This is a genomic window from Flavobacterium sp. FG68 (assembly GCF_057808895.1).
This window is the reverse complement of the sequence record NZ_JBMDIY010000029.1, coordinates 1-81,608: the sequence shown is the minus strand read 5'-3', so window position 1 is coordinate 81,608 and position 81,608 is coordinate 1. Positions and strand designations below refer to the sequence as shown.

Below are 81,608 nucleotides of genomic sequence, written 5' to 3'. Positions count from 1 at the left end.
TTTTTTTTGCAATAAACTGAAATATAAAAACATACGATAGAACGGTTATCGCGTCCCGATTGAAAATCGGGAAGGCCGCAGGTTCGAATCCTGCCACCCCGACAAAAGTCTTTTCATTTACTTGAGAAGACTTTTTTTTTGCAATAAACTGAAATATAAAATCAATAACATTATAGATTTCTAAAATTTATCTCATTTAAAACATAGCCCGTGGTTTCAACCACGGGAAACGTATTGTGATTATCAATGTGTCCCCACGGTTGAAACCGTGGGCTATATTAAAAACAAAACCTCTAAAGAAATATCTATCTCTAGAGGTTTCATTTTAAAATATGTATGTTTTACTTATTTTTCCATATTTATATAAGCAGGAAACGATTCCTTACTAGGCAAATTAAATTCTTCATCGAAAGGCTGCGTACCTTCACCATTATTGTATAATGCCACACGTTTTACACCAGTTGCTGTGCTTCCGCCAATACCATTAATAACATTTTGAATATTTCCCGGGCCGGCAAAACGAGTAATACACATTTTTTCAAGTTTCACATTTGGACTATTAGGCGCTTCAAAACCATTTTTCTTATTCACTTTGCCATCAGTTCCTGTAAAAACCGCATAAGAACCCATTCCTATACTATGATACTCTTTTACAGTATTGGCTATTTTAAATGCTGCATAACCATCAACTTTACCTCCTTGGCTACTCCAGCTTGCTTGATTTGGAGCATCGTATGGCGGCTCGTTTTGGAAGAAATAAGTTCTGCCGCGTTCTCCTAACCATAAAACTTCATATTCCTGAAAGTGTTCCGTAAACAGCGCATAAAGCGTAACATCATTACCAGTAACAATAAGTCCGTTTTTGCATCTGTCTCTTGTCCATCGCAAATCTCCACCTTTTTGCGAACCATGATCAGCACGCCATAACCAGAAATGGTCACCCACCACATTACTGCTGTTTATTTGCATAGCAGTATGTATCTGAATATTTTTTGACTGAACCCCGCCTACTCTACAAGTAATATCTGATAGTAAGATAGGATTTGCAGAATGATCTGCTTTTGCACCTTCTTCACCAATTCTAACCTGATAAGTTGTACTATTAAATGAATCTGTCAAAAGTCCGGCAATAATAATTCCGTCCTTGTCATCGGCATAAATACATCCCCAAGTATTTTTCTCAGTAGGTTCCAACGTTACCGAAGCTATACCAGCACCCAAAAGAATTGCATCTTTTCTATTTACCTGAATAGGCGCATTCAATGCATAATGACCTGGTGTAAAAAATATATTTTTACCTGCTTTTAACGCATTATTAATTTCTACATCGGTGTCACCTTCTTTAGCAACATACCAATCAATAAGTAAATCCTGAACTTTTCCCTTACCCATGTCTGTTGACGACCATGAAACTCCTACTCTATCTTTTTGCCATGCCGGAACAAATACTTTGTATTCGCCATCATTATCAATAAAAAGAAAAGGTTTTTCTCTTATAATAGGTGTAATAGGAATTGGAGAATTGGTATCATCAGCTTGCGGAGGATTAACACAGCCTTGCCAAACCATATTATACGAGCCTCCCATAGCTCCCGAACCGGAAGGAAAAATAGCATTTCTGGTGTACCATTGCTGCTGTCCGCCCCAGTTTGGTCTGTTTGATGTATAATGAGTATCGGCAATAAAACCACCACTTCCCCAAAAATTGGTATTCCCAATATCTGAAATATATTTCGAAGTATTTTCAATCAGCATTCTTCGTGCACTGGTGGATTGAGAAACTGTCCATGCAAAATCTCGCATTACTTCTACATTTTCTACAGAACGCCAAAATGTACAGGTAGCATTTGCTCCGCCAGAAAGGTGAGGTCTTGTAAAAATAGAACCCAATTTAACATCTGATGGCACTTTGCCCAAACCTCCAATATGAGAGTAGAATCCTAATTCTATTGAATTGGCTTCTGCCGATGATGCAGATCCCGACCCGCCTGAATCGTAAGTTTGTCCATCAACATTTGCTTTTAAATAATATGCCTGACGTTTTGTTGTCCATTCACCATTTGCTCCGCCCAGATCAATAGCACTAAATTGCGAATTAATATCAATTCGTGCCGTTTCTGCTTTTTCATATTTTCTATCGTAGAAATACATATTACTTCCAAAAATTTGGTTCTCCAGCGAAACCATGATTGTTATATCGTTACGAGTTATTTTATAATAGTTCTCGTATTTATTTTTATTTGGTTTATTATCTGTAAAGGTCAATTTAGAAGTTGAGCTCACAGAAACAAAATTGGATGCCAAACGACTTCCTCCTCTTGTGATCACATAATTTCCCGAAGAGCCAAATGCCGGCCAAGATAATGTTATGCTATGTTTTTTCTTATTGTAAACAATTTTGCCTTCTATCTTATTTTCCTGTTTTTTTTCATCAGATGAATTAGACGTTGCAAAACTGCATAGAATCAGCATAAACGCAAATGCAGTAAATACTGAGGTTAACTTTTTAATCATAAAAATTGTTTTTGGTTTAATAGTTTTTTAGGGATTCTAAAATAGTCATAATCTTTAACCTGTATCTTTCAATTTTCTTATCAAAAACTATACAACGGCGCCAAATATGCCTTTTAATAACATAAATAAACCGTATACGATATTCTCATTTTTCCATAATAGATTTTTTTTGCGCCCAATAGAAATTAGAAAATGAAAATAATAATACTCTATATTGCTCTAGCTTTTTCTGCAACGGTTACAGCACAAGAAAATTCAACTGATACAGATCCCGGCACTGAAAACGATCAGTATATCTTATATAAAGAAAATGCTCACGCTTCTTATTATCATGATAAATTTAACGGAAGAAAAACAGCAAGCGGTGCAAGATTCAACAATGATGATTTGACTGCTGCGCATAAAAAACTTCCTTTTGGTACAAAACTTAGGGTAACAAACGAAAAAAATAACAAATGCGTTATAGTAGTAGTTACAGACAGAGGGCCTTTTATTAAAGGAAGAGAAATTGACTTAAGCAAAAGAGCTTTTATGAACATTGCTTCAAATATAAAGAGCGGCTTAGTTTATGTAAAAATTGAGATTATAAAATAAAAAACCTGTTCATTATTTTTTATTATTAATATTTTAGAAAAGAAAAAACAGAATGAGATCATTTCTACAAAGTAAATTTTAAATTCGTTCACTTTTACTGCAAAACAACTTTCATCATGACCAAAATCTGGTCTGTAATTCTGCTCAAAACTTAAATTAATTTCTGCCGAACACGCACGAAACAACGATTAAGCGAAGTTTCACAAATGTTAACAAAATAGATTTTCAAAAACCATAAATAATTGTATTTTTACGGTTCAAAATTCAGAAAATAAATGGGCAAAATCATTGCGATTGCTAATCAAAAAGGAGGCGTTGGAAAAACTACAACATCTGTAAATCTTGCAGCCTCATTAGGTGTTTTAGAGAAAAAAGTATTATTGATCGATGCTGATCCTCAGGCTAATGCTACATCTGGCCTTGGAATTGACGTAGAATCTGTTGAACTTGGAACTTACCAAATTCTTGAACATACAATAACACCAAAAGAAGCTATTTTAAAATGTTCAGCTCCAAATGTTGACGTGATCCCTGCTCACATTGACCTTGTTGCTATCGAAATCGAATTGGTTGACAAAGAAAATCGTGAGTATATGCTTAAAAAAGCATTAGAAGAAGCAAAAGAAGAATATGATTTTATCATTATCGACTGTGCGCCTTCATTAGGTTTATTAACCTTGAATGCTTTAACAGCTGCCGACTCAGTAGTAATTCCAATTCAATGTGAGTATTTTGCACTTGAAGGATTAGGAAAATTATTGAACACAATTAAAAGTATTCAAAAAATTCACAACCCTGATCTAGACATCGAAGGATTATTACTTACAATGTATGATTCAAGATTACGTTTATCTAATCAAGTAGTTGAAGAAGTTCAAAAACACTTTAACGATATGGTTTTTGACACCGTTATTCAGCGAAATGTTAAATTAAGTGAGGCACCAAGTTTTGGAGAAAGTATCATTAATTATGATGCTACAAGTAAAGGTGCGGTTAATTACATTAATTTAGCTCAAGAAATTATAAAGAAAAACAGTAAATAGTTTTTATGACAAAAGCAATTAAAAAACAAGCCTTAGGAAGAGGATTATCAGCGTTATTAAAAGATCCGGAAAACGACATTACATCAGTAGAAGACAAAAATGCTGATAAGGTTGTTGGAAATATTATTGAGCTTGAAATAAGTGCTATCGAAATAAATCCGTTTCAGCCTAGAAGCAATTTTAATGAAGAATCATTACGCGAATTAGCTACTTCTATTAAAGAACTTGGTGTAATTCAGCCTATTACTGTTCGAAAATTAGATTTTAATAAATACCAGTTAATTTCTGGAGAACGTCGTTTACGTGCTTCAACTTTAGTTGGTTTAACTCATGTTCCGGCATATATTCGTATTGCTAATGACAATGAGTCCCTTGTTATGGCATTGGTTGAAAACATTCAGCGTCATGACTTAGACCCAATCGAGATCGCACTTTCTTACCAGCGTTTAATTGACGAAATTCAATTAACACAAGAGCAAATGAGCGAGCGCGTTGGAAAAAAACGTTCTACGATTGCCAATTATTTACGTCTTTTAAAACTGGATCCAATTATTCAAACTGGTATTCGCGATGGTTTCATTAGTATGGGACACGGTCGTGCTATCATTAATATTGAAGATTTAGACGTTCAGACTGATATTTACCAAAAAATCGTAAGTCAAAATTTATCTGTTCGTGAAACTGAAGCCTTAGTTAAAAATTATCACGAAGGTCAGCAACCAAAAGCAGAAGGAAAACCTAAAGCTGAATCTTCGTTTGTGGTTAGAGAAACACAAAAAAATACTTTCAATGATTATTTTGGTTCGAAAGTTGATATAAAAGTCGCTGGTAACGGAAAAGGAAAAATCACAATTCCTTTTAATTCTGAAGCCGACTTTAATCGAATTATAAAATTAATAAACGGATAGTGAATAAAATTGTCCCCATAAGTCTATTGTTCTTTCTCATAGGAACCGTTTCTCTTTTTGCCCAGGTAAAAAAAGACACGGTTTTAGTCGTTAAAGACACAACTGCATTAATAGAAATAGATCCGCTTACACCTGCAAAAGCAGCTTTTTATTCGGCTATTTTACCTGGTTTGGGTCAGGCATACAATAAAAAATACTGGAAAGTTCCGCTTGTTTACGGAGCAATTGGTACAAGTTTATACTTTTATATTGATAACAATAAAAAATATCATGATTATCGTGATGCCTACAAACGAAGACTAGAAGGCTATAATGATGATAAATATCAATTTCTTGACGAAAGCAGACTTATTGCCGGTCAGAAATTTTATCAGCGAAACAGAGATTTATCTGCCTTATTTGTTGTTGGTTTTTATGTTTTAAATATTATCGATGCTAATGTTGATGCGGCTTTGATTCAATTTAACGTAAACGAAAGACTATCACTTCGTCCAGAAATTTATCCCGCCGATGTAACATTTAAACCAAACGTCGGACTAACTTTTAATTATCGTTTTTAAATAGCTTCTTCTATTTAAAACTTACAAATAACACACAAAATGAAAATTGCGCTTTTAGGATACGGAAAAATGGGTAAAGTAATCGAACGAATTGCTTTAGAAAGAGGTCATGAAATTGTTTTAAAGAAAGACGAATTCAATACATACGACGGACTTTCGACTGCAGATGTTGCGATTGACTTTAGCGTTCCGTCAGCGGCAGTCGACAATATTTCTGCATCTTTTAATGCTAATGTTCCTGTAGTTTCCGGAACAACAGGATGGCTGGAACATTACGATGAAATGATTGCTCTTTGCAACGAGAAAAAAGGAGGTTTTATCTCCAGTTCAAATTTCAGTTTGGGAGTAAATATTTTCTTTGGTTTAAATGAATATTTAGCCAAAATCATGAATCAATTTGATTCTTATAAAGTTACGATGGAAGAAATTCACCACATTCACAAATTGGATGCTCCAAGCGGAACTGCGATTTCTTTAGCACAAGGCGTTATTCAAAACAGTGACTATTCTAACTGGACTTTAGACGAAGCAAAAAAAGGTGAAATTCATATTGAAGCTAAAAGAATTGGAGAAGTTCCGGGTACACATACCGTAAACTACGATTCGGCTATTGACAGCATTGAAATCAAACATACTGCTCATAATCGTGAAGGTTTTGCCCTTGGCGCTGTTATCGCTGCAGAATGGCTTGCCGGAAAACAGGGGATTTTCACTATGAAAGATGTATTAAACTTACAATAAATTGATAAAAATTCTGGATTAAACAAATATTCAATCCCGAATTTGAAACTTAAAATACTATATTATGACTCTTTACTCTTGGTTCGTATTTTTCTTAGCTGTTCAAATTATTCATTTCGTTGGTACTTGGAAATTGTATCAGGCAGCAGGGAGAAAAAGCTGGGAAGCGGCAATTCCGGTATATAATTCAATTGTTTTAATGAAAATTATCAGCCGACCAACCTGGTGGACATTATTACTTTTCATTCCAATTATTAACTTGATTATGTTTCCGGTTATTTGGGTTGAAACACTTAGAACCTTTGGTAAAAAATCAACTTTAGATACTATTTTAGGGATTTTCACTCTTGGCTTTTATATCTACTATGTAAATTACACACAGAAATTAGAATACAACGCTGACAGAAAATTAACTCCTGAAAACAAAACAGCAGATACGGTAAGTTCTTTGCTTTTTGCAATAATCGTTGCAACTTTAGTACATACTTATGTTATCCAGCCTTATACAATCCCAACTTCTTCCTTAGAGAAATCATTATTAATTGGAGATTTCTTATTTGTAAGTAAAGTAAATTATGGCCCTAGAGTTCCTATGACAACTGTTGCATTACCAATGGTCCATGACTCTATTCCATTAACAAAAAGAAAATCATATTTAAGCTGGCCGCAACTGCCATATTTCAGACTTCCTGCTTTTGAACAAATAAAAAGAAATGACATTGTAGTATTCAACTGGCCGGTTGATACGGTACATTATTTTTATGAACCAAAAGGAAGACCGGGCGTTATTAAGCCAATCGATAAGAAATCAAATTATGTAAAAAGATGTGTTGGTATTCCTGGCGACAGTTTATCAATTAAAGACGGATTTGTTTTCATTAACGGAAAAAAACTTATTTTACCGGAAAGAGCAAAACCTCAATATTCTTATTCTGTAGCTTTAGATGGAAAAACATCTATTGATTTTGAATCTTTATTTAAAGAATTAGACATTACAGATCCTGCAGGTTTTAGAACTGAAAAAAGGGATACGCTTTATTTTAGAGCTTTAACCGAAGCAAGTGCTGAACGTTTGAAAAATACTCCGGGCGTTACTGCTGTAAAAAGAGAAATTGACAAAGGAAATGACAATGCGATTTTCCCACATATCAACAAATGGAATCAGGATAATTTTGGTCCAATTTATATTCCTGAAGCTGGTAAAACAGTTGCTTTAACCAATACATCACTTCCGTTTTATAAAGAAATCATCACTAATTATGAAGGAAATACTTTAGAATTAAGTGGTTCTAAATTTATCATAAACGGTAAAGAAACTAACACTTATACCTTCAAACAAAATTATTATTGGATGATGGGAGACAATCGTCACAACTCTGAAGATAGTCGTTATTGGGGTTACGTTCCGGAAAATCACATCGTAGGAAAACCGGTTTTCATCTGGATGAGCTGGGATACTAACGGAAAAGGTATCAACAAAATTCGCTGGAGCAGAGTTTTCACTACTGTTGACGGCGAAGGACAACCGCAGTCGTATTTCAAATATTTCCTAATTATTCTTGCACTATACTTTGTTGGAGAATTCTTCTGGAGAAAAAGAAAACAGAATAAAGCATAAAAAATAAAAAATGTTATTTTTGTTTCAGGTTTCAGGTTTCAGGTTCTTTGCGAACGTGAAACTTGAAACCTGAAACTTTTAAAACAAAAATCAAATGAATTCCTTATTACTTCCTACATATTTTCCATCCATTAGCCATTTTGCAGTTATGGCTCAATCTGAGAATATAACTTTTGAAATGGAAGATAATTTTCAAAAGCAGACCAATAGGAACAGAACTTATATCTATAGTCCGAACGGAATTCAATTATTAAACATTCCTGTTAAGCATTCTAAATCTGCACATCAGAAAACAAAAGATGTTTTGATTGAAAACGAATTTGACTGGCAGAAACAGCATTTTAAATCCTTAGAAGCCGCTTATAGAAGTTCGCCATTCTTTGAGTATTTTGAAGACGATATCGTGCCTATTTTCGAAAAGAAACATACTTTCCTGATGGATTTAAACATGGAAGTTTTTGATATCGTTACAAAATGTCTTCGAATGAAAATAGAATTTGGCAAAACGGCTGAATATTTTCATGAAGTAGAAAATATTTCTGACTTCAGATATTTGGCAAACGGAAAAAAAGATCAAAATTCATTTGAAAAATACACTCAGGTTTTTGATGACAAACATGGTTTTATCAACAATTTAAGTGTTTTAGATTTACTTTTTAACGAAGGAAAATTTGCAATGGATTATTTAAAAACTCAGAAAATAATCTAAAATTGATCAATCGAAAGTCTGGTCATTATTGGGTAATGATCGGAATTTTCAAAATCAGAAAAGCTTTCAAACTGCTTTACTTTCATTTTAGTATCGGTGAAAATATAATCGATTCGGGCTGGATAATACTTAAATTTATAAGTAGCTCCAAAGCCTTCTCCTGCTTCTTCAAAAGCATCTTTAAGTTTTCCCTTAATATTTCGGTAAACGTATGAAAACGGACTGTTATTCATGTCTCCGCAAATAATAATTGGGTATTTGCATTTTTTTATATGCTCCTTAAAAATTTCAGCCTGCTCCTGCTGCTGCGTAAAACCTTTACTGATTCGGGCGTAAATACGCTGTGATTTCTGTTGGTTTACCTTATCAATGTCATCAGAAATCTCACTTACGTCAGGAGAAATTTTAATGGACTGCAGGTGCATATTATAAACACGAATAATATCTTTCCCGCGTTTAATATCAGCATAAACTACATTATTATCTGATTTAGGAAAAATGATGTTTCCTTCGTCAATAATAGGAAATTTAGAAAAAATGGCCTGACCTGTCTTAACCTGATTTCCTTCAATAAAAATATAGCGGTGCGGATACACTTTTAAATCTAAATGCGCCGAATTTGAATATTCCTGAACACACAAAATATCAGGATCTTTTTCATCGATAAATGTTTTTATATTTTCTGGAATATCATCGCGATCCAGCCATTTAAAAACATTAAAAAGACGCACATTATAACTCATTACAGAGAAATCCCTTTCGTCCTTCACATATTCTTTAGCAGAGAATTTATAGAATTTGCTGATAAAGGTAATTCCGGTAAGCAAAACCAAACCAGATAAAATAAGGCGTTTTTTGAACTGAATTGCCCAATATAAAAAGAAGAGTCCATTTGCTACAAAAAAGGCTGGCATGAACAAAGTAAGCACCGATAACAGCGGAAAGCTCTTAGGTGCTAAAAACGGCAAAATATAGACACTAAATGTGAGCACAGTCAGTACTATATTCAAAAAGAACATTATTTTATTAAACCACGAAAGGTTTTTCATATTTTCTTGCTAAGGATTATTTTCCTGCTTTAAATAAAAACTCTTTTTCTTCTTTTGTCAGACAATCGTATCCCGACTGGCTGATTTTATCTAAAATCTCATCAATTTGCTGCTGTGTTTTGTCTTTTGTAACAATTCTTGATGTAGCTTTTTCTGTAGGTTTTTTGTAATTTTTATGAACTTTTGTAAATGGGGTCGTTGGGGATTTTCTAAAAAGATTAGCAAAGAAATCTAATATTCTAGAAACAATAATACTTAAATCTGTTCCGTTTTGAAGCAGTTTAATAAAGATAAAACCAAAAAATGCTCCGGCTAAATGCGAAATATGTCCGCCCATATTTTCAAGGCGCAGCTGCATTAAATCTAAAAGTAAGATTACACCTGTAATATGCCAGAGTTTGACATTTCCAAAAAGAAATAACCTAACATTCATTAAAGGCTGATAAGTTGTTGCAGCAACTAAAATTGCCATAATAGCGGCCGATGCGCCAACTATTGAAGCAGAAGTTCCTAAAACATAAAAACTCAAGGCAAATACAATTCCTGAAAAAATTGCGCCTAAAATATATAATCCTAAGTATTGTTTTTGAGTAAAGAAGGTCAGGAATAAATTGCTTGCAAAGTTTAAAACCATCATATTAAATAACAAATGCAAAAATCCGAAATGAAAAAATGCATACGTTAAAAATGTCCAGGGCTTAAACACGAAAACCTGAGGATCTGATGATAATGCAAGCCAGTTTGGAAAAACAAACTGACCGGTAGAAAACTGATAGAAAAAAATTAGGGAAATAAGAAAACAAGCGATGTTCCAATAAATAACCTGCATCGCAATGCCGCCCAATTTATATTGAAGTTTTAAATCGTCAAGAATATTCATAAAGTCTTCTTTTGGTTTTTAAATTTAATCAATTAAAGTTAAAAATTAATTCCATCGATTGTTATTAAACTGGTTTTTTTTCCAGTACCACATAATCAAAAATCCAAACAAAGCTCCACCAATATGAGCATAATGAGCTATTCCTGAATCTATTCCCATAAAAGAACTTCCAAAAATCCCAAAAAAACCATCAAATAAAAGCATATAAATTGGTACAAAATATTTCGCCTTTATCGGAATAGGTATAAACAAAATTCCAAGTTCGGCATTAGGAAACATAAAAGTAAATGCTACCAGTAAACCGTAAATAGCACCAGATGCACCTACAACAGTTCCCAAATAGGCATTCGTGAAATGCTTAAATTCTGAAGCTGTCAAAATCTGCTCCCATCTTGTATCTATTCTTCCACTATTTAATAGATTAAGAATATCCGCTTTTTGATAACCATTTGCCAATAGAATATTTAAACTATCTTGATAAAAATAATAATTAACAGCAAAATTTACTAAAGCAGCTCCCAGTCCGCAAGAGATATAGAAAAACAAAAACTTCTTTGCTCCCCAAAAATGCTCTAATGTTGACCCAAATGAATACAATGCAAACATATTGAATGCAATATGAGCAAATCCGCCATGCATAAACATATGTGTTATAGGCTGCCAAACTTTAAATCCTGGGTTTTCCGGAAAAAAGAGGGCGAAATATTCGTAAGAAACTGGCACTAACTGAGCACCAATAAAAAATATAATATTAATAATTAGCAGTTGTTTAACTACTGGAGTCATGTTCATCATAAGGCAAACTTTTTATCTATATCTTCAACACGCATGGTAATGAAGGTTGGTTTTTGAAAAGGTGAAATATTAGGATCTTTGCAAGCAAACAGACCGTTTACTAAATTGTCTTGTTCTTTTTCAGTTAAATAAGATCCTGTCTTAACCGCTAAACTTTTTGCCATCGATTTGGCAATAGTATCATTTTGACTGTAACTGCTTGCCGGAATTCCGTCTTGCAAATCGCTTAGTAATTGTTCAATTACAAGAGAAACTTCACTTTCGGTAATGTTTACCGGAATACCCGAAATTACAATGTGATCTGTTTTGGCTTCTTCAAAAATAAATCCGGTTGTTTCTAACGAAGGTTTTAATTCTTCGATTAATTTCATTTCTGTAGAAGAATAAAATAAATCTAAAGGAAAAAGCAATTTCTGACTTGAAGCCTGATTCACAGTCATGTTCAACAAAAATTGTTCGTATAAAATACGTTGATGCGCGCGTTGCTGATCAACGATTATCATTCCTGATTTTATTGGCGAAACAATATATTTTTTATGAATTTGATATGTTTTTTGAGTTGCCTGTTCCACCTCATCATCATTAAATAAAGAAGATGTTACTTCTTCGTTTTCGAATGTAAAAGGCGAACTTTCGATACTTTCAGCATTTTCTACGTCTAATCCAACATACAAACTTTCCCAGCTTACTGTTGGTTCTACTCTTTTTGAGTAGCCAGAATAAGACGAAGATGAGTTTGAAGAGGAAGAAGATCCAGAGCTATAACCAGAACTTGATCCTGAACCCGCTTTTGCATAATGCTGATTGGTTTTATCATCTGTAAAAGGATTAAAAGTTCCATCAACCTGAATCGTTGGCACTTCTGCTTCTACATCTTTATAATGATAAGGCGTATCTAAATTTGAATCTCTGTCAAAATCTAAAACCGGAGCGACATTAAACTGCCCTAAACTATGTTTAATCGAAGCTCTTAAAATAGCATATAAGGCTTGTTCATCATCAAACTTAATTTCGGTTTTTGTGGGGTGAATGTTGATATCGATTGTATTTGGCGGCACTTGCAGGTATAAGAAATAACTTGGTTGAGAGCCATCTTTCAAAAGTCCGTCGTAAGCAGCCATAACTGCATGATGCAGATAACCGCTTTTAATGAAACGATCGTTTACAAAAAAGAATTGTTCTCCCCTGTTTTTCTTGGCAAATTCAGGTTTGCACACAAATCCCTGAACATTTATAATTTCTGTATCTTCATTTACAGGAACCAATTTTTCGTTGGTTTTACCAGACATAATTCCAACAATACGCTGGCGATATCCTGCTGCTGGAAGATTATACAATTCGCTTCCGTTATGATAAAAACTAAAATGAATATTTGGATGTGCCAAAGCTACACGCTGAAATTCATCCATTACATGGCGAAATTCAACTGTATCTGATTTTAAGAAATTACGACGTGCCGGAATATTAAAAAACAGGTTTTTAACGGCAAATGATGTTCCTTTTGGCAAAACAGCCACTTCCTGCGAAACAAATTTACTTCCTTCAATAACAATATGCGTTCCTAGTTCGTCTTGTTCTTGTTTCGTTTTCATTTCCATGTGCGCGATTGCCGCAATAGAAGCTAAGGCTTCGCCGCGAAAACCTTTGGTAGCAAGTGAAAATAAATCTTCGGCCTGACGAATTTTTGATGTAGCGTGACGTTCAAAACACAAACGTGCATCTGTAACGGTCATTCCTACTCCATTGTCAATAACCTGAACTAATGATTTGCCGGCGTCTTTTATAATCAATTTAATATCAGTTGCCTTTGCATCAACAGCATTTTCTAACAGCTCTTTTACGACTGAAGCGGGTCTTTGAACCACTTCTCCAGCAGCAATTTGGTTAGCAACGTGATCAGGAAGTAATTGAATAATACTCGACATTGAAAATTTTAGATTGTAGATTAACGATTTAAGATTTTTGATTTAAATCTAAACCAAGCAGCACAAATTTAGTGAATTTCTACTGGCTTTTTGAATATGTGAAATCATAAAAAAAACAAAAAACCTATACTATTGTGACACAGTATAGGTTTTAATATTTTTAAAACAAATGTGTTTATTCTGTAATATAAAAGTGATTTCCTAGTATATCTTTTAATCCCACTAAAACCAGCCAGACAAAAGTTACAAAAAGCAATATTCCATATCCGGGTTTTAGACGACCAAGAGTCATATAAACAAGAAAAAGAGCAAATATGAATGAGCTTATACCAACTATAAAGAGAAAAAATCTGTTAGAATCTTCTTCTCTAAATTCATTAATAGCAACTATTACGATACAAACTGCATAAACCAAAATAAACATACTTATTGGAGAATCTGAAGAATCTGGATAACGTTCTAATATATTAAAAGAACTCCAGAAAATAAAAACACTTAACAGAATTCTAGAAATTGCCCAAAAGACTCTTGTTTTACAGAAAAATTCATCCATAGATATTTATTCGTTCTCTATCTTTCTTGGAGAATCTTCTATCTGAAGCGCTCCAGAAGTTAATAAAGGCTGATTGAAAGCATGTGAAATAGAGGCCTGCTGGCGAATATATGCCATTTTTATAGCAGCAATTGCAGCTTCGGTTCCTTTGTTCCCGTGAGCGCCGCCGCTTCTGTCAATAGACTGCTGCATGTTATTATCTGTTAAAACACAAAAAATAACCGGAATATCAGTTTGAACATTCAAATCTTTAATTCCCTGCGTTACACCTTCACAAACAAAATCAAAGTGTTTTGTTTCTCCTTGAATTACACATCCAATTACGATTACTGCATCGACATTTTGTGTCTGAAGCATTTTTTTTGCACCATAAATAAGCTCAAAACTCCCTGGTACATTCCAGCGAATAATTTGCTGCGCAGGAACATCACAATCAACAAGTGCATCAAAAGCGCCATTGTAAAGTCCTTCTGTTATAACATCGTTCCACTCAGAAACAACAATCCCAAATCGAAAGTCTTTCGCATTTGGGATTGTGTTTTTATCGTATTCTGATAAATTTTTATTTTCGGTAGCCATCTTTTATATTTAAGATTTTAGAATTTTGATTTCAGATTGTAAAAATACAAATCTAAAATCTAAAATCTGAACTCTAGAAATTTTATTATTGCGCTAATCCAATCAAGGCATCAACAGCACCAGCTTCTGGAGTTGCATCGAAGTTGTCTTTAATATCGTTTAGATATTTTAAAGCGTCTTCTTTTTGACCTAAAGCGATAGCCGTTTTAGCAGCTTTTAGCAAGAAACGAGGTGTTGTAAAATCGTTTTTGTTAGCTTCAGCAGCTTTTACATAATAATCTAAAGCTTCTTTTTGATTGTTTTTTTGAGAGTAAGCGTCTCCAATTGCTCCTTTTGCTAAAGCGCTTAAGATTAAATCATCTGATTTAAATTCTCCTAAATACTTAATAGCATCGTCAAATTTACCCGTATTTAAATATGCCATACCAGCATAGTAATTTGCTAAATTTCCAGCGTCAGTTCCAGAATATTCGTCAGCGATTTTCACAAATCCAAATTTACCTTCAGATCCGTTTAATGCTAATTTATATAATGAATCACTTGCAACACCATCAACAGCTTTTTGAAAGTTCTGTTGTGCAACAAACATTTCGTTTGCAGCTTCGTCTTGTTTAGGATTTTCAATAAATTTTTGGTAAGCCAAATAACCAATAGTAGCAACTGCAATACCAGCAACTAAACCAATAATGATTTTTTGATTTTTAGCAACCCAATCCTCAGTTCTTGAAGCAGTTTCGTCTAATTTAGAAAAAACACCAGCTGTTGTGCTGTCTTTTTCGTCAATGATTACCTGTTGTTCTTCATTTACTTCTTTAACTTCCTTCTCTTTTGGTGCTTTATATCCTCTTTTATTGTAAGTAGCCATTTAAAATTAATTTAGTGAACGGCAAAAATAAAATTTTTCTTGAAACTGTGGCATAAAAAATCAAATTTATCACTATTTTAAAACAAATATTTTTAATAACGCTAACTCCTTTCGCATCAGCACCAAAATAAATCAACTTGAAACGTACCAAAAGTCCTTTATATCGATAATTTTCGATAATTTGCACCCTCAAATTTTTGATGATTTCAAATACCACTTTTTTGGGCTAAACTATTTTTTTGCCACTGATTTCAACGATTTACACAGATTAAAGAGTCTATGTAAAAAAATCTTTTTAATCATTTTATCCCGATAGCTATCGGGAGTGACAGAAAAAAGACAGCGAATTAATAGAAAAACATCAAATTTTACTTTTTATAGTTTCTTAAAAATGCATTTAAACAAAATTTCTTTATTCAATTATAAAAATTTCGCTGAAGCCAGTTTTGATTTCGACATCAAGATCAATTGTTTTGTTGGAAAAAACGGAATTGGAAAAACCAATGTTCTGGATGCCATTTATCATTTGGCTTACGGAAAAAGTTATTTTAATCCGCTGGCGGTTCAAAATATCAAACATGGAGAAGAATTTTTTGTTATTGATGCCGAATTAGAAAAAAACGACAGAACAGAACAAATTGTCTGCAGTTTAAAGAAAGGTCAAAAGAAGGTTTTAAAAAGAAACGGAAAGGCTTATGATAAATTCTCCGATCATATTGGTTTTATTCCGCTGGTAATTATTTCTCCGGCCGACCGAGATTTAATTGTAGAAGGAAGTGAAACACGCCGTAAATTTATGGACAGTGTTATTTCGCAGTTAGATTCGACTTATCTGCATCAGCTTATTCAATATCAAAAAGTCATTGTACAGCGAAATGCGCTTTTGAAATATTTTGCACTCAATCATACTTTCGACAATGATACCTTATCTATATATAACGAGCAGTTAAATGAATACGGAAAATCGATTTTTGAAAAGAGAAAGGATTTCCTGGAACAATTTATACCTATATTTAATATACATCATCAAACTATAACGGGTTCTGAAGAAACGGTTCAGCTGGTTTATGAAAGTCATTTGTTTGAAAAAGATTTATTGACCCTTTTACAGGAAAATATCAATAAAGACCGAGCTTTACATTATACAACTTCTGGAGTTCATAAAGATGATTTATCTTTTGAAATTGATTCTCATCCCATAAAAAAATTCGGCTCGCAGGGACAGCAAAAATCCTTTTTGATTGCGTTGAAACTGGCTCAGTTTGAGTTTCTAAAAAAGCAAAGCGGTGTAAAACCTATTTTACTTTTTGATGATATTTTTGATAAACTGGACGAAACCCGTGTTGCCAAAATTGTCGAAATGGTAAATAGTGAAACTTTTGGACAGCTTTTTATTTCAGATACACACCCGGAAAGAACCGAAGCGATTGTAAAATCGACGCATCAAACTTATAAGATATTTAATTTGTAAAGTTTTTTTGCCACTAATTACACGAATTTTCACGAATTAAAACTTTGTCAAAGTTGAGCGATAAGCAATTAAAAAATTAGTGTAAATTCGTGTAATTAGTGGCGAACTTAAAACAACTGCAATAAAAACACATAATATGCTTACGAAAGAATCATTGCAATTTTTAGACGATTTAAAAAAGAACAACAATAGAGATTGGTTTCAGGAAAATAAAAAGCGTTACGAAATCTTCAAAAAAGATTATCACCAGTTAGTGAGCGATTTTCTGGACGTAATGAAACCGCTTGATCCTTCGCTAGAATTATTGGAGGTTAAAAATTGTACTTTTAGAATTAACCGGGACATTCGTTTTTCTAAAGATAAATCCCCTTATAAAGCACATTTAGGTGTTTGGATGTCGGCTGGCGCAAAAGGCGCAAATCGTTCGGGATATTATGTTCATATTGAAAAAGGGGCTAGTTTTATAGCGGGCGGATTTTATTCACCTGAAGCGGAAGATTTGAAAAAAGTCCGCAAGGAAATTGCCTTTTTTTATGACGATTTAGAAGCTATTTTGGCGGATAAAAATTTTAAAAAAGAATTTGGAAGTTTAGATGTAAATGAAAATAATTCTCTTAAAGGTATGCCGAGAGGTTATGAAAAAGATCATCCGGCAATTGAATTTCTAAAACTGAAAAGTTTTACTGCGACTCAAAAATATGATATTTCTGAAGTGACTCAAAAAGATTTCGTTTCAAAAATGAGCAAAAAACTGATTGCTCTAAAACCTTTAAACGAATTCATAAATCGTGCTTTAGACACTGATGAATCTTAATTTTATCTGCCACAGATTTCACAGATTAAAGTGATTTTTTTCGCCACGAATTACACAAATTAGCACTAATTTAATTAGTGAAAATTCGTGTAATTCGTGGCAACTTCAATCGTGAATCATTTAATCCGTGAAATCTGTGGCAAAAAAAACTCATTTAATGAAAAGAAAAATACTTTTTCTTGGAGAATCGTATCGCGCCGATGCTATAACATGGATGAAAGGCCTGAAAGAATTTGGAAATTTTGAAATTATTACCTGGGAACTTCAAACTCCGAGTAATTCAAAACTTAACCGATTCAAACGTATTTTAGAATATTTCTTCGCTCCTGTTTCTATTCGAAAAATAATCAGAAAGGAAAAACCTGATATGGTTATTGCGGAAAGAACTACAAGTTACGGATTTCTTGCTGCTTTATCTGGTTCAAAAACTATTGCAATTGCACAACAAGGTCGAACTGATTTATGGCCGGAAGATTCTGTTTTATATCCATTTAAAAAGTTTATTCAGAAATATGCTTTTAAAAAAACGCATTTAATTCATGCTTGGGGACCAGTCATGACGATTTCTATGAAAGCAATTGGCGTTGACATGAACAAAGTTTTGGTTCTTCCGAAAGGGATTGATTTATCACTCTTTACACCTTCAACAAACCATTCCAATAAAATTGAAGCGATTGTAACCCGTTCGTTGCAACCGGAATACCGACATGATTCTATTTTAAAAGCATTTGGTATTTTGCATCAAAAAGGAATTGATTTTTCGCTGACTATCGTAGGTGATGGAACAAGATTGCAATTTTTAAAAGATTTAACTAAAGAACTGCAAATCGAAAACAAAGTAGTTTTTACAGGAAGAATCCCAAATACTGAACTTCCTAAATTATTACAGCAATCGAATATTTATATTAGTATGCCAATTACCGAAGGCGTTTCGGCATCATTATTTGAAGCTATGGCTTGTAATTGTTATCCTGTTGTTTCTGATATTGCGGGAAATCAAAGCTGGATTACACATCGTGAAAACGGACAGTTAATTAAAATTGATAATGTTGAGATGCTTGCCAATGAATTAATCTGGTCTTTTGAGAATCCTGAATCTCGAAATGAGGCCATTATTCGAAATAGAAAATTTGTAGAAGAAAATGCTAATTACGATATTAATATGAAGGTTATTGCTGATAAGTATCATGAATTGCTGAACAAATAAAATCTTATTTCTATATAAATCACAAGATAAATGAGTGGATATTACAACTATTATAAAGTCGACAAGAATAAAACATCCGTTACATTATTATCAAAACTGAATGATATAAAATTGCAACCTAAACAATTATATCATTTTAAAGACAAACAAATTACCAACTTCAGAGATTATGTAATTGAAATAACCCAAAATTCAATTTTTACAAAAATTTCATTTGAACAATTAATTTTCAAAGTAAAAACAGATTTTTACAAAATTAACCCTTCTGAATTTGAGGCAATAATGGATTGGGTACATAAATATTATAATGATAATGAAGACATTGATAAATTTCTTATTGAATTAGGCTTAGAAGAAATTGAATCCTTTAACACTAAGTTCGAAAATGATTTATTCTTTTTTGGTATCAATGGTATAAACAACTACTATAGTACAATTAAAAAAGACAATTTTTGGAAAGAATTAGATACTCTTTCAAATGCAGAAGAAATGAATTTAGTATTAGATTTTTTAACCTTCTTAATGATTAAGTTTATAATTTCTAGCACAGAAACTAATACAAAAGAACAATTTGAATCAATAAACAAGCTAGAAAGTGTAGAAGGGAAAACAGAAATAAAAGAAGCTGCAGGTTTATTTTTTGAGACTTTAAAAGATATGAATAGTGATTATTCAAAAATGTACAGTGATTCAATTCATTATTTCAGCCAAAATGCAGAATCTCTTTTATCAAAAATAGAAGATTTCCAAGCCGGTATAGCAAATTATAATGGTGCAATTTTTATAGAAGCCTGTTTTTAACAAAAAAAGCTTTCAGGCATTCACACAATAAAAACCAAGCTTAGCGAACTTTGCGCAAACTTTGCGTCTTTGCGGTAAAAAGCCTTAGTAACTTTTCCTCAATTTCAACGACATATTATTATAACAGATTGTGTAATTTAATTCTTAAGTAATATGAATAATAGAAGAAATTGGTTAAAACAAGTAGGTTTAGGCACAATAGGATTAGGTTTAACTTCATTTGAAACATTTGCAAATCCTTCGTTAGAAAATTACATTCCTTTAGATGTAGACAAATCTCTTATATTATTACGATCAAATGAAAATCCCTATGGTCCTTCTCCACTCGCTCGTGCCGCCATGCAAAAAAGCATCAATAGCAGCAATCGATACGGTTGGAATCTTTCGGGAGAATTAATTTCTCTTATTGCAAAAAAGAATAATGTTTCTGATCATAATATTCTATTAGGTGCCGGTTCAACAGAAATTTTAGATTTAGTTCTTCAACATACTGCTTTAAAAAAGGGAAATTACATACTTGCCGAAACAACCTTCAACTATTGGACATTTCCTTCTGAAAAATTAGGAATAAAAAAAATCACGGTTCCGTTAACTGCAGACAAAAAGCATGATTTAGCGGCAATGTTAAAAGCCATTGATTCAGATACAAAAATGATTTATATCTGCAATCCCAATAATCCAACTGGAACAATATGCGATCACGAACAATTGGTTTCTTTTGTAAAAGAAGCATCTAAAAATGCCATTGTTTTTGTAGATGAAGCTTATATCGATTTCACAAAAGAGCAATCACTAAGCAGTCTTGTAATGGAAAACAAAAATTTAATTATCACTAAAACTTTTTCAAAAATGCATGGTTTAGCCGGCGCACGTATAGGTTATGCCATTGCGGCTTCAGCAACTATTGACGAACTCAGCGTTTTAAAATCATCTCCAAATTTATCAGTTAGTGTGGTATCAACAGCGGCTGCTATGGCATCCCTAAATGATGAAAAATTTATCAAGGAGGTTTATTCCTTAAATGAAGAAGTTAAGAAATATACGATTGACCAACTTACACGGCTTAACTTAACCTGTATTCCGTCTTATTCCAATTTTATTTATTTTTCTCTTGAAAATTATAAAAAGGATTACTTTAAACAATTGGAAGCCAACAGTATTGAAGGAACCAAAATCTATGAAGAAAACGGAAAATGGACGAGAATTACTATTGGAACAATGAAAGAAATGCAGCAATTTATTGAGGCAATAAAGTAAATTCGCTTAAAAAGACTTTCTGATGTCAAAACTCAATTGAAATAAATTATAATCCTTACTTTTGACCTCAGATTAAAAAACCTTTTACACATGCATATCCAATCCAATTTTTCTTTAAAAAACTACAATACTTTCGGTATTGAAGCTAAAGCCAAAAAATTTGTCGCAGTACATTCTGTTGAAGAACTGAAAACTATTTTAGAAGAAAACAAAAACGAAAAGAAATTTATTCTTGGCGGCGGGAGCAATATGCTTTTAACAAAAGATATTGACGCTTTGGTCATTCATATCGATTTAAAAGGAAAAAAAATCATAAAGGAAGATGATGATTTTGTTTGGGTTGAAAGTCAGGCTGGGGAAACTTGGCATGATTTCGTACTTTGGACAATCGACAATAATTTTGGCGGATTAGAAAATATGTCTCTAATTCCGGGAAATGTCGGCACAACTCCGGTTCAAAATATTGGCGCTTACGGAACTGAAATCAAAGATACTTTTGTTTCCTGTGAAGCAATAAACATCGAAACTCAGGAAATAAAAACTTTTACCAATACTGAATGTAATTTCGGTTATCGCGAAAGTATTTTTAAACACGAAGTAAAAGATCAATTTATTATTACTTCGGTAATTTATAAATTGACAAAACGCAATCATAAAATCAATACATCTTACGGAGATATTTTAGCTGAACTGGCTAAAAACAATATTTCTGAACCTACTTTAAAAGATGTAAGCAACGCTGTAATTGCTATCAGACAAAGCAAATTACCTGATCCAAAAGAATTAGGAAACAGCGGCAGTTTCTTTAAAAACCCCATTTTATTGAAATCTGATTTCGAAAAAATTCATCAAAAATTCCCTGAAATGAAGTTTTATGAAGTTTCACCAACCGAAGTAAAAGTTCCTGCGGGATGGCTTATTGAACAGGCAGGTTTTAAAGGAAAACGTTTTGGCGATGCGGGAGTTCATAAAAATCAGGCTTTGGTTTTAGTCAATTACGGAAACGCAACGGGTCGGGAAATTTTAGATGTTTCGAAACAAGTGCAGCAAACCGTTTTCGAAATCTTTGGCATTCAAATTGAAGCTGAAGTAAATGTTATCTAAAAAAACTCAGACTTTACCAGCTTACCAACCAAACCTTAATGAAAGAATTAAATATCAAAGTTATCTTGCTCCAAATATTCGGATTGATTTTCCTGATAAATGGTATTCTGCAGCTTAGATTTTACACCGTATCGGAAAAAATCATCTGGGCAGAAACACATTCCCAATATCAACATTCTCAATATTGGGACAAATTATTACCCACAAATGAAGGCATTTTCAACTTTTGGCCCAGCGTATACGTTTGGATATTTTTAGGTTCATTAATAGGTATTTGCACACTTGCTTTTATAAACTGGAAAAGTAAACTTTCATCACTTAATACAATTATAGTGGCAATTGTATTGTACATTCTTTTAAGGGTTAAGTTTTTCAGAAAAGAAATAATATCCCAATTATTCCGTCCCATCAGAACTTTTTGCTCTGATGATTTTGGAACACAATGCCTGATCGAAGGCGTAATTTTTACTTTTATTGGAGTTACTATTTTATATCTAAGCGTAATTCAGATTTATTTGAACTCAAAAAAAACGAACTGAATTTTATATTGATGATTAAAAAAACTTCCTTATAAATTAACACATCAAAAACCGAAAAAGTTACAGAAAGTACCTTTGAATTATCCGCAAATCTTTATCTTCGTTTTGAAAACTTTAAGAACCCATATTGATGCTGAAGTGAATGCATCACAAAGAAATCTTGAAAATAAATTCTCAAAATGTACACACCTGAGCTATATAAAGATGAAGATCCGGAATCAATCAGAACTTTTTTAAAAGAGAATAGTTTTGGGATTCTGATCAATCAGACTAACGGGAAATTATGTGCCACGCATATTCCGATAGAACTGGAAATTAATGCTGATGGAAAAGAAATCCTGCAGGGACATATTTCTAAACTGAATCCGCAAGCTGAAGGTTTTGCAGAAAACGATCAGGTTTTGGCCGTATTTACAGGTCCGCATAGTTATATTTCATCCTCTTGGTACGATCATGAAAATGTACCAACATGGAATTATATAGCCGTACATGTTTATGGAAGAATTAAGATTGTAGATTATACTACATCTGTAGAACAGCTAAAAAAGCTTGTTGATAAATACGAAGCAAATTCTGAAAATCCTGTTCGTGTTGAAAATTTATCAGAAAAAACGATGCGCGAAGCCAGAGGGATTTTTGGTTTTGAAATAGAAATTGGTGAAATTCAGGCTACCAAAAAATTGTCTCAAAACCGCGATGATCATAATTATAAAAACATAATTTCGGAACTGGAAAAAACAGAAAACCCTCAGTCTATTGCAATTGCAAAAGAAATGTCAAAGTGCCGAAAGTAAATTGATATTAAACATTGAAAATTAGGAATTCATAACTACCTTTGTTCTCGCAAAATTTGGAACATTAACAGACATTAAAACCATATGCTTATAATTTTACTTTACTTTTTTATTGCTATTGTTTTTATTCAGCTTTTCTATTATTTAGGAATTTTTGGAAAATTTGCTTTTGCTAAACCTCAAGATGTTACGCCAAAGAATATTCCGGTTTCTGTTATTGTATGTGCAAAAAATGAAGAAGAAAACGTAAAGAAATTTATTCCTTTATTAGCAGAGCAAAATTATCCTGATTTTGAAATTGTTTTAATAGACGATGCATCAAGTGATGAAACGCTTGAAGTATTTGAAGAATTTGAGCAAAAATATCCCAACATTCGCCTTGTTAAAGTTGAAAACAATGAAGCTTTTTGGGGAAATAAAAAATACGCTTTAACTTTAGGAATTAAAGCAGCAAAAAAAGATTACTTACTTTTTACAGATGCAGATTGTTATCCAACTTCAAAAGACTGGATTACATCAATGACTTCACAATTTGATACAGAAAAAACTATTGTTTTAGGTTACGGAGGTTATGAAAAAATAGAAAATTCTTTATTAAATAAAATTATTCGTTTTGAAACCATATTAACTGCTGTTCAATATTTTTCGTGGGCAAAAGCCGGACTTCCGTATATGGGAGTTGGACGAAATTTAGCGTATAAAAAAGAGGAGTTTTTTAATGTAAATGGTTTTATTGATCATATTCAGGTTCGTTCCGGCGATGATGATTTGTTTATCAATCAGGCGGCAAACAAATTAAATACTACAATATCGTATACGCCGGAAAGTTTTACTTATTCAAAACCAAAAGAATCTTTTAAAGACTGGTTTACACAAAAAAGAAGACACGTTTCTACGGCTGAGCATTATAAGTTTTTTGATAAATTTCAATTGGGACTTTTCTATTTTTCACAATTATTTTTCTTTTTATCAGTTATAATTCTGCTGGCGTTTCAATTTCAATGGATTGCTGTTGTAGCAATTTTAGCAACACGTTATACTGTAGTTTGGACTGTAATTGGTTTTTCTGCAGGAAAACTCAAAGAAAATGATATTAAAATTTGGTTTCCAGTATTAGAAATTGTGCTTATTGTAACACAAATTAATATCTTTATAACTAATATTTTTTCAAAACCTGTATATTGGAAATAAATTCTAAAATAGAAAAAGCAAAAAAAGGTGACCAGGTCGCCTTTACTTTTTTATTAGACTATTTCTGGAATGAAGTCTATGGCTTTATGCTTAAACGTACAGAAAATGAAACTACCGCAGAAGATATTACCATTGAAACTTTCTCAAAAGCTTTTGATAAAATAGGTTCTTATAACCCAGAATTTCAGTTCAACACTTGGTTAATTGCGATTGCAAAAAATGTCTATATTGATTTATTACGTAAAAAGAAAACCAATCTTTTTATTGAAATCACTGATACTGAAGACCAACAGGCATACAATATTGCCGACACTACTCCATCTGCAGAAGATGCATTAATTAAAGAGCAAAACCTCTCCCGTTTGCTTTTATGCATCAAAGAATTAAAACCCCATTATCAGGAAGTAATTCAGCTTCGCTACTTTCAGGAAATGTCCTATCAGGAAATTGCTGACAAAATTAATGAGCCTCTAAGCAACGTAAAGGTCAAATTACTTCGTGCTAAAAAATTATTAGCAGAAATTATCGAACGTAATAGATAAATTTATTATCTTTAAGAAAAGAATAAGATATAATCATATTTTTTCTTAAAAAGATAATTTATTCACACACTAAAACAACAACTTCTACGTTGTTTGCTTAAACCCAATTCACTATCGCGTATGATTTAAAGTTACTTAACCTTAAAATCCAAAAATCATGACTAAATTAAGCATCTATGAAAACAAGTGGATCGATCTTGTTTTCGAAAACAAAAACAAAGAGTACGGAGCGTACCAATTACGCCAGGAAAATTCTAAAACAACAGTTACGGCGCTATTTATGGCCTTGTTGTTACTAACCGCCATAGGAAGTGTATCGATGTTGCTTAATAAATTTAGAACAATTGACCCTGTTGAGACTGAGCCTATTCCTATTACGCCTCTTACTTTAACTGATGTTGATCCAATAGTGGTTCCAAAAATAAAGGATCCTGTTGCCCCACCAATGAAATCAACACCACCGGCAGCAACAGCACCAGTAACGTCAAGTCAATTAACAAATCCGGTTATAGTACCTACAGATCAGGCCACACAAACTATCGCTGCTAACGTGGACAATACTCCTCATGTAGACAATGCAGTAGGAACAGATGGACCTGGTACAAATGTATTACCTGGAAATACTGGCGGAGAACCTGCAATTGCTAATACGGGTGATACTGGAACTACGATTGTTAACGTATCAGTTTTAGACAAATTACCAGAGTTTCCTGGAGGAATTAAAAAGTTTTACAACTATGTTGGAAATAACTTTACAAAACCAGAATTGGATGCAGAAAAAACATTACGTGTGTATGTTTCATTTGTAATCGAAAAAGATGGCACAATGACTGACATTATTGTTAAAAATGATCCAGGATTTGGAATGGGAAAAGAAGCTGTTAGAGTTTTAAAATCTTTAAAAACAAAATGGGCTCCGGGAATATTAGCTGGAAAACCAGTTCGTACAGCGTACAATCTTCCAATAACAATACAAACAGGACAAACTGAATAAAAAATAAAATATATAATATAAAAAGAAAAGCAGAATTTAGGTTCTGCTTTTTTTATGGCTAAAAATAACCTTCAGCTTAATTTTTCTTAATCTCTTAATGGTTATAAAACTTTTTTATTCTTCATTTTAGTTATTTTTACAAGATATTTTAAAGACAATTAATCAATTAAAAATAAAAAGAAATGGGAATATTTTCAGCTCTTATGGGCAATGCCGGTACAGTAAGTCAGGAAGATTTACTTAAAAAATACGATCAGCTTTTGACAGATAACGAAGAAATTGAAATGGGTTTTAAACTTATTCGTGATACTTTTATCTTCACCAATAAAAGATTAATTCTGGTTGATGTACAAGGATTAACAGGAAGCAAAACTGAATATAAATCTATTGCTTACAAAAGTATTACGCGTTTTAGTGTAGAAACTGCGGGAACATTTGATCTTGATGCTGAATTAAAAATCTGGGTTTCAAGCGAATTAAATCCAAGTATTGTAAAACAATTCAATAAATCTGTAAACGTATACGATGTGCAAAAAGTTTTAGCACATCATGTTTTAGGGTAATTTAGAAATAAAAAAAACGGCAGATTTAAATCTGCCGTTTTTACTTTATATCAAAAACTATTTTTTCTTCTTAGTAGTCGTTTTTTTCGTTGTTGTCTTTTTAGGAACTGTATTATCGATTTTTTGCTGAACGTATGGTTTGTAAACTCCATCTTTTTCAGCTCTTGCTTTTGCATCATCTGCTCTTTTCTTAGAGTCAGGATGTGAACTCATCATTTGATCGATAAATGAAGCTTCTGCACCTTCACTCATTTTAGCTAAAATCCTAAAAGCAGATTCTTCTGCATTTACATTATAACCGTTTTTCTTTAAGAAGTTATAAGAATATAAATCAGCTTCTGTTTCTTGTCTACGGCTGTGTTTGCTATCGATTAAAGCACTTCCAATTTTTCCTAACTGACTGTCTGTTACTGCAGATATTTTAGCAGATTGTGATGATGCTCCATCAATTAAAGCTTCTTTTTGGTAAGCCGCACGCATTGCATCTCTTGAATCATTATTAGCAACGTGTCCAATTTCGTGACCAATTACAGCTAACAATTCGTTATCATCCATAATATCCATTAATCCTGAATATACACGAACACTTCCGTCAGCGGTTGCAAAAGCATTTACTTCTTTTAGTTTATAAACTTTATAATTTAAAGTAAAACCATCGCCTGCTGTATGTTTTCCAAAAACCCTGTTTAATCGCAAAGTATAACCATCAGTTGCTGGCGCTACCTGATTAGTAGAGTCTAATTTTCTAACTGCTTCTTTAGATAATGCTGCAGCATCTGCATTTGTTAAAGTGAAAGCTGCCACACCTTTTTGAACTGCTCCTATCGCTTTTTCACCAAAATTAATCTGTGCATTCATTTTTGTAAAACCAAATGCTGTAAATATTAGTCCTACTATTATAAATCTTTTTTTCATGTTTTTATAATTACAATTTAACAACAAATGTAAATAACATAAATGCTATTTCATTTCACACAAAGTTTATTTTTTTAACAAATTAAAGATATGAATTTTAAATGAGCTATTTAGCAATATTGTAGGTGTTTCTGATATAACGATCAAAAAAAAACCGGTAAATTCTGTAGAATTACCGGTTTTACTTTTTACACAAAAATTACTTCTTTTTTGTTGTTGTTTTTTTAGCAGTTGCTTTTGCTGGCGCTTTCGTTGTTGTTTTTGCAGGTGCAGTATTTACAATTTTCTGCTGTACATACTCTTTATACAAACCATCTTTTACTGCTCTTTTTTTAGCATCATCGGCTCTTTTTCCAGAATCCGGATGTGAACTCATCATTTTGGTAATAAAAGATGCCTCTGCACTTTCACTTAAATTTTGCAAAATTCTAAAAGCAGATTCCACCGCATTCACATCATAACCATTTTTTTTCATGAAATCATATGAAAACGTATCTGCCTGAGACTCTTGCTTTCTACTGTGTTTGCTGTCGATCATTGCGCTTCCTATTTTTCCTAATTGAGATCCTGTAAGTGTCTCAATTTTTCCTGATTGTGATGAAGCGGCATCTAACAAAGCTTCTTTTTTATACGCAGCTTTAATAGCATCTCTTGTATCATGATTCACTACGTGGCCTATTTCATGTCCAATAACGGCTAGTAATTCATTATCATCCATAATATCCATTAAACCTGCAAATACACGAACACTTCCATCTGCACAAGCAAAAGCATTAATATCTTTTACTAAGTAAACTTTATAATTTAAAGTAACTCCTTCACTTGAAGTATGTTTTCCAAATAAACGATTTAAACGAATTGAATAACCGTCTGTAGCTGCGGCAACAGGATTATTTGCATCCATTTCTGCAATCGATTCTTTCGCTAAAGCTGCAGCATCTGCATCGCTAAAAGTAAATCCTGAAACTCCTTTACCTAAAGCTCCCATAGTTTTATCTGAAAGTATTTGTGCGTTCATTTTAGTAAAACCAAAAGCTGCAAATAAAATTCCTAATACAATAAATTTCTTTTTCATGTCTTTTCTAAACTATTATTAAATTAACAGCAAAAATATTACAGCGTAAATCTTTCATTGTCTAAAAAAGTCAAATTTGCAACAGATTAAGGTTAAATGTGAAATTTTAAAAATATTAGTCTTACTATCAAAATCTTAAGTAAAAATTAAAAAGATAAGCTTAAAACGTATTTATAGTCAAACTATTAATACTTGAACTTCATAATCCTAAATGACATTAGGAGATATGAAAAGTAAACGAAAAGTAAATTAGCATCTCCAAATAAACAACATTCCGTATCTTTGTATTCAGATTTATGATATATGGAAACAGTCATTGAAAACATACCGCCTGCAAAACCGAAATGGTTAAAGGTAAAATTACCTATTGGACAAAAATATACTGAACTACGTGGTTTAGTTGACAAATACAGCTTAAATACGATATGCACCTCTGGAAGCTGCCCAAATATGGGAGAATGCTGGGGAGAAGGAACAGCAACTTTCATGATTTTAGGAAATGTCTGCACTCGTTCCTGCGGTTTTTGCGGTGTTAAAACCGGACGCCCGGAAACGGTAGATTGGGACGAACCTGAAAAAGTGGCTCGTTCTATAAAAATCATGAACATTAAACACGCTGTAATTACAAGTGTTGACAGAGATGATTTAAAAGACGGAGGTTCTATCATTTGGATAGAAACTGTAAAAGCAATCCGTAGAATGAACCCAAACACTACTCTTGAAACTTTGATTCCTGACTTTCAAGGAATTGAAAGAAACATTGACAGAATTGTTGAAGCAAATCCTGAAGTAGTTTCTCATAACGTTGAAACCGTTCGTCGTTTAACACGCGAAGTTCGTATTCAGGCAAAATATGATCGTAGTTTAGAAGTTTTACGTTATTTAAAAGAAAAAGGGATAAACAGAACTAAATCTGGAATCATGCTTGGCCTTGGAGAAACTGAAGAAGAAGTTTACCAGACAATGAGAGATTTACGCAATGCAAACGTTGATGTTGTTACTATTGGTCAATATTTACAGCCAAGTAAAAAACATTTACCTGTAAAAGAATTTATCACGCCTGAGTTATTTGCCAAATACGAAAAATTTGGTCTTGAATTAGGATTTCGTCATGTAGAAAGCGGACCTCTTGTTCGTTCTTCATACAAAGCACAAAAACATATTTTATAAAAAGTTTAATTGTTTAATCGTTTAATTGTCAAACCGATTAAACGGTTAAACGATTCAACAAATAAACAAAACATTGAAAACAAGAATTGCTATTAATGGTTTTGGAAGAATTGGAAGAAATTTATTCCGCCTTCTTATAAATAATCCTGAAATTGAAGTCGTTGCAATTAATGATATTGCTGATAATAAAACAATGTCACATTTAATAAAATACGACAGTATACATGGAGTTCTGCCTTATGCTGTAAGTTATGATGAAACAGGAATTATTGTAAACGAAAAGCATTTTTTATTTTTTCACGAAAAAAGCATTTCTAATTTAGACTGGAAAAGTCATTCAATAGATTTTGTAATTGAATCGACCGGAAAATATAAAATGCATGAAGAATTAAATGCACATATTGAAGCCGGAGCAAAAAAAGTGATACTTTCTGCACCATCAGAAGTTGATACTATTAAAACAGTAGTTCTTGGAGTTAATGAAAATATACTAGACGGAACAGAAAATATTGTTTCAAATGCGAGCTGTACAACAAATAACGCTGCTCCAATGATAAAAATCATTGAAGAATTGTGCGGAATTGAGCAAGCATACATTACAACGATACATTCTTACACAACAGACCAAAGTCTTCATGACCAGCCGCATAAGGATTTACGCAGGGCTAGAGGCGCAAGTCAGTCAATTGTTCCAACAACTACAGGTGCAGCTAAGGCATTAACAAAAATTTTTCCTAAATTGCATGAGAAAATTGGAGGCTGCGGCATTCGTGTTCCGGTTCCAGATGGTTCATTAACAGACATCACGTTCAATGTTAAGCGTGCTGTTACGATTGAAGAAATTAACATTGCATTTCAAAAAGCCTCAAAAACAAATTTAAAAGGAATATTAGATTACACAGAAGATCCTATCGTTTCTGTTGATATAATTGGCAATACGCATTCGTGCTTATTCGATGCACAATTAACTTCTGTCATTGATAAAATGGTAAAAGTTGTGGGTTGGTATGATAATGAAATTGGCTATTCATCAAGATTGATTGATTTGATTTTACTGATAAGGAAAACATAAGAATTCATTGTAAATGCTCTGCCATACATGAAGTACTATCTTTTATCTGTTGTTTGTTTTTTTAATTCATTTTTGTATTCTCAAATCAAACAGAATACAGATAGTGTTTCCTATTATAATAAACTGGCCAATAAAAAATTAAACAGTAAAGAGTACAATGAGGCTGTTTTTTACACTAAAAAATCAATTGATTTTTGCGAAACTAATAACATTCCTGAAAATTTAGCCAACCAGACTTTTAAGCTTGGAAAAATTTACTACAATCAGCGGAAGTACGACGAAGCATTAAAAAACTTTCATAAAAGTGTTTCATCCTTTGACAGCCTAAAACCAACTTGTACCAAAATCTTAGCCTTACAATATATTGGCGCTGTAAATACTGCAAAAGGCGACTATAAAACAGCAGATATTTATTATGCAAAAGCTCAAAAACTTCTAAACCAGCTTGGTATTATTGATAGTTCTGAAATTTTAGACTATCAAAAAGCAATCGCATTTAAAACAAATAAAAACTTTTATCAAGCGACCAAGACCTTCCGAAAAATTATCAAAAAACCGGATAATCCATTGATCTTAGAAACCAAAAGTGATTCTTATTATCAACTCGGATTAATTGAAACACAGCTTAAACGGAATGATTCTGCTATGATTTATTTTGAAAAAGCGCTTGATTATACAGATAAAACAAATAATCTTTCTCAAAAATCAAAAATAACTTTAGCAATAAGTCAATACTATAAACAAAACAAAAATTTTGATTTAGCCTATTCTTATTTGGACGAGCATTATCAATTAGAAAATTATATTCTAAAATTAAAAAATGCCAAAATAGATTTCAACGAATTTCAAAAATTCAAAAAAAATCAGACTTTAAACAATACTCTTAAACGGGAAAGCGAAGAAAAAATCCAGCTTAAAACGTATCGCTATTCTAAACTAGTTAGTATTTTGGCGATTGCCTTAATTTCGATTTTATCTCTTTTGAGTTTGGCTTTATACAAAAACAATATTATTCGTAATCAGAATAATTTACTTTTAAGAGAAAAAAATAAAGAACTTATTCTGGCAAAAAACAAAGCCGAAAAAGCTTCAAAAGCGAGATCAGAATTTTTATCGACTGTAAGTCACGAACTGCGGACACCCCTAAATGCAATTAACGGAATCACGCATTTACTTCTTGAAGATAACCCGAAAAAAACACAGTTAAAATATTTAGAATCTCTAAAATTCTCCGGAAATTATCTTACTACTTTTATAAACGAAATTCTTGAAATTAATAAAATTGACTCGACTAAAGTTGAAGTTGAAAATATTAGTTTTAATTTAAAAGAATTGCTTTTTAATATTCAAAGTTCTTTAAAAGAACTGGCAACGGCTAATAAAAATTATTTCAACTTAGAAATAGACGATGCAATTCCAGATAACTTAATTGGTGACCCAACCAAATTATCTCAAATTATATTAAACCTGATTAACAATGCATTAAAATTTACTCAAAACGGAAATGTGAATGTAATTGCTAAATTATTTGGACAGGAAGATGAAAATGCAACCGTTTATTTTGAAATAGTCGATACCGGAATTGGTATTCCCGAAGATAAACTTCAAACCGTTTTTGAAAGTTTTTCACAAGGTTCTGTCGAAGTGAACCGAAAATACGGCGGTACAGGATTAGGTCTTACTATTGTTAAAAAATTAATCGAACTTTTAGGAGGCGAAATCAAACTAAAAAGTGAAGTTGGCAAAGGATCAACTTTTACTTTCAAACTAAATTTTAAAATTAATAACGAACCTTTGGAAGCTGTTACAGAAGAAAAACCATATAACGACAAACAATTAAAACACAAGTCTATTTTACTGATCGAAGACAATAAAATCAATCAAATGATTACGCGTAAAATGCTTGAAAACAAAATGATTACCTGTGAAATTATCGACAATGGCGAAGATGCGGTTGAACTTTTAAAAGTGAAACGTTTTGATATGATTTTAATGGATGTGCATTTACCCGGAATTAACGGAACTACAGCAACGCAGCACATTAGAGACTTTGATAAAACAACTCCTATTATTGCATTAACGGCCATTTCTCTTGACGAAAACAGGGATATGCTTTTATCTTTTGGAATGAACGACGTAATTACAAAACCTTTTGTTCCTGATGAATTTTACAGTACAATTGCTAAGTTTTTTGATTAGCAAAAAAGCTTCTAAGATGCTGAGATTCTAAGATTCTGAGTTTTCTTTTATATACTGTAAAATCGAAACATCAAAATTTTGCTGATGATTGATAAAGGTGCTTTTTATGGGCAGATAGTACAATTGAGAAACCAGTTTCGAATTTTTTAAACGAACATAATCTTTCTCGGTTGTAATAATCTTTTTTCCGTTGGCTTTATTCTGAATGGAATCTAAATCGGTATCAGAAAAATGATGATGATCCGGGAAAGTCAAACATTCGTCATTTTCATTTTTTAAATAATCAAAAAATGGTTTTGGTTTTGCAATTCCGGCTAAAAGTACTTTTGATTCTGATTTAATTTCATCAACAGAAATCTTTTCATTTTTGCCATAAATTACAGTGTCATAATCTATAAAAGTAAAGAAGATTTGCTGCGAACAATTCAGTTTTAATTTCAAACGAATTTCTTCTTGTTCTTCTTCCGATAAATTATTTGGACATTTAGTAACCACAACAATATTAGCTCTGTTGGCACCACTTGGGCTTTCTCTTAAATTTCCTGTTGGCAGCATAAAATCATCTGCATATAAATCTCCGTAAGAAGTCAGCAGGATATAAAATCCAGCTTTTACTTTTCGGTGCTGATAAGCATCATCTAATAAAATTACTTGTGGTTTATTTTTTTGAGAAAGCAATTGTGTAATTCCGTTTGTACGATTGGCATCAACTGCAACCTGAACATTTGGAAATTTTTGATAAAATTGAAAAGGTTCATCGCCCAGAGTTTCAGCATTTGAATTTTCATCTGCCAAAACAAAACCTTCCGATTTCCTTTTGTAACCCCGGCTTAAAGTTGCTACTTTATATTTATCAGATAATAAACGAATCAAATATTCAATTTGTGGAGTTTTTCCAGTTCCGCCTACGCTTAAATTTCCAACCGCAATAACCGAAATATCAAAAGAAGTTGATTTTAGAATTCCTTTGTCAAAAAGAAAATTACGAATGCTGGTAATGAATCCGTATAGAATTGCGAAGGGAAAAAGTATTTTTCGAAGTAAGTTCATTATTTCAATTTATTCAAAACATTAGACTTAAGGAGAATTTTCATTTGATTGATAGCAATTTCATTCAATTTTATCAATCTTTCATTTTGTGACATTTCTTGCTGTATCAACATGGCATTTATACTTTCAAGATTTGACAATACAACTAATTGCTCGATTGACGCTATATCTCTAACATTTCCTTTTTCATCAGGATTTTCATCACGCCATTGTTTTGCTGTTTTACCAAACAAAGCAACATTTAATAAATCTGCTTCATCTGCATAAATAAAACTTATTTGATTTCTGTTGATACTAAGAGGAACTAAATTTTCCTTTATAGCATCCGTATGAATCGAGTAATTAATTTTTGAAATAGTTCTCTGTAAATTCCACTCGAGCTTTTTATCATTGCTCTCATCTTCTTTTAATCGCTGAAATTCTTTTATCAAATAAAATTTAAATTCTGCGCTTAACCAAGTTGCAAATTCAAAAGCAATATCTTTATGAGCAAATGTACCTCCGTAACGCCCAGTTTTCGAAATAATTCCAGTTGCGTTTGTAGTTTCAATCCATCTTTTAGGAGTCAAAGAAAAACTATTAGAACCAGCCATATTTTTAATTCCATCGAATTCGATGGAATTAAAAATAGGATTATTAAATTTTTCCCATAGACCAATAAATTCAATTGTACTGCGATTTCTCAACCAGTTCTGTAAAATATAATCACTACGTTCATTATCACGATGCCTCGCAATATCCGTTAAAGACATAAAATCCTCTTTATTGTCCTCATATATTACCACATCAATTCCTTGAACGTTTATTTTTTTATTCTTAGCCATGTTTAAATTTCAAATTTTAATTCCATCGAATTCGTTGGAATTACTAAACAACTCACGTACTTATTCCTTTAACAAAACGAGAACATATCAAAATCCGTAATGAATCCGTGTAGAATCGCAAAAGGAAAAAGTATTTTTTCAAGTAAGTTCATTTTACGAAAGTATAATTTTTTTCGTTAATTTGTTTTTAGGTTTCAATTGTCAAAAAACTTGAAACCTGAAACTTGAAACAAAATATAAAAAATGAAGATCAAAGACATTATAACCGTACTAGAAGAAATGGCGCCTCTCGCCTATGCAGAAGATTTTGACAATGTGGGACTTTTAGTAGGAAATCCGGAAAACGAAAGTAACGGAGTTTTAGTTTGTCATGATGCTTTAGAAAATGTAATTGAAGAAGCAATAACTAAAAATTGCAATCTCGTAGTTTGCTTTCATCCTATTTTATTTTCTGGAATTAAAAAAATTACCGGCAAAAACTATGTCGAGCGAGCTATTTTAAAAGCAATTAAAAATGATATTGCTATTTATGCCGTACATACCGCTTTAGATAATCATCCGCAGGGAGTTAATAACATTTTCTGTAATACATTAGGTTTAATAAACACCAAAATTTTAATTCCAAAACAGCAATTTCTGCAAAAATTAGTTACTTATACTGTTCCCGAAAATTCGGAAAAAGTCCGAAATGCAATGTTCGAAGCTGGCGCCGGAACTATTGGAAACTACGATAACTGCAGTTTTAATTCTGAAGGCTTTTTTACTTTTAAAGGAAATGAAAAAAGCAATCCAACAATTGGAGAAAAAGGAAAATTACATACCGGAACCGAAATAAAAATCGAAGTTATTTTTGAAAAACATTTACAATCTAAGGTTTTAAAAGCACTTTTAACGAATCATATTTATGAAGAAGTGGCTTATGAAATCTACGATCTTCAAAATTCACATCCAAATATTGGCTTAGGAATGATTGGGGAACTGGAGGATGAAATGGATGAAAAAGACTTTCTTCTGCACGTAAAAGAAATTATGATTGCGCGCGGCATTCGTCATTCTGCCTTTACCGGAAAAAAAGTAAAAAAAGTAGCTGTTCTGGGAGGTTCAGGAAGTTTTGCCATAAAAAATGCAATTCAGGCTGGAGCCGATGCTTTTTTAACTGCTGATTTAAAATATCATCAGTTTTATGAAGCAGAAAACAAGTTACTTTTAGCCGATATTGGTCATTTTGAGAGTGAACGCTATACAAAAAACTATATTGTTGATTATCTTCGAAAAAAAATTCTTAATTTTGCGATCATTTTATCGGAAGAAAATACAAATCCAGTTAAGTACTTATAGAATATGACGAATACGAAAGAATTAAGTGTTGAGGACAAGTTAAGAGCAATATATGATTTACAGCTTATTGACTCTAGAATTGACGAAATCAGAAACGTTAGAGGAGAACTTCCTTTAGAGGTTGAAGATTTAGAAGATGAAGTTGCAGGTTTGAGCACTCGTTCAGAAAAACTGAAAGGTGAACTTGAAGTGATTGAGGAGCAAATCAAAGCAAAGAAAATTGCTATTGAGGAGCATAAAGAGGTTATCAAGAAATACACAAAACAACAAGAATCAGTTCGTAACAACAGAGAATTTAATTCTTTGACAAAAGAAGTTGAATTTCAGGAATTAGAAATTCAATTAGCTGAAAAGCAAATCAAAGAAATGAAAGCTTCTATCGAGCACAAAAAAGAAGTTATTTCTAATTTAAAAGAAAAACTTGATGCTAAAAGCTCTCATTTAAAACATAAAAAATCTGAATTAGATGCTATTATGGCTGAAACTCAAAAAGAAGAAATCTTCTTATCTGAGAAATCAGCTGAATTTTCAGCTCAAATCGAAGAAAGATTATTAGCTGCTTACAACAGAATCAGAAGCAGTGTTCGTAACGGATTAGCTGTAGTTTCTATTGAAAGAGGAGCTTCTGCAGGATCTTTCTTTACGATTCCACCACAAACTCAGGTTGAAATCGCTTCTAGAAAGAAAATCATTACTGATGAGCACTCTGGAAGAATTTTAGTTGATACTCAATTAGCTGAAGAAGAAAAAGAAAAAATGGAACAATTGTTCTCAAAATTCTAAATAAACGGTCCCGATTTAATCGGGACTTTTTTTTATAAAACATTTTTTGCCACGAATTGCACTAATTATCACTAATTTTTAATTTGTTTCTAAATGGAATAAAAATTCGTGCTAAATTTGTGTAATTCGTGGCGAAACTTTTTTAGATCGGTCCTCGAATATCATTTTTACCACTAAATTATTTGTTTTGGGAATTAAAAAAGGAATTCGTTTTATTACATTAAAATCAGTTGGGTCTTATATTAACTTTTTGAGTTATGTGCGTCCGCAAAAAGCCATGGAACTTTCTTATGCGCTTTTTAGTCAGCCCCGAATTGGGAGATTAAAAAAAGAAACACTTCCAAAAGTTTTAAGAAACACCGAAACAGAAATTTTTCACCATAACGAACATCATTTTCAAACCTATATCTGGAAAGGAAATGAAACCAAAATTTTATTGGTTCACGGTTGGGAAAGTAATGCTTCGCGCTGGAAAAAAACACTGCCGCATTTACAAAAATCCGGAAGCACAATTATTGCAATTGACGCTCCCGCACACGGACAAAGCAGCGGAAAAGAATTTAATGTACCTCTTTATGCCGAATTCATCAATAAAGCGGTAAAAAAATATCAGCCTGAAATTATTATTGGCCATTCTATTGGCGGTGCGGCCTGCGTTTATCATCAATATTTATTTCCGAATACGAGCATTAACAAAATGGTTATTCTTGGCGCCCCTTCAGATTTAAAAACTTTGATTGATAATTATATTTCGATGCTGAGTCTGAATTCCAAAATGCTGTCTCTTTTAGAAAATAAATTCATAAATCGTTTCAACTTTAAATTGGAAGATTTTTCAGGACAAAAATTTGCATCCCAATTTACTATTCCCGGTTTCATTGCACATGATACTTCTGATAAAATTGTGGCTTTCGCCGAAGGAAAAAAAATAGCCAGCAACTGGAAAAATAGTCAGTTTATTGAAACCAAAGGCTTAGGTCACGGAATGCATGATGATGAATTGTATCAAAAAGTGATTGAGTTTCTTTTTGAAGGTTCTGAGCCACTAAGTCGCTAAGGCACTAAGTTTTTTTAATCTAAAATCTAAAATCTGAATTCTAAAATCTACAATTAAAATGATAGCAGTAATTTTTGAAGTTATTCCTAATGAAGGAAAAAAAGAAGAATATCTTGATATCGCTGCAAGTCTGCGTCCTGAATTAGACCATATTGAAGGTTTTATTTCGATAGAACGATTTCAGAGTTTTACTGATCCTTCAAAGGTTTTGTCTTTATCTTTTTGGAGAGATGAAGAAAGTATTCAGCAATGGAGAAATCTTGAAATGCATCGCGCTGCACAGGCTAAAGGTCGAAATGAAGTTTTTAAAGATTATCATTTAAGAATTGCAACTGTTGTGCGCGACTACGGAATGTTTGAAAGAAAAGAGACTCCGGAAGATAGTTCGATTTTTCATGATTCTTAATAAAGATACTGAGATTCTAAGTTGCTAAGATTCTAAGTTTTTTTAGTTCAAAGCTTTTGAAAAATCTAAAATCTGAATTCTAAAATCTAAAATCATTTTTTTGCCTACTTTTGCAGTATGGAAGAAAATCTTAAACGTCTTAATAAATTTATTGGTGAAACGGGATATTGTTCTCGTCGTGAAGCCGATAAATTAATTGAAGAAGGACGTGTAACAATAAATGGCGCTGTGCCGGAAATGGGAACTAAAGTTTCGCCAGATGATGAAGTACGCATAGACGGAAAGTTAGTCGTGGAAAAGCACGAAAAAATGGTTTATTTGGCTTTCAACAAACCAGTTGGAATCGAATGCACCACTAATTTAGAAGTTCGAAATAATATTGTGGATTATATCAATTATCCGAAACGTATTTTCCCAATTGGAAGATTGGATAAAGCGAGTGAAGGATTGATTTTTATGACGAATGATGGTGATATCGTAAACAAGATTTTACGTGCCAGAAACAATCACGAAAAAGAATATACTGTTACGGTAAACAAACCTATTACAGATCGTTTCATACAACGAATGGGAAATGGTGTTCCAATTTTGGATACGGTTACCAAAAAATGTAAAGTAGAGCAAATCAGCAAATACACTTTCAAAATTATTCTGACTCAGGGTTTAAATAGACAGATTAGAAGAATGTCTGAATATTTGGGTTATGAAGTTACGGCTCTTAAACGTATTAGAATTATTAACATTTCTTTGGATGTTCCGGTTGGGCGTTATCGCGATTTAACCGATGCTGAAATTAAAGAATTAAATCAGTTAATTGAGCCTTCGAGTAAAACGGAAGAAGCGAGTTTTCCTAAAGTTGAAGCTCCAAGTCAAAGTTCGAATCGAAGAACAACATTTATTTCAAAGCATGATCCCCGATTTAGAAAAAGAGGTGATAACAATTAAATAAAAGTCCCATTTGAAATTTCAAATGGGACTTTTTAATTTATTTCTTATTATCTAAAAATTCATAATACAAAGCCTTAGATAAAAAACCTGCATTTTGATAATTCGAAATTAATTCTTCTCTTACCGCTTCTGGATATTTTCCGTCTAAATTATTTTTTGAAAGATATTCTCTTCGTGCGTCATCATTAAAATTTAATCCGCTTAAAAATACAGGTTCTACTCCTTTGTTTACCGAAATATTATAATTGGTTACTAAATTTCCCCAATTTACATAACTGCATATCAATATTGTGGCATAGAAATACCAAACCATTTGATTGAAAAGATAGGCGTTCGTTTTTTGTTTCGTTATTTTTAAGAAAGAATAAACTAAACCGATAATAGCCAAAATTAAAAAAGCATAAACTCCCAAGCGTTTATAAGTTAAACCGTAAAAAGAAACATATTCTGAGTTTTTAATAATCGCACTAACAATCAGAATTACGTTTAATGCAATCCATACTTTTGCCAGTTTTTTTAATGTTGTGGCTTTTTCATCGAAGTTAAAACCTCCTTTAAAGTAAAATAAGATTACACCAACTGCCATCAAAATTGAAAATATAACTGCATTTACACGTTCGTGCGTATCGGCGCTTAAGTTTGTTTTTTCGACTACTTCAAAAAACTGTTCGTAATTGTATGTTCCAATAAAAATTAGAAGCATAATATTCAACATAAATAATGTGATTACTCCGCTCTTTCTTTCAAAATCCAAATCTAAAAATGAGAACGTACTTTGATTTTTTACTTCAGAAATATTCGTGAATTCATTGTTTAGTTTTGGGTTGAACTGATAAGAAATATCCGGAACCCAGTAATTCCAAAAACTGAATGAGATATAAAATCCTAAAATACACATCGCAATTAATTGAGGCAGATTAATATCTAATGTATAATCAGTAAACAATGAAGAAAAATGATTGCTCCCGAAAGAATAAACGATAAAAAACAATCCAAGAAATATTAACGGAATAATTACAAACGCTACTAGTTTCTTAGCAAAGTCATTGTGTATTTTTCGTTCAGGAAGCCACTGGCTAAATATAAAGATACGTCCTATTGTAGTGATTCCGTTTAGGAATATTAAAGGAAAAATCTGAACGATTTTAAGTTCTCCATCCTGTGTTTTAAATTGTAAAAAGAGAATTGATAATGCTAAAGCAAAAAATGAAGCAGCGTCTCCATACCACGCAAAAGCGAAACAAGACAAAATAGATGTCATTACAAGAACAAGATGTGATCTGTTTACAAACTTTTCCTGAAAGAAATAACTAATTAACAGAGTAAGTATCACTCCAAAAATAGAAATATTGATTCCCACAGATTCATTGTAAAAAAGCAGTATAAAAACCGCTGTACAAGCTAAAATAATTTGATGTTTTTTCATTTTTGTAGATTTTTATTTGTTATTGGTCAAAAATGTAATTGCCTTATCCGTTAATTGTAAAAACACTATCGGCAATTTCATGATTTTAATTTTTAAAAGTACTTTGTAATTCAAAGTTTTTAGATAAAAAAATATAATTATTAGGATTTCATTAATTTTTCGAGGTAAGAAAGGTGTTCTTTAAACGCCGCACGGCCTAGCGGTGTTACCTGATAAGATGTTTTTGGTTTTTTACCAACAAATTCTTTCTTAACTTCGATGTATTCAGATTTCTCCAACGCAGAGGAATGACTTGCTAAATTACCATCGGTGATATTTAAAAGTGTTTTCATCTCGGTAAAATCTACCCAGTCGTTAACCATCAGAACGGACATAATACCCAGTCTGACACGGCTTTCAAAATCTTTATTTAGTTTATCAATAATTCCCATTGGGTTATTTGTATTTTTTGAACATCACCAATCCATATGCGATATGCAGGATACCAAATCCTAAGATCCAAAATATTAAACCATATCCAATATAAAAAAGCGAAATACATCCTAACAAAAGCTCAGAAAAACCTAGATATTTTATATCTGAAAATGTATATTTTTCGGCATTGATAACGGCTAGTCCGTAAAATAATAAAGTAGATGGCGCTACTAAACCGTAATATCCGTGATATATTAATGCTAAACAAAATATTCCTCCTGCTGCAAGTGGAACCGCCAGATTAAACAACATATTTTTTGTGGCAGAGGTCCAAATTGGCAAATTGTATTTTTTACTTTTTCTAACGGTAAAAAAGGTTCCGAATACAAAGGCACAAACTAAAATTATTACGCCTATCCATATTAATTCTGAAACTAAGCTGCCGGATAATATTATGTGTTCGTCAGTAAAATATTCGATTCCATTTACTTTAAAAAGCTGATAGACATATAATCCGCCTATTAATGCCGAAAGTCCCGCGAAAACTCCTGAAAGTCCGCTTAACGATATAAATCTTGAAGAACGCTCCATCATGGAACGAATATGTGCTAAATCTTCTTGGTGCTTTTGATTCATAATTAAAGTACTTTGCGTTACAAAGTTATTATTTATTTTGAATTGACAAATAAAAAATTGTGTTTTTATTTTAAATTATTTGCAGACGTAAAAATGAATTGCGGTTCATAGGGATTAAATGTGTAATCCCTACGGGATATTTTATCACGGGATACTATTTATACTACCGATATATAACTCCTAACGGAGTATTCTGGAGATAAAATATTAAATGGGATTTCTAGGCATCTATTTTTTAGCTACCGATAATAACTCCTAAGAGAGTATTCTTCAGAGATTGTATTAAATACAAATTATTGCTATTCATTTTTCATTCACAACTATTTACAACTCCTAAGCAATTATCTCGGAGAGATTAAATATCGGCAGCTAAAAATCATTTACGACAATTTTTTGTCCCGTAGGGACTACACATTTAATTAATATTTAATAATCATACCTACAAGGTTTTGGAAGTCTTGCAGGAGCGGGATTTGTTGATACCTGAGTGCTGCGTGAGGGATAGAAGCTGGCTACCGAAGTAGCGCGGATAGCCCGACCATGTTTGCGAAAAGGCGCGCAATAAGCGAAAAGATTGGAGCGCCTTTTTGCAAACATGGTCACGCCCAAAGTATAAAAACGAAAAAGCCTATTCGTAAGGAACAGGCTTGTATTTTCATTTATAATTAGAACCATCTTCTTCGCTTAAAAAGGAATACACCAACGGCTGAAAGTACGATTGAAATTGAAAGAAGAATCCAAATTCCGTATTTGATTTCTTCGAGACCGTTTGGAACATTCATACCATATAAACTGGCAATCAATGTTGGTATCATCAAAATAATCGAAATTGATGTCATTTGTTTCATGATATTATTCATGTTGTTCGAAATTACAGAAGCATAGGAATCAACCATTCTTGTCAAAATATCACTGTAAATATTTGCTGTATCTTGCGCCTGGCTTAACTCAATTTCAACATCTTCTACCAAATCTGTGTCGTAGTTTTGTGTTTGTATTTTTAAGTTTTTAATGCGATGAAATAAAACATCATTTCCTTTTAAGGACGTTATAAAAAAGACAAGACATTTTTCAATTTGAAGCAATGTTTGCAGTTCTTCATTTTTAATTGACTTTTCTAAATTATCTTCTGCTACTTTAATCTTTTGATTGATTTGTTTAAGATATTTCAAATACCAAACGCTTGATGAGAGTAAAAGCCTTAAAACCAAACAAAAATTATCATTGATCTGGATATGTTTTTTTTGTGAATAAATCACAAGGTCACAAATAATTTCTGTTCTATAAAAGCTGATTGTTACTTTGATATCATCTTTGAAAACGAATCCTAAAGGTATGGTCTGAAATGGTAATTTGATATCGTTTCTTTTTATAGGAACGCGCAAAACTACTAATGTCCATCCATCTTCTGTTTCGATACGTGGTCTTTCGTCTATATCTTCAATATCATTATAAAAGGCTTCCGGAATTTGAAGTTCTTCTAATAAATATTTTTTTTCTTCTAAAGTTGGTGATTCTACATTAATCCAACAATTCGAACTCCATTCAGGAATTTCAAATAATCCGTCATTACTTTTATAAAATGTTTTCATTTCAAATTCCGAATATTTTTATATCATGTTGTAAAACCAAAAAGCCCATCTTTAGTAGATGGACTTTCTGTATTTTTCATTCTTTTTTGGCTTATTTTTTTGCACTTCTCATTTTGCGTGCTAAAAGAGTATTTTTCAACAACATAGCAATTGTCATTGGCCCTACTCCACCTGGAACTGGTGTAATAAACGATGCTTTTTTGCTTACTTCGTCAAAATCTACGTCACCTTTTATAACATATCCTTTTGGGTTTGATGCGTCATCTACGCGAGTAATTCCAACGTCGATGATCGTTACTCCATCTTTTACCATATCAGCTTTTAAGAATTCAGGAACACCTAAAGCTGTGATAATAATGTCGGCATTTTTAGTGTATTCTTCTAAGTTTTTAGTACGGCTGTGTGTTAAGGTAACCGTCGAATCTCCCGGGTTACCTTTGCGGCTCATTAAAATACTCATTGGTCGGCCTACGATGTGGCTTCTTCCAATTACTACGGTATGTTTTCCTGAAGTTTCTACTTTATAACGTTCTAACAATTCCATGATTCCAAATGGCGTTGCCGGAATGAAACTTTCCATTTCCAATGCCATTCTTCCAAAGTTAGTCGGGTGAAATCCGTCTACGTCTTTATCTGGATCGATTGCCAATAATATTTTTTGCTCGTCGATATGTTTTGGTAACGGCAACTGAACGATATATCCGTCCAGATTATCATCTTCGTTTAGTTCTTTAATTTTAGCAAGCAGTTCATCTTCGGTAATTGTTTCCGGCAGACTTACTAAAGTTGAATCAAATCCGATTTCCTGACATGATTTTACTTTACTTCCTACGTAAGTTAAACTTGCTCCGTTTGTTCCAACTAAAACGGCTGCTAAATGAGGTACTTTTCCTCCGGCTGCTTTTATGGATTGAACTTCGGCTGCAATTTCATTTTTAATGTCGTTAGATGTTTTTTTACCGTCTAGTAGCTGCATTGTGTTTTGTTGTTTTTGTTTCAGGTTTCAAGTTTCACGTTATCGTTGAAACTTACTATTTATGTAATTAAAAAAGTTTCAAGTCTTGGCTTCTTAACTTGAAACCTTAAACTTGAAACTTTTATTATTTTATCTCGGCATTCCTCCTGGCATTCCTTTCATGCCTCCCATCATTTTCATCAGGTTTTTTCCGCCCGGACCTTGCATCATTTTCATCATTTTGCTCATTTGGTCAAACTGCTTCATTAACTGATTTACCTGCTCGACTTTCGTTCCGGAACCTTTAGCGATTCTGGCTTTTCTTTTTACGTCGATAATGGCTGGTTTGCTTCTTTCTCCTGGTGTCATGGAGTGAATGATTGCTTCAATATGTTTAAAAGCATCATCTTCAATTTCTACGTCTTTCATGGCTTTTGAAGCTCCTGGTATCATTCCTACCAAGTCTTTCATATTACCCATTTTCTTTACTTGCTGAATCTGCGTTAAGAAATCATCAAAACCGAATTCATTTTTAGCGATTTTCTTTTGAAGTTTTCTTGCTTCTTCTTCGTCAAATTGTTCCTGAGCTCTTTCTACAAGTGACACAACGTCTCCCATACCTAAAATACGCTCAGCCATACGATCTGGATAGAAAACATCAATTGCTTCCATCTTCTCTCCTGTACCAACAAATTTGATTGGTTTGTTTACAACCGATTTAATCGAGATTGCTGCTCCACCACGAGTATCTCCATCTAATTTCGTTAAGATAACTCCATCAAAATTTAAAATATCGTTGAAAGCTTTTGCTGTATTTACAGCATCTTGTCCTGTCATAGAGTCGACAACGAACAATGTTTCTTGCGGCTGAATTGCTTTGTGTACACGTGCAATTTCATCCATCATTTCCTGATCTACTGCTAAACGTCCTGCAGTATCGACGATAACTACATTGAATCCGTTTGCTTTTGCGTGTTTAATTGCGTTTTGAGCAATCTCAACAGGATTTTTATTTTCTGGTTCTGAGTAAACCTCAACACCTATTTGATCTCCAACAACGTGTAACTGATTGATCGCCGCCGGACGGTAGATATCACACGCTACAAGAAGTGGTTTTTTATTTTTCTTCGTTTTTAAGAAGTTGGCTAATTTTCCTGAGAAAGTAGTTTTACCAGAACCTTGAAGTCCAGACATTAATATAACGCTTGGATTTCCAGATAAATTAATTCCGGCAACATCACCTCCCATTAATTCTGTCAGCTCATCTTTTACCAGCTTCACCAATAATTGTCCTGGCTGAAGCGTTGTTAAAACGTCCTGACCAATTGCTTTTTCTTTTACTTTGGTTGTAAAATCTTTAGCAATTTTAAAGTTAACGTCGGCATCAAGTAAGGCACGACGAACTTCTTTTAAGGTATCGGCAACGTTTACTTCTGTAATTTTACCGTGTCCTTTTAATATATGGAACGCTTTATCTAACTTATCACTTAAATTATCAAACATACTATTTTCTTTATTTGAAGTGCAAAGATAATCTAATTAGATATTTCAGGCAATTTTTATTTAACTGCAATTTTGCCACGAAGGCACAAAGACACAAAGTTTATTTTGTTTTTTCTTGTCAGGGCGTCATTTTTTTCTTTCTCGCATATTTAGCAGATAGGCAGATTATTTTTTAGATAGAATATGAAAAAAATCTGCTAAATCTGCGAGAGTAAAAAAAAGCGCAAAGAATAAAAATCTTTGCGCCTTAGTGCCTTTGTGGCTATATTTTAAAATTGAAAATAGATAAACGGCTGTGAACCGGCAACTGCTGTTGCGTAAACGATCCAGTAAACTAAGCCCAGAATTATTGCTTTTATTAGTAATGGTGTTTTATCGAAAACCAATTTCATTTTGTCTGTGATAACTTCTGGTAAGAAATGCCAAACGTATCCGAATAACATTAATAAGAATACATTCTTATACCCTAAAACTATAGCTTTCCAGTTTTGCGGCTCGAAAGTTAACTGACCAATATTATTGATTACTTGTAAGGCTGTTTCGAAATCTCTGGCGCGGAAAAAGATCCAGCAGAAAACTACAAAATGGAATGTAATTAGAATCGAGAAAAATCTCCATAAGAAATTACTTTTTCCGTCTTTTTTAGAAGGGAAGAATTCAAGGAAAATTTTGTGAACCGCTAAAGCTAATCCGTGTAAAGCTCCCCAAACAATAAATTGTGCTCCCGCTCCGTGCCACAATCCGCCTAAAAGCATTGTGGTGAAAAGATTTAGATTGGTTACTAAAGTTTGTTTTCTTTTGTTTGAAAGCAGAAATGATAAACAAAATAGCGCAATCGAAATTGAAGCAATAATCAACGGAATTATGCTGGTATTGTAACTTGTGATTCCCCAAAGCAATAATCCGAAGAAAAATAAACTTGGGAATAAGAATCCTGCAAATGAACCTTCTCTGTTTCCTCCTATCGAAATGTATAAGAAATCTTTTAACCAGGTTGAAAGTGAAATGTGCCATCTTCTCCAGAAATCGGTAATCGAAGTTGATTTATATGGCGTTCTAAAGTTGGCTGGTAATTTGAATCCTAATAATAAAGCGATTCCGATTGCCATATCTGAATATCCTGAAAAGTCGCAATAAATCTGTATGGCATATCCGTAAGATGCCATTAAATTTTCAAACGAAGTGTAATTTAAAGGCGTATCAAAAACGCGATCTACAAAGTTTATTGAGATATAATTTGATATTACTGTTTTCTTAATTAATCCGCCAATAATCAAAAACAAGGCATTGTTTACATCTTGTCTTGTTAAGTTTAGCTTTTGATAAATCTGCGGCAGGAAATCTTTTGCGCGCACGATTGGCCCGGCAACTAACTGCGGGAAAAACGAAACGAAAAATAAGTATTCAATGTAGTTTTTCGTTGGTTTAATTTCTTCACGGTAAATCTCGATAATGTAACTCATCGATTGGAAAGTGTAGAATGAAATTCCGACCGGAAGGAAAATATCATGAAATTTAAAATGTCCGTTGAACATATCGTTATACGTTCCAATCATAAAATTCATGTACTTGAAATAACCTAACAATCCTAAATTCAGGATTACACTTATCACCAAATATACTTTCTTGGTAGCGACTTTTGTTTCTTTATAGATAATTTGGCTCAAGCCATAATCTACAACTGAAGAAAGTAATAATAGTAAAAAGTAAATTCCGCTTGACTTGTAATAAAAGAAAAGCGAAAAGAGAATAACGTACGTTAGTCTTAAATAAAATGTTTTGCGTAAAAAGCCGTACACAAAATAAAAAACCAGAAATAATCCTAAGAATAAACCTGTATTAAATAATAGTTTTTCGTCTGGATTATAAATAAACCAGCCTTTAACTTGTTCTATTGTAATTGCACCAAAATTTTGGATGAACCAATTATTGATGTTATCTATTGTTATCAACTTACTTCTTTAATTTAAAATTATCGTATGCTTTTAAAAATGCCTCTGAAAACAAATTCCCTTGTTTTTCGTATCCTTTTTTAGAATAATGAACCCAATCAGGACCAATTAATTTTGCCGATTTTAGATTTCGAATTCCTTCCATTCCGCCAAATTCATCATATAAATCCCAAACGGCAAAACCATCAGTTTGTGCGATTTCAATAATTTGCTTGGTGTAATCTTGAATGAATGTATTCGGTCTTTTTCTAAGCAGAGACGGCGGCGGTGTCATTACAATTATTGGAACATTTATATTCTGCGCTTTTATGTTGCTTATAAACTCTCTTAATTGTTTGATGTAATTTCCTGATTCCAGTTTCTCGTAACTTTCATTTGTTCCGAGTGAAAACACCAACATATCTGGATGTAAAGCTTTTAACTGTTCAAAAAACAACGGATATTTATTATAATCTGAATATTTTGCTCCATTTACTCCAATGCCGCTGTAGATTAATCCCGGTGCATCTTTTTCTAAAACAATTCCGTTTAGTTCAAATTTTGAAGCTTTTTTATTCGGAATCAAATAAATCTTATCTAAAGCTTTTTCTGAATTATAATAATGTGAATACGAATCAGATTCCATGTTTAAAGAAACATATTCAGATGTTTTTATATTTCTGGACTGTGTTTCGTTTGTCGGAATTCTTAATATTCTTCCTGCTCGAATGTTGTTTGATTTTAGCGAATTTGCTCTTTTTATTTCAGCAATCGAAACATTGTATTTATCTGCAATTACAGAGATTGCTTCTCCTTTTTTAATTTTATGCTTGATTATTTTAGGTTCTGCTGTTTCAATAAATTTGGTTTGAGATGCTGTTGACAAATCAAACATGTCTTCATTTTGAGGTGTTATTATTTTTATTGAATTGAACTTATATACCGGATCTTTAATATTCAGTTCTAAAACAAATCCGCCGGAATCTCTCCAAAGTCCAATTCCGCTTAAACCAACAGGATAATTTCTAACCGGATAAATATTTCGATAGGTTTCCCAAACTCTGTTGCAGCGAAAACGCTCGTTGTAAGATCCGTTTGTTTTAGCCAATTGGTACGGAAAAACTAATCCGCGGCCGGCATTTCCAAATTTTCTTTGCAGATTTTTCCTGATTTCATTGGTCATTAAATCTCCCTGAATGTGAGAATCTCCAATATGAACAATATTTATTTTTTGATTGTTATCGCTTTCATTGTCTTTTAATTTCTTAAAAAAACTTTCTAAAGCTTTCGCATTGTAAATATTATTTCCGTTGAAAGATTCAACTGTTGTTGAATCGACTTTACTAACCATATTTTTAGTTATTGGAGGTGAAACTGGATTTTGCGGTTTATCATTTGTTGAGAAAAACAGACAACAAAAGAAAATAATAAGTTTATTCATTTACGCTATCTTTTTCTACAGAGACGGAATCTGCTTTGGGTTTTCTAATCGCTTTAGGTCTAACGCCTGTTTCACGTTTTTGACGTAAAATTTTATATTGTTCGTATCCGTTATTTAACTGACTGTATAACAAATTACCAATTGCTTTTGCGCCTCTTTGGTTAAAATGTGTGTAATCTTTATTGGCTTTTGCAGGAGATTCATCTACCCATTTTACCATCGATCCGTCACCCCCCATTAAGGTATATAAATTTACAAATCCTGATTCGGTTTCTAAAGCATACTTTTTCTGTGCTTTCATTAAAGGAACAACTGCAGAATCAGTTTTCATTTCTAAATCATATTTAGTCGATTTATCTGCTGTTGAAACAATTAAAATAGAAACTCCCGGAAATGATTCTTTTATTTTGTTTACGGTTTTTGTCATTCCTTTTTCATACCAGAAATAGTTTTTGGTTCCGTAATTCAAAACGTTAGTTCCGTAGTGAAGTACAATTAAATCGTATTTCAGGTTATTATCAAAGGCTTGCATTACGCTGGCATCAAACATAGAAATTGGCAGTCCTGAATTTCCTCTTTGAGAGAAATTATCAACGTGAACACCAATCCCATTGTCAAAATTAAATCCGTAAATTGGAATTGAATCGGCATTAATAAAGTTTGCTTTGAAAGCTTTTATACTTCCCGAAGTAACTTTTAAAGTGTTTACTAAGTTGTTTGGAGTAAGGCTTTTTTTCAAGGTATCTTTTCCGATAATGAAATTTACGTTTCCTCTTTTAGATGCTCTTCCGTAAAATAAAGTTGGATTATCTAAAGTGGTTGTATGTTTTGGAAGTCCTGCTTCATATTGAACCCAGGTTGGGTTTGTCTGGTCATTTGCAAAAAACACATGTCCGTTTACACCAAAAGGGCTTGCAGGTCTTTTTACATTTAGGTATGATTGTGTTTTCCAGTTTTTAGAATAGGTGGCTTTAACAGAACCTCTTGACGCTGCAGATTCTGAAGTTATGGATACGAAACCAACTCCGTTCCCGCCAAAACGGTCCTGATAATTGTTACGCACATCCTGAACGATTAAATCTCCATCGGTCATAGAATCTCCATAATAAGCAATTCTAACATGCCTTTGCGGATTCTGTTCTAGTTGGTATAATTTTTCGTAAAAAGAAATCAGATATTGATATCCTTTGTAATTATCGAAGGTTTCTGATGGGAATTCAATACCTTCAGAAGCATCATAAACAATTTTCTGCTGGCCTAATTTACGTTCGCTTTCTTCGATGCTGTCACTTTTTAGTGACAATGAATCTTTTGCTACTGATTCAAGAAGCAGACTGTCTATAAGTACATTTTTGGAATCTACTTTACTATCAGAAAAAATTTTATCTGGTAAGATTTGTTTAAAACCAATAAAAGCAACAAATGCTAATGCTACGATTGCGAAAGATTGAAAGAAATATGACTTAGTATTCACTTAATAAATTAAATTTAAAGAAATAACTACGAATGCTTAGAATTGTTGCAAAATTCCTACTAATTCGTAATGTATAAATGTAGACAAAGATAGAATTAAACATTCATTTTTAATAATAAAGAAATAAAAAAAAGAGGCTAGATAAATCTAACCTCTAAATCAAAAAAAAATAAAAAAAACAAAGCTAATGATTAACTAAATTTTTGATGTTAAAACATCATAACCTAGAATGAAATAATCTTTATAATCTTTAGATTTTTCATTATGTTATTTCAAGATAGCGTATTCCAAAGTTGGATATCCTCTTTCTCCTGCAGCATTTGTCATTCCTAAGAATTTAACTTTATAATAATTTCCTGCAGCATCTTTCACAACATAAAAACGATCTGTTCTGATACTTGGTAAAGTGTTTGGTCCACCACCACTTCTCCAGTTAGCACCAATTATTCTTTGATCTGTAGCAGAAACTGTAAAATTAGCTTCTACAACTTTAGCTTTTGTAAAATCTGCATAAGCAACACCATCAGCAACTAAAACTTGGTAAGCTTTAGTTCCAGCTTTTGCATTTGTAGTGATAAAGTCAGAATATCCGTAAGTAACTTCAGTTCCTGCATTTAAATAATTAGTAAATACCGTAAAGTTTAAATCCCATTTTGCTTTTTGAGGCTCAACAGAAAATGTATTTCCTGTTGTTAAACTGAAAAATGTAAAGTTAAAATCAGCATCTTTAGCAATAACTTTTTCTGTAAAAGTAGCAGAAGCTAAATCAGCATATTGAATTTTATATCCATTTCCACGTCTCAAAATTCTAACTTTTTTCCATCCTCTTGCATCTCCATCAACACTAACTGAACCTGTTGCAGGTTTAGTTGTAGAAACTGCAAATCCTAGATTTACTAAATAAACTTTATTGTCAGCATCTGTAGCTGAAATTTCAGCAATTGCAGTTCCAATTCCAGCACCTGCACCTTCTAAAACACCAGTTGGGTTATCAACATATCCATTTGAAGCTGCTGTAGTTCCTGCTCCAACTGCTACATCAGAATCACTTTCCTGCGGCAAAGTAATATCAGAAGTTGCTAATTTTTTTACCGCCATTTTTAGAGATCCATTGATTACCACTCTAAACTCTGAACCTGTAGAAAATCCAAAATCCCAAGCAGCTCTATTTACAGATTTAGATTCTTCAGAACTTAAATCAAGATAAACTTGATTTGGTTGATTTGCCCCACCTACTGCTGGCTGTAACGTTGCTCCAACTGTTGGGATTTCAACGTCTGGAGTATTATCATCATCACTTGAACAAGATGCAAGAGATAAGAACGCGAATGATAGTAATAATAATTTTTTCATTTTATTTCTGTTTTTATATTAAAGATTAAGGTTATATGCTAATTTTAAAAAGTAAGAACGCCCGTATGCAAGCAATAAATTTGATGATGTGGCATGTCCGGCTCCTTCATTTGTTCTAGATTGATTTACATTGGTTACATCTAAGATATTTCTTGCCCCTAGGGTTACTTCAAAGTGATCTTTAAAAAAGTTTTGTCTGATTGATGCATCCAACCAGCTGCTTGGATCGATTTCAGAAATGATATATGCAGAATTTCCTTCTACAAACTGTTGGCTTTTTCCGTTGTATTTATAATATCCAGAAATTATTGTTTTCCATTTTGGAACTGTATAAGAAGCACTAGCATTTAGATTAAATGAATACAGAAATTGATCATCTGAAACAAATTTTGCATTGTCTATTTTTTGTGAAACACCTATAAATGCGGCACCAATATTAACTGTCAGGTTATCTATTTTTAACTGGTTCGTCGCAGAAAAATTCCACATTCTGTATTTGCTAATGTTTATATATTGATATTCCGGGCTTCCTGTATCTGGATTATCTCTTACATACGCCATATCAATTCTGTCGTTTACATCCAGGTAACTTCCGGCAATGGTATTTGAAAGCTGTACTCCTGAAGAAAATGAAGTAAATTTTTTAATACTCGCTTCATAAGAAGTACTGGTTTCCGGTATTAAATTTTCGTTCCCAACAAAAAAATGCCCGTCAAAAATTTGTTTTGAATATAATTCGTCAAAATTTGGTGTTCTAAAACCTGTACCATAAGAGCCTCTAACTTCAAGTCCTTTATCAAATAAATATCTAAGACCAATAGAAGATGCATACTGATTTTTAAATTTTGATTGTGCAGAAAATCTTAATCCTGGTTTAATTGAAAATCGGTCAGTAGCCATAATTTCCGACGAAGCAAAAAAGTCATAATTTTCAAGTTTTTTATGTACTGCAGAAGTATTATTATTTGGCTCTTGAACTAGTGCAAAACCATTATTATTTACAAACTCATAGCCTAATTGCAGGTCAACAGTTTTATCTGAGAAAAAATTATTTATGGTTCCTGTAGAAGAAATAACTTCCATAGACTGGTCTTTTACAGTAACATTTTTGTCTTCTTTTTTTGTATATAAATAATATTCAAAATCTTCTACTTCACGCTGTTGTTTTTGGTGAGAAACAGATACGTTGTAATTTAATTGTGAAAACAATGTTCCAGTAGCATTTAAATTGTGAAAATATCTATTAGTAAAATATCTTTTATCAAAAGCGTAACGATAAGAACCTAATTCAGGAGTAAAATTTGATTGTACCGTACTATTATAATAGTCTACATTTTCATCTAAATATTCGAATTTATAGAAAAATCTAAAATTATCTTTGTGATAAGATATTAACGCACTTCCGTTTAATTGATCTTTTGGCAGCCAGCTGTAGCCTCTTGTAGTATCATTTTCAAGATAATCTTTTCCATTTTTGTCTGCTAAATATCCTTGAAAATCATTTCTATTTACCCCAGCACTTACAAACCAATTTTTGCTGAATGTATGTGCAATGCGTAAAGATTGAATATGACGCCCTTTTTCAAAAAGAGAATATTCATTATTAACCGTTTCTTCCTGAACAGCTGCGTTTATATTCCATTTATATTTTGAAGATTTTCTTGTAATTATATTTAAAACACCACTTACAGCATTTGCTCCATAACTTACTCCCATTGAACCTTCAACAATTTCAATATGATCAACATCATTAAGGTTAATTTGCGATAAATCTGTATTATTTCCCAGACCTCCCTCATTAACCAATGGAATGTTATCTACCAAAATTTTAAAATATTGTGCGTCTAATCCAAACAAAGAAACTGTAGAACGCCCGCTTGTACTACTCGGTCTTACTGTAATATTTAAATATTGATTTAAAACATCTCCTAAATTATTCGCTGCTAAATTTTGAATATCCTGATTTGATATTACACGAACATTAAATACAGATTTCTTAATAGATTGTGGTTCAAACTGGCCTGTAACAACCACTTCAGATAGTTTTTCTTGAGACGCAATAGTATCTTTTTGCTGTGCAAATGAGATTTGACAGAAAGTTAATACAGCAAAAAGGGATAGTTTTATTTTCATTATTTTTATTCAGTCTTAATAATCTATGCAAATATATAACTATTTTTAATTGTTCTAAATAAAATTTATATATTTGCAAAAATTAAAAACAAATAATAAGTTATGATTTCAAAAAGCCTTTATTTATCAGCCATTATGGCTTTGACATGTGGTCTTGGTTTTAGTCAGGACAAGAAACAACAAGACATAAAATCAATTAAATCTATGTGTGGTTGTTATGAAGTGAAGTTCAACTTTGCAGAAACTTTTCAATATGCTAAAGATTCAGCTACATACAAACCTTCACAGACTAAACATGAATCTGCTTTAGAATGGGTAGAATTGTTAGAAGATACTCCAAACAAAATTGTTATGCAGCACTTATTAATCGTAAGTGATGATATGATTATCAAACACTGGAGACAAGATTGGTTATTTGAAAACACAGACTTATATTCTTTTGATAAAGGAACATCCTGGAAATATAAAAAGCTTGACAAAAAAGCTGTTAAAGGGCAGTGGACTCAAAAAGTATATCAAGTAGATGACAGTCCAAGATATGAAGGATCTTCAACTTGGGTACATGTTGACGGACAAGATTACTGGACAAACGTTGCAGATGCTCCGCTTCCAAGAAGAGAGCAGACAAAACGTAATGACTATAATGTTTTAAAAAGAAGAAATATTCACGAAATCACTGCTACAGGATGGAATCATGAGCAAGATAACGACAAACTTATTCGTGATGACGCTGGAAAAGATGTTTTGTTAGCGCAGGAAAAAGGATTTGATGTTTATACTAAAGTTCCAGACATCAAATGTATCGCTGCTCAAAAATGGTGGAAAGAAAACAATGCGCTTTGGAAAAATGTTCGTGACAAATGGCAGACTCTTTTCGACAGACATAAAGACTTAAACTTAGAAGCTAAAGTTGATAGAAAAGCGCTTTATTCTCTTTTGTTTGATTTAAAACCAACTGCAACAAAAGCAGAATCTGATGCAATTATCGACAAATTTGTAAAATAAAAAATGTTTGTGTTAGTTGTAAAAAAGCCGGTAATTTTGAGATTACCGGCTTTTTTTATGACTTTAATTTTGTTATAAAGGATTCTGAACAATTAATGGATTTGCATCTATTTCTGCCTGCGGAATTTGAAAGATAAATTTATTATCTCCAGCTGGAATATTAAATTTACCAAATGCAGTATGGTTTGATCCAACATAATCTCTGTTTAAAGCTACTCCTAATCGTTTCATATCAAACCATGCATAACCTTCACCCCATAATTCAATTCTTTTTTGAAGTATGATTTCGTTTATCAAAGCTGTCCCTGTATTAGTTGACAACACATAAGCAGGATCTCTTGTTATTGTTATGTCATATAAAGCTTTTCTAGCCAGTGATTCATTTCCTGATCTCGCATATGCTTCGGCTTCTATATAGTACATGGCTGCTGCTCTTAAATAAATATAATCACCAGCATCTATTGTTGGATCTATAAATTTCAAATTAGCATAGGCAGGTAATGACGGATATGTTGAATTACCATCAGGAGCTACGAAAGCATTTTTTCTATAGTCAGTACCTGAAATACTATTATATAAAGTAATATCAATATTTTTATAAATTCCAAGTCCTCCCGCATATCCAGATTCATTCGTATTATCAAAATGGGAGAAAAAACTAGCGACAAAAGAACTTTGTGCTGAAGTTATTGATGCTCCCCACATTGTATCTTTATTACTAACATCATAAAAACCCTGCATCCATTCGTTTTCAGTTAGCAGAGGATATTTTTGTCTAGCAGCATTTGCTAAAACTGCAGCTTCAGAATATTTTCCTATTTCTAAATAGACATCTGCCAAAAATGCTTGAGCAACAGACTGATCAATTGCATTATTGTTTTTACGTTTATTTCCTTCTAGTAAAGTAATCGATTCTGTTAAATCTTTTTCAATTAGGCTATATACTTCACTTACTGTAGACCTTGCCTTACCTTCAAAAACTAATTCAGTATAAAGAGGTACACATAATTTATTTTCATTGCCAATATATGTAGGTCCATACATACGGGCCAGCATAAAATAAAAATAACCTCTTAATGCCAAAGCCTGTCCTCTAATTGCTTTAAGTTTATCATCTGTAATTCCTTCTGGAATCCCAGCCAATACAACATTTGTAGTTTTAATTTGAGGATAATATGTACTCCATGCTAATCTTGATCTAGTATTCGTTTGTTGCCTTCCTTGATAATTATAAAAATTACTATACCAACTTGATTTTGTCATTAGCATATCGTTAGACATTAAATCAGTAGCTGCCAAAATAGATTTGTGCCCATAATCTTCGTGATTTGTAATCGACAAACCATATGATCTTAATGCAGAATAAATTCCATTAATAATAGCTTCGTTTGCTTCTGCTGAAGCCGCAAGTTGCTCATCATTTATAGTTGATTGTGGTGTTGTATCAAGAAACTCACTTTCACAACTTGTAAAGATCAACAACGATAATGACAATATTATTATTTTTTTCATGATTTTAAAAATTTACAGTTAAACCAAGTGAAATGGATTTCATAACACCATACACATTTAAAGATTGACCATTATTAGTTCTTGCTCCTAAATTATTCAATCTTGGATCCATTCCTTTTCTTTCAGACCACAAAGCCAAATTTGAGCCCATCAAGCTAAACTTTGTAGATTGAATTCCAAGATCTAAAAGCTGTCTATTTTTAAAATCATACGATAAAGAAACATCCTGCAAACTGATGTAGTCTGATTTTATTAAGAAAAAATCAGAGTTTGACATTTGTAGAGTAGAAACATGATCAATTCGTGGAATATTAGAAGTAGGATTATCAATTGACCAAGCTTTACTTACATCTTTGTGATAATTTTGACCAATACCATCTGATCCGGAATACATTGCTGTTTGATATACTCCATCATACATATATCCTCCAAACTGGTAAGCAAAACCTGCTTGTAATGTCAAGTTCTTGTACCTTACCATTGTACCAAATCCTCCATAAACATCCGGATTGGCATTTTTCTTACTTAAATACTGAGTTGCATTCCCGTAAACATTTGTTGTCACTTTTCCTGTTACATTCCCTGAAGCATCTTTTTGATCCATATACCATAATGAATCCCCATTAGTTTTATCTACCCCAGCAAATTCTCTTAAATAATAAGAGTATGCAGGAGCTCCTACTTCAAATCTAAAAATACCGTTTGTAAAAGGACTTGGCAATGCCGTTATCTTGTTTTTATAATGAGTACTATTTGCCCAGATATTAAAATCAATGTTTTCAGATTTTAATACATCAAGTCCTAAATTAATCTCGATTCCTTTATTTGACATGTCTCCAATGTTTTCTGTAATAAACGAAACTCCTGTAGATGGTGAATTAGGACGGTTATATATCAAATCACTTACATTTCTTTCAAAATATTCCGCTTCAATATTTAACCTATTAAACAATTGAAGATCAAATCCAATATTTAAGTTTTTAGATTTTTCCCATTTAATTTTTTCATTTCCTTGATAAACGGTAAGTACACTAGCATTTCCTTCTGCATCAGGTACAATCTCATATTGAGTTTGATATGCATAATAATTTCTTGAACTACCAAAATAAGAACGATGTGTTATTTGTGATGTTGCAGGGTAGTATATATTATCATTACCTTGTTCTCCATAACTACCTTTTATTCTTAAATCATTAATCCATTTAGATTTAGGGAAAAATGATTCTTTTGCAACAGACCATGCTCCTCCAAATCCATAGAAATTACCCCATCTATTTTCTGGAGAAAATACAGATGATCCGTCTCTTCTAAAACTACCATTAACAAAATACTTGTTTTTATAATTATAGTTTACTCGTGAAAAATAGCCTTCAACTTTATATAAATCATTATATCCGTCCAAATAATTATAAACAGTTGCATTACTCACAACTGGCAAATCTGGTATAACAATACCGCTTTTTTGTCCAGTTAGCATTTTTGATGTAAAATCAGATGATTCATGACCTATTAAAATATCTAAACTATGATCACCAAATGTTTTTTTCCAAGATAACAATTCTTGGTTTGTTATTGTATAATCATTTTTTGTAGAAGTTCCAATTCTACCATTAACTCCCATATCGTCACCTCCAAGTCCTGTAGTAGAATTTAAATAATATCCAGACAGTAAATCATATCCAAGATTATATCTAAAGTTGAAATTTTTTAAAAAGTCAATAGAAACATAACCTCTGGCTCCAAATTTATTCTCTTCGTTTAGGTTAGTATTTAACAAAGTAGTTGCATAAGGATTAAGATTTGAACCATATGGGCGATCTCCTGATTTATTAAATTCATATGCTTTGGTTCCATCTGCATTCATAATATAGTTTCCGTTATTATCTCTTTGCCAAATAGTATAAATTGGAGCAATATTTCTAGCCCAATAAAATAAGTTACTATAAGTAGTAGACGAAACTTGTGAAATTGGAGCATTTTGATCTGAATTTGCATAATTTAAATTAGCCCCAACTTTCACTTTGCTATTCACGGTATAATCTACATTTGCTCTAACAGTTGCACGTTTAAAATTAGAGTTAATTGTATATCCATTATCTGAAAGATAGCCTACTGATAAATAAGTATTAAGATTTTCCGTACTTCCAGATAGACTTAAAAAGTGTTCAATTCTTGTAGCGTCTCTAAATAGGCTTTTAGACCAATTGTCATGATATAATAATTTTGCATTTGGGTTTAATTCTCCTGTTGCTGGATTTATTACTTGATTATTAGGAACATTATAATTATTATATCCTAATGAATATGTATCCCCACTAATTAAGTTTTGAGCAGCAACAACTGAAGCATTAGCAGGAGTTTGTCCCTGATAAATTAAGCCATTTCTAATTCTATTATAAACCGTTTTATAATATTCTCCAGGATCAGTAATCATATCATATTCAGGAACTGCTCTTGAATTAACTCCAATTTTAGTTTCATATGTTACATTCAATTGTCCTTTTTTACCTTTTTTAGTTGTAATTATAATTACACCATTTGCTCCTCTACTTCCGTATAATGCATTTGATGAAGCGTCTTTCAAAAAGCTTACTGATTCAATATCCTGAGAAGATATCGCGTTAATATCACCGTTATAAGGTATACCATCTACAACGTATAATGGTTCGTTAGAAGATGAAATTGATCCGATTCCTCTAAATCTTACTTGTGGCTTATCTCCAGGCTGCCCAGAATTAGCAGCAATTTGTACACCTGCAACTTTACCCGTTAAGGATTGAACTGCATTTGATGACTGAGTATTTTCTAATTGTCTGGCATCAATTTTAGTGACAGCTCCAGTAATCTCTTGTTTTTTTTGTGTTCCAAAAACGACCTGAACAACAACCTCTTGCAACTCCTCTCCTCCTTCTTGTAACTTTACATTAATTACGGACGTTGTTCCAACTGTTACAACATTATCCTTCATCCCCATATAAGAAAAAACCAAAACATCCCCGGTCTTTGCTTTAATCGAATATTTTCCATCTAAATCTGATTGTACACCATTACTTGTACCTTTTACAACAACATTTGCTCCTGGAATTGGTCCAGCAGCGTCCGCCACAATCCCAGATATCGTTCTTTCCTGCGCAAAAAATAAATGCGTTGTAAGAACAAACACCAGAACTAACAGCCCTTTAATTTTTCTTTTCATTATAGTTTATTTGAATTAAGGAGCGCAACTTATAAAATTAAATTAATTTTAACAAGATTTTATTTCGTTTTAACATTAAAAAATGTAGTGTAATTTTTACAAATAAAAAAACCGCCTAAACTCAATTAGACGGTTGATAATCCTTATAATTCTTACTAAAAGGGTACTAATTCAAAATAGATAAAAATGCTATAAGGAAAATATCTTCATATATTTAGATAAAATTCCGAAAAACTAATCAGTTATTTTATAACTGATAACTAATTAATAAACAAGGAATTAATTCAATTTAAATTTAATACTTCTCAATTTGCGAGCGCAAAATTAACATGAATTATCTTTAATTCATATGCGAAAGCAATATTTAACTTAAAATATGTCTTATCTTATTATTTTTCATTCTTTTAGTGAACAATTCTAAAACAAAAAGCCGATAGTTTTTAAACTATCGGCTTTTTTAAATTCTTATATAAACTTTTTACATTCTTTCCGGAACTTCAATTCCTAATAACGTAAAAGCAGATTTTATAACTTCGGCAACTTTCTGTGAAAGCTGTACTCTGAAAATCTTTTTAGTCAAATCAACTTCACCTAAAATATGAACAGATTGATAAAACGAATTATATTCTTTTACTAAATCATAAGTATAGTTTGCAATTAATGCCGGACTATGATTTTGTGCTGCATTTTGAATTACTTCCGGGAAAAGTTCGATTTGTTTTACCAGTTCTTTTTCTTTTTCGTGAAGCTCTTCAATATTTGTTTTTTCAGAAAAATCAAAATCGGCTTTACGTATAATTGATTGAATTCTGGCATATGTATATTGAATAAAAGGACCTGTATTTCCTGCAAAATCTACAGATTCTTCGGGATTAAACAGAATACGTTTTTTAGGATCTACTTTTAAAATATAATATTTCAAAGCTCCAAGACCAATTGTTTTATACAATTTTGCTTTTTCATCGGCAGAATAACTGTCTAATTTTCCTAGATCTTCAGAAATTTGTTTGGCTGTATCTGTCATGTCCTGCATTAAATCATCAGCATCTACAACAGTTCCTTCACGGCTTTTCATTTTTCCGGAAGGTAAATCAACCATTCCGTACGATAAATGATATAGACTTGAAGCCCAGTCAAAGCCCAATTTTTTCAGAATCAAAAACAAAACTTTAAAGTGATAATCCTGCTCGTTACCAACAGTGTAAACCATTCCGCCAACATCTGGCATATCTTTTACACGCTGAATTGCTGTTCCAATATCCTGCGTCATATAAACCGCAGTTCCGTCAGAACGTAATACAATTTTACGATCAAGACCTTCATCTGTCAAATCAATCCAAACTGAACCATCCGGATCTTTTTCAAAAACTCCTTTATCAAGACCAACTTGTACAACATCTTTTCCTAATAAATAAGTATTGCTTTCGTAGTAATATTTATCAAAATTAACTCCAAGATTGGTATAAGTAGTTGCAAAACCATCGTAAACCCATTGGTTCATTTTTTTCCAAAGTGCAATAACCGCTTCATCTCCAGCTTCCCATTTCTTAAGCATTTCCTGTGCTTCAATAATAATTGGCGCTTGTTTTTTTGCTTCTTCTTCGGTTTTACCCGTTTCTATTAATTGGTTGATTTCTGCTTTGTAAGCTTTATCAAACTCAACATAATATTTACCTACTAATTTATCACCTTTTAAATCTGAACTTTCCGGAGTTTCTCCGTTTCCGAATTTCTCCCAGGCCAGCATCGATTTACAAATATGGATTCCACGATCGTTGATGATCTGTGTTTTGTACACTTTTTTACCAGATGCTTTAATAATTTCTGCAACAGAATAGCCTAACAAATTGTTACGAACGTGTCCTAAGTGCAAAGGTTTATTGGTGTTTGGTGAAGAATATTCAACCATAATTGCTTTGTCAGCAGGATCTGGTGTTACATATCCAAACTTTTGATTGTTTTTTATTTCATTGAAAAAATTCAGATAATAGCTATCTGAAATTACAATATTCAAAAACCCCGAAACTACATTGAAACGTGCCACTTCAGAAACATTTTCAACTAAGTAGTTTCCAATTTTATTTCCTAATTCGGCAGGATTGCTTTTGATCACTTTTAACAAAGGAAAAATCACCATTGTAATATCGCCTTCAAACTCTTTTCTGGTAGTTTGAAACTCGATTTTATCAACAGAAACGTCAAATAATGCTTGTATTGCTTTTTGTATAGAAGGTGTAAGAATTTGTGATAATGACATGTAAACTTATTTTTAAAGTGAGCAAAGATACTGCTTATTCATCAATTAGAGAAAATGAAAAACATATTAAATAACATAATCCTGTTAGAATTTCTTAAAAAAGGTTTTGTTTTGAATGTTAAAATTATCAAAAAATCAAAACGCTAACCTGCTACAAAACAGAACTTCCCAAAAAAATAAAAAGTTTTTTTTACTTTTTATGTAACATATCGACAACAAAATAGTCTTAATAGAGACTTTAAATTTTATTTGAAGCAAAAAAAATCAAAACAAAAACAAAAAAACAACCTCATCATCAATCAAATCAAAATAATCATTATCTCATTATGAAATTAAAATTCTTTCTGCTTGCATTACTGGGGGTAATTGCAACAGCACAAGCCCAGAATACCGGAACGGTCACGGGGAAAATTACCGAAAAATCAAACAATGCACCAATTTCTTACGCAACGGTTTCTCTTAAAGAAAACGGAAAAGTAGTATCAGGCGTTAATACAGATGACAACGGAGATTTTACTTTTAAAAACCTAGCGCTAAAAAGTTATACTATCGAAATTCAATATATTGGATTTAGAAAATATATTGGTTCCGTAATTTTAGCTGATAATAAAAAATCTGCAACTGTAAATGTTTCTCTTGAAGAAGAAGCAACTCAGCTTAAAGGCGTTAATATTGTTGCTGAACGTTCGACAATGGAACAAAAAATTGACCGAAAAGTTATTACTGTCGGGAAAGATTTGACAACTGCCGGAGCTTCTGCATCAGATATTATGAGCAATATTCCTTCTGTAAATGTGGATCAGGACGGAAAACTTTCGCTTCGCGGAAATGACAATGTACGTGTATTAATCGACGGAAGACCTTCTAACATTGATCCTGCTCAATTATTGAAACAAATTCCTTCAACTTCTATCAAAAAAATTGAGTTGATTACAAATCCTAGTGCAAAATACAATCCGGAAGGAATGTCTGGGATTATTAATATTATTTTACACAAAAATGCTAATACTGGTTTTAACGGAAGTTACAGCGGTGGTATTACTTTTGGTGAAACGGCAAAATATAACCAGTCTTTAGATTTAAACTATAAAACCGGAAAAGTAAATTTCTTTGGAAATGCAGGTAATAATTTTGGAACTTATTTTAACGATGGTCACATTCAAAGATTAGATCAGGATATGGTTCAAAAATTAGATATTTCTAATGACAATGATAACTATTTGTATAAAGTTGGAATGGATTATTTAATCAATGACCACAATACTTTATCATTTTACACCAATCAAAATAAATCAAAAGGAACTGGATTAGTAAATACTGATATTGATTACAATAACGGAGATCCGGATATTAAAAATATCTACCAAAAATCGAGATACGAAGGTCCAAACGAAACCGGAACTTACAATTTAGCGTACAAACATATCTTTAAAAAAGAAGGTCATACTTTAGATTTTGAAGGAAACTTTAGTAATACAAGAGAAACTCAGGATGCCAGTTTTGACACTAAAACAACAAAGCCGGATAATACTGCCACCTCTCTTTTATATAACGATTATATTAATGACAAAAGAAAATTAGGTACAGTAAACGTTGATTACGTAAATCCGCTAAACGATAAAACGACTCTTGAAGCAGGTGCAGAAGCGAGAATAACAAGAACTGACAATATTTACAACACAACCAATGCTGCATTTAAATCTTCTGTTTATACTTACGATACAGATATTTATTCTGCATATGTAACTTTTGGTCAGAAATACAAAAAATTCAGCTATCAATTAGGAGCTCGTTTTGAGAGTTATAATGTAAAATCATTTTTAACTCCTGATCAGAAAAAGTTTGATGATGACTACATTACATTATATCCTTCTGCTTATTTAACGTATAATTTAAATGAGAAAAACGTGTTGCAATTAAGCTACAGCCGTCGTGTTGACAGACCAAGTTTAGAGCAGACAAAACCTATTCGTGAGTTTTCTACTCCATTAGTAACTTCATACGGAAATCAAGAATTAAGACCTCAGTTTACTAATTCTGTTGAAATAAATTACACTAAAACTCTTGAAAAAGGAAGCATTACCGCTGGAGTATTTGTAAGGGCTATCAACGATCAAATAAGCAGAACTTTAAGCCCAGATCCTGACGACCCTTCTGAGAAACAACTCTTAGGCTTTACTAATTACGATCACAATAGTGCTTATGGTTTTGACATTTCTGCTAACTATAAAATTACTAAATGGTGGGATATCCAGCCATCTGTTGATTTTTCCAGCATAAACCAGCAAGGTGTTATATTTAAAATTAATCCTCTCTCAGGCAAAAGTGAACCTGAGGAGAAGACCGTTACAACTTCAGCATTCAATGCTCGTATGAACTCAAACTTTAAGCCTACTAAACGTTTAAGCTTTTTATTATTTGGTTTTTACAGAGGCGGCGTTGAAGAAGTTCAGCAACATAGAAATGAAATGTACAAAATGGATATTGGTTCACGCTATACATTGTTAGATAATAAGATGAATATCAGTGTACGTTTTAATGACGTTTTCAACACAATGAAATATTCATTTGACGGTGTTTCCCCTTATCCTCAAACTGGTCAGTTTACCTGGGAAAGCCAAACAGTTTATTTAGGTTTAACTTATAACTTTGGTGGAGCAAAAATCAAAAAATTAGAACGTAAACAAAGAGAAGAAAACACTAATCAAGGTGGTGGCGGAATGTTCTAATCACTGCTTTTATTAGAATCAATTTTAATATTTTTAAATAATTTTCTTGTAGAAAAAAGCCTGAAGTTTGCCAGCTTCAGGCTTTTTTATTTCTTTTTAATGTTATAGAAAATTCCTTAACTCTTTTATTTCTTCGGGATTTGCAGTTTCTGAATTGTTTGTAATTGCAGATGAATGATAAAAAGTCAAATCTAATCGTTCCTGTAATAATTTAATATTTGAAGATCGCAAACCGCCGCCCGGCATTATTTCGATTCTGTTTTTAGCAAGATCTTGTATGCGTTCCAAAGCTAAAATTCCTTCTTCTACATTTATCGCCTGTCCCGAAGTTAAAATCGTTTTAAACCCGCAATCGATAATATCTTCAAGAGATTTTTCTACATCTTTGACCACATCAAAAGCACGATGAAAAGTACAAGGAAGCGGATGTGCCAAATGCACTAATTCCCTATTCTGTCTTTTATTAATATTTCCGCTGTCTTTTAAAATTCCAAAAACAAAACCATCAACACCCAATTTTTTATACTGTTTAATATCTTGTTTCATTTCTACAAGCTCTTCATCAGAATAAACAAAATCGCCGCCGCGAGGTCTAATAATAACATGCATTTTAATATTTAAGCTTTCGCGGACTTTCACTACTAAAATAGAATTTGGAGTTGTTCCGCCAAGTTTCATGTTTTCGCATAACTCAATTCGATCTGCACCATTTTCCTGAGCTATTATGGCAGATTCGTAATTAAAGCATGCTATTTCTAATTGATTTTTTTTCATTGTAAATTATTTAAAAGGGGCTTCGACTTCGCTCAGCCTGACAAACGTTTTCAGAAATCTCAAGACAAGTGTCACCCTGAGAGAAGTCGAAGGCTAATTTACTACTAAACGTCCTTTTTATAAAAATTTTTATGACTTGTTTTATTTAAACATTCTGATAACTTTTTTAAATCTTCCCACTTATCATTTATTATCGCTTCTTTCTTTTTCCTACTCCAGCCTTTTACTTGTTTCTCGAATGCAATTGCCTGATTCACATCATCAAATTCAGTACAAAAAACTAATTGTAAAGGTCTTTTATTAAACGTATAACATTCTTTGTTTATCCCAAACATATGCTCATTTAATCTTCTTTCAATATTATTTGTAAATCCAGTATAATAACTATTATCAGAACATTTTAGTATATAGACATAATACTGTTTCATTTTATTTAAAAATTTTATTTTCAAATAAAAGTAAGAAAAATATCTCTTTTCATTTAATAAGTATTGAACTGCGATTGTCAGGCTGAGCGAAGTCGAAGCCCCGCTCCTATTAGCACGCCCTTTACTTAGCGTATCTAACAAAGTTTATTTAGTGTGAAATTGATATTTTGTCAATAGGGACGTGGGCTTCGACTTCGCTCAGCCTGACAAATCGTTGAGAACAAAAAACACTATCTTAAATCAATAACCCGGATGTCATCATGAGCGAAGTCGAAGGCTCGTTTTGAAGCAGAAGTTTAATTAGAAACAGAGTCAAAGGCTTCCCAATTGGAACGTGGGCTTCGACTTCGCTCAGCCTGACAAATCGCTAGTCATCTAAATAATGGGTATAAAAAAACCTGCTCCAAAACGAAGCAGGTTTTAAATATAATGTAAGATGAATTAATTTACCATTTGATGATTGCACTTGCCCAAGTGAATCCACTACCAAAAGCGGCTAAAACAACAGTATCACCAGATTTGATTTTACCTTGTTCCCAAGCTTCTGTTAAAGCGATTGGAATAGATGCTGCAGTTGTGTTTCCGTATTTCTGGATATTATTATGAACCTGATCATCGCTCAATTTGAATTTGTTTTGAATGAACTGAGAAATTCTCAAGTTGGCCTGATGCGGAATCAACATATCGATGTCTGAAACCTGAAGACCATTAGCTTCTAAACCTTCGTTGATAACTTCGGCAAAACGAACCACTGCATTTTTAAATACAAATTGTCCGTTCATATACGGATAATAACTTTCGTCATTAGGATCATTATCTGCTAAAATATCCGTTACCCAGCGCGCTCCCATTCCCGGTGCCTGTAGAGCCAATTCTTCGGCGTGCTGTCCTTCTGAGTGTAAATGCGTAGATAAAATACCTTTTGTCAAATCTTCTTCACGGCTTAACACAGCTGCTCCTGCTCCATCTCCAAAAATTACTGAAACCCCGCGTCCGCGAGTTGTCATGTCTAATCCGGTTGAATGAACCTCAGAACCAATAACCAAAATATTTTTATACATTCCGGTTTTAATATATTGATCTGCAACAGAAATTGCGTAAACAAAACCAGAACATTGGTTTCTAACATCTAAAGCTCCAACAGTTCTTAACCCTAAATCACGCTGTACTAAAACTCCAGGTCCTGGAAAATAGTAATCCGGGCTTAATGTAGCAAAAACTACAAAATCAATATCTTCTTTGGCAACGCCAGAACGTTCTATAGCAATTTTAGCAGCTTTTACCCCCATTGAAGTCGTAGTATCTTCTCCTCGAATGATATGTCTTCTCTCCTGAATCCCTGTTCGTTCCTGAATCCATTCGTCATTGGTATCCATTATCTTAGACAAATCATCGTTTGTCACAACATTTGAAGGAACATAATATCCTAAGCCTGCTATTTTTGAATGATACATATAATATTGTTATTTGTTAAAAATTTAGAATGCAAATTTACGTATACTTTAAAACATAAGAGTACAAAATACTATTTTTTTCGGTATTAGCAATTTAATATACTTTAATTATCAGACTGTTTAAAAACAATTACTTTTTGAAAAACCAGTTTATTGAGGAATTCATTGAAAAGAATGAAAAATAAGATTTAAAATGTAACAAGACTAAAGTATCTTAGACAAACATTTTGAATACCATTTTTTTTAAACCCAAAAAATTCAACTCATGAAATTAAAGGTTACGTTGTTCTTATTTTTAAATATAGGTTTTTTCTCTTTTGCTCAGGAGAATTTAACTTACCAAAAACCTTCTAAATCTATTTTAGATCTGGCCGATTACCAAAGAGCTCCAACCGTTTCAATGGATACAAAAAAAGAAAATATGCTTTTATTGTACCGAAACACATACAAAACGCTCGACGATTTAAATCAGGACGAAATTCGTTTAGCCGGAATACGAATTAATCCGGTTACGAATATATCAAGCACTATAACATATGTTACCAATTTAAAACTTAGAAAAATAAATGGTAAAGAAGAAACTCAGGTTTCTGGCTTGCCGCAAAATCCAAAAATCGCGAATATTCTTTGGTCGCCAAACGATAAAAAAATCCTGTTTTCTCACACTACAAATACGGGTGTTGAACTTTGGGTTTTGGATGTAGCATCGGCGCAGGCCACAAAACTTACAGAAGCAACTGTAAATGCCAATCTGGGAAATCCGTTTAACTGGTTTTCAGACAACGAAACGATTTTGGTAAAAATGCTTCCAAAAAACAGACAGCCGCTTTTAGATTCTAAAAAAGATTTACCAACCGGACCTATTATTTCAAACACATCTGGAGAAAAATCTCAAAACAGAACCTATCCTGATATGTTGAAAAACAAAAATGACGAAGCTAATTTCGAAAATAGTGTTACGTCTGAATTATACAAAGTCAAATTAGATGGTGATGCTGTTTTATTTAAAGAAGCTGCGATGTTTGCGGGCGAGAAAATTTCGCCAGACGGCAATTATATTATGCTGACTACCATTCAAAAACCATTTTCGTATGTGGTGCCTTTAAACAGATTTCCTTCTAAAACGATTGTTTACGACATTAGAGGAAAAGAAATAAAAACGGTTAACGAAGTCCCGCTGAATGAAATTATGCCAAAAGGTTTTATGGCTGTTCGAAAAGGAAAAAGGGAAATGGCCTGGAGAAATGACAAACCTGCAACATTATCATACGTAACAGCTTTAGATGAAGGAGATCCTGCAAACAAAGTAGATTTTAGAGACGAAGTTTTTCTTTGGGATGCGCCTTTTGATAAAGAAGCTTCATCATTAGTTAAAACACCACAACGTTTTAATACCATTACTTGGGGAAATGACAATGTTGCCGTTGTTTCTGATGAATGGTACGATACCCGAAATGAGAAAACGTATTTGATAAATCCTTCAGATGCAAATCAACAGCCAAAATTAATAACTGATAGAAATTCACAAGATGTTTACTCTGATCCCGGCGTTTTCGAAACCAGAAAGAATGAATACAACAAATATGTTTTAGCTCTTGAAAAAGATAATTTATACCGAATTGGAGATGGCTACACTAAAGATGGCCAGTTTCCTTTTGTTGATGAATTTAATTTAAAAACACTAAAATCAAAACGTGTTTATACTTCGCCTTACAAGGATAAAAAAGAAGAAATTTTAGAAATTGAAGATTTTAAATCAGGTAAAGTTCTGGTTCAGATTCAATCCAAAACAGAATATCCAAATTACTTTTTCAGAAACATTAAAAAACCAAATAGTTTAACTGCGATAACAGATTTTAAAAACCCGTTTGAAAGCATTAAAAACGTCAGCAAAGAGGTAATTAAATACAAACGTAAAGATGGACTGGAACTTTCGGGAACTTTATATCTTCCTGCAGGTTATGACAAGGCTAAAAAAGAAAAACTGCCTTTATTAATCTGGGCTTATCCGGCAGAATATAAAGACAGAAACAGCGCTGGCCAGTCCACTCAAAATTCAAATGAATTTACGTTTCCGTATTATGGATCGTTTGTGTATTGGGTTACAAAAGGATATGTTGTTTTAGATGATGCTGCTTTCCCAATTATTGGCGAAGGAACTACAGAACCAAACGACAATTTTATCTCTCAATTAGTTGATAATGCCGAAGCTGCAATTAATGCTGTAGATGCTCTGGGATATATTAACCGTAAAAAAGTTGCCATTGGGGGACATTCTTACGGTGCATTTATGACTGCAAATTTATTGACCCATTCTAATCTTTTTGCTTGCGGAATTGCTCGAAGCGGTGCTTATAACAGAACACTGACGCCTTTCGGATTTCAATCTGAACAACGTAATTACTGGGAAGTACCAGAAGTTTACAATACTATGTCACCATTTATGAATGCCGAAAAAATGAAAACGCCAATTTTATTGGTTCATGGCGAAGCTGATAATAACCCGGGGACTTTTACTTTGCAGACAGAACGTTATTTTCAGGCTTTAAAAGGTTTGGGAGCGCCTGCAAGAATGGTAATTTTACCGAAAGAAGCACATGGCTATGTAGCCAAAGAAAATATCCTGCACTTACTTTGGGAACAAGATCAGTTTTTAGAAAAATATTTAAAAAACTAATTTATTCTTAAACGACTATAAAAAGTAAACCCGACAGTTTCAAAAACTTGTCGGGTTTACTTTTTTTAAAGATCAAAAATTATCTAATTGGCAAATTACCTCATTAAAGATAATTCAGGCCAAGAAATATTTCATGTTCAAGCGGTAAATCAATTTCACTTTCGAAAAATATTAACTGCCTTTTATAAACGGTTTCAACTAAATAATGGCCTCCCCTAAAATAAGTTCTTCTAATTTTTACCGGAAGTTTAGATTCTGAAACCATTTTAAACTGATGCGGATACACTAATGTTTTATGGGTTTCATCTTCGTACGGAAGCAATAAATGTGTGGCGACCTCATTTACTTCTCCAAATAACGAAGCTACATATTTAGTCTGCGGGTCTTCATATATTTTTGCAGGATCGCCTTTCACGATAATTTCTCCGTGTCGCATTACAATCGCTTCATCTGCAAAAGATAAAGCATCTGTACTGTCATGCGTTGCAATAATGCAGGTGATTCCTTTTTGTTTTAAATATTTAAATAAGTTTCTGCGTAAAGCATTTTTACGAAAAGCATCAATCTGGCTGAAAGGTTCGTCAAGCAAAATTACTTCTGGTTCTAAAGCCAAAACTCTCACCAAAGCTACTCTCTGCTGTTGTCCGCCGCTCAAAAATTTAGCTTTAACATTAGAAAATTGTTCCATTTCTACCATCTCTAACAATTCCTGAACACGAAGTTTTTTCATGTTTGCAAAACCGTTTGAAAGAAACTTTCCAACATTTTCTGCCACAGTTTCATATGGAGACAAATCGAAATCCTGCGCCAGATATTTCATATAAGGCATTCCCGGAATCAAATTGTATTTTGGCCCCAGAATAGGTTTTTCGTTATAAAATATTTTACCTTCATCTAAATCGAACAAACCGTACATAAGCTTTAACAGCGTACTTTTTCCACAACCGCTTTCGCCAATAATGGCAATATTTTCGCCTTTATTGATCGAAAAAGAAACATTATTTATAACTGGTTTATCAGTATACGAAAAAGATATATTTTGAATATCAAGCATGTGTTGTAATTAGAGAGGTCAAATTTACGATGTTTAATTTCTAAAGTCAAAAAAAAGCTGCTTCAATTATGAAACAGCTTTTTTTATATTTTATTTTATCTGAAATTACTTTCCAGCTTCAGCTTTTGCATCGTTAACCATTTTGTCATTTGCTGTAATAGAGAATTCAACACGACGGTTTTGGGCTCTTCCTTCCGGAGTATCATTTGTTGCAATAGGATCAACAATACCTAAACCTGAAGTTTTAAAACGGCTTGATTTTAATCCTTTTGAAACTAAATAAGACTGTACAGAAGCAGCTCTTTGTCCAGAAAGTGTCAAATTATATTCTGGTTTACCTGTATTATCAGTATAACCAAAGATTTGAATATCAGTATCTCCGTACTCATTAAAAACAGGAACTAATTTATCTAAGTTTGCTTTTGCCTGAGGAGTTAAAGTTGATTTGTTTGTATCAAAACGAACAGCGTTCTCATTTAAAGTTAAGTGAATCCCTTCACCTACTCTTTCTACAGACGCACCTGGTAAAGCCTGATCAATTTCACGGGCTTGTTTATCCATTTTGTTACCAATTAAGGCTCCGGTTCCACCACCTACAGCAGCTCCAATTGCAGCTCCTAAAGCAGCGTTTCCGCCTTTTCCTAAATTATTTCCTAAAATACCTCCAATAATACCACCGGCAACTACACCAATTCCGGCACCTTTTTGAGTATTGTTTGCGTTTTTAACTGAATCGCAGCTTGTAAATAAACTAACTAATACAAGTAAACTACTTAAACCTAAAACTGTTATCTTTTTCATTTTTATCCTTTTTAATATTAATTAGCTCTTTGAAATTGGTACGTAACATCTTTTGTTTGTCCGCCAACATTGATATTGTCGATTAACTGAAAAGAGTTATCCGTTAAACCTGCAACTTTTAGTAAATACCCAGATTTTACATTTTTAGATTTCAATCCCGGATCTACAATTTTTAGAACAAAAAGTCCCTGATTGTTAATACTCCAAACAATTGGAGAAGTAAAAGCTGTACAATTTGGAGAATTTAGATTCATTGTACCTTTGTTATTATTTGAAATAAAATTCCAGGTACTGCCAATAAAACATTTAGAATCTGCAAGATCAAATGAAGTTACTTTAATATAATCAGAACCTGCATAAGATACATTAGTAAGTACCCAGTTCCCTTTAATAGCGACTTGAGTAGGTCTGTCAAGTTTAGTCGAAAGCGTTGTTGCTTCTGTTGAAGCTGTAGACGAAGATGATTTGCACGCGAATAACACTGTAGCAATCATGCAAATGAAAATTATTTTCTTCATTTTGTACATTTATTTAAGTTAATACTTACACCTTTAACAATTAGTGTACCACAAATATACGATTCATTAAAATATTAACAGTTCCAAAATCTAATTATTTTCTTTCAAAATTAACATTTACGACAATTTGTCACCTAAAAAAAATTGGTATTTTATTTGACTAAATGAAAATCATCAAGTTAAATTCAAAAAATAAAAAAATATGACAACAGGTAAAATTAATGTTTCAGTAGAAAACATCTTTCCCTTAATCAAAAAGTTCTTATACAGCGATCACGAAATCTTTTTACGTGAGCTGGTTTCAAACGGAACTGATGCTACATTAAAGTTAAAACATTTAATTAGTATTGGCGAAGCAAAAGTAGAATATGGAAATCCGGTTATCGAAATTAAAGTAGATAAGGAAGGAAAAAAAATCCATATTATCGACCAGGGATTAGGTATGACAGCTGATGAAGTTGAAAAATACATCAACCAGGTTGCTTTTTCCGGAGCTGAAGAATTTTTAGATAAATACAAAGATTCTGCAAAAGATTCTGGAATTATTGGTCACTTTGGTCTTGGTTTTTATTCTGCCTTTATGGTTGCAGAAAAAGTAGAAATCATTACAAAATCATACAAAGATGAACCTGCTGCACACTGGACTTGTGACGGAAGCCCTGAATTTACTTTAGAGCCGGCTGACAAAACTTCACGTGGTACAGAAATCATTTTGCACATTGCTGAAGATTCTTTAGAATTTTTAGAAGATTCTAAAATCAGCGGTTTATTGAATAAGTATAACAAGTTCATGCCTATTCCAATTAAATTTGGAACAAGAACAGAAACACTTCCAAAACCAGAAGATGCTCCGGAAGATTACGTTAATGAAACTATCGAACTTGATAATATCATTAATAACCCAAATCCGGCTTGGACAAAACAACCTTCTGAATTATCTGATGAAGATTACAAAAACTTCTACAGAGAATTGTATCCAATGCAGTTTGAAGATCCTTTGTTCAACATTCACTTAAACGTAGATTATCCGTTTAACTTAACTGGTATTTTGTATTTCCCAAAGTTAGGTTCAGACATGCAAATCCAGAAAGATAAAATTCAATTGTACCAAAACCAGGTTTACGTTACAGATAACGTAGAAGGAATTGTACCTGAATTTTTGACCATGTTAAAAGGAGTTATCGATTCACCGGATATTCCGTTAAACGTTTCTCGTTCTGGTTTACAAGCAGATGGTGCGGTTAAGAAAATCTCTAACTACATTACGCGTAAAGTAGCCGATAAATTGAAAGCTTTATTTAACGAAAACCGTGCTGATTTTGAAGCAAAATGGAATGATATTAAAATCGTTTTAGAGTACGGAATGCTTTCTGAAGATAAATTCTACGAAAAAGCAGGTGCGTTTGTTTTATATCCAACGGTTGACGATACTTATTTTACTTTAGAAGAATTAAAAGAAAAACTAAAAGAAAACCAAACGGATAAAGATGGTAAATTAGTTATTCTGTATGCTGGTAACAAAGATGCACAGCACTCTTATATCGAAGCAGCAAAAGAAAAAGGATACGAAGTATTGCTTTTAGATTCTCCAATTATTTCGCATTTAATTCAAAAAATTGAAGGCGATAACAGTGATTTGACTTTTGTTCGTGTAGATTCTGACCATATTGATAATTTAATCAAAAAAGACGAAAACACGATTTCTAAATTATCTGATGAAGAAAAAGCAGCATTAAAAACTTCATTAGAAGCTTATATTCCTAAAGCATACAGCGTTCAGCTGGAAGCTATGGACAGCCAGGCAGCTCCATTTATTATTACGCAGCCAGAATTTATGCGTAGAATGAAAGAAATGAGCCAAACAGGCGGCGGCGGAATGTTCGGAATGGGAAATATGCCGGAAATGTACAATTTGGTTGTAAACACTAATTCTGATTTAGCTTCAAGTATTTTAAATACCGAAGATAAAACGCATCAGGAACATTTGGTAAAACAAGCTTTAGATTTAGCTAAGTTATCTCAAAACCTTTTAAAAGGTGAAGCATTAACTGCTTTTGTAAAAAGAAGCTTTGAAATGATCAAATAAGATTAAATAATAATCTCTCCAAAAGCCTGCAAGTTTTTACTTGCGGGCTTTTTTATTTTACGCTGAAACGGTTAATTATTAAGTGTGAGTTAATTCTTTAAAAAACAAGTATTTGTACGTACCTTAAAAATGATATTTTATGTAATTTTATTTCGAAATATAACAACCTCAGAAAAAACATTTAACTAACCAAAACTATGAGAAAAATATACCGTTACGAAAAATTATCGTACACAGCCGAAGCAGAAGAAGAAATTACTTTTGAAGTCAAATTCATATCGGATGGAAACATCGGTCATACCGTAATTAACATTCCTGGAAATAATGATCCGGAAATTGCCAATTCTGGAAAAGCAGTATTAGGAAATATAGAATCCCTTCTCTCAGAAAAAACATTTGTCGTTTCAGATATCGCAAATCCAATACCACAAGAAGACAAAATAATTATTGAATATTACATCAACGAAAAATTATTAAAAAGCCATAGTAATGATAAAAGTGAAACAGATCGTCCTTATGTCATTTTAACAATTAAATTTTCTGTAAAATGAAAAATTGGATATTAATTTTCCTGATTTCTTTTGGTACAATACAGGCTCAAAAAAAACTGGACGCACTTACCACTCCTTCATCTCCTGCGGCATCAATTTTAGGCATGCAGCCAAGTTCTATAATACAGCCTAAATCATATCGTGCTTTAGAAGCTGCACTTTTTACAAACTTTAGCGATAACAATGGCAACAGTATAATTCCTAACGATTTTGGCTTAGAATTTATGCCTTACTGGGCCACAGATCACGGCATTACAATAGAGGGATATCTTTATCCAAAAATCAATCTGAACCAAATCCTCCGAAATTCTTCTTTTTCGGTAGCTTCAACTCAAAATTTTTTACTGCAAGACAGTACAAAAACAAAAAGTATTGCTCTCGGGTATCGCACATCGATATTTTTTGGAAATGCGCAAGACAAAGAAATTATCAAACAACATATTGATAAACTTACTATCAACCAGCGCGTAGGTTCAAAAATCATGTCTAGACTTATTGAACTTGAATCTAAATTTCATTATAAAACAAAAGAAGAATATTTAACCGCTGTTCATGATTCTGTAACTATTCGTATTAATGAGGTTTTAGGTAAAAAATCAATAAAGCAAGCCGAAGAAATAACCAAAAACATCTACGATGCTGCTGAAAACCTCTCTTTTGACGAAAATAATACAGATGCGTTTTTTACTTCTTTTTTAGAATTAGTAGAATCTAAAATGATGGGAAGTTATGAGGAATTTAAAACTTACATTAAAGAACGACAAGGATTTAATATTGATTTTGCTTACGCATTATCACTAAATTTCCCTACCAATGATTTTGAATATTCACAAGTACCGCGACAATCATTTTGGATAAATCCATCTTATAAATTCTCAGATAAAATTAGTTTTCTAAAAGCAATTGGCGTTTTACGTTATGAGTGGTACAATAAAAAATACTTCGAAAAATATTTCCCTGACACACAGGTTTATAAAAACAACTTTGATTACGGATTAGCAATATTAGGTGAGTTTAAAAAATTCTCTATAGAATTTGAAGCAACCGGCAGAAAAAGCAGTTCTCTCTCGGCCGCTGGTACAGATGGTTCTGGTAATACTTTGTATACAAAAGAAACAGCATCTGATTTTCAATACATAGGTACATTTAGCTACAGACTCACAGAACAAATTGCTCTATCGTATCAAATTGGAAGTTCGTTTAAACCTATATTCACAACAAACGGTACATTGATTTCACTACTTTCTCTAAACTTTGGTTTTGGAGGACCTAATACAACTGATGTTACAAAAGATTAGAACATAGCAAGATTCTATTTTAAACCACTAAGGACAAAACTCAAAATCCTGCAGATTAATTTCTGCGGGATTTTTTGCTTTATACAAATTTCAAAAATCTTAAAAAAGGGTAATTCTCCCCTTTTATGCCGCTAATCGAATTTGTATTTTTACATACCTGAAAATCAAACAATTAAATAAAATTGTTTTGTAAAAACAAATCATAAACCTAAATACTGGAAATCATGGAGAAAACGAAATTTACAGAAAACGGTGAAGTCTTAGCGATCATAAAAGATTTAAAGGAACAAATTAAAGAGAAGAAAAAGAAATTCTCAGATATTGTAGATGCAAACGGTAAAGAATATGTAGATTTAGTTCAGGAAGGCGGCGGCGTTCTCGGCGTTGCATTGGTTGGATATGTTTATGTTTTGGAACAAGTAGGAATTCGGTTTTTAAGTTTAGCCGGAACTTCTGCCGGAAGTATTAATACCATGCTTATGGCGGCTGCCGGACCAATTGATATTACAAAGTCAGAGTGGATTTTAGAATGTTTATGTAATAAAAATTTATACGATTTTGTGGATGGCGATCATGATGCCCGAGAATTTATTGACGCCTTATTAAGCGATGCCGGAAATCTTAAATTAGTTATGAAAGGCTGTCAGGTAGTAGATAATTTTAAAGATGATTTAGGATTAAATCCCGGCACTAATTTTCATCAATGGATGACTAATTTGCTTTCGCAGAAAGGAATTAAAAATTATGGCGATTTAAAAGCGCTGCGTGAAAAAGGGGTTTCAAACGACAATAAATTATTTAGAATTAACAAAGTAAAACTTGGTGACAAAGAAGATTATACCAGAAAAGATCATTGGAGTGAAATAGCGATAATAACCGCAGATATTACTACAGAAAGCAAAATTATTTTCCCAAAAATGATTGACTTGTTTTATTCTAATCCGGATGTTCAAAATCCTGCCGATTTTGTGAGAGCTTCTATGTCAATTCCACTATTCTTTACTCCATTTAGGATTAAAAATATTCCCGGCGGTATTGAAGCCTGGAACAAATGGAATGAAGCAACCTGTTTACGCGCTTCCGTTCCGTCAGAAGTTATGTTTATGGATGGCGGGATAATTTCAAATTTTCCTATTGATATTTTTCATGAAAATATGAATGTTCCGGCATCGCCTACTTTTGGCATAAAACTCGGATATGATAAAAATGAAATCAACAAAAACGAAAAAATCACCAATGTGATAAGCTCTATGTTTGACACCGCGAGATTTGGTTATGATTCAGAATTTTTAAGAAAAAATCCCGATTTTAAAAATCTGATAGGATATATTGATACCGGAAACCACAACTGGCTGAATTTTAATCTTACTGATGATGCAAAAATTGATTTGTTCATTCGCGGAGCGCAAAAAGCGGCAGAGTTCTTAAACAAATTTGATTGGGAAGAATATAAAAAAATCAGAAAAGCCAAAAGCGAATATTACAAAACCGTTTAAAAACAGTTGATTTACAAATAATTAAAAACCAAAATCCTGAAAATAGAATTTTCAGGATTTTTTTTGTGAATTATTTTTTTTATTACATTTGAATGCCTTTAATCTAATCTTAAACAAAACCAATATGAAAAAAACGGCTATTTTACTTTCTGTAATGTTTGCTTCGGCATTTATTTATGTTTCATGTTCGAGCAGCGATGAAGTTGTTAATCAGGCAGACACAACTGCTGTCAGCGCATCTGTTGTAATTGACGCTATAAATGAAATGGATATTAAAACAGGATTGACTGTAACGAATACAAATCCTGCGGCAAAACCATCTGAAGCTTCTCCCGAAGCTTGCTACAATATTGCGGTTGCAACTCCAAACGGAACTCCTTATCCAAAAGTTTTTACTGTTGATTATGGTACAGGCTGTACGATAAATCAAATTACAAGAAAAGGAAAACTAAAAATTACGCTTTCTGGTCCGGTAATTACAACCGGAAGTAAAATGACGATAGAAAGAATCGATTATTCTATAAACGGATTTAAACTGGAAGGAACTATAGAATATACTAACACAACTACTGTTGCAGCTGTACCGCAATGGAGCAGAAAAGTAACAAACGGAAAATTTACAGATTTACTGGGAAGAGTTTTTACAAATTCAGGAATACACACCATAAAACAAACTGCCGGTGTTGATACTCCATACGTATTAGAAGATAATATTTATGAAATGCCTGAAGGAACTCATACTGTAACTACAGAAAAAGGAGGAGCTTTGACTTTAACTGTACAGGAAACCTTAGTTAAAAAATATTCCTGCGATTATGTTTCTAAAGGAAAATTAAAAATTCAGGGCGGATATTTAAATGGTGTTATTGATTATGGAAACAATGACTGTGATGCCAAATATACGTATACGCATGAAGATGGAGCGATTTACACTTTAGTAATGTAACCAATTCATTTTTAAAAAAATATACAGATCCCAATTTAGAAATAGATTGGGATTTTATTTTTTAGAAAAATTAACGGTGACTTATTTACATTCAAACTATTTTCTTTATTTTGCACCAAAATCCAATAAACTAATGAAAAAATCAATTATTGCCTTTGTTACTCTTGCACTGCTTGCATCGTGTAGCAAAAAAGAATCTGCTGCAGACAACTTACACCTTACAGGAAATATAAAAGGTTTAAAAACCGGAACTTTATATATTCAAAGAATTGTTGATACATCGCTTGTTGCTATCGACAGTGTTAAAATTGACGGAAATGCTTCTTTTGAAAGAGATATTAAATTAGAATCTCCAGAAATGCTTTATCTGTTTCTTGATCGCGGCGTAACGAATTCTTTAGACAATAATATTTTATTTTTTGCTGAACCGGGAAATATCAATATTGACACTAATCTAGATAATTTCATTTCGAGTGCAAAAATTACCGGATCTAAAAATCAGGAGTTATTTGAAGAATACAAAAAAGTAAATTCTCGTTTTATTGATGAGAATCTATCAATGGTTGAAGCAAGATTTAAAGCAATTAAAAGACAAGATCAAAAAGCGATTGACAGCATTGGCGCTAAACAACAGTCAAATATCAAAAGAAAATATTTGTATGCTACAAACTTCGCCATTAACAACAAAGATCACGAAGTATCACCTTATATTGCTTTAGCAGAGATATATGATATTAATATCAAGTTTCTTGATACAATTCAAAAATCAATGACTCCAAAAGTAGCACAGTCACTTTACGGAAAAAAGCTTACCAAATATGTAGCTGAAATAAAAAAAGAAGAACAAAAAACAAGCGTAAGTAAATAACAAACAATAACTTACATTTAAAAATACTCGGTTTGAGTCAAAGTTTAATCCTGTTTTATTTAATAGAACAGGATTTTTTTATGCCTTTTTTCAAGCTTTAATCAAAATTAACATAAATATCTGACAATTAAATAATTATGAATTAAAAAGTCAGAATTTACATCGTTAATAAGTTGATTTGTAATACCTTAGCTGCAATCTTAAAAAAATAAGCTATGAAAAACTTAACCAGTAATATCAGTCGTCCAAAATATGATTATATAGATTCATCTGTTTTAGATAAATTGGAATCTTACGATCATCAACTTTCAAAAGCAGAAAGAATACCTGATCAGGATCCATATTCTATAAATGGTCAAAAACTACGTTTGAATTTCATACGAAGTAGACTTAATTTAGACATGGACTTCATATCAGGTGAAAAAGTATTTAATAATAACGAAAGCCTAAAAGGCAATATTGAAAATTATATTGGAATGAGCCAGATTCCTACCGGAATTGTTGGTCCATTGATACTTAACGGAAGCGTTGCGCAGGGAGCTTTTTACATACCGCTTGCTACTACTGAGGGTGCACTTCTTGCCTCTTACAACAGAGGCGCAAAAGCATGTAGGGAATGCGGACCAATAACCGTTATTACACTTCAGGAAGGTGTACAAAGAACACCAACTTTTAAATTTAAAAACTTACTTGAGGCAGGAAAGTTTTCATCATGGGTTATGGATCACACCGAAACATTTTCAGCCTTAACCAGAGAAAGCAGTAATTACGCCATTTTAAACGATGTAAATGTAAATATAGAAGGCAATATTTCAATTTTAAGATTAGAATATACCTCTGGCGATGCATCAGGTCAAAATATGGTTACGATCTGTTCTGACAGGATATGCCAGTTTATACTCGAAAACTGCCCAATAAAACCTGTATTCTGGACTATTGAAGGTAATTTTTCGGGAGATAAAAAAATAAGTCCTTTAAACACAAGAGTTCGCGGAAAAAAAGTTACTGCTGAAATCGTGTTAAAAGAAGAGATTATTAAATCAGTATTAAAGACTACTCCGGCATTATTGTATGAACAATGGCGAATATGTGTTTCGGGTGCAAAAAAAGCCGGCGTAGTAGGGAGCGGCATGCATCCTTCTAACGGACTTGCGGCTTTGTTTATTGCCTGTGGACAGGATGTTGCCTGTACAGGTGAAGCTTCTGTTGCCGTTACAAGAATGGAAATAATCGAAAACAACGACATTTACTTTGCCATCACCATGTCTAATATGATTGTTGGCACAGTTGGCGGCGGCACTTCATTTCCTACCCAAAAAGAATGTCTTGAACTATTAGGCTCCTATGGCGCAGGAAAAAGCGGTAAACTTGCCGAAATCGCAATTGCTTTATGTTTAACAGGTGAGCTGTCAATTTTTGCAGCAATGTCTTCAGGACAATTTACAGCTGCTCATCAAAAATTAGGGAGATAAATTAATTAAATCCTAAAAATTTAAATTCCAAATTCCAATCTGTAACATGAAGTTTGGAATTTGGAATTTTTATTCTTGGAATTTTCGTTTTTGAGCATAAAAAAACCATCACAATCTGTGATGGTTTTTTTGAGCCGATAGAGGGACTCGAACCCACGACCTGCTGATTACAAATCAGCTG

At 32.6% G+C, this 81,608-nt stretch carries 70 protein-coding genes; 37 read left to right on the top strand and 33 right to left on the bottom strand.

Going from position 1 to position 81,608, the window contains the following annotated elements:
• Positions 1-345: 345 nt before the first annotated feature.
• Entirely contained in the window at positions 346-2,514 is a 2,169-nt protein-coding gene (locus ACODSB_RS17690; protein ID WP_488938019.1) for a hypothetical protein, read from the bottom strand.
• Between the two features lie 192 nt (positions 2,515-2,706).
• On the opposite strand from ACODSB_RS17690, the gene ACODSB_RS17685 reads away from it, so the two are divergent.
• From ACODSB_RS17685 to ACODSB_RS17655, 7 genes are all read left to right on the top strand, one after another.
• On the top strand, positions 2,707-3,108 hold the full coding sequence (locus ACODSB_RS17685) for a septal ring lytic transglycosylase RlpA family protein (protein WP_488938018.1): 402 nt from the start codon (positions 2,707-2,709) through the stop codon (positions 3,106-3,108).
• A gap of 275 nt (positions 3,109-3,383) precedes the next feature.
• Positions 3,384-4,151 (top strand): ParA family protein, encoded by a 768-nt coding sequence (locus ACODSB_RS17680; protein WP_053472385.1) that lies wholly within the window; start codon positions 3,384-3,386, stop codon positions 4,149-4,151.
• Between the two features lie 5 nt (positions 4,152-4,156).
• Positions 4,157-5,059, top strand: coding sequence for a ParB/RepB/Spo0J family partition protein (locus ACODSB_RS17675; protein WP_053472386.1), 903 nt, complete (start codon positions 4,157-4,159; stop codon positions 5,057-5,059).
• Positions 5,059-5,619: a DUF5683 domain-containing protein gene (locus tag ACODSB_RS17670; protein ID WP_488938017.1), complete on the top strand. Its 561-nt coding sequence runs from the start codon at positions 5,059-5,061 to the stop codon at positions 5,617-5,619. The genes ACODSB_RS17675 and ACODSB_RS17670 overlap by 1 nt, the downstream gene beginning before the upstream one ends.
• A gap of 39 nt (positions 5,620-5,658) precedes the next feature.
• Complete coding sequence (dapB, locus tag ACODSB_RS17665) at positions 5,659-6,360, top strand: 4-hydroxy-tetrahydrodipicolinate reductase (protein ID WP_053472388.1); 702 nt, start codon at positions 5,659-5,661, stop codon at positions 6,358-6,360.
• Between the two features lie 64 nt (positions 6,361-6,424).
• The gene (gene lepB / locus ACODSB_RS17660) at positions 6,425-7,978 is read left to right on the top strand and encodes a signal peptidase I (protein WP_488938016.1); all 1,554 of its coding nucleotides are present in this window, start codon (positions 6,425-6,427) and stop codon (positions 7,976-7,978) included.
• A gap of 94 nt (positions 7,979-8,072) precedes the next feature.
• Positions 8,073-8,687 (top strand): WbqC family protein, encoded by a 615-nt coding sequence (locus tag ACODSB_RS17655; RefSeq protein ID WP_488938015.1) that lies wholly within the window; start codon positions 8,073-8,075, stop codon positions 8,685-8,687.
• Here the strand turns inward: ACODSB_RS17655 and ACODSB_RS17650 are convergent.
• The 7 genes from ACODSB_RS17650 to ACODSB_RS17620 all read right to left on the bottom strand — a co-directional run bounded on the left by ACODSB_RS17650 (position 8,684) and on the right by ACODSB_RS17620 (position 15,333).
• Positions 8,684-9,736 carry an endonuclease/exonuclease/phosphatase family protein gene (locus ACODSB_RS17650; RefSeq protein ID WP_488938014.1) on the bottom strand — a complete coding sequence of 351 codons (1,053 nt, stop codon included), beginning with the start codon at positions 9,734-9,736 and terminating at the stop codon, positions 8,684-8,686. The two genes, ACODSB_RS17655 and ACODSB_RS17650, sit on opposite strands and share 4 nt — an antisense overlap.
• 16 nt (positions 9,737-9,752) lie before the next feature.
• The gene (locus tag ACODSB_RS17645; protein ID WP_180860653.1) at positions 9,753-10,616 is read right to left on the bottom strand and encodes a rhomboid family intramembrane serine protease; all 864 of its coding nucleotides are present in this window, start codon (positions 10,614-10,616) and stop codon (positions 9,753-9,755) included.
• A 45-nt stretch (positions 10,617-10,661) separates the two neighbouring features.
• The gene (locus tag ACODSB_RS17640) at positions 10,662-11,411 is read right to left on the bottom strand and encodes a rhomboid family intramembrane serine protease (protein WP_053472393.1); all 750 of its coding nucleotides are present in this window, start codon (positions 11,409-11,411) and stop codon (positions 10,662-10,664) included.
• Positions 11,408-13,336, bottom strand: a complete 1,929-nt coding sequence (gene mutL / locus ACODSB_RS17635) for a DNA mismatch repair endonuclease MutL (RefSeq protein ID WP_488938013.1) — start codon at positions 13,334-13,336, stop codon at positions 11,408-11,410. The genes ACODSB_RS17640 and mutL overlap by 4 nt, the downstream gene beginning before the upstream one ends.
• 175 nt (positions 13,337-13,511) lie before the next feature.
• Positions 13,512-13,889: a hypothetical protein gene (locus ACODSB_RS17630; RefSeq protein ID WP_488938012.1), complete on the bottom strand. Its 378-nt coding sequence runs from the start codon at positions 13,887-13,889 to the stop codon at positions 13,512-13,514.
• A gap of 6 nt (positions 13,890-13,895) precedes the next feature.
• On the bottom strand, positions 13,896-14,468 hold the full coding sequence (gene ribH, locus ACODSB_RS17625) for a 6,7-dimethyl-8-ribityllumazine synthase (RefSeq protein ID WP_053472396.1): 573 nt from the start codon (positions 14,466-14,468) through the stop codon (positions 13,896-13,898).
• An 85-nt stretch (positions 14,469-14,553) separates the two neighbouring features.
• Positions 14,554-15,333 (bottom strand): tetratricopeptide repeat protein, encoded by a 780-nt coding sequence (locus ACODSB_RS17620; RefSeq protein ID WP_053472397.1) that lies wholly within the window; start codon positions 15,331-15,333, stop codon positions 14,554-14,556.
• Between the two features lie 391 nt (positions 15,334-15,724).
• Between ACODSB_RS17620 and recF the strand changes: the two genes are divergently transcribed.
• From recF to ACODSB_RS17560, 12 genes are all read left to right on the top strand, one after another.
• Positions 15,725-16,804 (top strand): DNA replication/repair protein RecF, encoded by a 1,080-nt coding sequence (gene recF / locus ACODSB_RS17615; RefSeq protein WP_053472399.1) that lies wholly within the window; start codon positions 15,725-15,727, stop codon positions 16,802-16,804.
• 136 nt (positions 16,805-16,940) lie between these two features.
• The gene (locus tag ACODSB_RS17610) at positions 16,941-17,618 is read left to right on the top strand and encodes a DUF2461 domain-containing protein (protein ID WP_488938011.1); all 678 of its coding nucleotides are present in this window, start codon (positions 16,941-16,943) and stop codon (positions 17,616-17,618) included.
• Between the two features lie 157 nt (positions 17,619-17,775).
• The gene (locus ACODSB_RS17605; RefSeq protein ID WP_488938010.1) at positions 17,776-18,825 is read left to right on the top strand and encodes a glycosyltransferase family 4 protein; all 1,050 of its coding nucleotides are present in this window, start codon (positions 17,776-17,778) and stop codon (positions 18,823-18,825) included.
• A gap of 30 nt (positions 18,826-18,855) precedes the next feature.
• Positions 18,856-19,626: a hypothetical protein gene (locus ACODSB_RS17600; RefSeq protein WP_488938009.1), complete on the top strand. Its 771-nt coding sequence runs from the start codon at positions 18,856-18,858 to the stop codon at positions 19,624-19,626.
• Positions 19,627-19,779: 153 nt separating this feature from the next.
• Positions 19,780-20,883 (top strand): pyridoxal phosphate-dependent aminotransferase, encoded by a 1,104-nt coding sequence (locus tag ACODSB_RS17595; protein WP_488938008.1) that lies wholly within the window; start codon positions 19,780-19,782, stop codon positions 20,881-20,883.
• A 90-nt stretch (positions 20,884-20,973) separates the two neighbouring features.
• On the top strand, positions 20,974-21,987 hold the full coding sequence (gene murB / locus ACODSB_RS17590) for a UDP-N-acetylmuramate dehydrogenase (protein ID WP_256636016.1): 1,014 nt from the start codon (positions 20,974-20,976) through the stop codon (positions 21,985-21,987).
• 38 nt (positions 21,988-22,025) lie between these two features.
• Complete coding sequence (locus ACODSB_RS17585; RefSeq protein ID WP_488938007.1) at positions 22,026-22,526, top strand: hypothetical protein; 501 nt, start codon at positions 22,026-22,028, stop codon at positions 22,524-22,526.
• Positions 22,527-22,705: 179 nt separating this feature from the next.
• Positions 22,706-23,320 carry an FMN-binding negative transcriptional regulator gene (locus ACODSB_RS17580; protein WP_488938006.1) on the top strand — a complete coding sequence of 205 codons (615 nt, stop codon included), beginning with the start codon at positions 22,706-22,708 and terminating at the stop codon, positions 23,318-23,320.
• An 84-nt stretch (positions 23,321-23,404) separates the two neighbouring features.
• Positions 23,405-24,511, top strand: coding sequence for a glycosyltransferase (locus ACODSB_RS17575; protein WP_053472406.1), 1,107 nt, complete (start codon positions 23,405-23,407; stop codon positions 24,509-24,511).
• Positions 24,502-25,053: an RNA polymerase sigma factor gene (locus ACODSB_RS17570; RefSeq protein ID WP_053472407.1), complete on the top strand. Its 552-nt coding sequence runs from the start codon at positions 24,502-24,504 to the stop codon at positions 25,051-25,053. The genes ACODSB_RS17575 and ACODSB_RS17570 overlap by 10 nt, the downstream gene beginning before the upstream one ends.
• A 157-nt stretch (positions 25,054-25,210) precedes the next feature.
• Positions 25,211-26,047 carry an energy transducer TonB gene (locus tag ACODSB_RS17565; protein WP_488938005.1) on the top strand — a complete coding sequence of 279 codons (837 nt, stop codon included), beginning with the start codon at positions 25,211-25,213 and terminating at the stop codon, positions 26,045-26,047.
• Between the two features lie 182 nt (positions 26,048-26,229).
• Positions 26,230-26,610 carry a PH domain-containing protein gene (locus tag ACODSB_RS17560; protein ID WP_488938004.1) on the top strand — a complete coding sequence of 127 codons (381 nt, stop codon included), beginning with the start codon at positions 26,230-26,232 and terminating at the stop codon, positions 26,608-26,610.
• Between the two features lie 57 nt (positions 26,611-26,667).
• Here ACODSB_RS17560 and ACODSB_RS17555 read toward each other — a convergent pair whose 3' ends face one another.
• Together ACODSB_RS17555 and ACODSB_RS17550 are read right to left on the bottom strand one after the other, a co-directional pair.
• A complete protein-coding gene (locus ACODSB_RS17555; protein ID WP_488938003.1) occupies positions 26,668-27,525 on the bottom strand; it encodes a M48 family metalloprotease in 858 nt (285 codons plus the stop codon).
• Positions 27,526-27,724: 199 nt separating this feature from the next.
• A complete protein-coding gene (locus ACODSB_RS17550) occupies positions 27,725-28,600 on the bottom strand; it encodes a M48 family metalloprotease (RefSeq protein WP_488938002.1) in 876 nt (291 codons plus the stop codon).
• A 303-nt stretch (positions 28,601-28,903) separates the two neighbouring features.
• Here ACODSB_RS17550 and lipA point away from each other — a divergent pair, with 303 nt between their 5' ends.
• The 3 genes from lipA to ACODSB_RS17535 all read left to right on the top strand — a co-directional run bounded on the left by lipA (position 28,904) and on the right by ACODSB_RS17535 (position 33,041).
• On the top strand, positions 28,904-29,770 hold the full coding sequence (gene lipA, locus ACODSB_RS17545) for a lipoyl synthase (protein ID WP_053472411.1): 867 nt from the start codon (positions 28,904-28,906) through the stop codon (positions 29,768-29,770).
• A gap of 73 nt (positions 29,771-29,843) precedes the next feature.
• Positions 29,844-30,842, top strand: a complete 999-nt coding sequence (gene gap, locus ACODSB_RS17540) for a type I glyceraldehyde-3-phosphate dehydrogenase (protein ID WP_488938001.1) — start codon at positions 29,844-29,846, stop codon at positions 30,840-30,842.
• Positions 30,843-30,869: 27 nt separating this feature from the next.
• Complete coding sequence (locus ACODSB_RS17535; RefSeq protein WP_488938000.1) at positions 30,870-33,041, top strand: tetratricopeptide repeat-containing hybrid sensor histidine kinase/response regulator; 2,172 nt, start codon at positions 30,870-30,872, stop codon at positions 33,039-33,041.
• A gap of 27 nt (positions 33,042-33,068) precedes the next feature.
• Here ACODSB_RS17535 and lpxK read toward each other — a convergent pair whose 3' ends face one another.
• A complete protein-coding gene (gene lpxK / locus ACODSB_RS17530; RefSeq protein ID WP_488937999.1) occupies positions 33,069-34,091 on the bottom strand; it encodes a tetraacyldisaccharide 4'-kinase in 1,023 nt (340 codons plus the stop codon).
• The gene (locus tag ACODSB_RS17525; protein ID WP_488937998.1) at positions 34,091-34,915 is read right to left on the bottom strand and encodes a KilA-N domain-containing protein; all 825 of its coding nucleotides are present in this window, start codon (positions 34,913-34,915) and stop codon (positions 34,091-34,093) included. Before ACODSB_RS17525 ends, lpxK begins: the two co-directional genes overlap by 1 nt.
• A gap of 243 nt (positions 34,916-35,158) precedes the next feature.
• Here ACODSB_RS17525 and ACODSB_RS17520 point away from each other — a divergent pair, with 243 nt between their 5' ends.
• From ACODSB_RS17520 to rluF, 5 genes are all read left to right on the top strand, one after another.
• Positions 35,159-36,253 carry a Nif3-like dinuclear metal center hexameric protein gene (locus ACODSB_RS17520; RefSeq protein WP_488937997.1) on the top strand — a complete coding sequence of 365 codons (1,095 nt, stop codon included), beginning with the start codon at positions 35,159-35,161 and terminating at the stop codon, positions 36,251-36,253.
• A 3-nt stretch (positions 36,254-36,256) separates the two neighbouring features.
• The gene (locus ACODSB_RS17515; protein WP_053472418.1) at positions 36,257-37,036 is read left to right on the top strand and encodes a zinc ribbon domain-containing protein; all 780 of its coding nucleotides are present in this window, start codon (positions 36,257-36,259) and stop codon (positions 37,034-37,036) included.
• A 187-nt stretch (positions 37,037-37,223) separates the two neighbouring features.
• Entirely contained in the window at positions 37,224-38,093 is an 870-nt protein-coding gene (locus ACODSB_RS17510; RefSeq protein WP_488937996.1) for an alpha/beta fold hydrolase, read from the top strand.
• A gap of 58 nt (positions 38,094-38,151) precedes the next feature.
• Positions 38,152-38,499, top strand: a complete 348-nt coding sequence (locus ACODSB_RS17505) for an antibiotic biosynthesis monooxygenase family protein (protein WP_488937995.1) — start codon at positions 38,152-38,154, stop codon at positions 38,497-38,499.
• A gap of 117 nt (positions 38,500-38,616) precedes the next feature.
• Complete coding sequence (gene rluF / locus ACODSB_RS17500; protein WP_488937994.1) at positions 38,617-39,444, top strand: 23S rRNA pseudouridine(2604) synthase RluF; 828 nt, start codon at positions 38,617-38,619, stop codon at positions 39,442-39,444.
• 40 nt (positions 39,445-39,484) lie between these two features.
• Here rluF and ACODSB_RS17495 read toward each other — a convergent pair whose 3' ends face one another.
• From ACODSB_RS17495 to ACODSB_RS17445, 11 genes are all read right to left on the bottom strand, one after another.
• Positions 39,485-40,873 carry a DUF4153 domain-containing protein gene (locus ACODSB_RS17495; RefSeq protein ID WP_488937993.1) on the bottom strand — a complete coding sequence of 463 codons (1,389 nt, stop codon included), beginning with the start codon at positions 40,871-40,873 and terminating at the stop codon, positions 39,485-39,487.
• Between the two features lie 140 nt (positions 40,874-41,013).
• On the bottom strand, positions 41,014-41,304 hold the full coding sequence (locus tag ACODSB_RS17490; RefSeq protein WP_053472423.1) for a winged helix-turn-helix domain-containing protein: 291 nt from the start codon (positions 41,302-41,304) through the stop codon (positions 41,014-41,016).
• Positions 41,305-41,308: 4 nt separating this feature from the next.
• Positions 41,309-41,923, bottom strand: coding sequence for a hypothetical protein (locus tag ACODSB_RS17485; protein ID WP_180860757.1), 615 nt, complete (start codon positions 41,921-41,923; stop codon positions 41,309-41,311).
• A gap of 665 nt (positions 41,924-42,588) precedes the next feature.
• Positions 42,589-43,515 carry a magnesium transporter CorA family protein gene (locus ACODSB_RS17480; RefSeq protein WP_053472425.1) on the bottom strand — a complete coding sequence of 309 codons (927 nt, stop codon included), beginning with the start codon at positions 43,513-43,515 and terminating at the stop codon, positions 42,589-42,591.
• 91 nt (positions 43,516-43,606) lie between these two features.
• Positions 43,607-44,491, bottom strand: a complete 885-nt coding sequence (locus ACODSB_RS17475; protein ID WP_488937992.1) for a bifunctional 5,10-methylenetetrahydrofolate dehydrogenase/5,10-methenyltetrahydrofolate cyclohydrolase — start codon at positions 44,489-44,491, stop codon at positions 43,607-43,609.
• 129 nt (positions 44,492-44,620) lie between these two features.
• A complete protein-coding gene (ffh, locus tag ACODSB_RS17470; RefSeq protein ID WP_180860761.1) occupies positions 44,621-45,973 on the bottom strand; it encodes a signal recognition particle protein in 1,353 nt (450 codons plus the stop codon).
• Between the two features lie 269 nt (positions 45,974-46,242).
• A complete protein-coding gene (locus tag ACODSB_RS17465; protein WP_488937991.1) occupies positions 46,243-47,925 on the bottom strand; it encodes an MBOAT family O-acyltransferase in 1,683 nt (560 codons plus the stop codon).
• A gap of 1 nt (position 47,926) precedes the next feature.
• Positions 47,927-49,345, bottom strand: coding sequence for a GDSL-type esterase/lipase family protein (locus tag ACODSB_RS17460; RefSeq protein WP_256636032.1), 1,419 nt, complete (start codon positions 49,343-49,345; stop codon positions 47,927-47,929).
• Positions 49,338-50,819 carry an SGNH/GDSL hydrolase family protein gene (locus ACODSB_RS17455; RefSeq protein WP_488937990.1) on the bottom strand — a complete coding sequence of 494 codons (1,482 nt, stop codon included), beginning with the start codon at positions 50,817-50,819 and terminating at the stop codon, positions 49,338-49,340. The genes ACODSB_RS17460 and ACODSB_RS17455 overlap by 8 nt, the downstream gene beginning before the upstream one ends.
• Before the next feature lie 267 nt (positions 50,820-51,086).
• The gene (locus ACODSB_RS17450) at positions 51,087-52,172 is read right to left on the bottom strand and encodes an HmuY family protein (RefSeq protein ID WP_488937989.1); all 1,086 of its coding nucleotides are present in this window, start codon (positions 52,170-52,172) and stop codon (positions 51,087-51,089) included.
• An 18-nt stretch (positions 52,173-52,190) separates the two neighbouring features.
• A complete protein-coding gene (locus ACODSB_RS17445) occupies positions 52,191-54,305 on the bottom strand; it encodes a TonB-dependent receptor plug domain-containing protein (RefSeq protein ID WP_488937988.1) in 2,115 nt (704 codons plus the stop codon).
• A 102-nt stretch (positions 54,306-54,407) separates the two neighbouring features.
• Here ACODSB_RS17445 and ACODSB_RS17440 point away from each other — a divergent pair, with 102 nt between their 5' ends.
• The gene (locus tag ACODSB_RS17440; RefSeq protein ID WP_488937987.1) at positions 54,408-55,310 is read left to right on the top strand and encodes a DUF6607 family protein; all 903 of its coding nucleotides are present in this window, start codon (positions 54,408-54,410) and stop codon (positions 55,308-55,310) included.
• A 72-nt stretch (positions 55,311-55,382) separates the two neighbouring features.
• Here the strand turns inward: ACODSB_RS17440 and ACODSB_RS17435 are convergent, their stop codons facing one another.
• The 3 genes from ACODSB_RS17435 to argS form a co-directional block, all read right to left on the bottom strand.
• Positions 55,383-56,822 carry a RagB/SusD family nutrient uptake outer membrane protein gene (locus tag ACODSB_RS17435; protein WP_488937986.1) on the bottom strand — a complete coding sequence of 480 codons (1,440 nt, stop codon included), beginning with the start codon at positions 56,820-56,822 and terminating at the stop codon, positions 55,383-55,385.
• Between the two features lie 4 nt (positions 56,823-56,826).
• Positions 56,827-60,018 (bottom strand): SusC/RagA family TonB-linked outer membrane protein, encoded by a 3,192-nt coding sequence (locus tag ACODSB_RS17430; RefSeq protein ID WP_488937985.1) that lies wholly within the window; start codon positions 60,016-60,018, stop codon positions 56,827-56,829.
• A 478-nt stretch (positions 60,019-60,496) separates the two neighbouring features.
• Positions 60,497-62,275 carry an arginine--tRNA ligase gene (gene argS / locus ACODSB_RS17425; protein ID WP_180860781.1) on the bottom strand — a complete coding sequence of 593 codons (1,779 nt, stop codon included), beginning with the start codon at positions 62,273-62,275 and terminating at the stop codon, positions 60,497-60,499.
• A 326-nt stretch (positions 62,276-62,601) separates the two neighbouring features.
• Here argS and ACODSB_RS17420 point away from each other — a divergent pair, with 326 nt between their 5' ends.
• The gene (locus ACODSB_RS17420) at positions 62,602-65,004 is read left to right on the top strand and encodes a TonB-dependent receptor (RefSeq protein ID WP_488937984.1); all 2,403 of its coding nucleotides are present in this window, start codon (positions 62,602-62,604) and stop codon (positions 65,002-65,004) included.
• A gap of 102 nt (positions 65,005-65,106) precedes the next feature.
• Here ACODSB_RS17420 and ACODSB_RS17415 read toward each other — a convergent pair whose 3' ends face one another.
• The 3 genes from ACODSB_RS17415 to ACODSB_RS17405 all read right to left on the bottom strand — a co-directional run bounded on the left by ACODSB_RS17415 (position 65,107) and on the right by ACODSB_RS17405 (position 67,660).
• Complete coding sequence (locus tag ACODSB_RS17415; protein ID WP_291142565.1) at positions 65,107-65,778, bottom strand: copper homeostasis protein CutC; 672 nt, start codon at positions 65,776-65,778, stop codon at positions 65,107-65,109.
• A 104-nt stretch (positions 65,779-65,882) separates the two neighbouring features.
• Positions 65,883-66,206, bottom strand: a complete 324-nt coding sequence (locus ACODSB_RS17410) for a GIY-YIG nuclease family protein (protein WP_488938020.1) — start codon at positions 66,204-66,206, stop codon at positions 65,883-65,885.
• Positions 66,207-66,652: 446 nt separating this feature from the next.
• Positions 66,653-67,660, bottom strand: a complete 1,008-nt coding sequence (locus tag ACODSB_RS17405) for a 3-oxoacyl-ACP synthase III family protein (RefSeq protein ID WP_035650216.1) — start codon at positions 67,658-67,660, stop codon at positions 66,653-66,655.
• A gap of 265 nt (positions 67,661-67,925) precedes the next feature.
• On the opposite strand from ACODSB_RS17405, the gene ACODSB_RS17400 reads away from it, so the two are divergent.
• The gene (locus ACODSB_RS17400; RefSeq protein ID WP_488937983.1) at positions 67,926-70,337 is read left to right on the top strand and encodes a S9 family peptidase; all 2,412 of its coding nucleotides are present in this window, start codon (positions 67,926-67,928) and stop codon (positions 70,335-70,337) included.
• A 103-nt stretch (positions 70,338-70,440) separates the two neighbouring features.
• Here the strand turns inward: ACODSB_RS17400 and ACODSB_RS17395 are convergent, their stop codons facing one another.
• From ACODSB_RS17395 to ACODSB_RS17385, 3 genes are all read right to left on the bottom strand, one after another.
• Positions 70,441-71,391 carry an ABC transporter ATP-binding protein gene (locus tag ACODSB_RS17395; RefSeq protein WP_488937982.1) on the bottom strand — a complete coding sequence of 317 codons (951 nt, stop codon included), beginning with the start codon at positions 71,389-71,391 and terminating at the stop codon, positions 70,441-70,443.
• Between the two features lie 105 nt (positions 71,392-71,496).
• On the bottom strand, positions 71,497-72,192 hold the full coding sequence (locus ACODSB_RS17390; RefSeq protein ID WP_053472441.1) for a YiaD family glycine zipper/OmpA-like lipoprotein: 696 nt from the start codon (positions 72,190-72,192) through the stop codon (positions 71,497-71,499).
• A 17-nt stretch (positions 72,193-72,209) separates the two neighbouring features.
• On the bottom strand, positions 72,210-72,710 hold the full coding sequence (locus tag ACODSB_RS17385; protein WP_053472453.1) for a lipocalin family protein: 501 nt from the start codon (positions 72,708-72,710) through the stop codon (positions 72,210-72,212).
• Positions 72,711-72,912: 202 nt separating this feature from the next.
• Here ACODSB_RS17385 and htpG point away from each other — a divergent pair, with 202 nt between their 5' ends.
• From htpG to ACODSB_RS17350, 7 genes are all read left to right on the top strand, one after another.
• Positions 72,913-74,796 carry a molecular chaperone HtpG gene (gene htpG, locus ACODSB_RS17380; RefSeq protein WP_053472442.1) on the top strand — a complete coding sequence of 628 codons (1,884 nt, stop codon included), beginning with the start codon at positions 72,913-72,915 and terminating at the stop codon, positions 74,794-74,796.
• Positions 74,797-74,993: 197 nt separating this feature from the next.
• A complete protein-coding gene (locus tag ACODSB_RS17375) occupies positions 74,994-75,347 on the top strand; it encodes a hypothetical protein (RefSeq protein ID WP_488937981.1) in 354 nt (117 codons plus the stop codon).
• Positions 75,344-76,645, top strand: a complete 1,302-nt coding sequence (locus tag ACODSB_RS17370; RefSeq protein ID WP_488937980.1) for a hypothetical protein — start codon at positions 75,344-75,346, stop codon at positions 76,643-76,645. Before ACODSB_RS17375 ends, ACODSB_RS17370 begins: the two co-directional genes overlap by 4 nt.
• A gap of 224 nt (positions 76,646-76,869) precedes the next feature.
• Complete coding sequence (locus ACODSB_RS17365; protein ID WP_488937979.1) at positions 76,870-78,141, top strand: patatin-like phospholipase family protein; 1,272 nt, start codon at positions 76,870-76,872, stop codon at positions 78,139-78,141.
• 124 nt (positions 78,142-78,265) lie between these two features.
• Entirely contained in the window at positions 78,266-79,087 is an 822-nt protein-coding gene (locus ACODSB_RS17360; RefSeq protein ID WP_488937978.1) for a hypothetical protein, read from the top strand.
• 133 nt (positions 79,088-79,220) lie between these two features.
• Positions 79,221-79,955 carry a DUF4369 domain-containing protein gene (locus ACODSB_RS17355; RefSeq protein WP_488937977.1) on the top strand — a complete coding sequence of 245 codons (735 nt, stop codon included), beginning with the start codon at positions 79,221-79,223 and terminating at the stop codon, positions 79,953-79,955.
• A 215-nt stretch (positions 79,956-80,170) separates the two neighbouring features.
• Entirely contained in the window at positions 80,171-81,427 is a 1,257-nt protein-coding gene (locus ACODSB_RS17350; protein WP_488937976.1) for a hydroxymethylglutaryl-CoA reductase, read from the top strand.
• Position 81,428: 1 nt separating this feature from the next.
• Here ACODSB_RS17350 and ACODSB_RS17345 read toward each other — a convergent pair.
• A partial coding sequence (locus ACODSB_RS17345) for a hypothetical protein (protein ID WP_488937975.1) occupies positions 81,429-81,608 on the bottom strand: 180 nt, incomplete at its 5' end.

Coding starts and splice junctions, on each gene's coding strand:
- ACODSB_RS17650 (WP_488938014.1), bottom strand. CDS start 9,736: ATGAAAAACCTTTCGTGGTTTAATAAAATAATGTTCTTTTTGAATATA.
- ACODSB_RS17450 (WP_488937989.1), bottom strand. CDS start 52,172: ATGAAAAAATTATTATTACTATCATTCGCGTTCTTATCTCTTGCATCT.
- ACODSB_RS17595 (WP_488938008.1), top strand. CDS start 19,780: ATGAATAATAGAAGAAATTGGTTAAAACAAGTAGGTTTAGGCACAATA.
- ACODSB_RS17360 (WP_488937978.1), top strand. CDS start 78,266: ATGAAAAAAACGGCTATTTTACTTTCTGTAATGTTTGCTTCGGCATTT.
- ACODSB_RS17410 (WP_488938020.1), bottom strand. CDS start 66,206: ATGAAACAGTATTATGTCTATATACTAAAATGTTCTGATAATAGTTAT.
- ACODSB_RS17485 (WP_180860757.1), bottom strand. CDS start 41,923: ATGAATCAAAAGCACCAAGAAGATTTAGCACATATTCGTTCCATGATG.
- ACODSB_RS17585 (WP_488938007.1), top strand. CDS start 22,026: ATGAAAGAATTAAATATCAAAGTTATCTTGCTCCAAATATTCGGATTG.
- ACODSB_RS17575 (WP_053472406.1), top strand. CDS start 23,405: ATGCTTATAATTTTACTTTACTTTTTTATTGCTATTGTTTTTATTCAG.
- lepB (WP_488938016.1), top strand. CDS start 6,425: ATGACTCTTTACTCTTGGTTCGTATTTTTCTTAGCTGTTCAAATTATT.
- ACODSB_RS17550 (WP_488938002.1), bottom strand. CDS start 28,600: ATGAAAAAGAAATTTATTGTATTAGGAATTTTATTTGCAGCTTTTGGT.
- ribH (WP_053472396.1), bottom strand. CDS start 14,468: ATGGCTACCGAAAATAAAAATTTATCAGAATACGATAAAAACACAATC.
- ACODSB_RS17515 (WP_053472418.1), top strand. CDS start 36,257: ATGACGAATACGAAAGAATTAAGTGTTGAGGACAAGTTAAGAGCAATA.
- ACODSB_RS17365 (WP_488937979.1), top strand. CDS start 76,870: ATGGAGAAAACGAAATTTACAGAAAACGGTGAAGTCTTAGCGATCATA.
- ACODSB_RS17680 (WP_053472385.1), top strand. CDS start 3,384: ATGGGCAAAATCATTGCGATTGCTAATCAAAAAGGAGGCGTTGGAAAA.
- ACODSB_RS17370 (WP_488937980.1), top strand. CDS start 75,344: ATGAAAAATTGGATATTAATTTTCCTGATTTCTTTTGGTACAATACAG.
- ACODSB_RS17390 (WP_053472441.1), bottom strand. CDS start 72,192: ATGAAAAAGATAACAGTTTTAGGTTTAAGTAGTTTACTTGTATTAGTT.
- ACODSB_RS17600 (WP_488938009.1), top strand. CDS start 18,856: ATGAGTGGATATTACAACTATTATAAAGTCGACAAGAATAAAACATCC.
- ACODSB_RS17355 (WP_488937977.1), top strand. CDS start 79,221: ATGAAAAAATCAATTATTGCCTTTGTTACTCTTGCACTGCTTGCATCG.
- ACODSB_RS17640 (WP_053472393.1), bottom strand. CDS start 11,411: ATGATGAACATGACTCCAGTAGTTAAACAACTGCTAATTATTAATATT.
- argS (WP_180860781.1), bottom strand. CDS start 62,275: ATGTCATTATCACAAATTCTTACACCTTCTATACAAAAAGCAATACAA.
- ACODSB_RS17505 (WP_488937995.1), top strand. CDS start 38,152: ATGATAGCAGTAATTTTTGAAGTTATTCCTAATGAAGGAAAAAAAGAA.
- ACODSB_RS17565 (WP_488938005.1), top strand. CDS start 25,211: ATGACTAAATTAAGCATCTATGAAAACAAGTGGATCGATCTTGTTTTC.
- mutL (WP_488938013.1), bottom strand. CDS start 13,336: ATGTCGAGTATTATTCAATTACTTCCTGATCACGTTGCTAACCAAATT.
- ACODSB_RS17630 (WP_488938012.1), bottom strand. CDS start 13,889: ATGGATGAATTTTTCTGTAAAACAAGAGTCTTTTGGGCAATTTCTAGA.
- ACODSB_RS17350 (WP_488937976.1), top strand. CDS start 80,171: ATGAAAAACTTAACCAGTAATATCAGTCGTCCAAAATATGATTATATA.
- ACODSB_RS17555 (WP_488938003.1), bottom strand. CDS start 27,525: ATGAAAAAAAGATTTATAATAGTAGGACTAATATTTACAGCATTTGGT.
- lipA (WP_053472411.1), top strand. CDS start 28,904: ATGGAAACAGTCATTGAAAACATACCGCCTGCAAAACCGAAATGGTTA.
- ACODSB_RS17445 (WP_488937988.1), bottom strand. CDS start 54,305: ATGAAAATAAAACTATCCCTTTTTGCTGTATTAACTTTCTGTCAAATC.
- ACODSB_RS17535 (WP_488938000.1), top strand. CDS start 30,870: ATGAAGTACTATCTTTTATCTGTTGTTTGTTTTTTTAATTCATTTTTG.
- rluF (WP_488937994.1), top strand. CDS start 38,617: ATGGAAGAAAATCTTAAACGTCTTAATAAATTTATTGGTGAAACGGGA.
- lpxK (WP_488937999.1), bottom strand. CDS start 34,091: ATGAACTTACTTCGAAAAATACTTTTTCCCTTCGCAATTCTATACGGA.
- ACODSB_RS17520 (WP_488937997.1), top strand. CDS start 35,159: ATGAAGATCAAAGACATTATAACCGTACTAGAAGAAATGGCGCCTCTC.
- ffh (WP_180860761.1), bottom strand. CDS start 45,973: ATGTTTGATAATTTAAGTGATAAGTTAGATAAAGCGTTCCATATATTA.
- ACODSB_RS17435 (WP_488937986.1), bottom strand. CDS start 56,822: ATGAAAAAAATAATAATATTGTCATTATCGTTGTTGATCTTTACAAGT.
- ACODSB_RS17460 (WP_256636032.1), bottom strand. CDS start 49,345: ATGAATAAACTTATTATTTTCTTTTGTTGTCTGTTTTTCTCAACAAAT.
- ACODSB_RS17440 (WP_488937987.1), top strand. CDS start 54,408: ATGATTTCAAAAAGCCTTTATTTATCAGCCATTATGGCTTTGACATGT.
- ACODSB_RS17405 (WP_035650216.1), bottom strand. CDS start 67,660: ATGTATCATTCAAAAATAGCAGGCTTAGGATATTATGTTCCTTCAAAT.
- ACODSB_RS17690 (WP_488938019.1), bottom strand. CDS start 2,514: ATGATTAAAAAGTTAACCTCAGTATTTACTGCATTTGCGTTTATGCTG.
- ACODSB_RS17525 (WP_488937998.1), bottom strand. CDS start 34,915: ATGGCTAAGAATAAAAAAATAAACGTTCAAGGAATTGATGTGGTAATA.
- ACODSB_RS17490 (WP_053472423.1), bottom strand. CDS start 41,304: ATGGGAATTATTGATAAACTAAATAAAGATTTTGAAAGCCGTGTCAGA.
- ACODSB_RS17620 (WP_053472397.1), bottom strand. CDS start 15,333: ATGGCTACTTACAATAAAAGAGGATATAAAGCACCAAAAGAGAAGGAA.
- ACODSB_RS17475 (WP_488937992.1), bottom strand. CDS start 44,491: ATGCAGCTACTAGACGGTAAAAAAACATCTAACGACATTAAAAATGAA.
- ACODSB_RS17420 (WP_488937984.1), top strand. CDS start 62,602: ATGAAATTAAAATTCTTTCTGCTTGCATTACTGGGGGTAATTGCAACA.
- ACODSB_RS17385 (WP_053472453.1), bottom strand. CDS start 72,710: ATGAAGAAAATAATTTTCATTTGCATGATTGCTACAGTGTTATTCGCG.
- ACODSB_RS17605 (WP_488938010.1), top strand. CDS start 17,776: ATGAAAAGAAAAATACTTTTTCTTGGAGAATCGTATCGCGCCGATGCT.
- ACODSB_RS17685 (WP_488938018.1), top strand. CDS start 2,707: ATGAAAATAATAATACTCTATATTGCTCTAGCTTTTTCTGCAACGGTT.
- ACODSB_RS17645 (WP_180860653.1), bottom strand. CDS start 10,616: ATGAATATTCTTGACGATTTAAAACTTCAATATAAATTGGGCGGCATT.
- ACODSB_RS17610 (WP_488938011.1), top strand. CDS start 16,941: ATGCTTACGAAAGAATCATTGCAATTTTTAGACGATTTAAAAAAGAAC.
- ACODSB_RS17480 (WP_053472425.1), bottom strand. CDS start 43,515: ATGAAAACATTTTATAAAAGTAATGACGGATTATTTGAAATTCCTGAA.
- ACODSB_RS17655 (WP_488938015.1), top strand. CDS start 8,073: ATGAATTCCTTATTACTTCCTACATATTTTCCATCCATTAGCCATTTT.
- ACODSB_RS17495 (WP_488937993.1), bottom strand. CDS start 40,873: ATGAAAAAACATCAAATTATTTTAGCTTGTACAGCGGTTTTTATACTG.
- ACODSB_RS17580 (WP_488938006.1), top strand. CDS start 22,706: ATGTACACACCTGAGCTATATAAAGATGAAGATCCGGAATCAATCAGA.
- ACODSB_RS17400 (WP_488937983.1), top strand. CDS start 67,926: ATGAAATTAAAGGTTACGTTGTTCTTATTTTTAAATATAGGTTTTTTC.
- ACODSB_RS17375 (WP_488937981.1), top strand. CDS start 74,994: ATGAGAAAAATATACCGTTACGAAAAATTATCGTACACAGCCGAAGCA.
- murB (WP_256636016.1), top strand. CDS start 20,974: ATGCATATCCAATCCAATTTTTCTTTAAAAAACTACAATACTTTCGGT.
- ACODSB_RS17675 (WP_053472386.1), top strand. CDS start 4,157: ATGACAAAAGCAATTAAAAAACAAGCCTTAGGAAGAGGATTATCAGCG.
- dapB (WP_053472388.1), top strand. CDS start 5,659: ATGAAAATTGCGCTTTTAGGATACGGAAAAATGGGTAAAGTAATCGAA.
- ACODSB_RS17415 (WP_291142565.1), bottom strand. CDS start 65,778: ATGAAAAAAAATCAATTAGAAATAGCATGCTTTAATTACGAATCTGCC.
- htpG (WP_053472442.1), top strand. CDS start 72,913: ATGACAACAGGTAAAATTAATGTTTCAGTAGAAAACATCTTTCCCTTA.
- ACODSB_RS17395 (WP_488937982.1), bottom strand. CDS start 71,391: ATGCTTGATATTCAAAATATATCTTTTTCGTATACTGATAAACCAGTT.
- ACODSB_RS17430 (WP_488937985.1), bottom strand. CDS start 60,018: ATGAAAAGAAAAATTAAAGGGCTGTTAGTTCTGGTGTTTGTTCTTACA.
- recF (WP_053472399.1), top strand. CDS start 15,725: ATGCATTTAAACAAAATTTCTTTATTCAATTATAAAAATTTCGCTGAA.
- ACODSB_RS17560 (WP_488938004.1), top strand. CDS start 26,230: ATGGGAATATTTTCAGCTCTTATGGGCAATGCCGGTACAGTAAGTCAG.